The organism is Psychromonas sp. MME2, assembly GCF_040566515.1.
Taxonomy (GTDB): Bacteria; Pseudomonadota; Gammaproteobacteria; order Enterobacterales; family Psychromonadaceae; genus Psychromonas.
Genome location: NZ_JBEWXI010000015.1, coordinates 230687 through 346029, shown reverse-complemented (window position 1 = coordinate 346029; position 115343 = coordinate 230687). Strand labels below are relative to the sequence as shown.

The 115343-nt window shown below is 38.3% G+C and carries 104 protein-coding genes, 6 tRNA genes, 7 pseudogenes and 1 riboswitch (2 of these 118 running past the window's edge); of the genes and pseudogenes, 57 read left to right on the top strand and 60 right to left on the bottom strand.

Translation table 11 applies throughout. From position 1 onward, the window contains the following. The 3 genes in view from AB1A03_RS16990 to efpL are tightly spaced (at most 45 nt apart) and all read left to right on the top strand, a layout consistent with a single transcriptional unit that may run on beyond the window. Positions 1-73 carry the final stretch of a hypothetical protein gene (locus AB1A03_RS16990; RefSeq protein WP_354625835.1) on the top strand. 557 nt of this gene lie to the left of the window's left edge, so 73 of the gene's 630 nt are visible here — the last part of the coding sequence; its start codon lies off the left edge, out of view; the stop codon is at positions 71-73. Between the two features lie 9 nt (positions 74-82). Further along, positions 83-424, top strand: coding sequence for a TusE/DsrC/DsvC family sulfur relay protein (locus AB1A03_RS16985; protein ID WP_354625774.1), 342 nt, complete (start codon positions 83-85; stop codon positions 422-424). Positions 425-469: 45 nt separating this feature from the next. After that, positions 470-1042 (top strand): elongation factor P-like protein EfpL, encoded by a 573-nt coding sequence (gene efpL, locus AB1A03_RS16980; protein WP_354625773.1) that lies wholly within the window; start codon positions 470-472, stop codon positions 1040-1042. A 107-nt stretch (positions 1043-1149) separates the two neighbouring features. Here efpL and AB1A03_RS16975 read toward each other — a convergent pair whose 3' ends face one another. Both AB1A03_RS16975 and AB1A03_RS16970 read right to left on the bottom strand, forming a co-directional pair. Next, positions 1150-2448: a mechanosensitive ion channel family protein gene (locus AB1A03_RS16975; RefSeq protein WP_354625772.1), complete on the bottom strand. Its 1299-nt coding sequence runs from the start codon at positions 2446-2448 to the stop codon at positions 1150-1152. After that, positions 2433-3578 (bottom strand): hypothetical protein, encoded by a 1146-nt coding sequence (locus AB1A03_RS16970; protein ID WP_354625771.1) that lies wholly within the window; start codon positions 3576-3578, stop codon positions 2433-2435. Before AB1A03_RS16970 ends, AB1A03_RS16975 begins: the two co-directional genes overlap by 16 nt. Positions 3579-3985: 407 nt before the next feature. Between AB1A03_RS16970 and AB1A03_RS16965 the strand changes: the two are divergent. The 3 genes and pseudogenes from AB1A03_RS16965 to AB1A03_RS16955 all read left to right on the top strand — a co-directional run bounded on the left by AB1A03_RS16965 (position 3986) and on the right by AB1A03_RS16955 (position 5767). Continuing rightward, a pseudogene (locus AB1A03_RS16965) lies at positions 3986-4925 on the top strand (SPFH domain-containing protein). Next, positions 4925-5386 carry an NfeD family protein gene (locus AB1A03_RS16960; RefSeq protein ID WP_354625770.1) on the top strand — a complete coding sequence of 154 codons (462 nt, stop codon included), beginning with the start codon at positions 4925-4927 and terminating at the stop codon, positions 5384-5386. Before AB1A03_RS16965 ends, AB1A03_RS16960 begins: the two are co-directional and overlap by 1 nt. Positions 5387-5419: 33 nt before the next feature. After that, the gene (locus AB1A03_RS16955) at positions 5420-5767 is read left to right on the top strand and encodes a putative quinol monooxygenase (protein WP_354625769.1); all 348 of its coding nucleotides are present in this window, start codon (positions 5420-5422) and stop codon (positions 5765-5767) included. Between the two features lie 123 nt (positions 5768-5890). Here AB1A03_RS16955 and AB1A03_RS16950 read toward each other — a convergent pair whose 3' ends face one another. Beyond that, complete coding sequence (locus AB1A03_RS16950) at positions 5891-6184, bottom strand: beta/alpha barrel domain-containing protein (protein WP_354625768.1); 294 nt, start codon at positions 6182-6184, stop codon at positions 5891-5893. Next, positions 6181-6513 (bottom strand): beta/alpha barrel domain-containing protein, encoded by a 333-nt coding sequence (locus AB1A03_RS16945; RefSeq protein ID WP_354625767.1) that lies wholly within the window; start codon positions 6511-6513, stop codon positions 6181-6183. Before AB1A03_RS16945 ends, AB1A03_RS16950 begins: the two co-directional genes overlap by 4 nt. Before the next feature lie 492 nt (positions 6514-7005). Here AB1A03_RS16945 and AB1A03_RS16940 point away from each other — a divergent pair, with 492 nt between their 5' ends. After that, positions 7006-7728 (top strand): FadR/GntR family transcriptional regulator, encoded by a 723-nt coding sequence (locus tag AB1A03_RS16940; protein WP_354625766.1) that lies wholly within the window; start codon positions 7006-7008, stop codon positions 7726-7728. Between the two features lie 18 nt (positions 7729-7746). Here the strand turns inward: AB1A03_RS16940 and AB1A03_RS16935 are convergent. Further along, positions 7747-9801: pseudogene (locus AB1A03_RS16935) on the bottom strand (DNA topoisomerase III). Between the two features lie 334 nt (positions 9802-10135). Here AB1A03_RS16935 and AB1A03_RS16930 point away from each other — a divergent pair. After that, positions 10136-10921 (top strand): EAL domain-containing protein, encoded by a 786-nt coding sequence (locus tag AB1A03_RS16930; protein WP_354625765.1) that lies wholly within the window; start codon positions 10136-10138, stop codon positions 10919-10921. A gap of 484 nt (positions 10922-11405) precedes the next feature. On the opposite strand, the gene AB1A03_RS16925 is transcribed toward AB1A03_RS16930, so the two are convergent. Beyond that, positions 11406-12596 carry a methyl-accepting chemotaxis protein gene (locus tag AB1A03_RS16925; RefSeq protein WP_354625764.1) on the bottom strand — a complete coding sequence of 397 codons (1191 nt, stop codon included), beginning with the start codon at positions 12594-12596 and terminating at the stop codon, positions 11406-11408. A 233-nt stretch (positions 12597-12829) separates the two neighbouring features. Next, the gene (locus tag AB1A03_RS16920; protein ID WP_354625763.1) at positions 12830-13528 is read right to left on the bottom strand and encodes a hypothetical protein; all 699 of its coding nucleotides are present in this window, start codon (positions 13526-13528) and stop codon (positions 12830-12832) included. A 351-nt stretch (positions 13529-13879) separates the two neighbouring features. On the opposite strand from AB1A03_RS16920, the gene AB1A03_RS16915 reads away from it, so the two are divergent. From AB1A03_RS16915 to AB1A03_RS16905, 3 genes are all read left to right on the top strand, one after another. Then, positions 13880-14314, top strand: coding sequence for a hypothetical protein (locus AB1A03_RS16915; protein ID WP_354625762.1), 435 nt, complete (start codon positions 13880-13882; stop codon positions 14312-14314). Positions 14315-14443: 129 nt separating this feature from the next. Beyond that, a tRNA-Val gene (locus AB1A03_RS16910) sits at positions 14444-14519 on the top strand. A 410-nt stretch (positions 14520-14929) separates the two neighbouring features. Next, positions 14930-15913 (top strand): nuclease-related domain-containing protein, encoded by a 984-nt coding sequence (locus AB1A03_RS16905; RefSeq protein WP_354625761.1) that lies wholly within the window; start codon positions 14930-14932, stop codon positions 15911-15913. A gap of 257 nt (positions 15914-16170) precedes the next feature. Here the strand turns inward: AB1A03_RS16905 and AB1A03_RS16900 are convergent, their stop codons facing one another. After that, complete coding sequence (locus AB1A03_RS16900) at positions 16171-18663, bottom strand: CHAT domain-containing protein (protein WP_354625760.1); 2493 nt, start codon at positions 18661-18663, stop codon at positions 16171-16173. Between the two features lie 291 nt (positions 18664-18954). On the opposite strand from AB1A03_RS16900, the gene AB1A03_RS16895 reads away from it, so the two are divergent. The 3 genes from AB1A03_RS16895 to AB1A03_RS16885 all read left to right on the top strand — a co-directional run bounded on the left by AB1A03_RS16895 (position 18955) and on the right by AB1A03_RS16885 (position 21475). Continuing rightward, positions 18955-19389 carry a MarR family winged helix-turn-helix transcriptional regulator gene (locus AB1A03_RS16895; protein ID WP_354625759.1) on the top strand — a complete coding sequence of 145 codons (435 nt, stop codon included), beginning with the start codon at positions 18955-18957 and terminating at the stop codon, positions 19387-19389. Positions 19390-19409: 20 nt separating this feature from the next. Further along, the gene (locus AB1A03_RS16890) at positions 19410-20486 is read left to right on the top strand and encodes a DUF4405 domain-containing protein (RefSeq protein WP_354625758.1); all 1077 of its coding nucleotides are present in this window, start codon (positions 19410-19412) and stop codon (positions 20484-20486) included. A gap of 65 nt (positions 20487-20551) precedes the next feature. After that, positions 20552-21475 carry a LysR family transcriptional regulator gene (locus AB1A03_RS16885; RefSeq protein WP_354625757.1) on the top strand — a complete coding sequence of 308 codons (924 nt, stop codon included), beginning with the start codon at positions 20552-20554 and terminating at the stop codon, positions 21473-21475. Between the two features lie 12 nt (positions 21476-21487). Here AB1A03_RS16885 and AB1A03_RS16880 read toward each other — a convergent pair whose 3' ends face one another. From AB1A03_RS16880 to AB1A03_RS16865, 4 genes are all read right to left on the bottom strand, one after another. Continuing rightward, a complete protein-coding gene (locus AB1A03_RS16880) occupies positions 21488-22147 on the bottom strand; it encodes an NAD(P)H-dependent oxidoreductase (protein ID WP_354625756.1) in 660 nt (219 codons plus the stop codon). Positions 22148-22335: 188 nt separating this feature from the next. Then, complete coding sequence (locus AB1A03_RS16875; protein WP_354625755.1) at positions 22336-23439, bottom strand: alkene reductase; 1104 nt, start codon at positions 23437-23439, stop codon at positions 22336-22338. A gap of 1 nt (position 23440) precedes the next feature. After that, the gene (locus AB1A03_RS16870; protein WP_354625754.1) at positions 23441-24532 is read right to left on the bottom strand and encodes an alkene reductase; all 1092 of its coding nucleotides are present in this window, start codon (positions 24530-24532) and stop codon (positions 23441-23443) included. 119 nt (positions 24533-24651) lie between these two features. Then, complete coding sequence (locus AB1A03_RS16865) at positions 24652-25533, bottom strand: LysR substrate-binding domain-containing protein (RefSeq protein ID WP_354625753.1); 882 nt, start codon at positions 25531-25533, stop codon at positions 24652-24654. Between the two features lie 194 nt (positions 25534-25727). On the opposite strand from AB1A03_RS16865, the gene AB1A03_RS16860 reads away from it, so the two are divergent. From AB1A03_RS16860 to AB1A03_RS16850, 3 genes are all read left to right on the top strand, one after another. Continuing rightward, entirely contained in the window at positions 25728-27314 is a 1587-nt protein-coding gene (locus tag AB1A03_RS16860) for a B12-binding domain-containing radical SAM protein (RefSeq protein ID WP_354625752.1), read from the top strand. Positions 27315-27500: 186 nt separating this feature from the next. Next, complete coding sequence (locus AB1A03_RS16855) at positions 27501-27977, top strand: Z-ring associated ZapG family protein (RefSeq protein WP_354625751.1); 477 nt, start codon at positions 27501-27503, stop codon at positions 27975-27977. Between the two features lie 245 nt (positions 27978-28222). After that, a complete protein-coding gene (locus tag AB1A03_RS16850) occupies positions 28223-29032 on the top strand; it encodes a substrate-binding periplasmic protein (protein ID WP_354625750.1) in 810 nt (269 codons plus the stop codon). Positions 29033-29337: 305 nt separating this feature from the next. Here AB1A03_RS16850 and AB1A03_RS16845 read toward each other — a convergent pair whose 3' ends face one another. Both AB1A03_RS16845 and AB1A03_RS16840 read right to left on the bottom strand, forming a co-directional pair. Next, on the bottom strand, positions 29338-31218 hold the full coding sequence (locus AB1A03_RS16845; RefSeq protein ID WP_354625749.1) for a methyl-accepting chemotaxis protein: 1881 nt from the start codon (positions 31216-31218) through the stop codon (positions 29338-29340). A gap of 127 nt (positions 31219-31345) precedes the next feature. Next, positions 31346-32128: a substrate-binding periplasmic protein gene (locus tag AB1A03_RS16840; RefSeq protein ID WP_354625748.1), complete on the bottom strand. Its 783-nt coding sequence runs from the start codon at positions 32126-32128 to the stop codon at positions 31346-31348. Between the two features lie 360 nt (positions 32129-32488). Between AB1A03_RS16840 and AB1A03_RS16835 the strand changes: the two genes are divergently transcribed. After that, positions 32489-33025: a PEP-CTERM sorting domain-containing protein gene (locus AB1A03_RS16835; RefSeq protein ID WP_354625747.1), complete on the top strand. Its 537-nt coding sequence runs from the start codon at positions 32489-32491 to the stop codon at positions 33023-33025. 293 nt (positions 33026-33318) lie between these two features. On the opposite strand, the gene AB1A03_RS16830 is transcribed toward AB1A03_RS16835, so the two are convergent. From AB1A03_RS16830 to amrS, 3 genes are all read right to left on the bottom strand, one after another. Then, the gene (locus AB1A03_RS16830; RefSeq protein WP_354625746.1) at positions 33319-35208 is read right to left on the bottom strand and encodes a YfaP family protein; all 1890 of its coding nucleotides are present in this window, start codon (positions 35206-35208) and stop codon (positions 33319-33321) included. Between the two features lie 416 nt (positions 35209-35624). Next, the gene (locus tag AB1A03_RS16825; RefSeq protein WP_354625833.1) at positions 35625-36443 is read right to left on the bottom strand and encodes a TIGR01459 family HAD-type hydrolase; all 819 of its coding nucleotides are present in this window, start codon (positions 36441-36443) and stop codon (positions 35625-35627) included. A 96-nt stretch (positions 36444-36539) separates the two neighbouring features. After that, a complete protein-coding gene (gene amrS, locus AB1A03_RS16820; RefSeq protein ID WP_354625745.1) occupies positions 36540-37577 on the bottom strand; it encodes an AmmeMemoRadiSam system radical SAM enzyme in 1038 nt (345 codons plus the stop codon). A 121-nt stretch (positions 37578-37698) separates the two neighbouring features. On the opposite strand from amrS, the gene amrB reads away from it, so the two are divergent. Both amrB and amrA read left to right on the top strand, forming a co-directional pair. Then, a complete protein-coding gene (gene amrB / locus AB1A03_RS16815) occupies positions 37699-38478 on the top strand; it encodes an AmmeMemoRadiSam system protein B (RefSeq protein WP_354625744.1) in 780 nt (259 codons plus the stop codon). Further along, on the top strand, positions 38456-39046 hold the full coding sequence (gene amrA, locus AB1A03_RS16810; protein WP_354625743.1) for an AmmeMemoRadiSam system protein A: 591 nt from the start codon (positions 38456-38458) through the stop codon (positions 39044-39046). The genes amrB and amrA overlap by 23 nt, the downstream gene beginning before the upstream one ends. A 41-nt stretch (positions 39047-39087) precedes the next feature. Here the strand turns inward: amrA and AB1A03_RS16805 are convergent, their stop codons facing one another. The 4 genes from AB1A03_RS16805 to AB1A03_RS16790 all read right to left on the bottom strand — a co-directional run bounded on the left by AB1A03_RS16805 (position 39088) and on the right by AB1A03_RS16790 (position 44466). Further along, positions 39088-40485 (bottom strand): MBL fold metallo-hydrolase RNA specificity domain-containing protein, encoded by a 1398-nt coding sequence (locus AB1A03_RS16805; protein ID WP_354625742.1) that lies wholly within the window; start codon positions 40483-40485, stop codon positions 39088-39090. 358 nt (positions 40486-40843) lie between these two features. Further along, positions 40844-42568: a transglutaminase TgpA family protein gene (locus AB1A03_RS16800; RefSeq protein WP_354625741.1), complete on the bottom strand. Its 1725-nt coding sequence runs from the start codon at positions 42566-42568 to the stop codon at positions 40844-40846. Next, a complete protein-coding gene (locus tag AB1A03_RS16795) occupies positions 42565-43467 on the bottom strand; it encodes a DUF58 domain-containing protein (protein WP_354625740.1) in 903 nt (300 codons plus the stop codon). Before AB1A03_RS16795 ends, AB1A03_RS16800 begins: the two co-directional genes overlap by 4 nt. A gap of 81 nt (positions 43468-43548) precedes the next feature. Then, a complete protein-coding gene (locus tag AB1A03_RS16790; protein ID WP_354625739.1) occupies positions 43549-44466 on the bottom strand; it encodes an AAA family ATPase in 918 nt (305 codons plus the stop codon). 351 nt (positions 44467-44817) lie between these two features. Between AB1A03_RS16790 and AB1A03_RS16785 the strand changes: the two genes are divergently transcribed. Continuing rightward, on the top strand, positions 44818-45210 hold the full coding sequence (locus tag AB1A03_RS16785) for an Imm51 family immunity protein (protein ID WP_354625738.1): 393 nt from the start codon (positions 44818-44820) through the stop codon (positions 45208-45210). Positions 45211-45280: 70 nt separating this feature from the next. On the opposite strand, the gene AB1A03_RS16780 is transcribed toward AB1A03_RS16785, so the two are convergent. Then, positions 45281-46039 (bottom strand): AAC(3) family N-acetyltransferase, encoded by a 759-nt coding sequence (locus tag AB1A03_RS16780; protein ID WP_354625737.1) that lies wholly within the window; start codon positions 46037-46039, stop codon positions 45281-45283. A 113-nt stretch (positions 46040-46152) separates the two neighbouring features. Here AB1A03_RS16780 and AB1A03_RS16775 point away from each other — a divergent pair, with 113 nt between their 5' ends. Both AB1A03_RS16775 and AB1A03_RS16770 read left to right on the top strand, forming a co-directional pair. Further along, positions 46153-46482 (top strand): VF530 family protein, encoded by a 330-nt coding sequence (locus AB1A03_RS16775; protein WP_354625736.1) that lies wholly within the window; start codon positions 46153-46155, stop codon positions 46480-46482. Between the two features lie 125 nt (positions 46483-46607). Continuing rightward, entirely contained in the window at positions 46608-46943 is a 336-nt protein-coding gene (locus AB1A03_RS16770) for a DUF3622 domain-containing protein (RefSeq protein WP_354625735.1), read from the top strand. A 76-nt stretch (positions 46944-47019) separates the two neighbouring features. On the opposite strand, the gene sucD is transcribed toward AB1A03_RS16770, so the two are convergent. The 8 genes and pseudogenes from sucD to sdhC all read right to left on the bottom strand — a co-directional run bounded on the left by sucD (position 47020) and on the right by sdhC (position 56449). Next, on the bottom strand, positions 47020-47892 hold the full coding sequence (gene sucD, locus AB1A03_RS16765; RefSeq protein ID WP_354625734.1) for a succinate--CoA ligase subunit alpha: 873 nt from the start codon (positions 47890-47892) through the stop codon (positions 47020-47022). Beyond that, the gene (gene sucC, locus AB1A03_RS16760; RefSeq protein WP_354625733.1) at positions 47892-49058 is read right to left on the bottom strand and encodes an ADP-forming succinate--CoA ligase subunit beta; all 1167 of its coding nucleotides are present in this window, start codon (positions 49056-49058) and stop codon (positions 47892-47894) included. The genes sucD and sucC overlap by 1 nt, the downstream gene beginning before the upstream one ends. A 118-nt stretch (positions 49059-49176) precedes the next feature. Further along, positions 49177-50330, bottom strand: a pseudogene (gene odhB, locus AB1A03_RS16755) (2-oxoglutarate dehydrogenase complex dihydrolipoyllysine-residue succinyltransferase). Between the two features lie 46 nt (positions 50331-50376). Continuing rightward, positions 50377-53191: pseudogene (gene sucA, locus AB1A03_RS16750) on the bottom strand (2-oxoglutarate dehydrogenase E1 component). Positions 53192-53239: 48 nt separating this feature from the next. Next, positions 53240-53953, bottom strand: a complete 714-nt coding sequence (locus AB1A03_RS16745) for a succinate dehydrogenase iron-sulfur subunit (RefSeq protein WP_354625732.1) — start codon at positions 53951-53953, stop codon at positions 53240-53242. 15 nt (positions 53954-53968) lie between these two features. After that, positions 53969-55735 carry a succinate dehydrogenase flavoprotein subunit gene (gene sdhA / locus AB1A03_RS16740; RefSeq protein WP_354625731.1) on the bottom strand — a complete coding sequence of 589 codons (1767 nt, stop codon included), beginning with the start codon at positions 55733-55735 and terminating at the stop codon, positions 53969-53971. A gap of 1 nt (position 55736) precedes the next feature. Next, entirely contained in the window at positions 55737-56081 is a 345-nt protein-coding gene (gene sdhD / locus AB1A03_RS16735) for a succinate dehydrogenase, hydrophobic membrane anchor protein (protein ID WP_354625730.1), read from the bottom strand. Beyond that, positions 56075-56449: a succinate dehydrogenase, cytochrome b556 subunit gene (gene sdhC, locus AB1A03_RS16730; protein ID WP_354625729.1), complete on the bottom strand. Its 375-nt coding sequence runs from the start codon at positions 56447-56449 to the stop codon at positions 56075-56077. The genes sdhD and sdhC overlap by 7 nt, the downstream gene beginning before the upstream one ends. A gap of 341 nt (positions 56450-56790) precedes the next feature. On the opposite strand from sdhC, the gene AB1A03_RS16725 reads away from it, so the two are divergent. Together AB1A03_RS16725 and aat are read left to right on the top strand one after the other, a co-directional pair. After that, complete coding sequence (locus AB1A03_RS16725; protein ID WP_354625728.1) at positions 56791-58083, top strand: citrate synthase; 1293 nt, start codon at positions 56791-56793, stop codon at positions 58081-58083. Between the two features lie 395 nt (positions 58084-58478). Beyond that, on the top strand, positions 58479-59186 hold the full coding sequence (aat, locus tag AB1A03_RS16720; RefSeq protein ID WP_354625727.1) for a leucyl/phenylalanyl-tRNA--protein transferase: 708 nt from the start codon (positions 58479-58481) through the stop codon (positions 59184-59186). 20 nt (positions 59187-59206) lie between these two features. Here aat and AB1A03_RS16715 read toward each other — a convergent pair whose 3' ends face one another. Further along, positions 59207-59611 (bottom strand): CBS domain-containing protein, encoded by a 405-nt coding sequence (locus tag AB1A03_RS16715; protein WP_354625726.1) that lies wholly within the window; start codon positions 59609-59611, stop codon positions 59207-59209. A gap of 157 nt (positions 59612-59768) precedes the next feature. On the opposite strand from AB1A03_RS16715, the gene AB1A03_RS16710 reads away from it, so the two are divergent. The 3 genes from AB1A03_RS16710 (at position 59769) to AB1A03_RS16700 (ending at position 61938) form a co-directional block, all read left to right on the top strand. After that, positions 59769-60311 carry a DUF2058 domain-containing protein gene (locus AB1A03_RS16710; RefSeq protein WP_354625725.1) on the top strand — a complete coding sequence of 181 codons (543 nt, stop codon included), beginning with the start codon at positions 59769-59771 and terminating at the stop codon, positions 60309-60311. A gap of 272 nt (positions 60312-60583) precedes the next feature. Beyond that, positions 60584-61687 (top strand): phosphoribosylaminoimidazolesuccinocarboxamide synthase, encoded by a 1104-nt coding sequence (locus AB1A03_RS16705; protein WP_354625724.1) that lies wholly within the window; start codon positions 60584-60586, stop codon positions 61685-61687. Between the two features lie 71 nt (positions 61688-61758). Continuing rightward, positions 61759-61938 (top strand): DUF2897 family protein, encoded by a 180-nt coding sequence (locus tag AB1A03_RS16700; RefSeq protein ID WP_354625723.1) that lies wholly within the window; start codon positions 61759-61761, stop codon positions 61936-61938. 39 nt (positions 61939-61977) lie between these two features. Here AB1A03_RS16700 and bamC read toward each other — a convergent pair whose 3' ends face one another. Both bamC and dapA read right to left on the bottom strand, forming a co-directional pair. Then, complete coding sequence (bamC, locus tag AB1A03_RS16695) at positions 61978-63105, bottom strand: NlpB/DapX family lipoprotein (RefSeq protein WP_354625722.1); 1128 nt, start codon at positions 63103-63105, stop codon at positions 61978-61980. Then, the gene (gene dapA / locus AB1A03_RS16690; RefSeq protein WP_354625721.1) at positions 63102-63986 is read right to left on the bottom strand and encodes a 4-hydroxy-tetrahydrodipicolinate synthase; all 885 of its coding nucleotides are present in this window, start codon (positions 63984-63986) and stop codon (positions 63102-63104) included. The genes bamC and dapA overlap by 4 nt, the downstream gene beginning before the upstream one ends. Before the next feature lie 174 nt (positions 63987-64160). Between dapA and AB1A03_RS16685 the strand changes: the two genes are divergently transcribed. Beyond that, entirely contained in the window at positions 64161-65012 is an 852-nt protein-coding gene (locus AB1A03_RS16685) for a tetratricopeptide repeat protein (RefSeq protein WP_354625720.1), read from the top strand. Here AB1A03_RS16685 and AB1A03_RS16680 read toward each other — a convergent pair. The 17 genes and pseudogenes from AB1A03_RS16680 to moaA all read right to left on the bottom strand — a co-directional run bounded on the left by AB1A03_RS16680 (position 65009) and on the right by moaA (position 76965). Continuing rightward, positions 65009-65479 (bottom strand): TOBE domain-containing protein, encoded by a 471-nt coding sequence (locus AB1A03_RS16680; RefSeq protein ID WP_354625832.1) that lies wholly within the window; start codon positions 65477-65479, stop codon positions 65009-65011. The two genes, AB1A03_RS16685 and AB1A03_RS16680, sit on opposite strands and share 4 nt — an antisense overlap. A 183-nt stretch (positions 65480-65662) precedes the next feature. Further along, a pseudogene (locus AB1A03_RS16675) lies at positions 65663-66078 on the bottom strand (ATP-binding cassette domain-containing protein); the annotation flags it as partial. Then, positions 66071-66757, bottom strand: a complete 687-nt coding sequence (gene modB / locus AB1A03_RS16670; RefSeq protein ID WP_354625719.1) for a molybdate ABC transporter permease subunit — start codon at positions 66755-66757, stop codon at positions 66071-66073. The gene modB and the pseudogene AB1A03_RS16675, both read right to left, overlap by 8 nt. Position 66758: 1 nt before the next feature. Further along, a complete protein-coding gene (gene modA, locus AB1A03_RS16665) occupies positions 66759-67421 on the bottom strand; it encodes a molybdate ABC transporter substrate-binding protein (protein WP_354625718.1) in 663 nt (220 codons plus the stop codon). 44 nt (positions 67422-67465) lie between these two features. Then, positions 67466-67918: a molybdopterin synthase catalytic subunit MoaE gene (gene moaE, locus AB1A03_RS16660; RefSeq protein ID WP_354625717.1), complete on the bottom strand. Its 453-nt coding sequence runs from the start codon at positions 67916-67918 to the stop codon at positions 67466-67468. Between the two features lies 1 nt (position 67919). Beyond that, positions 67920-68168 (bottom strand): MoaD/ThiS family protein, encoded by a 249-nt coding sequence (locus tag AB1A03_RS16655; protein ID WP_354625716.1) that lies wholly within the window; start codon positions 68166-68168, stop codon positions 67920-67922. After that, a complete protein-coding gene (gene moaC, locus AB1A03_RS16650) occupies positions 68165-68653 on the bottom strand; it encodes a cyclic pyranopterin monophosphate synthase MoaC (protein WP_354625715.1) in 489 nt (162 codons plus the stop codon). The genes AB1A03_RS16655 and moaC overlap by 4 nt, the downstream gene beginning before the upstream one ends. Then, the gene (gene moaB / locus AB1A03_RS16645) at positions 68653-69177 is read right to left on the bottom strand and encodes a molybdenum cofactor biosynthesis protein B (protein ID WP_354625714.1); all 525 of its coding nucleotides are present in this window, start codon (positions 69175-69177) and stop codon (positions 68653-68655) included. The genes moaC and moaB overlap by 1 nt, the downstream gene beginning before the upstream one ends. Before the next feature lie 9 nt (positions 69178-69186). Then, positions 69187-69771 carry a molybdenum cofactor guanylyltransferase gene (locus AB1A03_RS16640; protein WP_354625713.1) on the bottom strand — a complete coding sequence of 195 codons (585 nt, stop codon included), beginning with the start codon at positions 69769-69771 and terminating at the stop codon, positions 69187-69189. A 73-nt stretch (positions 69772-69844) separates the two neighbouring features. Further along, positions 69845-70420, bottom strand: a complete 576-nt coding sequence (locus AB1A03_RS16635; RefSeq protein ID WP_354625712.1) for a NapC/NirT family cytochrome c — start codon at positions 70418-70420, stop codon at positions 69845-69847. 18 nt (positions 70421-70438) lie between these two features. Then, positions 70439-70906, bottom strand: a complete 468-nt coding sequence (locus tag AB1A03_RS16630) for a nitrate reductase cytochrome c-type subunit (RefSeq protein WP_354625711.1) — start codon at positions 70904-70906, stop codon at positions 70439-70441. A gap of 22 nt (positions 70907-70928) precedes the next feature. Then, positions 70929-71777 carry a quinol dehydrogenase ferredoxin subunit NapH gene (gene napH, locus AB1A03_RS16625; RefSeq protein WP_354625710.1) on the bottom strand — a complete coding sequence of 283 codons (849 nt, stop codon included), beginning with the start codon at positions 71775-71777 and terminating at the stop codon, positions 70929-70931. Continuing rightward, positions 71774-72526, bottom strand: coding sequence for a ferredoxin-type protein NapG (napG, locus tag AB1A03_RS16620; protein WP_354625709.1), 753 nt, complete (start codon positions 72524-72526; stop codon positions 71774-71776). Before napG ends, napH begins: the two co-directional genes overlap by 4 nt. A 4-nt stretch (positions 72527-72530) precedes the next feature. Then, a complete protein-coding gene (napA, locus tag AB1A03_RS16615; RefSeq protein ID WP_354625708.1) occupies positions 72531-75026 on the bottom strand; it encodes a nitrate reductase catalytic subunit NapA in 2496 nt (831 codons plus the stop codon). A gap of 20 nt (positions 75027-75046) precedes the next feature. Then, a complete protein-coding gene (locus tag AB1A03_RS16610; RefSeq protein ID WP_354625707.1) occupies positions 75047-75301 on the bottom strand; it encodes a chaperone NapD in 255 nt (84 codons plus the stop codon). Beyond that, positions 75298-75777, bottom strand: a complete 480-nt coding sequence (gene napF, locus AB1A03_RS16605) for a ferredoxin-type protein NapF (RefSeq protein WP_354625706.1) — start codon at positions 75775-75777, stop codon at positions 75298-75300. The genes AB1A03_RS16610 and napF overlap by 4 nt, the downstream gene beginning before the upstream one ends. A gap of 208 nt (positions 75778-75985) precedes the next feature. Continuing rightward, positions 75986-76965 (bottom strand): annotated as a pseudogene (gene moaA / locus AB1A03_RS16600) (GTP 3',8-cyclase MoaA). Next, positions 76956-77112: riboswitch (molybdenum cofactor riboswitch) on the bottom strand. (Overlaps the previous pseudogene by 10 nt.) 71 nt (positions 77113-77183) lie before the next feature. Here moaA and AB1A03_RS16595 point away from each other — a divergent pair. From AB1A03_RS16595 to AB1A03_RS16565, 7 genes are all read left to right on the top strand, one after another. Further along, positions 77184-77870: a hypothetical protein gene (locus tag AB1A03_RS16595; protein ID WP_354625705.1), complete on the top strand. Its 687-nt coding sequence runs from the start codon at positions 77184-77186 to the stop codon at positions 77868-77870. Continuing rightward, on the top strand, positions 77863-78894 hold the full coding sequence (locus tag AB1A03_RS16590; protein WP_354625704.1) for a histidine kinase: 1032 nt from the start codon (positions 77863-77865) through the stop codon (positions 78892-78894). The genes AB1A03_RS16595 and AB1A03_RS16590 overlap by 8 nt, the downstream gene beginning before the upstream one ends. Continuing rightward, complete coding sequence (narL, locus tag AB1A03_RS16585; protein ID WP_354625703.1) at positions 78895-79530, top strand: two-component system response regulator NarL; 636 nt, start codon at positions 78895-78897, stop codon at positions 79528-79530. It abuts the gene before it with no gap. Between the two features lie 211 nt (positions 79531-79741). After that, a complete protein-coding gene (gene dinG / locus AB1A03_RS16580) occupies positions 79742-81808 on the top strand; it encodes an ATP-dependent DNA helicase DinG (protein WP_354625702.1) in 2067 nt (688 codons plus the stop codon). Then, positions 81801-82580, top strand: a complete 780-nt coding sequence (locus tag AB1A03_RS16575; protein WP_354625831.1) for a TSUP family transporter — start codon at positions 81801-81803, stop codon at positions 82578-82580. The genes dinG and AB1A03_RS16575 overlap by 8 nt, the downstream gene beginning before the upstream one ends. Beyond that, complete coding sequence (locus AB1A03_RS16570) at positions 82568-83149, top strand: primosomal replication protein (RefSeq protein ID WP_354625701.1); 582 nt, start codon at positions 82568-82570, stop codon at positions 83147-83149. The genes AB1A03_RS16575 and AB1A03_RS16570 overlap by 13 nt, the downstream gene beginning before the upstream one ends. After that, positions 83142-83348 carry a YbaM family protein gene (locus AB1A03_RS16565; RefSeq protein ID WP_354625700.1) on the top strand — a complete coding sequence of 69 codons (207 nt, stop codon included), beginning with the start codon at positions 83142-83144 and terminating at the stop codon, positions 83346-83348. The genes AB1A03_RS16570 and AB1A03_RS16565 overlap by 8 nt, the downstream gene beginning before the upstream one ends. Here the strand turns inward: AB1A03_RS16565 and AB1A03_RS16560 are convergent. The 3 genes from AB1A03_RS16560 to cysS form a co-directional block, all read right to left on the bottom strand. Continuing rightward, positions 83338-84957, bottom strand: a complete 1620-nt coding sequence (locus AB1A03_RS16560; RefSeq protein ID WP_354625699.1) for a methyl-accepting chemotaxis protein — start codon at positions 84955-84957, stop codon at positions 83338-83340. The two genes, AB1A03_RS16565 and AB1A03_RS16560, sit on opposite strands and share 11 nt — an antisense overlap. Positions 84958-85189: 232 nt before the next feature. Beyond that, positions 85190-85462: an acylphosphatase gene (yccX, locus tag AB1A03_RS16555; protein WP_354625698.1), complete on the bottom strand. Its 273-nt coding sequence runs from the start codon at positions 85460-85462 to the stop codon at positions 85190-85192. Positions 85463-85623: 161 nt separating this feature from the next. Then, positions 85624-87006, bottom strand: coding sequence for a cysteine--tRNA ligase (cysS, locus tag AB1A03_RS16550; RefSeq protein WP_354625697.1), 1383 nt, complete (start codon positions 87004-87006; stop codon positions 85624-85626). Between the two features lie 127 nt (positions 87007-87133). Here cysS and AB1A03_RS16545 point away from each other — a divergent pair, with 127 nt between their 5' ends. Continuing rightward, positions 87134-87631 (top strand): peptidylprolyl isomerase, encoded by a 498-nt coding sequence (locus AB1A03_RS16545; RefSeq protein WP_354625696.1) that lies wholly within the window; start codon positions 87134-87136, stop codon positions 87629-87631. A 3-nt stretch (positions 87632-87634) separates the two neighbouring features. Further along, entirely contained in the window at positions 87635-88375 is a 741-nt protein-coding gene (locus AB1A03_RS16540) for a UDP-2,3-diacylglucosamine diphosphatase (protein WP_354625695.1), read from the top strand. A 2-nt stretch (positions 88376-88377) separates the two neighbouring features. Here AB1A03_RS16540 and AB1A03_RS16535 read toward each other — a convergent pair whose 3' ends face one another. The 3 genes and pseudogenes from AB1A03_RS16535 to proQ all read right to left on the bottom strand — a co-directional run bounded on the left by AB1A03_RS16535 (position 88378) and on the right by proQ (position 92777). Further along, positions 88378-90039: an AMP-binding protein gene (locus AB1A03_RS16535; RefSeq protein WP_354625694.1), complete on the bottom strand. Its 1662-nt coding sequence runs from the start codon at positions 90037-90039 to the stop codon at positions 88378-88380. An 88-nt stretch (positions 90040-90127) separates the two neighbouring features. Then, a pseudogene (prc, locus tag AB1A03_RS17405) lies at positions 90128-92123 on the bottom strand (carboxy terminal-processing peptidase). Positions 92124-92135: 12 nt separating this feature from the next. Then, positions 92136-92777 (bottom strand): RNA chaperone ProQ, encoded by a 642-nt coding sequence (gene proQ, locus AB1A03_RS16520; protein ID WP_354625691.1) that lies wholly within the window; start codon positions 92775-92777, stop codon positions 92136-92138. Between the two features lie 377 nt (positions 92778-93154). Between proQ and trhP the strand changes: the two genes are divergently transcribed. From trhP to tpiA, 12 genes are all read left to right on the top strand, one after another. After that, complete coding sequence (trhP, locus tag AB1A03_RS16515) at positions 93155-94498, top strand: prephenate-dependent tRNA uridine(34) hydroxylase TrhP (protein WP_354625690.1); 1344 nt, start codon at positions 93155-93157, stop codon at positions 94496-94498. Position 94499: 1 nt separating this feature from the next. Beyond that, entirely contained in the window at positions 94500-94748 is a 249-nt protein-coding gene (locus AB1A03_RS16510; protein ID WP_354625689.1) for a YfhL family 4Fe-4S dicluster ferredoxin, read from the top strand. 113 nt (positions 94749-94861) lie between these two features. Then, the gene (locus AB1A03_RS16505) at positions 94862-96199 is read left to right on the top strand and encodes an MATE family efflux transporter (RefSeq protein WP_354625688.1); all 1338 of its coding nucleotides are present in this window, start codon (positions 94862-94864) and stop codon (positions 96197-96199) included. A gap of 432 nt (positions 96200-96631) precedes the next feature. After that, a complete protein-coding gene (locus AB1A03_RS16500) occupies positions 96632-98236 on the top strand; it encodes an ABC transporter substrate-binding protein (protein WP_354625687.1) in 1605 nt (534 codons plus the stop codon). Positions 98237-98392: 156 nt separating this feature from the next. Beyond that, positions 98393-98800, top strand: coding sequence for an ABC transporter permease subunit (locus AB1A03_RS16495; RefSeq protein ID WP_354625686.1), 408 nt, complete (start codon positions 98393-98395; stop codon positions 98798-98800). After that, positions 98800-99198 carry an ABC transporter permease subunit gene (locus AB1A03_RS16490; protein ID WP_354625685.1) on the top strand — a complete coding sequence of 133 codons (399 nt, stop codon included), beginning with the start codon at positions 98800-98802 and terminating at the stop codon, positions 99196-99198. Before AB1A03_RS16495 ends, AB1A03_RS16490 begins: the two co-directional genes overlap by 1 nt. Beyond that, complete coding sequence (locus AB1A03_RS16485; RefSeq protein WP_354625684.1) at positions 99188-100081, top strand: ABC transporter permease subunit; 894 nt, start codon at positions 99188-99190, stop codon at positions 100079-100081. The genes AB1A03_RS16490 and AB1A03_RS16485 overlap by 11 nt, the downstream gene beginning before the upstream one ends. Next, the gene (locus tag AB1A03_RS16480; RefSeq protein WP_354625683.1) at positions 100082-101083 is read left to right on the top strand and encodes an oligopeptide/dipeptide ABC transporter ATP-binding protein; all 1002 of its coding nucleotides are present in this window, start codon (positions 100082-100084) and stop codon (positions 101081-101083) included. 3 nt (positions 101084-101086) lie between these two features. Beyond that, positions 101087-101866 (top strand): ATP-binding cassette domain-containing protein, encoded by a 780-nt coding sequence (locus tag AB1A03_RS16475; protein WP_354625682.1) that lies wholly within the window; start codon positions 101087-101089, stop codon positions 101864-101866. Positions 101867-101990: 124 nt separating this feature from the next. Next, the gene (locus AB1A03_RS16470; protein ID WP_354625681.1) at positions 101991-103832 is read left to right on the top strand and encodes an EAL domain-containing protein; all 1842 of its coding nucleotides are present in this window, start codon (positions 101991-101993) and stop codon (positions 103830-103832) included. A 144-nt stretch (positions 103833-103976) separates the two neighbouring features. Next, on the top strand, positions 103977-104906 hold the full coding sequence (gene ttcA, locus AB1A03_RS16465) for a tRNA 2-thiocytidine(32) synthetase TtcA (protein WP_354625680.1): 930 nt from the start codon (positions 103977-103979) through the stop codon (positions 104904-104906). Positions 104907-105161: 255 nt separating this feature from the next. Continuing rightward, entirely contained in the window at positions 105162-105914 is a 753-nt protein-coding gene (gene tpiA, locus AB1A03_RS16460; RefSeq protein WP_354625679.1) for a triose-phosphate isomerase, read from the top strand. A gap of 88 nt (positions 105915-106002) precedes the next feature. Here tpiA and AB1A03_RS16455 read toward each other — a convergent pair whose 3' ends face one another. After that, entirely contained in the window at positions 106003-106596 is a 594-nt protein-coding gene (locus AB1A03_RS16455; protein WP_354625678.1) for a PhnA domain-containing protein, read from the bottom strand. Positions 106597-106785: 189 nt separating this feature from the next. After that, positions 106786-109428, bottom strand: coding sequence for an aminopeptidase N (gene pepN, locus AB1A03_RS16450; RefSeq protein ID WP_354625677.1), 2643 nt, complete (start codon positions 109426-109428; stop codon positions 106786-106788). 343 nt (positions 109429-109771) lie between these two features. On the opposite strand from pepN, the gene AB1A03_RS16445 reads away from it, so the two are divergent. The 7 genes from AB1A03_RS16445 to AB1A03_RS16415 all read left to right on the top strand — a co-directional run bounded on the left by AB1A03_RS16445 (position 109772) and on the right by AB1A03_RS16415 (position 113445). Further along, positions 109772-111142 (top strand): MATE family efflux transporter, encoded by a 1371-nt coding sequence (locus tag AB1A03_RS16445; protein WP_354625676.1) that lies wholly within the window; start codon positions 109772-109774, stop codon positions 111140-111142. 209 nt (positions 111143-111351) lie between these two features. Next, positions 111352-111428: transfer RNA gene (locus AB1A03_RS16440), tRNA-Pro, on the top strand. Between the two features lie 47 nt (positions 111429-111475). Further along, positions 111476-111552, top strand: a tRNA-Arg gene (locus AB1A03_RS16435). Between the two features lie 18 nt (positions 111553-111570). Continuing rightward, positions 111571-111646, top strand: a tRNA-His gene (locus AB1A03_RS16430). Between the two features lie 29 nt (positions 111647-111675). Further along, a tRNA-Leu gene (locus AB1A03_RS16425) sits at positions 111676-111760 on the top strand. A 280-nt stretch (positions 111761-112040) separates the two neighbouring features. Next, a tRNA-Pro gene (locus AB1A03_RS16420) sits at positions 112041-112117 on the top strand. 884 nt (positions 112118-113001) lie between these two features. Then, positions 113002-113445 carry a hypothetical protein gene (locus AB1A03_RS16415; protein WP_354625675.1) on the top strand — a complete coding sequence of 148 codons (444 nt, stop codon included), beginning with the start codon at positions 113002-113004 and terminating at the stop codon, positions 113443-113445. An 89-nt stretch (positions 113446-113534) separates the two neighbouring features. Here the strand turns inward: AB1A03_RS16415 and AB1A03_RS16410 are convergent, their stop codons facing one another. Both AB1A03_RS16410 and AB1A03_RS16400 read right to left on the bottom strand, forming a co-directional pair. Further along, complete coding sequence (locus tag AB1A03_RS16410) at positions 113535-113873, bottom strand: hypothetical protein (RefSeq protein ID WP_354625674.1); 339 nt, start codon at positions 113871-113873, stop codon at positions 113535-113537. Positions 113874-114293: 420 nt separating this feature from the next. After that, on the bottom strand, positions 114294-115343 hold the 3' portion of the coding sequence (locus tag AB1A03_RS16400) for a hypothetical protein (protein WP_354625673.1). 156 nt of this gene lie beyond the right edge of the window; 1050 of the gene's 1206 nt are visible here — the last part of the coding sequence; its start codon lies beyond the right edge, outside the window; the stop codon is at positions 114294-114296.

Below are 115343 nucleotides of genomic sequence, written 5' to 3'. Positions count from 1 at the left end.
AATCGCTTTTACTGCATTAGATATACAACTTCTTTTACAGCAACTCAATTTCAATAGTAAATCGGCAAATTAGGAACATAACTTGTATTTTAACGGTCAAGAATATGCAACAGATTCTCAGGGATATTTATTGGACTACACGTTATGGTCTGAATCTCTGGCAAATTTTATTGCACAAGAAGAAAATATTTCTCTCACAGACGAACATTGGCAAGTCATCTATTTTGTACGTGAATTTTACTTAGAATTTAATACCTCTCCTGCGATTCGTGCATTGGTAAAGGCATTAGAAATTAAATATGGTAAAGAGAAAATAAGTAGTCGTTATTTATATCGATTATTTCCCAACGGCCCAGCAAAACAAGCGACCAAGATTGCAGGTTTGCCTAAGCCTGCGTTGTATCTAGCCCTATTTCAGCTTTAAATTAGATAGTTTTCAACCATCAAATATCCAAATAAGGAACACAACATGCCTAAGGCAAGTGAAGTTAAAAAAAATACGGCAATAGAATTTAATAACCGCGTATATATCATTAAAGATATTGAACGTTCTGTACCGCAAGGCCGTGCTGGCGGTAGTTTATATCGTATGCGTATGTACGATGTTATTTCTGGTTCTAAAACAGATGAAACATTCAAAGATAGTGAAATGTTAACATTAGCGGATCTTGTTCGTCGTAATGCTATGTTTTCATACTTAGATGGTGACGAATATGTATTTATGGATAACGAGGACTACACACCTTACAATCTAAATAAAGAGAGTATTGCCGATGAAGCACTATTTGTTGATGAAAACACCCAGGGTATACAAGTTGTCCTAATCAGTGGTTCACCTGTTGGTATTGAATTACCTTCGAGTGTTGAACTTGAAATCGTTGAGACAGCACCATCAATTAAAGGGGCTTCAGCAAGTGCACGCACAAAACCTGCAACAATGACAACGGGTCTTGTTGTACAAGTACCTGAGCACATTTCTTCGGGTGAAAGAATCAAAATAAATACAGTCGAGCATAAATTTATGGGGCGTGCAGATAAGTAGCGCCTTTGCTAAGCTAAGCGAATTGATGGTAAATTATCACCGCATCGATTCGCTTAACTACCCTCTCACTTTTACCGATCTTTTTTTTCTTCAAACTGTTTCCAATTTCACGATATTGGTTTTTGTAGGTTTTTAAATACATCCAAATCTACACTACGTAGGTGCAGATCGCGTTGTGGAAATGGTATCTCAATATTTTCTTCAGCAAATTTATTAACAATGTCATGGTATAAATCACTACGTACAGTAATACGCTCATCCGCGTCAGCAAGCCACACTCGTAATTGAAAATTCAACGAACTATCACCAAGATCCATAAATAAAATATAGGGTGGGGGTGATTTAAGTACGGCTTGATGATTTTTTGCACACTCCAACAAAATAGTATTCACCAATACCACATCACTACCATAGGCAACACCAACAGGGACTGACAATCTCGCCTGCCGGTTTTGTAATGTCCAGTTAGTTACCTGATTACTAATCAAGTCAGCATTTGGAATAATCATATCGGCGTTATCAAAGGTTTGAACTATCGTTGCTCGTAGTCCGATTTTTTTTATCACCCCCATTGATAACCCATCACTTATATCGATTGTATCCCCTTCTCGCAATGGTCTTTCAAATAATAAAACTAAACCACAAACAAAATTATTAACGATTCCCTGTAAACCAAAACCGATACCTACCCCTAATGCACCTAAAATGATAGTAACCTTGGTCAAATCAAATCCTATCATTGAAACGGCAATTAAAAAGCCAACAATGATGATGAAATATTGTAATAAATGGCTTATCGAGGTGCGCGCACCACGCTCAATCAATTTACCACTCACTGATTCATCAAGTAATATTTTCGGAATAACTTTAGAAATAAAAACGGTTGCAAATAAAGTTAAGGTAGAAACAACAATCAAGCCTAAACTAATTCTAAGTTCTCCAATATTAAAGCCTAACGCCATAATACCGGAAATGGCATCTGTTAATGTTGGGTATAATTGCCAACTACTCAGTATGGCGGGTATTAAAAAAAAGAAAATAATCAATACTTCGATAAATATTCCAGTTTGGCGAGCATATTCATTGGCATCATTACGTATTAATTTAATCTGCCATACCAATGGAGAGTTAAAAATCCACTTCATTGCACCACGTATAATAAAGAAAAAAAGCAGCATAGGCACAATGATGGCCATCGTGATAATAGTCGATTTAAACAAATAGGTAGCAATGCCATCTTGGCCAAAAAACTCGATAATGATAATGAGTAAAAACAACAATGACATGAAATGAAGTATTTTATTATATAAAGCAGCCGATATGACGTTATCATTACCATTGAGATGGTTATTGTAGTTTTTTTTATTCCAACGTATACAGAAAATCAATCCTAATATAGAAGCCATAAATACATATAACCTAAAAATTGGAGGAGGTGTCCGGCTGCAATCAATAACACCGTGAGTGGATAGACAATCATGACACTATATACAGCTTGCTTTAACCAACGCTCACTTAATATATAATCTAATAACCTAGCACAAGCTATTCCGCCAACAATCGAATTAATTAGTGCCACTGTTTTAGGCACTTCCCACAGTTCAAGTTGGATTCCACTGAGTAAACTGCCAATAAAAAAGATACTGGCGATAGGACGTTTGGCCAAAAATGTCCACTCTTTTGACTCAAGTAGATTTGCTCTATTATTTCTGATAATAACGGCACAAATGACAAATAGTATAGATAAAATTGAATAGGCAATACCATGCCTTGCTAAAAATGGCATATTAAACCAAGTTGATAAGCTCACCCCTTGCCATGTGCTATCTAGCATTTCTGTTTTGAATTGGTCTACATATACGGGGGAATAAAATGGCGGTGATTGATCAAATAACGACTCGACTCGAAGCTCTTTAATAAGATAAGTTATCTCTTGAGTTATTATGTTAATTTTTGTTTGAATAGCAGCCCCTTCGACTTGTAATGACAGTAGAGGATCGATATGTTGAATCACTTGTTGTTTTCCATCATGAATGGTGCCAAGTGCTAAATTAAAGAGAGTAGTTAGTTGTGATGATGGGTTTTGATGGCTGTAATATTCCTGCCAGCGTTGCCAACGTACGCCCTCTTTCAACCAATTTTCATTCCAACTATCGAGAAGTTGTATCGATTTTGCTAAGGGTTTACTTAATTCTTTTAGGGTCTCAATTTCATCAATTAATGACTGTTTTAATACAAAATATTTTAGATAATTATTCTCATCAATTTTTTTTAATGAATTAAATTGCTTATAAACCTTATCAACCTTACCTGCAATATCTTTATACTTCATTTTTATGAAAGTAAACTCGCTATCATCGTATTCTCTTTTATTAAAATATGAAGTTTGAACAGATAAGTTAGTCGTCAAATTAACGGAAGTTGGAATGATTTCTGAGATGTTTGGAAAAATATCGATATCATCATGCAAACTGTGCAAATTTTCTTCATCTGTCGAGGTTTCGCTAGCAGGATATACAAAGGAAGATGTAACCATTAGTATGGGCAAAAATAGGCAGAACAAAACGAATTTTTGCAGCCTATTGGGCAAACAAGTTACGACGCAATTGGAACTGTTTAGCATGATATAATTAACTCCATTTATATATTACTAACACTTAAACATAATCATAGCTGAAAAATACAAATGTAAGCTGTCAAGCACCCCATAACTTTTAATTATTATCAAATAATCAGAATGTTACGAGTCTAGAGTTAAACAGTCTCTGTACCAAAAGATATTTCTTTTAACTATAATCATATCCATTATTTGTTATATAAGCTATGAGACGTCAATATACACTTTAACAATGATTTTTGCGCTAACTCACGTTTTGTGTTTTCCTTTACCCATACAACCCGTTATTATCATAGAACCCTTTCTTGTTACTAGCGGAACTTAATATGGACATTTTATTTCAATATTTATTCAGAGTAGAAGTTGTAATCCTTGTGTTAGTTATTGTGATCCTCAAATCATCAATTATTTTTGTACCACAAAACAGAGCATTTTTAATTGAACGTTTTGGTAAATATCAATCAACCCGAGAAGCAGGATTAAATTTTATTATTCCATTTATTGACCATATTGGTTCTGAATCGTTCTTTGAAAGAGCAGGCCGTCGATGTACCTAGCCAAAGTGCCATCACCAGAGACAATATTTCATTAAGTGTTGATGGTGTTCTCTATTTCAGAGTGTTAAATCCCTATAAAGCGAGTTATGGTGTTGATGATTATGTCTTTGCGGTTACTCAATTAGCCCAGACAACGATGCGTTCTGAACTTGGAAAAATGGAACTTGATAAAACCTTTGAAGAACGGGATGTCCTCAATGTTAATATCGTTGCAGCGATTAATGATGCCTCTGGCCCTTGGGGAATTCAGGTACTACGTTATGAGATAAAAGATATTGTTCCACCGCAAACCGTTATGGAAGCGATGGAAACACAAATGAAAGCAGAACGTATTAAACGAGCACAAATCTTAGAATCAGAAGGTGATAGACAAGCAGCTATTAACGTTGCTGAAGGTCAGAAACGTTCAGTGGTGCTAAATGCTGAAGCCGAAAAAGAAGAGCAGGTGCTAAAAGCACAGGGTGAAGCACAAGCCATTATTGCTGTTGCAGAGGCTCAAGCCGAAGCATTGCGTAAAGTTGGTGAAGCTGCCAATACCACCGAAGGACAAAAAGCCATTCAACTGGATTTAGCGACCAAAGCAATTGAAGCGAAAGCCGCAATTGCTAAAGAATCCTCGGTTGTATTGCTACCAGATAGTGGCAATGATGCCGCTTCGGTGGTCGCACAAGCAATGACTATCATTAATAGCTTAAATAAAGGCGCATGATGGAATATATTTATTCACATTTACCACAGGTATTGGTCACTATTGGTATTATTTTATTGGCTATTGAAGTACTTGTCTTAGGTTTTTCAACCTTTGTTCTTTTTTTCATTGGCATCGGCACCATCGTCACCGGTGCTTTAATGGCAATGTCCATTATCCCTGATACGGTGCCTAATTCTTTATTATGGTCGGCAATCATATCGACCATCGTGGCATTGCTTAGCTGGAAACCAATGAAACAAATGCAAAATAAGGTTGGCTCAAAAACGGTTAATAATGACATCATTGGTCATCGCTTTGCTTTAACTCAGCCATTAATACCAGGTCAGACGATTACTTATCATTATTCGGGGATTAATTGGCAAGTAAAAGCTAAACAACCATTACCCACGGGTAGTGAAGTTAAGATAATCGCGATGGAAGTTGGTCTATTAACCGTAGCGCCCGTTGAAGAAGTATAACCATTAATAATTATTATAATAATGAAGGATATTATGTCGCAAAAAATCTATTGTATTGCCATGTTTCAACCTAAAGAGGGAAAACTTGATGAACTCTTTACTGTATTACAGGCACTCGAACCTAACGCCCATCGTGAAGATGGCTGTATTCAGTATACCGTCACTAGGCATATCCCCAATGACTTTGCACAGGGGCAGAGTTTTCCTATTGTATTTAATGAAATTTGGCGCGATAAAGTCAGCTTTGAGGCACACTGTCAACGCCAAGAAATCGTTGATTTTTTTGAAACGCACTGTGTATCAGATAGCGGCTTAGTTGCTGATTACAATGTCTCTGTTTATAGTGATCAGCCCAATAACTACGATGCTCCACAATTGTAAATTGTTTATTTTTATCACAGATAGTTAATATAATGCCTATCTGTGATAAATATCCATCAGATGCATCTAGATGCAGATTAGTATTAGTACAACCTAGCTGACCATACATTATACCAATTCGCATTAGCTTACACTTTCCACTGCCGCTTTCACTAATACAGCTAATTCATCCCACTGCTTCTTATCAATAAGATCTGTTGGCACCATCCAAGTACCGCCACAAGCAAGCACGGCAGAAATTGATAAATATTGGTTGATATTGGTTTGCGTAACACCACCTGTAGGCATAAATTTAACAGGATATACCGCAGCCAATGCTTTTAGCATTGCAACACCACCTGAGGGTTCTGCCGGGAAAAATTTCAATGTATGCAATCCCATCTCCATTGCCTGTTCGACTAGACTTGGAGAGTTCACCCCCAACTCATTGGTACATTACGTTGTTGACAGTATTTGACTGTTGTTGGATTAAAGCCTGGGCTGACTATAAAATCAACGCCTGCGGCTATCGACTGATCTACTTGTGCCGTTGTTAATATGGTACCAGAGCCAATCAACATATCTGGATAGGCTTCCCGTATATTACGGATTGCCTCTGCTGCTGCTGGTGTGCGGAATGTTATTTCAGCACATGGCATACCATTTTCGATGAGGACCTTAGCCAAAGTAACTGCATCATCGGCATCATTAATCGCAATCACAGGAATGATTTTTAGTGCTGCTAATTGTTGATTTAATTTACTCATTTTAACCTCTTCTTGTTATTATAGGCGTCTTAATTCAAGATATTTTGTTAGGCGTTTGTCTCTTATATCTATATTACTTCAAGACGTTTTACCTCATTTAGCTACTGAATCCCCGTGATATACTCAGCAAGGTATTAGCTAATTTATCCTGTAAAAAACCGTAACACTACAAACTGTGCCACACTATCATATTATTGTATTAATTAAGCAATTTTAATATAATACCAATCGGATTAAGTATGTGATCTAAATTTTGCGCAGGAAAAATGGCTTAATTTTAGGCGTAAGCTTTGTTAATCGTTGCTCCCTTTACGAAACTTACAACAATAAAGTAAGTTATTTTAACCAGCAAAATAGATCAGCTATTTACTCCGATTGGTATAATAGTCAACAATTGCTTTATAAACACGGTAAAAGTGTATAACAATTACCTCACGTTACCTCTTGCTCTGGTATCCGTTATACTTTTTCTAATTTACATTAAGGGAACAAATGTCTTCTTCTAACTTTACTACAATTTCAGGATCAACACGTAGTTTGCACGTGCAAGTAGCGCGTACAATTGCACGTAGCATATTGTCTGGTGAATTAGCACAAGGCTCAATAATTCCTAATGAGATGGCTTTATGTGAACAATTCGGTATTAGTCGTACTGCGTTACGTGAAGCGATTAAATTACTGACATCTAAAGGTTTGCTACGCTCTAAACCTAAAATTGGTACAACCGTTATTGAAAAAAATAACTGGAATTTCCTTGACCCTCAACTACTTGAATGGATGGATGGCATCGAAAACTCAACCGTTTTCTATCGTCAATTCCTAGGATTACGTAAAGCTATTGAGCCTGAAGCCTGTGCATTAGCAGCGAAAAACGCCACAGTAGAACAACGCATCGAGCTTTCTGCTACATTTCAAAAGATGGAAGAGGTTGCTAAAAACTTTGATCATAAAAAGTGGGCTGAGGTGGATATGCATTTCCATCGTTTAATTTTCCTTTCCACTGGTAACGATTTCTATCTGCCTTTCGGCAATGTATTAGCCACTATTTTCATGAGCTTTATCCTCTACTCATCAAAAGACGGCGGCGTATGCATCGAAGAGCATAGAGCAATTTATGAAGCGATTATGGCTGGCGATACAGACCAAGCTCGCACGGCTTCACAGGCTCTATTAGTGGGTGAAAAACATCGTATCATCGATGAAGATGTCGTATAATTTATCATTGCTTTGTCATCAAATCGTTATGTAGATAACTACCCTTAAATTTTTACCAAGCATGTCGATACGACTTTTATTACTGACGTTTACTCTCAAGTAGCTCGGGACAGTTTTTAATTTAGTTGGGTAATACTCAGCTAAATTTTTTAACTTTTTTGTTAGCCGTTCTCCTCCGCCCCTTTTTCTAGCATATCTTAGGTTATTATCAGCACCATTTGTTAAGTTAACTAAACCCTGTGGGCCAGCCATAATTGCATTGGCAACGAGACTATTTAATTGCGCCTGTAAAGGTTGCATAAAGCTATGATAAGTCCGTTGCTTCTCGCTAATTGCATTAAGTTGCATTTCCCATTCTGCGGTCATATCAGGCAAGGTTAATTGCTCTGGTAAACTTTCTATTAATTTAATTCCCACTTCCGTTGCTTGAATTATTTTACCACTACGTTTTAAAAATTGACGTTTGAATAGTAATTCAATAATACCTGCACGGGTTGCTTCTGTGCCTAAGCCATCGGTCTCTTTAAGAATTTTCTTTAAACTATCATTTTTAACAAAACGGGAAATATTACTCATTGCTGCTAGCAGGGTTGCATCATTGAAAGAACAAGGCGGTTTGGTATTTTTTTCAATGACTTCCCCCTTATTACAGAATAAATGCTGCCCTTTTAATAATTTAGGTAAAAACGTATCCTTATCTTGAATATTAAATAACACCTTCCACCCGTCACGCAGTTTTGCTTTGGCTTTGCTGACAAACAAACCATTACATATCTCAATTTCCGCGACGCACTCGGCATAACTATAATCGGGGTAAAATTGAGCTAAATATTGACGCGCGATTAAATCATAAATATTCTGTGACATGTCATCTAAGCTGCCTAACGGCTTATTAGTGTCAGTCGGAATAATTGCATGATGGGCATCAACTTTGGCATCATTCCAAGCTCGCCCTTTAATCGCCAAATCAGCGCCCTTTACTGCATCTATTAACGATTGTTCGTTTTTAGCAATTGCCTGAACGACAGCCTTTGCTTGACTGTGGTGATTTCTTGGCAGATAACGTGAATCAGAGCGAGGGTAAGTGATCAGTTTGTGTCGTTCATATAACGCCTGACAAACATCTAAAACTTGCTGAGCACTATAGTTATAACGCCTAGCTGCATCTATTTGCAATGATGAAAGATTATAAGGTAAAGGCGCTATCTGTTTTTTATTCTTCGCTATAAAGCTTTTAACAATGGCATCTTGTTTAGATATTCGTTGCGCGACATTATCTGCTAGCCCTTTAACAATCACGCGGCCGTCTACATCTTGATATTTGGCACAAGCCTCACTCGGTTTCCATTTCGCAGTGAAGGACTCTGATCCATTTTGCTGATCGGTTATCAAATGTGCTTCCACCTCATAGAAAGGTTTACTCACGAAGTTTTCAATTTCCTTATCGCGCCTCACAACAAGTCCTAACAAGGGCGTTTGTACTCGCCCAACTGAAATCACACCTTGATAGCCTGACTTTTGAGCCTGCAAGGTATATACGCGAGTTAAGTTTAATCCATATAGCCAATCAGCTCTTGTCCTTGCCAGGGCGGATGTAGATAAAGGAATAAATTCTTGATTTGATCTTAGGTTTTGTAGTGATCGTTTCACTGCATTAATAGTTAAATCATTAATTAAACAACGCTCAACTTGTTTTAATTTATTCCCTTTGGTTCCACTAAAATGGATCACTTCATCGACCAAAAGCTGCCCTTCTCAATCGGGATCGCCAACATGAACTAATTGGTCCGCTTGTTTGATGAGCTTTTTTAAAAGTGTTAATTGTTTGCTTGTTCGCGTTACGGATTTTAATTTCCAATTTTCTGGAATTATTGGCAAGTGCTCAAACTTCCATCGTTTAAAATCAGCGTTATATGCTTCAGGATCAACCTGTGTTAATAGATGGCCAATACACCAACTAACAATATCGCCATTACCAACATGAATACACCCCTCAGTTTTACGATGAGGTTTCGGCAACGCATCTACAATCGCTCTTGCAAGGCTCGGTTTCTCTGCAATATAAAGCTTCATTAATCACCACTAAACGGATACGCACTGTATTTACAAACAGTACACAATTACACGATTAGTTTCAACTCCTTATCTATCACTAATCACATTTGCTAACAGCACAATAATAATGCCTCATTGCTATCATTCAGCACCAACATTGAGCAAATAAATATTGGCTTCCTAAATGCATCATATTAAACGATATATATCAACAAGTTAGTGAAAAGCATTATTGGTTTAATTCTTGCTAGTATTGAATAAACATAACAATTTTGTCGCATAATATTACCAACCTAACCAATGAGTGAACAATCTCTGCGTATTACTGGTAAGCCTGCTTTGAGAACAATAAATGATAAAAAACAAGACCACAGGGCTAATTTTAGAGCCCTTTTTCCAACCTATCATCAATGTTGAAAATGGTTTAATCGCCTATAATGAGGTCCTTGCAAGGATAAAAAATAATAAGAATAATTACATTTCAGCTGGTAGTATTTTTTCATCTGAAAACCTCCCCATTGATAAACGAATATGCTTTGATAAACAAGTGAGAAACAAAGCATTGGAGAAATTTAAAACCTATGATGGCAATGCACGTTTATCGATAAATATATCACCTTCATGGTTTTCATTACATGCCCCCCATCTGCAACTTAAAAGCTATGAAGTCCCAACATTGAGTATGCTTAAAGAGTGCGGTATTGATCCGAGTCGGATTATCATAGAATTAACCGAATATGATGGCGATAAAGATCTCATTAACCATTTTGTTCGTTCCTATCGCGAAATGGGCATTCAAGTCGCGATCGATGATTTTGGTACTGGTTTTTCTCAAATAGAACGTTTGCTTGAAATTGAGCCTGATATCATCAAGCTAGACATGGCGTTATTTCAACGCTCATTAGTTAGCAACTATACCCAAGATTTAATTGAAGTTTTTGCGAATTTCGCTAAAAAAAGAGGCATCGTCCTAATTTTTGAGGGAATAGAAACGCCGCAACAGTATGATGTTGCAGTGAGTTCTGGAGCACAGTTTGTACAGGGGTACCTGTTTTCACCTGCACGAGCTAAATTTTATAACGATGGATATTTTGTAAACGATATTCATTCACTAAATTACTCTGGCATAGCCGTTTAAATACAAAGACAAATATAACGCCCCATCCAACGAACAATAACCCCATTTCACGCGAAATGTTTTGTTAAACGCCATTTCGAATAGTGGCGCGAGACAGCACAATAGGTAATGGGGTTTCACTTTTAGCGTTACAACACCGCACTGATTTTGAGCTAATACAATCGGATTAAGTATGTGATCTTAATTTGAGGCGTAAGTTGACGAAAATGGTTGTTCTCTTTGCGAAACTGACAACAAAAAAGTAAGTTATTTTAACCAGTAAAATAGATCAGCTATTTATTTCTATTGGTATAACACTCCGTAGGCAGAGCAAATCTTTTTTTTATCTACTCATTCATATTTGTTAAATAAATGCTAGCTTGCAGTGAACTGCTTTCCCTGGTGCTTAATGGTTCAATTTGTGCAACGGGTTACTGCAATCAGTGCAATGCTAACATCCATTTATTGCTCACCTAAATAGGTTAAAAGATGCAAGGGATTAATATTATGCGCCCTGTTTTGACACCTCAAATCGTCCAATTAACTGGTTCAAACGTAAAATGGCATTTTTTACTAATGTGGTACGACGCAGCAATTGCTGAGATGATATTTCCATTGTGGCAGTAGTGTTTTGCGCCTCCTTTGCGGTTGTACCATGTTGCTGGCTATTACTGGCAATTTGATTCATCGTCTCGAACATATTTTCAACTGCTTGTTTTAACTGTAAACTACGCTCACCTGAGTCTAAGGCAAAATCATCTTTATCTACATTTTTAACGCCTTGCTGCATATATTTCACCGCCATTTCCGATTCCTGGCTTAGTTTTTTAGTTATATTACCAATGTGGTTCGCTGCCTGTGATGTTTTAGTCGCGAGATTACGTACCTCATCAGCGACCACTGAAAAGCCCCGCCCATGTTCACCTGCTCGTGCAGCTTCAATCGCAGCATTTAATGCAAGTAAATTAGTTTGTTCGGTAATTTCTGTTATCAATCCGACGATGGCACCAATCTCTTTCATCTGCCCATTAACATCATTAACACTTTGCGCTGACGCTAATACAATTTCTTTTATCTTAGCGGTCGTACTCACGGCCTGTTCGTATTCTTGCTGTGATTTAGCCACCTCTTCACGCATCAGCTCCTGCATAATTTGTGCAGAAATAGTCGCATTGGCTATTTCATCCTGTTGTCCACTTGATAACTCCAACAACGATCCAATTGAATGGCCCATTGCCTTACTCGCACTATCGACACGGCTACAACGGCGTAACATAGATTCGCTCACTTCATTAACTTCACTCGAAGCGTGAATCATCTCACGAACCATATTATCGAGGTTATCTATAAAACTGTTTATCCAACGCCCCAAATCGCCTGATTCGTCCGCACTGAGCTCACCAGTCGCAAAACGTTGTTTTAAATTAGCCTCCCCTTCTGCGAGCATTTGAATGACTTCTATCATATGTTGTAGTCGCTTGGTGATGGGCTTGATTGCAGCGAAACTTAACCAAGCAATGCCAATTAATGACGTTAACAACAACAGCGAATTAGCTTGTATCGCAGAAAGCGTAAATAGACTATTCGCAATTACGCTACTTAATACAGGGAAGGCCATTGCTAGTGCAATCTTTTTACCAAGTTTGTAGGTTAAAGAACGATGCCGATAGACTTCTTCTAAATCAGCTTCACACATCATCCCCCATATATCAGGTGAACCCTGTAACTGAAACGTAACCCCTTTTCCTATTACTGGAATATGGCGATAATCAGAATATCCCGGATAGCTAACATAAAGGTTTTCACCGTTACGTATAGTCTCTCTTACACCTGGATGCAGCTGTTCTGTCGCAGGATCGGTAAATCTAATCTCAAATTCAGTATGGTTATTGACTCGTACGGTCCCCCACTGAGTAGTAACACCCGATTTTAGATTTTCCCCGTGGAAAAAGTGTTATCTTCAAATCGCGAGCGTGAAAGTGCAGTGCCAGATTGAATGGAGGGATCAAGTTTAGAGTCAACCATAAATATATAGTTATCGCCCGATTCACTATATACATGCCCAGCTTCACGCTGAATAAGATCTCCCATGACATCATTAGGTACCCGGCCACAGAGGCAACCAATCACTTCATCATCTACTTTAAGTGGTTGATAGAACATGAGTGTAACCGCATCATGGAAAGACGAACTGGATGCCCCAATAGATTTCGTTAGTTGATCAATGTAGGGACCATGTAAAAATGGCGCTTGCATGCCATTGTCTAATATTTTGCGATCAACTTGACGCCCTTGAAATGTAGTACAACTTGAACTTCCAACACTCCCATCCGCATAAACGATAAATAACTCAGATAAATCATTATTTCGTTTTACTAATGCCTGCAAAGCATTCGGCCATTCACTGTTATTTTTTGAAGTAATATATAGCGCGGCATCTGCTAAAAAATGCCACTGTGTATTAACCCAAGATTCTAAAATACGCACACGTGTATTAGCAATGCTGGTAAATGTTTTCGCTAAGGCCGCTTCTCGTCCTCGGTTCAGCCAACACGCTTTTTTCATTGCTAGCTTTCCAGTTGCTCCAAATAGGGGTAACCAATGACGCTCTTTGGTTGTTAAATCCATTTTTTTGTCCCATAAGATTATTTAATTTGAGAAGCAAATAGCAAATTAGATACCAAAAAAATCGCCTTCAAGCAGACACAACTTAACAACCTAAAAAGCAAACAACAACAGTTCAATAAATATACCAATTGATAGAATTAACAAACGATACAGTTCGATAGACGTCTCATTTTAAGCAATCTATAATCAACTCAATATCTTCTGAATTGTTATAAATGCAACAATAGTGTGCGCAGTCGCACATTAGCGCACCGTAACAGTGCAAAACACCTAAATATAAATATGCCGTTAAACCGTGTTAATCTATACAATATTTTCAGTTTATTAAAATCATCGATTAAGGATCCACCAATGCGTAAAATTTTTTCACTGTTAATCGCCGGCATTATTATAATGCCTATACATAACAGCGATGCTACTACAGATACAAAACAAACCGATACCGTATTGATTGAAGAAAATAGCAATTGGAAAGATGCCAAAGAATCAACCAATCAAGCCGTACAAAAAAGTACAGAGGCGGCTAAAGATGTGTGGCAAGCCACTAAAAAATCTTCCAGTGAAATATTAAAAGAGGGGCAAGAAAAATCAGCAAAAATTTGGCAATCAACTAAACAAGGCTCACAGGAACTTTGGTCAGATAGTAAAGAAACCACACAAGATATTTGGGATAAATTAAAACGAGAGAGTGAAAAAGCTTGGCAAAAAAGTAATAAGAAAATTGATGAACTAATGGATGAACCAGCCACTGAGCCAGTTACAAATGAGCAGGAGATACGTATATAATCTTTTTTGTACATTTTTCAGACGCGCGCGCGCAAAAAAACAACAAACAAACTAGAAAGTTAAAAGAAGTGTTGACACTTTATAAGGGATAAAGCAAAATCACCTCGCTTTCAAAGCAAAGGAAATAACGCTCGCTTAACTCAGTTGGTAGAGTGCCGCCATGACATGGCGTAGGTCACTGGTTCGAGTCCAGTAGCGAGCACCATTTTCTTGTCTCAGAACTTCTATCATCATCTTTTCTATCCTTTTGAAACATGTAAAAACAACATCTTAAGAGATATCTCAGTCTATTCGCATCTATTGACGTTTTGTAAAATCCACGCTCTAAGGTAACACTGAACAACCACAAGAGACGATGTTACCATGGCTAAGAAAACTACTCCTCTTACAGCAACACAAATAGTAGCTAAATTGACTACGCCACTACACACTTATATTAATGAAAGAAATGAACAACCGACTTTTAAGGGGGAATTTAAATGAATATGTATGATGACTAGGTAAATATCGTGTTTACATCCCGCTTTCTTATACCATTTTAAGCTCTTAATTGACATCTTTCTATAAGTAATAAAATATGAAGTAATTGTAATGACATCCTATTAGGTAGCTAATTTGATTATTAAAAATAAAGATCCTCTTACCAGTACAGATAGAAGAAAGATTGCTGGTGACAAACAAGAGCAAGATGTAGCATTCTTCCTGCGCCGTGCTTTTAAAAATACTGAAAATGTATTTGTATTTAACGATTTGCGCATTAAATATAATGATGAAGTTGCGCAAATAGACCATCTAGTTTTATACGTTTATGGTTTTATCCTCATAGAATCAAAAAGTATTACCGGTCAAGTATCCGTTAATAGCGATGAAGAATGGTCACGAAGCTATAATGGTAAATGGTCAGGAATGCCTTCACCTATTAAACAAGTTCAATTACAAGAGCGATTACTACGTGAATTACTCTATGAAAAACGAGAATCCATGTTAGATAAAATCCTGTTTGGCAAGCTTCAAACTGGTTTTGGAGGGCGTCTTTGGGACCATTTTTGTGCAATTTCGAGTAATGCAATTGTTCAGCGTGAAAACATGCCTAAACAAGTATCAAAAAAACTGGTTAAATCAGAGTTCATTTTAGATAAACTAAATAAAATCATACCAGGTACTATTAAAAACAGTCTTTATAAATTTTCTAGTCAACCATGGTTTACCCCTGAAGAAATGCAAAAAATATGTGACTTTCTATTAGCTCAACATCAATCTGCCCATCCAATAAAACGGGTTGTAGAACCACAACCAGAAAGTCAAACTACAAACACAGTACATACTCCAACAACGGTACCGAACATCGCAAAAGTTTCACCTGATTCAGCGATAGCGCCATTAAGTTGTAAGAAATGTCATGCAATAGATAACCTACAACCAGCTTGGGGGAAATTTGGCTATTACGTTAAATGTTGTGCATGTGAAACAAATACAGCAATGAAAACCCACTGCCCAGCTTGCTCAGGTAAAAACACAAAAGTAAGCAAGAAAAAAACGCTATACAGCCTAATTTGCCAAGATTGTAATGAAAGTAGGGTCATCCTTGTTCAAAGTTAAAATAAATACAAACCATTAAATATGCACCTACTGCCTTATTGAATGGATTTTCGAAAACTCAATTTGTAGTGATACTGTGGTCTTGGCCTCCTTAATAGAGGTGGTATTATTGAACTCGATTATTTTAAAAGAGATTAAAATAAGTAGAACAGGCAAGTCTAAAGGTATACTAGATACCTCACAATACGGTTATGTGGTTCAATAACGTTTACAATATTATTGCAAACGTTATATTTCTATACAGTTTAACCTGTTTGCTAACGCCCTGTCAGCTGAAATGCTGCCCAGTAATAGGGATGCTGATTATAGTTGGCTTTGACTTCAAGTTGTGCCTTTTTGAGTGCTAAGCGTTTATCGCCCCCATTACCCATATTCGCATAAAAGCTCTGCATTAATTGGCTGGTTGCCTGATCATCTACTTTCCATAAACTCGAAATGATACTGTTGCTTCCTGCATAGAGAAAACCACGTGTAAAACCGACCACATCATCCCCATTATCTACCCTGCCTAATCCGGTTTCACAAGCAGATAATGTGACTAGTTCCGCATTAAGGCTCAATTCATAGAGCTCCCGTACCGTTAATATGCCATCATTTTCTCTATCCTTCGCCAATAATAAACCGGAAGTAAGCGGTGCATCGGGTTCAAATATGCCATGTGAAGCAAAATGGATCACTTTATACTGGGCAGCGTTTTGTTTAACTTGAGTTTCAGTTGCCGCGTCGTTCAGTAACAGACTTGCCCCCGGCTGCTGCGCGGCAATAGCTTTCGCTTCTTGCTCCGCACCGGGCAACGCCAACTTAACATCATCTAGCTCAGGGTTACCAAGTACTAATAATGGTTGTGGTGCAGTAATGCGTTTATTCAAAAAGGCTAACACTGAAGCACTCGGTAAAATACTGATATCATATTTATCAATCATAAAATCACGGCCATTGTAGAGTGCATTGAATGGTAAATAATGGAGCGGCCCATGGGGAATAATGATCAATTTTGACGTATTAATATCACTTAATAAGGGTAAAAAAAGTCGTTGATAAAGTAAATTAGCATTATGTTGGTAAGCCGTGTTGCCGTTTTGCTGTAAGTCACTACGAAAATCGCTGACTATCTCAGTTAAACTAGTCCCGTTAAGCGTAGCCACCTTGATTGCATTACGAGTAAGTAAAAAAGCAAACAGCTGTGTGTTAGTTCCGTAAAATTCAAGCAATGTTTCGTCGCTTCGCAAACGCTTTTGTAAATCAGCAACCTCAGGTGTCGCAACCGTCACTAAAGAGGCTAACTCTGGCTCTGAACTTACAAGCTGTTGTTGTTTTTTACGTAATAATCCACGATCTGCACTGCGACTTCGGCCGCTTGTCTCACTATAATCAGCTGTTGTTAGCGCTGAATCAATCTTACTGATTTGCGCCAATAACTCAGTAGGCTGGTGATCGAGATTTTTGGGTGCAAAATCCTGTTTACTTGCCAATGTATCAATGAGTGCACGGGCTTTACTGCGTTCCACATAGGAAAACGCTTGGTCTAGTTTGCCCTGTTTAATCAGCAGCGTTACCATACTTTGATAAACGGTTTCTTTATTGCCAACATAACCAATTTTAGAAGCTTCGGTATTAATCGAGGCTCGCTGCTGTTCAATCACATCAATAGATTGTTGATAATAGATAAATGCCTGATCGGGGCGGTCAAATTGTTCTGCTATCACGCCAAGATCGTAAAGTAATTGATAATATACTCCTTGACGATTAAGTAACTGTGTCGAGTGATTAGCTTTATTTTCTGCATCAAACGTTAAATTATTATAAAGTTGTACTATCGGCGTGTCAGACTTTTCATGGCTGTATAAGAGGCTAAGATAAATATTTTCAGCCTCTTCAAGTTTACCCTTGCCTTGTGCTATTTTACCTAGCATATAGGTTTCGTCGAAATGGAATGGATTTGTGGTTTCCGCGCCCTCGCCCAGTAATTCATTTATGCCTAATGTTGTAATCGCATCGAGTGTACGCACTAGGCTATCTTTAAAGGTTGCAGAAAAAAATAACGCTTGTTGCGCTTTATTATAATCACCTAAAGCAAGATAGATACGCGCCTTACTAGCGTGTTTTATTTTGACATCCTTTGGCATTTCCTCAAGAAGCATAGAAGAAAAGGTGAGGCAATCAATTTCATCAGCAATTGCTAATGCTTCATCACGAAAACCTAGTTGCGCTGCTGCAACCGCACCATTGGCATGCATACGGGCTATATTTTCTATTTCAGATCCAGAGATTAAACTTTCGATACCAAACATTATTTCTACTGCACATTCATCATCATCGGCAAAGGCACTATACTCTCGGGCAAGTTTGTAGCTGTTATATGCTTCTTTATAGTTGCCTAATTCGAGAAAAATGGCTGTGTTAAAACGATTATATTTATGCAAAACCCTTCGTTTGTATATGATTGGATCTTCTCGGTTTGCAACCGTTTTTAACATTTCATTTTTCCATAGCTGCACACATTGTTGAGCTTTAGAAAAATCACTTACCGTCTGATAGGATTGACACAGTGGGAACAAAAAATCCCAATGAAACTCCCACTCCTTAGGTTCCACATCTGCCCAACGTTCAAATTCACCTATTTCATGTGAAAACTTTTCAATAGCAATACGATGATGACCTTCAACGGATTTTCTACCAATATCCATTGTCGCAGTCGAACAACCAGCTAATGTTAAGCCAGCTAAAAGTAATAAATGCTTTTTTTTCATTATCGAAGAGGTCCATTCTTTCTGTATTTTTAAAAACCATCCATGGTGTAACGGATAAAAATCCGTTATAAATAAACAGCATCACCATAGAATTTTATTTGTTATAGTAAACAAAGTCATTTAACCACACAAATACAACGGTTAAATTTTAGGTAATTACCACGTAAAAAACTCGAAATAGAATAAAAATCACAGGATGTTTCATTTGTGGTACATAATGTATTTTTTAGCTTGCATTAAATTTAATTTAGGAATATTGTTAAGCAACTTAATCATTAAGAAGCTTAACAAATGAATAAAAACCAACTTACCACTGCGGTATTACGTGAAATAGCGATTATCCATGAAAAAATGGATACGCACTTGAAACAAAAGTTACCGGTTAATTTGCCTCCATCTCAATTCAAATTACTTAATCACCTTATCTATAGCACTAATACCAATGAATCATCGAGTGAGCTAGCAGCACTCTTTCATGTGAGTTTGTCGGCTATGAGTCAAATAGTTAAACAACTTATCCATAAAGGTTATGTCTCTCTACAGGTTCGTGACCATGATGCTAGACAAAAAAAGATAATTATTACAGAGCAAGGTCGATTAGCGCATGAACATGCGACTGGCTTAATTTATTTCGATCTTAATAGGTTTGCATCTAAATTTAATCAAGCTGATATGCAGCAACTTTTTAGTTTAATTCATCACTTTCGTCTTGAGTTTGAAAAATAAACATAACCAGGGATATTATTATGGATAAGGACTTATTAAATACAAACCAACTTGATTCCAAAAAGGTTAGTAAAAATAGCCGACACTGGGTAAGTATTAATCTTATCGGTGCTTTGATGGGGCTTAGTGTTACAGGCATTATTTCCTATATCATGGGATACAACGCGACAATTGCTGGCATACATACTTGGTTAGGTATTGTTTTTATAGCCCTGATGATATTCCACTTACGCAATAATCTTAAAAGCATTTTTTCCTATGTAGCACAGTCTAAAGGAAAGCGTTGCTTCACTATAAGCATCGTGATCATGTTGAGTATTACATTGGGAGTGATCTTCTCCATTCCCCCTTTTAGCAGCGTAATAACATTTGGACAAGATCTACATAAAAGCATGACGATTAGTGAAGGAAGTTACCAAAAATTAACGACACATATTGGCGATACAGGCATTCCTATTACAATTGAAATACGCAAAGGTGCATATTACGAATCAGAGCCACAATTACTCTTTTTAGGGTTAACCTATACCACAGTACCTCAGGTGGCATTTTGGGTAGAAGATTTAGCAGGCAATTACATTGATACTTTATATGTAAGTCAAAAAATGAGTAATAGTCATTTTGTGCCAACTGACGAGCTATTTAGCTTAGTTAGTCGCCCTGAAGCACTCCCCTATTGGGCTCATCAGCGAGGTGTTAAATATAATAATACACAAATGGTACCGGATGTTGATAATAGTGATTTAGATGGAATGACTGGTGCAACACCGCTCGGAGATTATCAACTCAGTAGTAAAGTAAACAGTACGTTACGCCGATTTAAGGTGATGATGGAAATTAATCGATCATATGATTTCAATTCGCATTACAGTAAAGACAAATATCCAGAAGATCCCGTTTACAGTGGGTTAGGTGCTTCTGGTCAACCGTCGTTGATTTATGCTGCCTACATCGATTTAGATATCGCTCAAAAAACGTATATTATGGATGTCATTGGCCATGGTCATTTCTCTGGAGCAAATGGTATGCTTTATAGTGATATGACAGGCATCGATACAGCTTTGCAGTTAGTTAAACGCGTCATCATTGATATTTAATATCGTAATCTATACTCTTTATTATTGTATTTTACAGCCAACACTTATGTTGCTAAGGAGCTTTAATGTCTACCACTAACCAATTAATGCTCTTTTGGGATGTTGTGCAACAGGGCTCATTCACTAAAGCTGCCACGTTAAATAATTTAGACAATTCTGCGCTTTCCAAACAGATTAAGAAATTAGAAAGTGAGCTTGGAGTACAATTGCTTAACCGTTCAACGCGTTCTTTTTCTCTGACCTGTGCCGGCGAAGAAATTTTACAAGAAGCACAAACCATTAAAAATTCACTTCACAATATTCAATCTATTGCACGCGCTTACCAGTCAGAGCCAAAAGGTATTTTACGCATAACCTCACCGATTTACTTTGGTGACCAATACCTCCAGCCAGTCATCTCTCAATTCATGAAAAAATATCCTCAAGTCGAAATAGTGCATGCGCTTAATGACAGAAAATTTGACATCATATCGGGTAAATTTGATTTGGCATTTCGCTTAGGAAAACTCGCTGATTCTAGCCTGTACGCTAAAAAAATAGCCGATACACACTTTGTTTTATTAGCAGCAAATTCATTTGTTGCAGATTTAGGTTCACCGACAACAGTACCAGATCTTATTAGTCTGCCTGCTGTCATTTATAGCAATGGCGACGTAACGCTGGATCAACTGAAAATCTGTAATCCTGCAATAGATAGTCACTCTATCACTTATAAAATGACAGGGAGCTACAAAGTAAGTGATGTTAGAACATTAATCAAAGCGGTCCAAGATGGCCTTGGCTATGCCTTAGTCGATTTATCGAATTTAACCAAACCACTTTGTGAATTGGGTCTGACACAATTACTGCCTGATCATGATATTTCGACGATGGATACTGCTATTTATGCGATCTATCCACATGTAAAACGTACCATGATAACGCAGGAATTCATCAAAGCTGTGCAAGCATACATTGGTATGCCTGCGCGTTGGGAAGTCTATTTATAAATGACAATAAACTTAAAGTACCATTAACACATCTTGCATCGCTAACCGAGCTTTAGGAAGGCCATAATTGTAATCTTCCTCCTGTAAGCTATACCCCATCGCCAAAGCGACATCACACTGAAAGCCCGCAAGCTCTTCCTTGAAGATTTTGCCAATTAATTGAGAATCAACTCCTTCCATTGGCGTTGAAGCAATGCCCAAACGTGCAAGCACATGTAATGTGTTGCCCAGTGCTAAATATGTCTGTGCTTTTGTCCAATGGCCATTAAATCCTGTTGCATCGGTATTGGTTTGGACAAATGAAAATGCGCCATTGAGCATGGTGTCATACATAGACGCTGGTAGATGACCTGATGAGACTTCCGCATCGACGACTTTTTTATAATCATCTAAGCTATAATGCGGATTATGGGCGAATAATATAATATGCGATGCCGCTTTGGCATGAGGTTGATTAAATTGGTGCATATTTGCAAAAGTATCATGAAAACGTTGTTTAGCTTGTTCACTTTCAATAATAATAAATTTCCATGGTTGTGAATTAATTGAAGAAGCTGATAAGCAAAGCGCCTCTTTTATCACATCCATATTCTCATCTGAAATGCGTTTAGATGGATCATATTTTTTTGCAGTATAACGGCTATTTAAGTCAGTGATTATTTGATGCGGCATTTAACGTCTCCTGAAACATATAAGTAATAGCGGTATTGTAAGCGGCTAACCTGCAAGCTTAAAGAGCAAGGATAGCCAAATACTTTAGTCGTTTATGTCCATAATGCAGCAAATTGGTTTTGCGTTTGAATATTCTTAATGCGATTAACTCCTGTGTTTGCATCGTCATAATAATATCAAACAATTGATTACTTGTATGTTGGGTAATCGATATAGCCTTCTTCGCCACCACCATATAGGGTTAAGCGCGCATCTGCATCAAATTCATTTAAGGGCCAATTATGTACAAAACGGTCGACTAAGTCAGGATTAGTGACGTATGGGGTTCCAAAGGCAACGAGATCTGCCAAATTGTTATCCAAGATTACTTGTGCACGTTGTTTACTGAGTTTACCTGCAACCATGATTGGATTCGGATAAACATGACGTACATCATAACGGAACTGCGCTGGTACTTCCGTATAACGGGAAATGTTCTCTGAAAAATGCACATAGGCTAAATTTAGAGGTGCCATTTGTTTAAGGACTTTTAATACCACCTCAATAATTTCAGGATCTTCATTAGCGAAACCTTCAGTAACGTGTGGAGAAACACGTATAGCGACTTTATCTCCACCAATTTCATTCACGACCGCTTGTAGTGTATCGAGCATAAAGCGTATACGATTCTCTTGGCTACCACCATATTGATCTGTTCTGTGATTGCTTTCTAATCGCATAAATGTATCAAATAAATAACCGTGAGCCGCATGTATTTCAACACCATCAAAACCAGCTAACATCGCATTTTTACTCGCTTGTACAAAATCTGCAATGGTATTATTAATATCAGCTATGCTCATCGCTTTTGGACACTCTGTCTCTATCATCCCAAAACCACCATCCGGCAAAGGCCCAAATACTTGGTCTGGTACTTTAACTGCAGAAGGGGCCAATGGTTGAAGACCTGAAATAGTTGAATGGCTGCGTCGTCCAACATGCCAAAGCTGGATAAATACTTTACCACCCTGCTCATGCACAGCATCAGTAACTTTTTTCCACCCGTCAATTTGTGCTTGAGTGTAAATACCCGGTGTCATTGAGTAACCACGCCCAACGGCAGAGATGGGCGCACCTTCGGTTACTATTAAACCTGCATTAGCGCGCTGTTTGTAATAGGTTGCCATCATTTCATTTGGAATATCACCAGGCTGAGTCGTACGTGATCGCGTCATCGGTGCCATCACAATACGATTTTTGGTGCTGAAGGTTGCATTATTTGTAAATGGTTTAAATAACTGTTTATTCCTCAAATTAATATTCAGGATAATCGGTTAGACCGTGTTCATTGCCACCAAACAATGTCTCTGCGTCATGCTCTGCTAGTGGGTACCCCTGTTTAATTCGATTGGGGAGATCTGGGTTTGCCACAAATGGACGACCAAAGCCAATCATATCGGCAAGTCCAGAGGCAATAGCTTGCTCTGCTTTTTCTCCATTATATCGCCCCGCATAAATCAATACGCCTTGATAGGCTTTACGAAGTCCTTGTTTAAATGAGATTGGGGTATCTGGTGCATCGTCCCAATCCACTTCCGCAATATGTAAGTAGGCAATATTATGCGTGTTAAGTAACGCTGCTGCCGCTGTATAGGTGACAACGGGATTATCATCAAGTGTGCCATTTAATGTGGTAAGCGGGGCAAGCCGAACGCCAACGCGATCTGCACCAATGGCATCGACTAAGGCTGTAACAACTTGATCAAGAAAACGCAAACGATTCTCTAAGCAACCACCATATTGATCAACGCGATGATTTGCCTGTGAATCAATAAATTGATTGATTAAGTAACCATTGGCAGCATGTAACTCAATGCCATCAAAGCCAGCCTCGATTGCATTTAGGGCTGCTTGTCGATATTGCCCGGTAACTTCATCTATATCCGCTTGTGTCATAGCGCGTGGCGTTGTCACTGCAACAAATCCGGGTTGATCTGTGCCGTTATCAACAAATACCTTTACATTTTCAGCGGCAATAGCGGATGAGGAAATAGGTTGTGCTCCGCCAATATTATCAGGGTGTGTTACACGACCTACATGCCACAACTGTGCAAAGATAGTCCCACCTTTAGCATGCACTGCAGCGGTAACTTTTTTCCATCCTGCTATCTGATCTGGGGTGTAAATACCAGGCGTCCAAGCGTAACCTTTACCGATGGCAGATATTTGCGTTCCTTCAGAAACAATTAACCCAGCGCTAGCTCGTTGAGCATAATAGGTCGCCATCATCTCATTGGCGATATCTCCTGTTTGGCTGGCCCGTGAACGGGTCATTGGTGGCATAACAATACGATTATTAAGAGTAAGTTTACCCAATGAAATAGAGCTAAAAAGTGAAGTTGTCATAATATATCCCCCAAAAATGTTGAAAGACATATTACCCGATCAATAGCAGAACATTGATAGCGATAATCACAAATAGTTTTTGTGCAAACTGCAACAATAGAGGATCAATGACTCACTAATCACAATGTTAATTTTGGTTTAATAAAATCGATAAAAGCAGAAATTCGCTTTGCTACCGAAGAGGAGTGATAATAGACCGCATTTATCTGCTCTCTTCCTGTGTTTGTTATTTTTTCATTTTCAAGTATCGCGATTAAGCGCCCTGCTTCAATATCTTTTTTAACCATAAAACCAGACAAACATGCAATGCCATTACCTGCAATTGCTAATTGCCTCATCGTTTCACCATTACTCGATGAAAACGTCGGTTTTAGCGATTCGAAGCCTTTTAATGGCCAGTTATTTAAAGACTTTGGTGCTGTAAATGCAATTGTTGCATGGCAATTTAAGTCACTCACTTTTATAGGAACACCACGGCGTGATAAATAATCGGGCGAAGCAACTATATATAATGAACTCTTACCTAATAACCTTGCATGAAGTGTCGAATCACTTAACTGCCCAATTCGAATGGCCAAATCAATTTTTTTTTCTAATAGGTCAACATAACCCTCATTAGAGCTTAGTGCTAGTTCGATATTCGGATACGCCTCATTAAATGCACTAACAAGTGGAATGAGCTGATGAAAAATAAACGGGCTTGCGGCATCAACGCGTAATCGACCATGAGGTGAATCACCACCCGAAATGACCTCTTCTTCTGCCAGTTGAATTTGTAATAACGCAGCACGAATTCCTTGTATAAACTGACGCCCCTCTTCGGTAAGTTCAACACGCCGTGTTGTTCTATTAAGCAATGATACGGCAAGCTGCTTTTCAACCTTAGTGACCGCACGAGAAACACGAGCCACTTGCATGTCTAATGTTTGTGCGGCAGCAGAAAATCCCCCACAATCAACAACTGCAAGTAATATTTCTAAATCATCGGATCGTGTCAACATGTTCAATATTCCTCATTAGATTATAAATTTATTGCATATATGACAAACATAGCACGAGATTACGACTGTTTAGCACAATAAAAAAGCATCTGGTGAACATGCTATAGCAGGTGAAAACTAGATACTGAATATAATAGGCAAATACTGTACTATTAAACTCATTAATCACGACCACTTTAAGACCCTTAATTACGATGCAATCAATTAAAAACGAGTCAACCATTATGCAGAGCAATGTCAATGTCGATACAAAATTCATGACAGCGTCTCCCACCAAGATAGTCCTTGCAACGCTTAATGCTAAATTTATACATGCGAGTTTAGGCTTACGCTATCTATATGCCAATTTACAAGATTTACAACAATGCACAGAGATACAAGAATTTGTCATTCAAACGCGCCCCATTGATATTGTTGAGAAAATTTTACAGTCTAAGGCAACGATTGTTGGCTTTGGTGTTTATGTTTGGAATATCGTAGAAACAACCAATGTCGTGAATCTATTAAAAGTGATCGCCCCAGAAATAAAAGTGATACTAGGGGGGCCAGAGGTAAGTTATGAGACTGAGCAGCAGGCCATTGTTGCACATTGTGATTATGTTCTCACGGGCGCAGCAGATATCAGTTTTTATGAATTGTGTAAGGATATTCTTAATCACAACCCGCCTGATCGTAAAATCCTTAATTCGAAACCCGTTGCATTGAAAAATATTGCTTTACCTTATCAATATTACAGTGATGATGACCTAAAAAATCGCATACTTTATGTGGAAGCGTCCCGTGGTTGCCCATTTAAATGTGAATTTTGTTTATCTTCTCTGGACACAAAATCTAATCCCTATGAGCTATCAGCATTTCTTGAACAAATGGAAATACTCTATCAACGCGGTGCACGTAATTTTAAGTTTATTGATAGAACCTTCAATTTAGACATTGATACTTCTATAAAAATATTACAATTTTTCTTAGACAAAATGACCGATGACCTTTACCTTCATTTTGAAGTTGTACCCGATCACTTACCGCGAAAACTAAAAGAGTTGTTAACGAAATTTCCCGAAGGAAGTTTGCAATTTGAAGTAGGGATCCAAACCTTTAATCAACAAGTTCAGGCGAATATCAGTCGTAAACAAAACAATCCGAAATCAAAACAAAACTTACTTTGGCTAAAGGAGCAGACCACAGCACATATTCATGCAGATCTTATCTTTGGTTTACCGGGCGAAACATTTGCAACATTTAGAGATAGCTTCGATGAACTCTATCAGTGCCAACCTCACGAAATCCAAATGGGCATTTTAAAACGACTCAAGGGGAGCCCTATTATTCGTCACACTAACACCTTTGATCTTCGTTTTAGCCCCTTACCACCTTTTAACATATTAAGCACAGACCGTATTGATTTTACAACCATGCAACTGGTTAATCGTTTTGCAAGATATTGGGATATGATTGCCAACTCAGGGCGTTTTAAACACTCATTACCACATATTTTATCTGCTAATGCCTTTGATGATTTCATGGCACTGTCAAATTGGATATTTAATACTACCGCTCAGACTCATCAGATCAATCTAAAAAGATTGTATGAGCTAGTCTCACAAGCAGTTGAAGCATTATTTCCTGAAAAACATGAATTGGTCGTGGCAAAAATCACCTTAGATTACGCGGCATCGAAATTAAAAGGGCATATTAATACACTCGATCTCTATGCGGGTTCACAAAAAAAATCGACCAACTCAAATAAATTATTACAGCGCCAAAAACAACATATGCAATAAAATGCAGGCTTGATAGCTGGCATAATAATAAAATTCACTTACGCTTACTGGAGTTATCCAGTATTATTTTAAGGAAATCGATATGACTGACATTAATGCAACGCTAATTTATTTGGTTATTTTTCTGGTAGGCGTGATTATTGGAATTTTTATATATCACTTAGCTTTCGCTAGAAAAAAGCTGATGTGCAACAGCAAGCATTAGCGCAAAGTGAAGCTGAGTTACAACGTTATAAATCTCAAGTTAACGACCATTTTAACTCCAGCGCCGATTTAATGAAACAAGTTGCCAACAGTTATCAGGCTTTATACACCCACATGGCAGGACAGTCACAATCTCTGCTCAGTGAAAACGAAAAATGCCCCTTTCCACTATTAAAAACAGCGATGGATGTAGATCCACTTAACAGCGAAGACATTATTCCTACTGATAACAAAGAGAAAAATAACGGCCCTTCTGAAACCGCAACCAACAATGATGATGAAATAAATGTGGAGTATGAATCAGCTAACATTGATAATGAAACGCTAACCAATGATAGTGAAATTGCACCTGTAACAAACGAGGATCAAGATAAAAAAAATGTACCTGAGATTGATAATGGTGAGGTAATATCTGATGCTAATGAAACCATTTCACCTAAGAAAGTCCACAATGACTAATAGGTACGTGCTCAGGCTTGTTTTGACTTAAGTATCGACGACCTTTTATTTCACCAGTGATTGAAAACAACGCCCGATGCACTTAGCCCATTTATTCGCATCTTTTGATGATAACTAAACGCGTATAAAGTTGAACAACACGACAAATCGCTTTCATAACCATAGCAATTTAGCGACTTTAATTTACTATGAATTTTCTTCTTATAGAAAGTACAAACTGTAATTTATGAGTTTAAGGAGTGAGTGTGAAAATTTTTTCTATTATAACCTTGCTGTTATCTTTAATTTTGTTTAGCGCCACGATATTAGCCGCTGAGACTATTCGCTTTACTACCATCGATTACTGTCCCTTAACTTGTGATCCAACTAAAGATGACGGCAAAGAAGGCATCATGACTGATGTTGTACGTGCGGCTTTTGAAGAAGCCGGTTATAAAATTGAACTTGAAATAATGCCTTACGCACGAGCGGTAAAGGCTGTAACTGATGGAAAATATGACGGTGTGGTCGTTGTCGGAAAAAACTATGCACCAACTTTAATTTATCCTCAAAATAACACCATAACTCAACGCATGATGTTTATGGTGAAACCAACTAACCATTGGCGATACACAGGTTACCAATCTCTATTATCGGTCAATGCAACGATGACCATAACCAAAGGGTTTGACTATGGTGATAATGATATAAATCACTTTGTCGCTAGCAAGCCGACTAATTTAGTTTCCTTAAATGGTTCAAAAACGGCTCAAAGAGGCTTTGAATTATTACAGCTTGAACGTGTAGACACATACCTAGAAGGTGATTTGATTGCGTTGTATAACATTGCAAAATATGGTTATACTCACAACTTTATTGTCGCTGGTTTTTCGACACGAGTCTTTGAAGACTACACTGCATTTAACCCTCACTCTCCAAACGCAGTAAAATATGCAAAAATACTATCTAATAAAATATCTCAACTACAAAAATCAGGTGAGTTCAAGAATATACTTGCTAAATATGGTGTTACTAAAAAACTAAATTTAGGCAATTTAATAGGCAAAAATAAATAAGGAGTCATAGCTTCAGCCCAATAATAAGTAGATGGACATAGTGCCTTCTTCGCTTAGCTAATAGGACATTAAAAAAGGTAAGTGAAAGACGTTTACCATTACTCTTTCCCTTACCTCTATTTTATTGAAGCTTGTACTTATACCAATCGGAGTAAATAGCTGATCTATTTTGCTGGTTAAAATAACTTATTTTCTTGTTGTAAGTTTCGTAAAGGGAACAACCATTAACAAAACTTAGGCCTCAAATTAAACCATTTTTCCTGCGCAAAATTTACACCACATACTTAAATCCGATTGGTATTATTTTAAACCTTGAATTTATTTAATTGTTGATCCTGTTGGTCCATTTGTTGCCTCATTAACTCTGCATGTTTAACTTGGTTACCCGCTACAACGGCAACATCTTGACTGATATCCCTGATATTGGTGGTATTACGATTAATTTCCTCGGTAGTCGCAGACTGCTCCTCTGCTGCAGATGCAATCTGAATATTCATATCACTGATCTCCATAATCGCAATTCGGATTATTTCTAATGTGTCATTCGCTTTACTGGCTTCTTCTGCTGTTGTAATTGCAGCTTCTCGACTATCTTTTATTTTATCTTCCGCGAGGCGTACGCCAGACTGCAGTTGCTCTATCATAGAACGAATTTCACTGGTTGATTGTTGCGTTCGTGAAGCTAATGAACGAACTTCATCCGCAACGACGGCAAAACCTCGACCAGATTCGCCAGCCCTTGCCGCTTCGATTGCGGCATTTAGCGCTAGCAGGTTTGTTTGATCTGCAATACTGGTTATCACCGATAAAATGGATTCAATATTGTTACTTAACTTAGCCAGATCAACAACAGACTCTACCGCTATTTCCATATGCTGTGCTAATTGAGTGATTGCTCCGGTTGCATGTGATACAACGGCGACACCATTAGCCGTCTCTTTATCTGCAGTTCCAGCCGCATGTGCAGCAACCTGTGCATTTTTAGCTACTTCAACAGCACTGGATGCCATTTCATTCATTGCGGTGGCAAGTTGATCCAATTCACTTAATTGTACTTGTAGCTCCTGCGCAGCTTTGTCTGACTCATCACTAATGTTATGCGTGGTTTGCCCTGCATCTGATGCAAGCGTCTTGACGTTGATAATAATAGACTGCAGATTTTCAACGAATTTATTAAATTGTGCAGCTAACTGACCAAATTCATCCTTAGTAAGCACAGGCAACCTTTTAGTTAAATCACCATTACCACTATTAATTTCTAATAAAGAACTCGTTAATAGGCCAACGGGTTTTAGAATCGACTGCATTAAACTGCCGAGTACAATTACACCGATAATCACGCTGATTAAAGCCGCTACAATGGCACGCCATCCCATTGTTGTGGCATCAGTCATGACAATATCAGCATCAACCACAACACCGATATACCAATCCATGTTACCAAGGCCTTGAAGTGGTGTAAAACTGACCCACAATGATCGTCCATTGACTGTTATTTCTTGAATTTTTTTGTCTAAGGCAATGGCATTCCCGGCAAATAACTTGGAATAATTTGTGCCATTTTTTTCACCATTAGGATGGCTAATAATATTACCACTTTTAGACATTAAAAATGCGTACCCTGCATTGTTAAAACTAACGGTATTCAGCGCATCAGAAACATTTTTTAAACTCAGATCGCCACCAAAAGCACCTTTCAGTTCGCCTTTATCCGTAAGATTTGCGACTACTGAAATTAAGATCTCTTTTGTCGTGGCATCTTCATATGGCTCAGTGATCATTGCATGATTACTGCTTCTAGCCACTTTGTACCAAGGGCGCACTCTTGCATCCCAGTTTTCTGGCTGCCAAGAGGAGTCATTACTGATTGCTTTACCATCTGTATCCAAGCCGCCAAATATCAGTAGAAAATTATTTTTAAGTGTTGCGACGTTAAACGTATTTTGTATTTGTTGTGCGCTGAAATTACTATCTATAACCTCGGCCGCGAGGTCGATAGCTTCTAATTTACCATTTAACCAATTAGTTATTTGCTGGGCTAACGCATTACTCGACTCTTCAATGGCACTACTTGCATGGTCTTTTAACGTTTTTGTAACTTCTCGATACTGTAACCAAGATAATGAACTGATTGCAAGCAACAAGACTAGCGATGATCCTAAAACAACTTTCATTGAAACTTTCATCTTTTTCATTCCTTAAATATTAATTGTCATCCTTTACTTAGTTTAGAATCATACAAAGTAAATGCTAATTGTGAACCAAGAAATAATGACAACACAGATAAAATGAAGTAATACATTCATATACTTATTATTTAAATTTGTTTTGATAGCGATCAACTACCTGCTGATAGGTTCCTTCTGCTTTTAATTGATCTAAAACATTTTGTAATTTTTTTATCTGAACCTCAGGCACCTTTCTATTACAAGCGTAGTAAAGATCGCCTTTTTGCAAAACGTAAACGACTTCATAGTCATTGACGTTAAGACCATGTTTTTTTATCGTTCTAAATACAGGCTGATTGTCATAAGCAAAAACATCTAATCGATTTTTATCTAATTTTTTTATTGATTGAATGATGACATTCATACCACCTATATGGTCAAGGTGGCTGCTATCAACGCCCATCTCTAGTAGAAGTTGCTCACCTACATCAGCTCTGACAACGCCAATTTTATACTTTAGAAAGTCTTCCTTTGAATTGATTTTTATATGCTTATCTTTTCTTGCAATCATAGCAATAGATGTCGCCGATATTGGTCCAATCCAGTGAAATAAAGGATCTCTAGCTTTAGTTCTTACTACCGAAAAAAGACATGTATTGGCAGTCGTTATCAGCGTACTATACCCCCTAGCCCAAGGTTGAATATGAATGTCAACTAATGATTTTTTAGACTCAAGTTTATTTAACATTAATAGCAGCAAATCAATTGAAATTCCCTGCAATTGACCATTTTCTAGATAATTATAAGGAGGATAATTTTCAGTTATAAAATCAATATCATCAATATTTAACGCATGGGAATAGTTTGCAACGCAAGCCACCCAAAACAGGCACAAATAATAACTTAAGCAATTAAATTTATGCTTCATCGATACACCTATTTTAATGGTTATTAAATTAACACTACTACTCTTTAGTTTTTAAGCAAACAAGAGTCTAAATAGTGTGACTTATAATGTTTTAGTCAACTATTACGGTAATAATATTGTGATATGCAACCAAAATAATAAATGGGGTTATTGTAACTCGGATACTGCTTCCGCCGCCCTATTTTACACTTCATAAAAAATGACTTCAGCGACTTCAAAAAAAACATGTCGACTTACTTTACAACGCATCAAACCAGATAATAAAAAAGAGCCTAAAAACAAAGAGATATATTCACGGCATGAATATTGCTAAACGGCATGTTAAGTAAAAAACGGAATGTTATTTCAATGGAGAATAAAATGAAAAAAACGATTTGCTCTGTCCTAGGACTTACATGCTCATTACTATCAATGGGTGTAAATGCCTCTCTCATTACTAATGAGATAAATCTATTATTACCTACCTCTGGTACTTTACATGTTGATTTAGATGGCGACAGTATCAATGATCTTGGTTTAGCTGAAGATTGTTGTTCAGCCGATAACACTTGGACAAGCGCAAGTGATTATACAACTCAAGTATCACTAAATTGGTTATCATTAGGTGATGTTATTGATGATAGCTTAGCTTGGACTGGAGGTAATAGCTACATGGATTTAGGTGGGCAAGTTATCGGTTCAAATTATATTGCTGTTCAAGATTTCAGTTTAGGAGATTTTTTTGGATATATCACCTTAGATTATAATGGTACTGATTTATATTTATCTAGCTTTACTTATGAAAATAACGGTAGTCAGTTAACAGTTAGCAATCCAGTACCAAGCCCTGCTCCATTAATGTTATTAGGCATTGGTTTGCTAGGTTTCGCTTTTTCTAGAAACAAAAAGGCTCTATAACTCAATCAAAAAACATGTCGGTACAGTAAAAACTCAATCTAAACAAGAGGCTAACTACATTCGGAATTGGCCTCTCCTTTTACTTGCATCACTCGAAAATCCCCCTCACCTATACAAAATATAACTATAATTCTGCTCGGTAAACAACACATTTTACAAGCTAAACTATTAAATTTATTTAACAATGACTATTAACACTGATAACTAAACAATAATTTAATAACGTAAAATATGATATAACACAAACACTGAACAGTTATATGTTCAGTGTTTGTGATTGTAATCTGCAATTTTTATTTAATATAATATTTACTTTTTAATTGTGACTCGGCAATACTTGGTTTAACCAACAGACTACGAGGAGCTATTGCTTCAGAAATACTATCTCCTGGCTCTGTAGACCATGCATTAATCGTATTAACTGTAATAACACCACTTTCTTGAACTTCCACATCAAAAACATGCCACCATTCCTGCGCGACACCTTCAGGTGGAGTAAATAATGTTCGCTCTTCATTTATAATGAGTTCTACACGAGTTTCTAAAGGTTTAATATTAGGTAAACCAGAATAGTTGTGAACATAATATTGATAAGTTCCAGGTACGTTATATTCAGGAATAGTTATCACTTCTGGGCCATAACTATTTGTATCATCAACATCAAGATATATCGTTGATCCGCCCACGACTTCACTTTCATTATAGAATGAAATATGAAAACGTCCGCCATCTCCGTTAGGTCCATATAAATGTGAATCTAAATCATCAGGTGCTTCACCCCATTTAAGTTCAATTTTAGATGTTGCTTTATCTAAAATTAAACATTCACTCAATGTAAAATCAGATGATGACGTAATAACCTTTAGAGTTCGACTTTGATGTAAATTATTTGCAGAAACAAACATGGTGCTATTAGATTTAACAGGTACTATAAAATCCCCTATAACATTAGAATATGCGTTTGAACGGCCGTTATAATCATGTCCTTCAGTATCAATACGCGCATTAGCTATTCTCGTTCCATCTATATCTTCTACACAACCAAGGATATTCACAGTGTCATAAATACGATCAGCATTCCATGTGGTGAAATGCGAAACATTGCCAAGATAATAATTACCAGTCACATCGTTGACAAGCGTCGCTCCCTCTTCAACCCAAATACCGTTGACATCATCATAATAGTAAAGAGGAATGATGTTTGGTGGATTAAGCCCTGAAACGGGAATATGAATTTCAGCGGTTTTCCCTTCTTTAAGCTGTAAAATTTTTCCATCTTCGTTTGTAAACGTTGCAGAAATGGCCCCGAATGATTCGATTGGAATTAACTGTGTTGGATTATCTGCACTTGCTGTCACCATCTCGCCTGGCATCAAATCAATATCCAATGTTGGATCAATAATAAATAATTCAGAGGTAATTACTCCACTCGCCAAATTCCCATTTTCATCAACAAAACTATTTTCACTAACGGAAATAGAAGCCGCTTCAAATTGTACAACAGTACCTTCTGTCGCATTAAATGTTGCTACACTATGGATTGGAGGAAGGTATAAATTGTTGGGATGAACTATTTCAGAAGGAACAATGCGAATAGATGCTTCTGAATACGCAGGCGCGTCAGCTGAGATGACAACATTTCTTAAATCGGTTAATGTATCTAAATATCGCAATGAATACTCACCATTAGATTGAGAGACAGATTCATCGATAACAGTACCGTTAATTGACAACTTCACTTCTCCATCAGCAATATCTTGATTGTTATAATAGTTAATGAGTTTGCCAGAAATGTTCAGATAATATAGCTCATCCAATGAAAAAGTCACTCTACTTGGCTGTGCATTATTTTCACCACCATCTTTGACTTGTATAGTGATCGAATTATTTTTAGTTCCGCTTGCCGATGAAGTAAATGTTAACAGGCCATTTTCATTAATAGAGAGCCCATCAGGACCTTCAATTATTTCAAATGTAAAATCAGCTGGGAATGTATCATCTGGATCCGTGACAACAAGCTGATAAGAAAAGGTCTCACCCGATTCAATCTGTTTAGCCGAAATGGTTTCCAATAAAGGCCCTACATTTGTGCTTGAAGGTTCAGGCGTACTATTTGAACTTCCACCACACCCCCCCATTACTAAAAGAGGTATGAGCGACGCTAATATTGATCTATTTTTCATTTAAAATCCTTTTTGATGTTATGAGAATATATTAGGCGTCATAATAACAAATTAAAATCATTAATAAAGCAAATTACAACCACGCTTTTGATTTTGTCGTTGCATATTTTTGAGATCAAAAGAAAAGCAAATATAACAGATCGGGTAATAGCCTGCGATTGCATAAACGTAGCATCTATTATTGTAACCCATGAGATAGAGTAGATATTTATCTGGAAAACTATAACCATGTAGAGAACTATTATAGCGCTCAACCGCTACACTTTTAATGCAAATACACTACCTTCATTGGCAATAGTGAAATGGGTAAATTGAAGGAGTTTCCTTGCGTCTCTTGTTAGCAAGCAAACTTCCGCCATGCGGTTCATAAACCAGCGCGAATCATTACAATGATTTTCTATTGTATGGGCGTAAAATCAAACCTTAAACCAATCAAGGTAGTGACTAGGCTTAACATTAAATCTTGTATTTAATTTGGTAACACTGCTTTCATCAATAATTTCTTTGCTGTGAATACCGCTAGTAATAAACAGGCTAGATAAAGATGCCCCATTTGCACCAGCAATATCATGCTCAAGGCTGTCACCTACCGCAATAGCTTTGTGCCATCCGCCCACTAATTCATGACACATTTTATACAAGTCGATTTGTGGTTTACCATGCCAGTGTACCTTGCCTCCCATATCTTGATAGGCTTTGGCAATCGATCCCGGACAGGTTTTTAAGGAGCCATCCGGCGTCATCGCAACAAGGTCTGGATTACTTACCACTAATTCAAGATTGCGTTGATAAGCCAATGTTAAATCATCCATATAGGATGCCAGATCGCCACGTTCAACACCGCAACAAAGAATAAATGAGGCATTTTCAATAGTTGATGCGGTGACCCCACAATCATCAAGCACACTATTATCATTATCCCATGAGAAAAATAGTGCATTGTTGCCAAGTGATGTAAATTTTCCTGCGTTAAAATTATGGCGCATGTGATCGCCAGAGGTTAACACATCGAGGTATAAATCGCGGCTAATCCCAGAATCTTGTAAACGTTGATAGGAAAATCTGCCAGTGTTACCGCTATTAGAGAGGATCACGACTTTTTTATTATGTTCCTGTAAAAACTGTAGCGCACGGATCGCTTCAGGAAAGGCATCACCGCCATTATGTAATACTCCCCATTGATCCAATATGAAGGTATCAAAACTATCGATTATATCTTTAAGGCCATTAATCATTTTCACTTGCGGATTTCCTATGGTTTACGAGCAATCGTAAAACCATACATTATAAAAATAAAAGAACCCATTGAGCAAGCTAACTCTGTGCCTATATTAAGCATTAATCGCACAGGCCGTGCCGCAAAATGGGCAACGGTTATTGTCGCTTAAGCGGTTTGCGGTAATCATAAAACGATCGCGTATGATCAATGGCTGATGGCACTTAAAACAATAGGTACTATTGGTTTCGATGTCATTGACATTACCACAATAGACGTAATGCATACCGTAACTCATAGCTATATCTCGCGCTCTTAGCAATGTCGCCATGCCTGTCTTATCTTTATTTAGCATCTTAAAGTCAGGGTGAAAGGCAGTAAAATGGAGAGGAATATCGACACCTAAATTGGCAACGATCCATGCACACATATTGTGGATCTCTTGGTCGCTATCGTTTTCATCGGGGATAAGTAGGTTAGTTAATTCAAACCAGACTGGGGTTTCCTTTTTTAGATATTGCAATGTTTCTAATACGGGTTGCAGAGAGCCATGACAATGTTTTTTATAAAACGATTCCGTAAATCCTTTCAAATCAATATTTGCAGCATCAATGTATTTAAAAAACTCTACACGCGGCTGAGCGCAAATGTAACCCGCACTCACGACAACACTCTTAAGACCTTGAGATTGCGCATAGCGGCTGACATCGACAGCATACTCCATAAAAATAACGGGATCATTATAGGTAAAAGCGATACTTTGGCAGCCATAACGTTTAGCGTTCGCGACAATCTCTTCTGGTGATGCCCAGCAAGATAATGTTGCCATTTCACGTGATTTACTAATACGCCAATTTTGACAAAAATCACGGCTTAAATTACAGCCGGCTGTCCCAAATGAGAGTACCTGCGATCCGGGATAGAAATGGTACAACGGTTTTTTCTCGATAGGATCAATGGCAAAACCGGAACTACGCCCATAGCTCACTAAGCTAATTTCGCCTTGATGACACATTCGTACATAGCAATTGCCACGTTTCCCTTCACGTAAGGTGCAATGTTGTGGGCATAAATCGCAACAGACTCGACCATCATCAAGTCGATGCCAATAATAGGTTTTGTGAAAATTATCTTGAGAATCATCATGGGGCATAAATACAACCTTATAGCGATAGCGGCTATACTTTACTTATAGCAAATGGATCGATGTCATGGTGGCGCAAGCGCCTAAACAACAACGATGCCATCGGACATTAAATCAAATTGAGGCCTGTATGAAGTATAGACCAGCGGCCATGGCAGGTAGTTTTTATCCTGAGGATAAAGTACCGTTACAACAGATGGTCACGGCGTTTTTAGCCAGTGAGCAAAAACCGATGCAGCAAGCTCGCGCTTTGATTGTGCCCCATGCGGGATATATCTATTCGGGGGCGATTGCTGGTTTAGCCTTTGCGAACTTAACCCCCTATGTTAATAATATTAAACGGGTCATTATTTTAGGGCCGAATCATCGCGAACCACTACTCGGTTGCGCCTTATCGAGCGCCGACTATTTTCAAACACCCCTTGGAAAACTTACCCTCGACCAAGTGACGCAAAATAGACTAGCCACCTTAGATTTTGTGGAGTTTGCAGATTATGTCCACCAGCTAGAGCACTCAATTGAAGTGCAATTACCATTCATACAGATGTTATTTACGGATATTACCATTATTCCCATTGTCGTTGGTCAATGCTCTGCGGATAAAGTCAACAAACTGTTACAGGAACTTGCACTGACGCAACAGGATTTACTGGTTATTAGTTCGGATCTCAGCCATTTTCATGAATACCAGCAAGCACAGCGCATTGATCAAAATAGTTGCGCTAACATACTTCATTTTGCTAGCACAATTAATGGCCAACAAGCCTGTGGCGCTAATGCCATTAACGGGTTATTACGCTATGCAAAAACAGCAAACTGGCAGATAACATTAATTAAAAATATTAATTCCGGCGATACAGCGGGAGATAAACAACGGGTGGTGGGATATGGCAGTTTCAAACTCTATTAATTTAACAGAGCAGGAAAAACAACAGCTCATTACATTTTGTAAACAAGCAATCCAACAGCACCTCGATGACTTGCCTTTTGTTTTGCCAGCAGCACCCAATAATAAAAATCTGTTACAACCATTACCCTGCTTTGTCACTTTAACGATTAATGACCATTTACGAGGCTGTATTGGCACCTATCAAGTAGACAGACCATTATGGGAAAATGTTTATTACTACGCCTTTTGCAGTGCCTTTGAAGATAGCCGTTTTCCGCCACTACAAGCGGATGAACTCTCTAATTTAACAATAGAAATATCTATTTTATCGGCCTTACAAGAGATACCGAATAATGGTGAAGCTACGCTGATTGATGAGCTACAAATTGGTGTCGATGGTTTGTTATTACAGGAAGGTTGGCATAAAGCGATTTTTTTACCCACGGTTTGGGAGGTGCTTCCTGAGCCAAGAATGTTTGTGCAACATTTAAAACAAAAGGCAAACTGGCCAAAGGATTACTGGAGTGCCGAGATAACATTGCAGCGTTTTACCACGGAGGTTTTTTCAGCACCTTTTTATATTCCTTAACAACCGTCCCCCTTATTGTGATGACCAACGGGGGATATTTTCTAAACAAAAATCTTTTCGCCATATTTAACAATATGAACAGATTTATGAAGTTGCTCTTTAATCACGTCTTTAAAAACAGTCTGTTTATCAGGCTCTCCATGTATTAAATAAACTTTCTCTAATTGTTCAAACTCCCCCATCCAAGCTAATAGATTGCTTTGGTCTGCATGTGCAGAAAAGCCATTAAGCATATGTATTTTGGCGTTCACATTAATTGATTCATGAAAAAGCTGAATTGACGAAGCCCCATCTATCATTTGTCGCCCTAACGTGCCATGCACTTGGTAACCAACAAAGATAACACTGTTGCGCTCATCCCAAAGACGGTGTTTAAAATGATGCAGAATTCGCCCACCTGTACACATGCCACTACCAGCAATAATGATGCAACCACTCTCCTCCTTATTAATCAGCATCGACTCTTGATTTTTAAGTGAATATTGCAAATAAGGAAATTCGAAAACAGTACCATCACGTAGCAGTAATTTGTCTGCAACAGCATTTAGTTCAGCGTGATAATTGTTATATATTTGGGTTGCGCGTATCGCCATCGGGGAGTCTAAAAACACTTTGCAAACAGGCAATTCTTTATTGTAATACATCTCTTTTAGCATCAACAAAACTTCTTGAGTTCGCTCAACGGCAAAGGATGGGATCAATACATTGCCTTTATTTTTTAAGGTGTTGATGACGATCTCTTTAAACTCTGCAATCGTCTCTTGTAAGGGACGGTGATTACGATCACCATAGGTCGACTCGATATAAAGTGCATCGGCTTTTTTCACTAAAGCAGGATGCGGCATAATGATATCGCGACGACTGCCGAGATCCCCGCTGAACACTAGCGTTTTTACAACCCCATCTTCCGTTACTTCTATTTGAATGGTGGCTGAGCCAAGAATATGTCCCGCATTTCTAAAGGTAACCTTAACGTTAGGAGTAAGTTGAATCGTTTTGTCGTACTCGGCATATTGAATGGTTAAATCAAATACTGCTAGTGCATCGTCACTGCTGTAGATAGGCGGTGGAATCTTTTTTTCGTTACCCGTGCGACGCGCTTTTTTCAACGCGGTTTTATAATCCTCTTCGGCTATTTTAGCGCTATCCATTAAAATGACTTCCGCCAAATCCATGGTCGCACGTAAAGCAACAAGTTTCCCGTCAAACCCTTCCTTAACTAATTTAGGAACCCGCCCGACATGGTCAAGATGAGCATGAGTTAATAAAACGATATCGACATCTGTTGATTTAAAGTCAAATGGTTCCGACGTTTTCTGTTCATTTTCACCTTGAAAATAACCACAATCTATAAGAATATTAGGCCCACTTTTAATCTGTAAAAAATGACATGATCCAGTAACCGTCTCTGCGGCACCAAATGATTGAATGATAGTCATAAGCAACCCCCTTATAGTTATGATTTAACTATAGCACCACTTGGATCAACAAGTGCGTGGGTAGAGAAAATAGTTACTTATATAATGTATGCCTTACATCATTGCCGTTTTTGCAATTGCTTACAGATAAATGCTAACTGCTTAAGTTGTTTTTGACGCTGGTTGGCTGATAAATTGCTATCATATTTTAAGCTATTGTATTTATCCGCAAAGCTTGTAAAGTGTGTTGCGGATAGCTGAAATTTGTGACTGGCTTGTTGGCAAAAGGCTGTAACGGTTTGCCCTTTTTTTCTGATAACACCCCGGTTGGCGTAGTAACGCTGTAATTGCAAAAAAATCCGATCTTCAGCGCTTATCTTTACTCTATCCAAGGTTTAAATATGAATAATAGCGTCACAATAAAAGCGCATAACATAGCGATTAACACAGCAGAAAATAGATTTAACCATGGGAACTTAGCGAGCCAAGCTTGCATCAATGCGAGTTGTTTTTTGTTATCATAATTAACCACCCAAGTTGCCCATAGATAATCTATTTGCTCTATTTTTTGCCGTAATTGATTCAGTAGTTTTATATTTCGCCATTTCTGTAATGATAAATATTCCCCTTGTAAAAACTCATCACGGTTAGACAAGCTTTGTTCAAGCCCCGATTCAACCCGTTCAGGGGCGACATAGGCGGTGGGATCAACCCGTTGCCAACGTCCCCCTTGCCAAATTTCCACCCAAGCATGGGCATCATATTGGCGAACGGTCAGAAACTTATCCTGATCTTGCCATTCACCGCCCAAATATCCTGTCACCATACGTGCTGGAATACCGACTAGCCGTGCAACATAAAGATAACTACTGGCATAATGCACACAAAATCCCGCCAGTGTGGAGAATAAAAAATCATCTACAAAATCATTTCCCAAGGGAGGCGGTTTAAGCGTGTAACGATAGTTTTGAGTACGAAACTGAAACAAAAGTTGCTGCATTAACGCTTCTTTAGCAAGGCCCTGTTTTAGCTTAGTTGCCACCCACTCCTGCGTCTTTTCATTGCCCTGTGTCGGTAGTTGTGTAAATTGCTTTTGTTCTCTTGCCGTTAAAGATGGTACTTGGATTTGCTGATATAAAACGATATTGAAAGCTTCTCTTTTAAAAATGGGTTTTACACTGCGCAATGTGTAGTCACTTAAATTTACCTGTCCGACAGCCGCTTTACTATAATCAAGCGCAGGTATCCAATAATTAAAATGGGGTTCAACAATTAGCTCATAATTATCTGTGAAGAAGCTAACCGTTAAGTTTTTTCCTCTGCTATATTTTGCACTTTGTTGTTCCTCTTTGTGCCATTGGCTTTGCGACCACGAGCGCCCATCAAAATGGTCAAGAGTCATGACACGCCAATAACGATCTCGCTCAGCCACTGGGGTATTGGCGAATGAAGCACGAAAGGCTAACTCACTGGAGCGGCTTAGTTCGGCAATGTCCCCCGGCGTGACACTATCACTTAACCCCGTGGTTGCCTGTTTCTGTTGCGGCATTTTCCATAGAGAAGGTAATCGCGGAATAACAACGAATAACAGCAACGCCAGCGGTAAACTCAGTAAACAACTTTTAACTAATAATTTGCTAAACCCATTACCAAGGAAAAAACCACCATGTACGGATAATAAGATGGCTAACAACATCAATATGATCAAGCTTCCCAATAGAGCCATCACAATGGTGTAGTTAAAAATTAAAAACAGCGCTAGTAAGACAAAGCCAGTATTCACAAATATATGCACATCACGTATCGATTTTAGTTCCAAAAATTTCAAACTAAAACCCAAGACGATAAGATGCAGCATTACATTAAAAACACCCAGCTGATAAACCAAGGCAATCGTAATTATGCTAGACGTTATGGTCAGTAAACTTAACCAGCGTCCAGCCAACATTGGCACACGCTCATAAAAATGAGCCACCCGCCAACCGCTACAGAACAGACCTAAGATAATTAAGAACAGAGATAAGTGATCATATAATGCACCGAGTAGCACAACATAGCTCAGGATAATGAGCAGTAAACCTAAACGGCTAAGAAAGGCTTTCATGGGCTCGTACCGTATAAAGCTAATGCCTTTAAACACGCCTCTTTTTGTGCCATGCCATGACCGTTAGCAATAGTGTCATTGCCGAGTTTTAAGCCATAACTGCAATGCTTTTCATGTAGTTCGATGATTTGGTAACACAATAAACTGAGCTTTTCTTCTAGTTCTAAATAGGGATATAAATCGATATCTAAAAAGACATCACCCGCTTGTGATTGTTCGAACTGTTTACTAAACCACCCTCGTCCCTGCGCCAATTGTTTCCATGCCACCGATTTTAAAGATTCCCCTGGTTGATAGCTTTTTAGCATTGAGAACTGTTCAAAACCCACTGCATAATTGCTCATGCCACTATAGTTATTCAGCGAGGATGAACTGAGCAACGCTCGTTCATTGTTTATTGGTTCAGGATACAACAAAACAGAGTGCGCAAAATCAAGATGCGTCCAAACAGTAAATAGCCCAAAGGGAAAAGTTGAACGCACCGTCACACGACCAGGGCTAAAATAACCTCTCTGCTTACAGAAACTATACAACACGACTTGTTGTTCACTAATGACAGACCTAAGCGTGGAAACTGATTTTTGGAAATTGATATCGAGCTTTTTGCCATTATCCGTTGGTCGAAGTATCCGTAAACAAAACGCAACATCTTGTCCTGCAAACTGAGGGTTAACGGGAGTCGCAGTGAATGTTAACTGGGCGATATTTTGATAGGTGAGAAGCAAACAAGTCACCATAAAACTACAGAGAAAAAAGACCAAAAACAAAATTAAATTGTTTTCATAATTAGTGCCAAGTAGAAACAACACGAAACAGAGCAGTAAAAAATAGAGCCCAAACAGAGAGGGAAAAATAAAGCTGTTTTTATGGTTTAAGGTAAAACTAGTTTGTGCAGGCATACGCTTACTTAGCCACTTATCAAAGCGATGCCTTACTATCCGCGTCAATATACCTTTCAACTGCGCAAGATAATTCATAAGTTAAGCGAGCGGATCAACACTATCAAGCAAGGTTTGACTGAGCGCTTTACTGCCTTGCTTATCACTGTTAACACCCGCTAAACGATGGTCGGTCACCGCAACGAAAACAGCTTGAATATCATCGGGGATAACATAATCGCGCTGTTTGACAAAAGCCATTGCTTTTGCGGCCTGCAATAACACTTTACTACAACGCGGTGATAAAGGGTTAGCAGCCATACCGCTGTAGCGACTTTCATTAATCAGACGTAATAAATAATACAAAACCTCCTCGCTCGCTTTAATTTGACCAACTGAAACTTGCATCTGCTGTAGTTCGGCAACATTGATAATGGCTGGAATCGTATTTTTTTGATCCTTGGCAGAATGCCCCTTGAGCATTTGCAATTCAGCCTCGACACTAGGAAAACCAAGCTCAATACGCATCATGAAACGATCTAATTGCGATTCCGGTAATGGAAAGGTGCCCGCTTGATCTAATGGATTTTGTGTTGCGATGACAAAAAACGGTGCCGGTAAAGGATAGGTTTCACTATCAATGGAAATTTGTTTCTCTTCCATCGCCTCCAGTAATGCGCTTTGTGTTTTAGGGCTGGCACGGTTAATTTCATCGGCTAATAATACCTGTGTGAAAATTGGCCCTTGGTGAAAAGTAAATTGCTGTTTGTGCGTATCAAAAATAGAGACACCAAGAATGTCCGCAGGCAACATGTCACTGGTAAATTGTACCCTTTGATAGTCCAACCCAAGTGTTTGTGCCAACGCTGAAGCCAAGGTTGTTTTGCCCATACCCGGCAGATCTTCAATTAACAGATGACCTCCTGCAAGTAGGCAAATCAAAGCTAACTCGGTCTGATCTTCCTTGCCGAGCAAGATACTATTTAATTGTTTGCAGATATCGGTAATTTTATGATGCATCAACACGCCTTAGCTAAGTTCCTGAACTGCGATGTTTTAATTATAGAGCTGTTAAATTAATTTAGCATAAAGCAATAGCACACAATAGATCAGTCGGTGTCACTTACTGCAGTTTTAATCTATTTCCTCGGTCCCATGGACTTTTCTTTATTACACTCATTTAAGTAAAAAATTGATATATACACCATATTAAACATATTTAAAGCTCATAAACCTAACCTAGGTTTGATAAATTATTTAAAATGTTTGTTACAAATTTTTAACTATTATAGGCTTAATTTAGACCAAGATTATTGGCATAAATTACCTATTATAAACTCAAGCAAAGCGTAAATTTTTAGGAGTACCACTATGAAAAAAATTATTTTGCTCATTTTAACAATGCTTTCTGTTAACGTTTTGGCAAATGATCTAGATGAAAATTTATCAGTTCAACAAAACGGTGCAGAGTACACAATAAAATATTTTAATTATAAAACCAGCACTGATACGTATTTTTCTGATGCAGGATTACAAGGTAGCGGATATACATGGGCGGCATTAGTGAGGGCTGCTCTGAGTACGGAATCTCCTGATTTATCACCACAAGTTGATTTTTCTCCTGAAGGTGGCTCTTTCATTGCTTATACCAAAGATGAAGCAGCTGCAAATCAAGTGCAGAGCATTATTGAAAAACTATCTGCAGACATTAACTTTCGTAATAAGATGGTCGATATCGCAACAAAAGGCGGCTATATAGAGTAAAAATCCCTATGAGTAGTGAATCAAAATTCACTACTCATAACAACGCCCACCTTCACCTCTCATTAAAAGCTTATTCCATATTAGCATGTGCAAAAAAATCAGGATCATCTATAAGATATTCTCCACATATTGCAGCCATCTGATTAGCACTGCATAAATAACTTATCGATTCGCCTATGGTGACCTGTTTTGCTGCGCCTCTTTGTAAGAAAACTGGTAATAATTTTGCGTAATTGAGCGAAATATCTCCGCAGGGTGACTCATGTTTACGCATTGGACGTGAGATCCATTCAGCCCCATTTTTTATTTGATATTGGCTAAATGATTTACTAAGCCTAAGTGGAATATTAAATTTCTCTTCAATGCTATGAATAAAGGTATTTTTACTTAACGGACAGCCAAGAAAGAGTATTTGTGCATCGCACTGCTCTAATCTTCCCCACACACCATTGGGTGGACAGGGCGTGTCATATTGTTCTTCGCCAGCAATAAACGCTTCGGCATCATCACCTAATGCAGCGACTGAATGGGTAGGATGTAGAGAACGCACGACCCCGTTGCATTGTCTAAATAGTTCGCCAAGTATACCAGTACAAGCAGGCTCTGTATCGGGATCATAGCGATTATCGCTGTTACAGTGTGGTGCCCATGTATGGGTCGGTATGATTAATAATCCATTTTGCATATATTCGCTAAAGGCATTAATAACAGTTTCAGCTCCCCCTTCTATTTCGCCTAGTGCTTTCATAGAAGAGTGAATCAGTAAGACACCCGTGGGATCTATAGCCGCGACTTGTAACTCATTTAACAATGTTGCTTTGTTTTGCATGATTATTACCATGTTTGTAATCTCTTCAGCAAATTTAGCATAGTTAACACTTTATATCTTGTGCTAACCTTTAATGATACTGCTACAATAGGCTTTTTCTTTTGGGCTGCATAATGACTAATAGTAATGATCCGCTTCATGGCATTAAACTTGAGCAAATTCTTATCGAACTTGAGAAAGAATTAGGTTGGGAAAAGATGGGTCAACTACTCAATATCAATTGTTTTCTCAGTAATCCTCGTTTTAAATCAAGCTTAAAGTTTTTGCGCACAACACCATGGGCACGTAGCAAAGTTGAAATTTTATACTTAAAAACGTTCCATAAAAACAATCCCGCTTGTAAAAAATTAATTAACGCTATTCTTGAAACTAAAAGAGTCCCTTCAGAAAACACGCCGATAAAATCGAAGGGTTTTACATGGCCAACATTAAAAGATAAATAAGCTAAAATTAACACTCAGTATAAATATCTTTATATGTTAAAATTCTATATTACTGTTTATTCTCTGCAGTATTAAACCAATACCAATAAACAGATAAATAATTTAAGTACTAGGAAATAACCACAATGGCACAAGAAAACAAATTCGATTACCGTATTACCCAAGATGGTGATCAGTGGCACGCAGAGATCACGCGTCGTGTTACTGCGCGTAGAACAAGTGTTTCTAAACGAATGAAAGGCTTCGAAACAGAAGAGCTTGCAGAACAATGGGCAAAACAAGAGTTACAAGGCTTTTTAGAAAACCTACAGTTAGGTAATAAACGCAAAGCTGAAAAACGTACTGCTCGTAATGAACTTGCCGCGAAAATAGCCGCTGAAAAAGAAGCGTCAGCTGCAGCGTATGAGAAAAAGCGTTTAGCAGCATTAGAAGCCTATGACGAAGAAGAATTAGAAGATTAACAATTAATCAGCAGAAATTGAAAGACAAAAAAACCGCGAAATTACGCGGTTTTTTTATGGGATAAAATCCAGTAACTTACCAGCCAGTCACTTCGCGTAAAGCACTACCGATCTCAGCTAAAGACTTGGTGGTTTTAACACCCGCATCTTCTAGCGCTTTAAATTTATCTTCAGCAGTACCTTTACCACCCGCTATAATCGCACCGGCATGGCCCATACGTTTGCCTGCAGGCGCAGTAACACCAGCGATATAAGAAACAACAGGCTTAGTAACATGCGCTTTAATATATGCCGCGGCTTCTTCTTCCGCTGTGCCACCTATTTCACCAATCATTACGATCGCTTCAGTTTCAGGATCTTCTTGAAATAATTTAAGAATATCAATGAAATTTGAACCCGGAATTGGATCACCACCAATACCAACACAGGTTGATTGACCAAAACCTTCGTCAGTTGTCTGTTTTACAGCTTCATAGGTTAATGTACCAGAGCGAGAAACAATGCCCACTTTACCTTTTTTATGAATGTGACCAGGCATAATACCAATTTTGCATTCATCAGGGGTTATCACACCGGGACAGTTTGGCCCAATCATCACCACACCCGCTTGATCTAACTTAATTTTTACATCAACCAAGTCAAGCGTTGGGATCCCCTCTGTGATGGTAACGATTAACTTTATACCTGCATCAATCGCTTCTAAAATGGCATCTTTACAAAAAGGCGCAGGCACATAGATAACAGAAGCCGTCGCGCCCGTTTTTTCTACCGCTTCACGTACCGTATTGAAAACAGGCAAACCAAGATGGATTTGTCCGCCTTTACCAGGCGAAACACCACCCACCATCTGCGTACCATATTCAATAGCTTGTTGAGAATGGAAAGTTCCTTGGCCACCAGTAAAACCTTGGCAAATTACTTTGGTATCTTTATTTATTAAAATGCTCATTATTTGCCACCTACCGCTTTTACTGACTGTTCAGCAGCATCCGTTAGAGATGTCGCTGCAATGATATTAAGACCAGATTCAGCAAGAATTTTACGGCCTAAATCTGCATTATTGCCTTCAAGACGAACAATAACAGGAACGGATACACCGACCTCAGCAACCGCACCAATAACACCTTCTGCAATTAAATCACAACGTACAATGCCACCAAAAATATTAACTAGCACTGCTTTTACTTTGTCATCTGAAAGAATTATTTTAAAGGCTTCAGTAACACGCTCTTTAGTTGCACCACCGCCAACGTCCAAGAAGTTAGCAGGTTTGCCACCATGTAAATGGACGATATCCATCGTTCCCATCGCAAGACCAGCACCATTGACCATACAACCTATATTGCCATCAAGTGCGACATAATTAAGCTCCCACTGTGCAGCGTGAATTTCACGTTCATCATCCTGAGTTGTATCATGCATTTCATGTAATAAACTTTGACGATACATTGCATTAGCATCGATACTGATTTTTCCATCTAAACAGATTAGGTCATCGCTGCCCGTCACAACTAATGGATTAATCTCTAGCAAAGCTAAATCTTTATCAGTAAACATTTTTGCTAAACCAAGAAAAATCTTTGTAAACTGACCGATCTGTTTGCCAGAAAGGCCTAATTTGAATGCCAATTCACGACCTTGATAAGCTTGAGGACCAACTAATGGATCAATTAAAACGGTATGGATCAGCTCAGGTGTTTCTTCTGCCACTTTCTCAATTTCAACACCACCTTCGGTTGATGCCATAAAAGTGACTCGTTGCGAAGCACGATCAATGACCGCACCTAAATAAAGTTCATTGGCAATGTCGCTACACGCCTCTACCAATAACTTATTTACGGGTTGTCCCTTTGCATCTGTTTGGTAAGTAACTAGGTTTTTACCTAACCATTTATGGGCAAAGTCACGTAATGCATCTTTACTATTTACTAACTCAACGCCACCCGCTTTACCACGGCCACCAGCATGAACTTGGCATTTAATAACCCAACGATCACCACCTAATTGAGAAGCTGCATTAACGGCCTGCTCTGCACTTTCACATGCCATTCCTTTCGGTACAGGGAGACCATACTCTTTAAACAGTTGCTTTGCCTGATATTCATGCAAATTCATGATATATTTCCATTTGTTATTTATATTATGCGACTATTATATAGACCGCCTGTACTGACGCAATACTTTATTAAAATCTAATCTATTGTTAATAAAGAGATTTATTCACAATATTTAGTTATATATCTAATAGCAAGCGAGTAGGATCTTCTAATAACTCTTTGATTGTTACCAAAAAGCTAACTGACTCTTTACCATCGATTAAACGATGGTCATAGGATAATGCCAAATACATCATCGGTAAAATTTCTACCTTCCCATCGACGGCCATAGGACGGTCTTGAATTTTATGCATTCCCAAAATAGCAGCCTGTGGTGGATTAATAATAGGAGTTGATAATAAAGAGCCAAATACACCGCCATTGGTAACGGTAAAATTCCCCCCATCATCTCATCAACGGTTAATTTACCATCTCGGCCTTTAATTGCTAATGCCTTGATGCCTTTTTCAATATCAGCGACACTTAGCGTATCCGTATCACGCAACACGGGTGTTACAAGCCCACGCGGTGTAGAAACGGCAATACTGATATCGAAAAAGTTATGATAGACGATATCATCACCATCGATCGCTGCATTTACTTCAGGAAAACGTTTTAATGCTTCCGTGACGGCTTTAATATAAAAAGACATAAAGCCTAAACGAATACCATGTTTCTTTTCAAAGACATCTTGATACTGTTTACGAAGATCCATGATTGGCTTCATATTCACTTCATTAAAGGTGGTTAACATTGCCGTTGAATTTTTAGCCTCTAATAGGCGTTCTGCGACACGCTTACGTAAACGCGTCATGGGGACACGTTTATCACTACGGGCAGCAACCGCTGCAACAATATCAACCTGCGGAGGTGTTGCATTTTTATTTTTTAATTCACGATAGTTATCTACATCCTCGCGGGTTATCACCCCACCTTTGCCAGAGCCTTTAATTTGCCTAGCATCAATGCCGTGCTCATGCATCAAACGTCGCACCGAGGGGCTTGCATCTGCAACGAGAGCTTTTTCTTCAATAATATTCGATTTTTCTGGTGCTTCACCTGCGACTAATTTACCGAGTAATTGTTTCGATAATACGGTAGAGCCTTCTGCTTCAATGATCTCCTGTAATGTTCCCGATGCCGTTGCAGGTACCTCTAAAACTACTTTATCGGTTTCAATTTCAACGAGTACTTCATCTCTTTCAACGTAATCACCAGCCTGTTTATGCCAAACAGCAACTGTAGCATCAGCCACCGACTCGGGAAGTTCTGGAACTAAAATATCAATCATAATTAATGCTTCCTACATATAAATTTGGATTATAAAATTAGAGACTCTATGACTCTTGCTCTATCGCAAGAGCGCTATTGACCAATGCTTTTTGCTGCTTCATGTGTAGCGACATATAGCCGACTGCCGTTGATGCTGAGGCTTCTCTTCCTGCATAATGCAATTTTGCACCTTCAGGTAATACACTTCTAAAATGATGCTGACTGCAGTACCACGCGCCTTGATTTTGAGGTTCTTCTTGGCACCAGACAAAATCTTTAACATGTGCATAATCAGCCAGAATCTGATTAACTTGATCTACGGGGAACGGGTATAGCTGCTCAATACGTATAATGGCAATATTATTAAGACCAACATCGCGTCGTTTTTCTAATAATTCATAATAAACTTTACCACTACATAAAATAACGCGATCCACTAAAGTGCTATCTATATTATCAATTTCTGCAATCGCATTTTGAAATGTGCCCGATGCTAATTCATCTAAATTAGAAACCGCTAAAGGATGACGTAGCAATGATTTCGGTGACATAATGATTAGCGGTCGACGCATAGAGCGAACAACCTGACGTCGTAAAATGTGATAAATCTGTGCCGGCGTTGATGGGACACACACTTGCATATTATGCTCAGCACAGAGTTGTAAATAGCGCTCTAACCGTCCCGATGAATGCTCTGGTCCTTGACCTTCATAACCGTGAGGTAGCAGCACGGTCAGTCCGCACATACGTCCCCATTTTTGTTCACCTGATGACAAGAATTGGTCAAAAACAACCTGCGCACCATTCGCAAAATCACCAAATTGTGCTTCCCAAATACATAATCCTTTAGGCGCTGCAGTAGAGTAACCATATTCAAAAGCAAGCACTGCCGCTTCAGATAAAACAGAGTCATAAACATCAAAGTGTCCCTGTTGATCAGATATATTCTTCAACGGTGTATAGGAACTGCCCTCTTTTTTGTTCATGTAGCACAGCATGACGATGGAAAAAAGTACCACGTCCTGAGTCTTGGCCAACTAAACGAATGTTATATTTAGAGTCGAGTAGCGTTGCATAGGCAAGATTTTCTGCGAATCCCCAGTCACAAAGTTTTTCTTCATGCGCCATCAATTGACGGTCGGCATAAATTTTCTTAACACGTGAATGTTGTAAATGATCTTCAGGATAACTGCTAATAATTTTGGCTAACTCAAGTAAGCGTTCCTTAGAGAAATGCGCATCATAGTGTGAATCCCAATCGTGTTTAAGGTAAGGAGACCAATCAACGGAGGGGCGTTGCATTGCCTGCCATTCTTTAACAACACACTCGCCATTATCTAAAGCGGTACGGTATTGTTCAATAATTTGCTGTGCGTACCCCTGTTCAATGACCCCTTCACGTTCTAGTTGTGCGACATAAATTTCACGTGGTGTTGGATGTTTTTTAATTTTTTGGTACATCACAGGCTGAGTGGCATTTGGCTCATCGGCTTCGTTATGCCCATGACGGCGGTAACAAACTAAGTCGATAACCACATCGCGTTTGAATTTATTACGGAAATCAAGGGCTATTTGACTTGCTAAAATAACCGCTTCAGGATCATCACCATTAACATGAAAAATGGGTGCCTGTACCATTTTAGCAATATCCGTACAGTAGCGAGTAGAACGTGTATCTTGAGGATTAGAGGTAGTAAAACCAATTTGGTTATTAATCACGATACGGACGGTTCCACTGACCTTAAATGCTCGCGCTTGTGACATGTTAAATGTTTCTTGTACGATCCCCTGCCCAGCAATCGCCGAATCACCATGCACCGTGATGGGTAAGACACTTTCACCGACGCTATGCAAACGCTCCTGTCGAGCACGAACAGAACCTAATACAACCGGATTAACAATCTCTAGATGGGAAGGATTAAACGCCAGTGATAAATGTACATTACCTTTAGGGGTTTTAAAGTCACTACTAAAACCTTGATGATATTTTACATCACTAGAGCCATGCACTTCACTATGTTTACCAGCAAATTCATCAAATAATAGATTAGGTTTTTTGCCTAAAACATTAACTAAAACATTAAGACGACCACGATGTGCCATACCTAATACAACTTCCTGTGCCCCCTGCTCTCCAGCACGGCGTATCAATTCCTTAAGCATTGGCACAAACGCATCACCACCTTCTAATGAAAAACGTTTAGCACCCGGAAATTTAGCGCCTATATAACGCTCAAGACCTTCTGCTGCTGTCAGCTCTTCAAGAAAACGGTGTTTAGCTTCTTCGCTAAACGAAGGACGGCTTTCGCAAGATTCAATGCGATTTTGCAGCCAACGCTTCTCGTCTGAATTGGTGATATGCATATATTCAACACCTATCGAACCACAATAGGTGCTTTTTAATGACGTAAGTAGATCACGCAGTATCATCGTTTCATTGGCAGCCGCATAGGAGCCAACATTAAAACTTGCATCAAGATCAGAGCCTTCTAACTCATGATAAAAGGGATCTAAATCAGTCACGGTTTCTGTTTTACTTAAACCAAGTGGATCAAGTGTTGCGACCTCATGTCCACGGTTACGGTACGCGCCAATGAGTTGTAAAACCTGCACCTGCTTTGCGTCGTTGTGCACGGCACCTTTAGGTGGTGTAAAGCATTTAGGTTTTTTGGCCGATTCTCTAATTTGCTCACGAATAACGGAATGAGCTTCTTCGGGTAATTCACTTACTTTTGGCAATTCATCAAATACCGCGCGCCAATTAGCATCAACAGCCAAAGGGTCATCTAAATATGATTCATATAGCGCTTCAATATAAGTGGAATTTGCCCCGGAAAGATGAGATGAGGCTAACCATGTTTCCATCACATTATTTGGCATGAAAATTCCTTAAATATTTCTTATCAATTAAATGTATTACTATCGCCACTAAATGGCTCGTTGCAACAACATCGATTTAATTTTGCCAATAGCCTTAGTGGGATTTAATCCCTTAGGGCAAACACTAACGCAATTCATAATACTATGGCAACGAAAAACACTAAATGCATCATCAAGATCATCAAGACGTTGCTCAGTTGCACTATCACGACTATCAATTAAAAAGCGATAAGAGGCTAGTAATCCAGCTGGACCGATGAATTTATCAGGATTCCACCAAAATGATGGGCAAGAGGTTGAACAACAAGCACATAAAATACACTCATATAATCCATCTAATTTTTCACGCTGTTGGGGAGACTGTTTAAATTCACCAACGGGTGGATGCCTTTCATCAGTGATCAAGTATGGCTTAATTTTTTCATACTGTGTATAGAATTGGCTCATATCGATAACAAGGTCACGGACTACTGGTAATCCCGGTAATGGACGAAGCGTTATTTCACCTTTGTTTAATAAATCGGAAAGTGGTGTAATACAGGCTAATCCATTCTTACCATTAATATTTACACCATCACTGCCACAAACCCCTTCACGACAAGAGCGACGAAAAGACAATGTTGGATCGACTTCCTTTAAGGCGATTAATGCATCGAGTACCATCATGTCCAATCCCTCAGCAATCTCCAATGACATGCTTTGCATATATGGAGCAGAATCGATATCGGGATTGTAACGATAAACAGAAAAATTAACATTCATAACAATTAACCTTATTTAGTAAACACGTGCTTTAGGTGGAAAAGGGTCACGTAATAGCGGCGTCATATTCACATCTCTTTTGCACATACTCTTGGTTTCAGGATTATAAATACTGTGATGTAACCAGTTAGTATCATCGCGGTCTGGGAAATCAAAGCGACTATGAGCACCACGACTTTCTGTTCTATAATTTGCAGCCATGGCGGTTGCATAGGCCGTTTCCATCAAGTTATCAAGCTCTAAACATTCAATACGATTAGTATTAAATTCTGTACTTTTATCACTTAATTTTGCATTCTGTAGACGTTCACGTAATACAGCTAACTCAGCAAGACCTTCCGCCATCGCAGTACCTTCTCGAAAAACCGAAAAGTTTCTTTGCATACACTCCTGTAAATCTTTACGTAACTGCACAGGATCTTCCGTACCCGTTCCATTTTCCCAACGATTCAATCGCACTAAAGCAGATTCAATATTTTGCTCTGTAGGCTCTTTAGCTCTGTTTTCCTGGCTTAACACTTTACCTAAATGTTTGCCCGTCGCACGTCCAAACACAACTAAATCGAGCAGTGAATTTCCTCCTAAGCGGTTTGCCCCATGCACTGACACACAGGCTATTTCACCGACAGCAAAAAGACCTTTTACCTCGATATCTTTACCATGTTCATCCATTTTCAGTACTTGACCATTAACTGTTGTCGGTACTCCCCCCATCATATAATGGCAAGTTGGAATAATCGGAATGGGTTCTTTAACGGGATCAACATGGGCAAATGTTCGGGATAACTCACAAATACCGGGTAAACGGCTTTCTAAAACCTCTTTTCCCAAATGATCAAGCTTTAATTTAATATGAGTCCCCCAAGGGCCTTCACATCCCCGCCCTTCACGAATTTCGATCATAATCGAACGTGCTACTACGTCTCGTCCAGCTAAATCTTTTGCATTAGGTGCGTAACGTTCCATAAAACGCTCCCCGTCTTTATTCAATAGATAGCCACCTTCGCCACGGCACCCTTCTGTGACCAAAACACCAGCACCTGCGATACCCGTTGGATGGAACTGCCACATTTCCATATCTTGTACCGGCACCCCAGCACGCAGCGCCATACCGACACCGTCTCCAGTATTAATGTGCGCATTCGTAGTAGAGGCATAAATACGCCCAGCTCCCCCTGTTGCAAGGACAGTTGCCTGTGCCTTAAACATCACGACTTCACCATTTTCTATATTAATGGCTGTACAACCAACCACATCACCGTCATCATTTTTTACCAAGTCTAAGGCATACCACTCAGAATAAACCGTCGTTTTATTTTTAATGTTCTGTTGATATAGAGTGTGCAATAACGCATGCCCAGTTCTGTCTGCAGCGGCTGCTGTGCGTGATGCCTGCTCACCCCCAAATTCTTTAGATTGTCCGCCGAAGGGACGCTGATAAACAGAACCATCTTCGAAACGTGAAAAAGGTAAGCCCATATTCTCTAACTCGCGAACTACCTCTGGCCCGGTTTTGCACATGTATTCAATGGCATCTTGATCGCCAATATAATCAGACCCTTTAACAGTGTCATACATATGCCATTGCCAATCATCTTTATGAGAATTACCTAATGCGACGGTGATCCCCCCCTGCGCAGAAACGGTGTGTGAACGTGTCGGAAAAACTTTACTGATTAGCGCACAGCTTTTACCTTGCTCAGAAATAGATAATGCGGCACGCATTCCTGCACCACCGGCACCAATTACAATTGCATCAAACTCTCGAATAGGAAGCGTCACGTTAAATACCCCACAAAATTACAAAACCGAATAACACATATATAAATGCAATAGATGTTAATAAAAACTGTAATGAACCACGTAATAAGCTGTGTTTTACATAATCCGTCAGTACTTGCCAAATACCAATCCAAGCATGTATAAGCATGGCAATTAGCGCGAATAGCGTGAAAACCTTGGTAAAGGTTAGATCAAAAAAACCTTTCCACACACTGAATGTGGCATCTGCACAAGAGATAAATGCTAACAAATAAAGCAGGTAAGCGAGCATGATAATTGCACTTGCGCGTAACAATATATAATCATGAACACCACTTCTGCCAAATGTTCCTGCGACCTTTACCATACTAGAACTCCCGATAAAATAGATAATAATAGGGTGATTGCAAAACCGACTTTAGCACTAAGCGTTGCACAGGGAAGTTCTTCCCAATATCCCAAATCTTGAATCATGTGTCGAATACCAAACACAACGTGATAGGCAAGGCCAGTTAATGCCCCCCAAATAATAAATTCAACGACAAACATATCGAAGTATGCAAGTACGCGATCGTAATCGGCCTCTGATGCTAATGAACAGCTCAGCAGAGACAGAAAAATGGCTAAAGCAATAAATACTATGATGCCAGAAATTCGGTGTAAAATAGATGCAGTTGCAGTTACAGGTAATGCAACTGTTGTTAAATCCAAGTTTTTAGGTCTCTGTTTATGCACAATTTTATCTCTTTTGTCTGATGAATATTAATGGCTTATTTTGAACAACCTATTGTTAGCACAATGTTAATCTTTTGTAACTAAACAATCACTGTAATAGTGTCATGGGGTGTCATCAAAATTTCAAATTGTGACATTAATTACAAATTTATTTTCTTCCCACTCATTTAATCTATTTATCTACTTTCAATCTCTTATTAAGCTATATATTTATGTTTCTATATTCATAAATAGCCGCTTTTGGCAGATCCCAAAGTAGATATGTTAAAATTGACAATCTCTATTTTAGTCTGTAAAAATGCTATCAGTAATTAAATAGACTACATATGATGGAGCGATAAATGACAGATAAAAAGGCAATACTGCACTTACCAGGACAGGAACCCATCGAGCTACCAATCTTAGAAGGCACTGCTGGTAATGATGTCATTGATATTTCCAGCTTAGGGAAAGCTGGCTATTTCACCTATGACCCCGGTTTCATGGCAACAGCCTCTTGCAAATCTGCAATAACATACATTGACGGTGATAAAGGCATTCTTGAACATCGTGGTTACCCTATTGAGCAACTCGCTGAAAAATCAGATTATCTCGAAGTTTGCTACTTATTGCTTAACGGAATACTGCCAAATAAGGAAGAGTTCAATCGATTTCATAGCGTGGTATTACATCACACCATGATCCATGAGCAACTTGCCAAACTCTATTCAGGATTTCGCCGTGATTCACATCCAATGGCAATCATGGTGGGTGTTGTTGGCGCACTATCGGCTTTCTATCACGATTCACTCGATATCACTAATGAACAACATCGTGAAATTGCGGCATATCGACTTATATCAAAAATGCCTACATTGGCCGCAATGAGTTACAAATATTCTCATGGTCAACCATTTGTATATCCCGATAATACACTTTCCTATGCGGGTAATTTTTTAAAAATGATGTTTGCAGTTCCCTGTGAAGAGTACAAGGTAAATCCTGTACTGGAACTCGCGATGGATAAGATTTTTATCTTACATGCAGACCATGAACAAAATGCTTCAACCTCAACAGTACGTTTAGCGGGTTCATCGGGTGCTAATCCATTTGCTTGTATTGCAGCGGGTATCGCCTCGTTATGGGGACCTGCACATGGTGGTGCTAATGAAGCCTGTCTTAACATGCTCGAAGAAATTGGCACCGTTGACCGTATTCCAGAATTTATTGCTAAGGCAAAAGATAAGGATGATCCTTTCCGCTTAATGGGATTTGGACATCGCGTTTATAAAAACCACGATCCTCGTGCTAAAGTAATGCGTAAAACTTGCTATGAAGTATTAAACGACTTACAAATAAAAGATCCACTACTTGATGTTGCAATGGAACTTGAACGCATCGCACTTGAAGATGAATACTTTATTGCTAAAAAACTCTACCCTAACGTAGATTTTTACTCTGGTATTATCTTAAAAGCAATGGGTATTCCAAAGTCCATGTTTACCGTTATATTTGCTATCGCACGAACTGTAGGATGGGTATCTCATTGGAAAGAGATGTTGGATCAACCAGGACAACGTATTGGTCGCCCTCGCCAATTATATACAGGTGAAACCGGCCTACGTTTTGAAAATGTAAATGACCGAAATGAGTAAAAGCTAGTTCTATCAACTACATTTGGCCGGTATAATATCAATCTTGATAATATACTGGTCATCGCTTGTAGAGGAAAAGTAAGCGAGATTAAGACGTAAGATGCGATAATTGCAATGCAGATTTATCCAAGCTCAATTTTATCTCTAGTATAGCTACAGGTGTTGGCTTGCTGATTTTTCATCTTAAAGTAGCTTGATTATACCAATTCCGGTAAGTATGTGATCTAGATTTTGCGCAGGAAAAACAGCTTAATTCAAGGCGTAATTTGACGTAAATGGTTATTCCCTTTGCGAAAATTACAACGCAGCAGTAAGTTGTTTTAACCAGTAAAATAGATCAGCTATTTATCGGAATTGGTATTATCATTCTGCTAATTTTACAACGACCACATAGAATGCCAATTTATTTACCAGAACTGTCACTTGATACCTATGAATTTCCTAACGTTGAAACAGCCTTAACTAGCCCCGATGGGCTATTAGCGATGGGAGGCGACCTCTCTTTAACACGTATCATTAACGCCTATAGAAATGGTATTTTCCCTTGGTTTAGTGATGATGAGCCTATTCTTTGGTGGAGCCCATCAGTTAGGGCAATGATCAAACCTACTGCCTGCCACATTAGTAAGAGTATGAAACGTGTGGTTGCCAAAAAATGTTTCACGGTTACCGTAAATCATGCATTCAATGATGTCATTCATGCTTGTGCGCAACCGAGGAAAAATCAGAACGGCACCTGGATCACAGAGAATATGATGAAGGCCTATATTGATTTACATCATCAAGGCTATGCCCACTCCATTGAAGTTTGGCAAACGGGGAAATTAGTTGGAGGACTATATGGTATCAATATTGGTACTATATTTTGTGGTGAATCAATGTTTAGCCTGGTAGATAATAGCTCAAAACTCGCTTTTATCGCGTTAAATAAACATTTTAGTCGTTTCCAAGGGATATTAATAGACTGTCAAATGCCAACCCCACATCTACAAACACTAGGAGTTTATCCTATTTCACGGGAACAATATATGTGCTATTTAAGAGCATATAGAGACAAAAAAGTACTTACGGGGTGCTGGACCCCGCAGCAATTATTTATCTAAATATCGGTCATTTTCTAATGTTAGCAAGATTCTAGCTGCTCGCTCATTGCTGCTAAAACATTTTTTCGAGTGATCATGCCAAGGAGCTTGTTATCATTATCTACAACAGGATAGATTTTTGGCTTTTGCTGCAGCATCAACTGACCGAGTTCAAAGACACTCATGTTTGCTTTTACCGTCAATCCCTCTGGGACCATCGCATCTGCAACCAGAGCGACTTGTTGACAGTAATAGCTTGATGCTATCATTTTTTTTAGGCAATCTTGCTCTGAAAGCCAGCCAATAACACGCCCCGAATCATCTAAAACTGGGCCACCTATATATTTACTATTTAGTAATTTTTTGACCGCCCGCTCCACTGTCATCTCTTTAGTAAAATAGATGCTTTTTTCTGTCATAAAGTTTGAAACTTCTAGATTTTTCATACAGTTCGCCTCACTTAGTTATGTTAAAAGCATAGGCTTTATATGTTATTTGTCGATTATTTCTAGAAAATATTGTGCGCTACATTAAATATAATTTCCATCAGTTATATTTGCGGCTAGAATAGTGCTCATATTCTCTATTTGATAAGGTATTTACATGGCTTCTCTTCAAGATCAGTTACTCAAGGCTGGCCTCATAAATAAGCAAAAAGCGAAACAAACACAAACAGAAAAACGCCGTCAAGCGAAACAAAAAAAGAAAAAGGGTGCGGTAGAAGTCACAGCTATTCAACAAGCCATCAATGAACAAAAAGAGTTACAGCAGCAACAAGATTTAGAAAAAAATAGACAAACCCAAGCACAACTTGATGCACGATCTGCCCATGGTAAGCTGATTCAGATGATAACCCAACACTGTGAAAAGCATTATGAGGGCGACATTGACTACCACTTTACCTATGAAAATAAAGTAAAACGTATTGCTATTAATGAAGCAACCCAACAAAAATTAATTAATGGTAGTTTGGCAATTTGTTCGCTCAATGAAGAATTTTATTTAATTAATAAAGAAGCTGTTGTTAAATTAACCGCTATTGATCCCTCTGTATTGGTTGCATTACATGAAAAAGTCGATATATCACAAGTGGATGAAGATGATCCCTATGCAGAGTTTGCTATTCCAGACGATTTGATTTGGTAGAGGTTATTGAGCTATTGTGTGCGAATTTGCTTCAATCTAACTGTGTTTTAAGTAAAACACTGAGAATGAAGCATTGCCATCCTATCAAGATCAACAACCTCTAATTAACATAATATTATTAGATGCATTGAAAGACACAAATTGATTTTCATTATGCTGTAAAAACAATTTTTTGCCATGATAACTGGCAAAATTTCTGATATTATTTATGACCTTAACTTTGCATTTAGCGTTCGCCTGTTTAATTTGGCTTCATATATAGGATATTGTTCATGAATCTCGCCGATAAAGTATTAGCTGTTAATAACGACCTCCCAATCCGTACCGACCAACCCGTTCATAGTGGTAAGGTTCGTTCTGTATATTGGTTAACGGAAGCTGACAGCAAACGTTTAATTCTAGAAAAAGGCTATGATGTCGCGGCTGATGCACCATTAGCGATTATGGTAATTAGCGATCGAATCTCCGCTTTTGATTGTATTTGGCATGGTGAAGGCGGTATGAATGGCGTTCCCGGCAAAGGTGCTGCACTCAATGCTATCTCTAACCATTGGTTTAAACTGTTTAAAGAGCAAGGGTTGGCAGATAGCCATATTTTAGATATTCCTCATCCGTTTGTTTGGATTGTTCAAAAAGCTAAACCTATCATGATAGAAGCTATTTGCCGACAATACATTACAGGTTCGATGTGGCGCTCCTATGTAAAAGGCGAGCGTGAATTCTGTGGCATAAAAATAGCAGGGGGATTAGAAAAAGATCAAAAGCTTCCTGAGCTACTCATTACACCTTCTACTAAGGGTATTTTACATGATATCCCCGGAGTACCTGCGGTTGATGATGTTAATATTACTCGACAAAACATCGAAGATAACTTTACTGCTTTTAATTTCTCTAAACTCGAAGATATTAATTACTACGAGAAACTATTAAAAGAAGGCTTCGATGTTATTAGTGATGAACTTGCTAAAATAGAACAAATTTTTGTTGATACAAAATTTGAATTTGGTTACGTTCAAGATAAAGCAGGTAATGAAAAATTAATTTATATGGATGAAGTCGGCACACCAGACTCTTCTCGTATCTGGGATGCTACAGCCTATAAACAAGGTAAAATTGTGGAAAATTCAAAGGAAGATTTCCGTCAATTATTACTTAATCATTTTCCCGATCCGGATATTTTATTAAATAAAGATCGTATGCAAGAACGAACGGCACTTGCACGTGATAACGCCCTACCAGCAGAAGTTTTAATGAAAATTTCAGAAACCTATATTGGTATAGCAGAAAAAATAATCGGTGAGAAAATTACATTATCGGACAACCCAAAAGCCGAAATCATAGCGATTTTAAGCAATGACTATGGTTTGATTGATTAACAAAAAACATTGACAATATAAATATCAAAAGCAGGATTTTTCCTGCTTTTTTACAAGTATATAGGTTAAAAATGAGCACTTGGTCTTTGCTACTATTAATCATGCTAATATTAGGCGTCATTGTTGGTAATCTTATGCTTTTAAAGCATAGCGCCAATATGAAATTGCCTGATAATGTCATTAAATCAATAAAGGAAAGGGAAAAAAAGAAGCGAATGGATGAAAGTGATAAAAGTGATAAAAGTGACTAGTATGCAACTAGCCACTACTTTTATCTCTACTAACTATTTTTAAAGTGGTTTTGTTTGCTGATTTTTAAGCAACAGAACATCGCGAACTTTTTCTGTGATACTAAAATACAAATCCGTAACCGTTTGATCAGGTAATGGTTTCTTATCTTCATCTAACCACACTATTGAAGTATTACCGCCAATAGATTCCCCTAACTGAACGAAATATTCAGCCTCTTTGAGCTCAAATGGATTAAGGTTATTTGCTTGCCAATACTCATCATTGGGTCGATTGAATTTAAGTAAGAAATAACCAAGATTTTCATCAGACTCTACCAATTCGAAACTTAATAACTTGAATAAGGAAGGGAGTTTCAACCATGTAGTTGTGAAATTCGTATCAACAATCCATGCGATTTGATAATTATCATCAAAACCGAGTTTGATTGGTAAAGGTTGTGAATCAAGCGCCTCTAAGGCTGCATTTTTTTGTTGTTGGTAAGCATAATCCAACAAGCTATTGACAAAACCAAGCTCAATATTTCTTCTACTTTGATCGGAATAATTATATGGCAACTCTTTGCCATTATTCGTTTCCACAAATGTCAACAATTGCACATTTAATGCAACACTGTTGATCCCTTCTAACTTTTCAAGCGAAAAGAAATAACTCGATTTTCTGATCATTTCATTGGTAATTAAGTAATTACCGATATCTACTTTATCCTCTATGAAAGTGGTCGTTTCTAGTTGTTTCAAGTAATCATTTTTAGAAGTAATATTGATATCTCTAAGTTGTAAATAGTCTTCTAACAAGTGCCATATTACATCTTCAATGCTCTCCCCTTGCTCCATTCTATTGAACCAAATTTTGGTGTATTTAGTTGCAGTTGGATCAAGTAACACACCTTCCATCGGCGAAATAAGCTGTGTAGGTGGACGGATATCAACATCTTTAGTCATAAAACCATTCTGTATTTGCATCTCTGTCAATGCAGGGGTTTTATATAAAGCCGTCTCTTCATCATGAGAAAAATCGCCAATATTATATACGGCTGCAGGTTTTTCATCCGTGTATTGATAGGGGCCATTGGCCTGCATACGGCTATCAAAGCTGGAGCATCCCGATAATGCTATGGCAATAAGGATGCTTGTTGATAGTTTAGATTGTTTGAATAATTTAATCATTTAAATAAGTTTGCTTGTGTTAAGGCGTCACGAACGACAGTTTGATACTGTTCAGAAAGAATTGTTAAGGGTAAACGACAATCCGCAGCAGGAATCAGACCAAGTTCAGTACATGCCCATTTTACAGGAATTGGATTGGCTTCGACAAATAACTTGTTATGAACGGGCATCAGTTGTGCATTTATCTGTTTGGCTAACTCAATGTTTTGATTTTTTAATGCGGCGGCACACATTTGAGCCATTTCAACGGGCGCAACATTAGTAGTAACTGATATCACACCATGCCCACCAGCTAATATAAAATCACAGGCAGTTGCATCATCGCCACTTAACAAAGCAAAGTCATCGGCGACAACGGCTTGAATGTCCTTAAGGCGTTGTAAATCACCGGTTGCGTCTTTGATGCCTATAATGTTTTTATGTTTCGATAAACGCGCAACCGTTTCAGGTAACAAATCTACAGCAGTTCGCCCTGGCACGTTATACAGAATTTGTGGTAAATCACAGGAATTAGCGATGGCGGTGAAGTGTAAATACAGCCCCTCTTGCGTTGGTTTATTATAGTAGGGAGTGACATTCAAACCAGCCACGACACCCGTATTAGCAAACAATTTACTTAACGCAATTGCTTCTGAAGTGGAATTTGCGCCATTTCCTGCAATAACAGGAATTCGGCCATCAGCAAATTCAAGTGTTTTCATTACAAATTTAACATGATCATCAACATTTAATGTTGCAGACTCCCCTGTCGTACCGACAGCAACAATTGCTGAAGTCCCTGAATCCACATGAAATTCAACAAGTTTTTTCAATGCATGGAAATCTATTTCGCCAGTTTTATCCATCGGTGTCACGAGTGCGACGATACTACCTGTTAACATCTTCAAAGCTCCTCTTTATGATTTTTCAATGTTACTTTTGCAAACTATTAAACACAAGCGATAAAGTACATAGATTACGCTTAGATTTAGAAAATATGGGATAGATGCTTGCGTTCAGACATTTTAACGATAATCTAAGCATATATTTATAGGCGTTTTTCAATAGAGGTTAAAATGCAATCAACTAGCCATGATGTAACAATATCAACATTTCCACAAATAATCATTGAAGGCTCTAAACAGCAACCCGTTCTTGTCGTTTTTTGGTCCCCTCAATCACCTGTTTGCAACACCCTATTGCCTTTATTAGAAAAACTACATAACGAAGGCAATCAAACATTTACATTAGCTAAAATCAATTGCGATATTGAGCAACAAATAGTGAATCATTTTGGCGTGCAGAGTGTTCCGAGTGTTTTCATTTTTAAAGATGGGCAAGGCATTGATGGATTTGCAGGCGAGCAAAGTGAAGCGTTTATTCGCACTTTTATTAGCAAGCATACTCCAGACCCCGCATTAGCTTTGCTTAATCAAGGGCAAACTTTATTCGCTCAAGGTCATCTAGATGAAGCCAAAAAAGTGCTTTTAGAGGCGAGCAAAATTGCAGCAGAGCAAAGTGACATTAAACTTGCCCTAGCACAGGTGTATCTTGCATTAGGGGAGCATGAGAGTAGTAAGCACATTTTGCAAGACATTCCGCTGAACGAACAAAATATGATTTACAATAGCCTTGTCTCACAGTTACAGTTGGCCATGCAATCCACACAGACACCTGAAATAGTAGCGTTAGAAGCACAATTACAATCTTCACCGGATGACATGGCTCTGCTGTACCAATTAGCAGGTCATTATCAACAAGTAAAAAGAAATAGCGAGGCTCTCCCCTTATTGTATAAAATTTTATTGACCGATTTAGGATACGAAAATGGCGAGGCTAAACAAATGATCTTAACTATTTTAGCCAAGCTCGATGATGCGGCGCTCGTCGGTGAGTATCGCCGTAAGGTATACAGTTTATTGTATTAATTCAAATCATCCAAAATACTCAAAGTTTTGATATAGGCAAATATTGATTGATTTACCTGTAAATCTAATTCGTATAGGGATTTGCAGGTAACTTTTGCAAGTATTTTTTGTTTACCCGTAGAGAGTGTTAATAGAACACTTCCTTTTAGTAATGGTTTGATAGAAGAGATAGTGACTCGTAAACAATTCTGCAATGAACAATGATTTAAAAGCGCTGTAGCAATGACCACATCTTTACTTTCTACTTTAACCTGAACTTGCTGTTGACCTTCGATATTATGCGCCGTTAAAAACACCTCCTGCCCATCTAACCAGCCCCTTAACAAGGCATATTTTTCATCATAAACGAGGCTTGTTACCTTTAACAACAACCCCGAATGAGCGTGCTTAACCAAACTTAAATCAGGATTTAAAAACAGCTCTTCAGGGCTGCCTAACGCTTCTACTCTCCCTTGGTTAATTAACATCATTTTATCCCCCAAATAAAACGCCTCTGCCATTGCGTGCGTGATATAAATAATGGGAATGTGCTGACTGATACTTTTAATAAAAGGCAGTAAAATTTGTCGACTATGATTATCTAGTGAAGAGAGGGGTTCATCCATAATAAGTAATTGCGGCGCGGTTAATAAAGCACGAGCGATCGCTATTCGTTGCTTTTGTCCACCGGAGAGCTGATAACTTTTTTTATGCAATAACCCGGCAAAGTCAAGCTTATGCGCTAACTCTGTAATACTAAATAAAGGGTTCACTGATTTTTTACATGCAATTTGTAAGTTCGCCAATACGTCGAGGTGTGGAACAAGCGAGGCTCTTGAAAGACCATACCTATTTTTCGTTTATCGGTTGTCACAAAGGAATGCGAATCTTGCCAATGTTGATGCTTAAATTCTAGGATACCTTTAAAACCGTTATCTAAACCGGAAATGGCACGTATCAACGTCGTCTTTCCCGAACCTGAATCACCAAAAAAAATACAGATTTGAAAATCACCACTCTCCCCTTGAAAGTGGAAGTCACTTTGATCTGTTTGTGTGGTTGTTTTTTTTATATCAAATTTAAGCATAGGTCAGCCGCTTTTGACGCTTTTGTAAAATGCCATAAACGAGCATCAAAAGGGTCATTGAGAATGCAAGTAAAATAAAAGCTAACAACTCTGCTTGTGCGTATTGCAACGTTTCCACATGCTCAAAAAGTGTGATTGATAACACCTGGGTTTCGCCAGGTATATTGCCACCAATCATTAAGACCACACCAAATTCACCAATCGTGTGCGCAAACCCCAACGCCCCTGCAATGATAAAGCTCGGTAATAGCATTGGAAAAACAATGTGGTAAAAAGTTTCTATCGGATTGAAACCAAGCGTTGCTGCAACCTCTAAATAATCGTCATTTAGATTAACAAAAGCGCTTTGCAGCGGCTGAACAACAAAGGGTAGCGAGTAAATCACTGAAGCGATAAGTAAACCAGAAAAAGAGAATGCTAAGCTATTGCCTGTCAAATCGCGCCACAATCCCCCTAAAAAACTATCGGGTGAAAATGCAACAAGCAGATAAAAGCCCAATACCGTCGGGGGTAGTATCAAAGGTAAAGCAACGATAGACTCTAGTATTGGACGAAAAAAAGAGCGGCTTCGAGCCAGCCACCATGCTAATAAAGGAGAGATGAGCAATAATATAACGGTCGTTAGCGAGGCTAATTTTAAGGTCAACCAAATAGCACTGATATCCGTTTCTAAGAGCATATTAGCGATATCCCTGAGTCTGTATAAAAGCTTGTATTGGTTTAGATTGTAGATAGTTAATGAATTGTGCGGCTTGCACTTGATTTTTTGTATTCATTAATACCCCCTGCTGAACAATGGGGTCATACAAATGCGCAGGTATAAGGTAATAATTGCTTTGATTCTCTTGTACTAATAAAGAATAGGCAACCAAACCGCCCTGCACGCTTCCCGATTCAATAAATTGGTAAGCTTGCGCTATATTTGTTCCCTTTACATAGTTCAATTTATTCCATAAATTGAAATGTTCTAAGCTTTGTTTGGCCGCTAAGCCATAGGGGGCAAGTTTAGGGTTAGCAATCGCCAATCGTCCTTTAAAATCGCCTAATGACTGTAGATTAACAGATACATTACGTGGTTGCCAAAAAGCAAGCAGTCCCTGTGCATAGGTAAAACGTGACCCTTTTAGCGCAAATTTCGATTGTTCTATTTTTTCAGCATGGATGCTGTCGGCAGATAAAAAAATGTCAAAAGGTGCACCATGAACAATTTGGTTATATAAGGTTCCCGTTGATGCACTTGAAGCAACTACCTCATTACCGGTCTCTTGCTGATATTGATCAATAATTGCACTGAGTGTTGCTTTAAAATTACTCGCTACCGCAACCTTGATTTGCGCTTGCACTGTATAACTGCTTAATACCAATATCAAAAACAAAAGGCGCCGCATTATTTTTCACACCATTTATTGAGTGCGGCAAGGTCACTTTCACGGGCATCGACCCAGTGACTATCACATCCCATAAGCTGCTCTTTTTTCCAAAAAGGCGCCTGCGTTTTTAAATAATCGATAATAAATTCACAGGCCGCAAACGCATCGCCGCGATGTAAACTGGCGATTCCAACAAAGACAATTTGATCCTGTAATTGCAGCTCTCCTACGCGATGTATAACCGTACAATCAATCAGTTGCCAACGTTTATTAGCTTGCTCTGTAATATCTAGTAGCATTTTTTCTGTCATACCGGGGTAGTGTTCAAGCGTTAATGCTGAAACCTTTTCTCCTTGATTAAGATCGCGCACTAAACCACAAAAAGTAACCACAGCACCAACACTACTTTTAGCGCGCAAACGGTCATACTCAACCTGTAGGTTAAAATCTTCGTTTTGTACTATAACCATGCTAACCACCTGTTACGGGTGGGAAAAATGCAACTTCATCACCACTGTGTAATTGCTGCGAGCGATGACTCATGACCTGATTGACAGCAACTAATAAATTAGCTTGCCCTAAACTTTTCTGCCAATTATCCCCTCTCCCCTGTAGATTCGCTAACAGCTCGGTTACATCACGATTTTCAGCACTATTTAGCAGCAGTTCATTTACACCGACTTGCTCTCTTACCTGCGCAAAAAAAAACACCCGTATCATGTTCTCTCCTCCAACTTAAAGTGCCCTGATTTACCACCCGTTTTTTCAACGAGTTTAATATCACTTATGATGATATCTTTTTGTACTGCTTTACACATATCGTAAATGGTCAGGGCCGCGACTGATGCCGCAGTCAACGCTTCCATCTCAACGCCCGTCTTACCTTTTAATTTACAAAGCGCTTGAATTTTTACACGATTATGAGCGGATTCAGCCGTCAACTCCACTTCGACTTTAGTCAAAGCAAGCGGATGACATAGGGGGATTAAATCAGCAGTTCTTTTAGCCGCCATGATACCAGCAATACGGGCCGTAGCAAAAACATCACCTTTATGATGTGCTCCATTAATAATAAGCGCAAGGGTTTGCTCTGACATCTGCACATATGCCTGCGCAATAGCTTGCCGCGTCGTAACCTCTTTGTCACTGACATCGACCATATTAGCCTTACCATCTTGGTTGATATGTGTAAATTGATTTACCATTATTGGCAGCTCTCCCCAATGTGAGGGATAAAATTGCAGGGTTTATGCTGTGAATTTAACTGCTCTTGAATTATTTTTGTCCAGGCAGTACGACATGCCCCCGTTGAACCCGGCATGCAAAAAATCACCGTATTATTAGCAAACCCAGCTAATGCGCGACTCTGAATCGTTGATGAACCAATCTCTTCATAGGATACATGACGAAATAGCTCACCAAAGCCCTCTACTTGCTTATCAAATAAAACAGATACCGCTTCCGGCGTGGTGTCTCGAGCAGTGAACCCCGTTCCTCCAGTAATAAGAATTGCATCAACCATAGGGTCAGCAATCCAATGGGAAACAACGGCACGTATTTGATAAGGGTCGTCTATCACAATTTGTTTATCTTGCAGGTGATGTCCAGCTTGTTGTAAGGCATCGCGTAAATAGCCCCCCGAAGTATCTGTCTCCTCTGTACGGGTATCTGATACTGTCAGCACACAGATTTTAACCGTTTTAAACTCTTTACTGGCAAGGTGGCTCATTTTTATCCCCTAAATATTGTCTTTGATTTTTTGAAAGGTATTAACACATTCCATCCACTGTTGTGGTGTATTACTATTTTTAAAGTATATATATTGAGATGGATTGGTCGCTATTGCTTGTATTTGTAAGGTGTTAAGTAATCGCATTAATGAAAACTGTTTTTTTTCTGTAAATTGTAAGCTTGACTGTAAATAATCACAAAGTAGTTTATTCAAAGGTAAAATCATAGGCATAGTGGCACCTTCAAAGTAGACGCCTTGCGGATGTTCTTTGAATGCCTCTAATAGTTGTAAGCAATGCTCTTTCACTAACAGCGGCATATCGACGGGTATGATAAATAGCGCATCATAGTGAGGATAGAGAGCAGTAGCACAGGCGTGGATCCCTGAAAGTGGGCCGTTATTTACAGAGATATCTTTAATACAGTCATACTCAGGATAATTACCACTAACAAATGTTGCGGAAAAATCAAGGCCATCAAGTAATGTAACGGCACGGGAAAGTAACGTTCGTTCAGCTAATTTTAAATTGGCCTTATCCTTACCCATGCGAGTCGACAATCCACCCGCCAATACGATACCTACAATGTTCAAAATATTGTCTACCCAAAAAAGTTAACAAAAAGGAGCAATAATTGCTCCTTTGATATTCAGTATAACCTGATATTTACCAACCTTCTACACCAGTCATATCCGGTAACTTATGGGCAATACCTTTATGGCAATCGATACAGGTTTTTTCACCCGCGGCTAATGCTGTTGAATGCATTTTCACACTACGAGGCCCTTGCTCGGAAAAATCCATAAAGTCAAACTCATGACAATTACGACACTCCTGTGATTTATTTTCTTCCATACGTTGCCACTCCCTTCGCGCTAAATGGCCTCGGCGAGCTAAAAACTTCTCTTCTGTATCAATTGTTCCCATCGCAAAGGCAAATAACTCTTTAGAAGCTTGTACCTTACGAACAATTTTATCAGTCCAGTTATGAGGTACATGACAGTCAGAACAGATAGCTCGCACACCAGAACGATTCGAGTAATGTATCGTTTCACGGATCTCTTTAACGATTGGCGCATGGCAACCTGCACAAAATGCTTCTGTATTTGTCGCCTCCATCACTGTATTAAAGCCGCCCCAGAAAATGATCCCTCCTAAAAATCCGAGCATGAGAATAAATCCCATTGCAGCCGATGATGGAGACTTCATGATAACCCACAAGCGTTTTAAAAATTTTAGCATGATACCCTCGCCTAAAGATTATTGTAATGATTCAACTGGTTCAAAATTATTTTCGACCAAAGGTTTGGCATCTGCCTGCGGCACATGACATTGAAGGCAAAAATAACGACGTGGCGAAACATCTGATAAGGTGATGTTATCACGAGTGACAAAATGTGTTGGGCTTATTTTGGTGGCGCCAACTTTTCCGGCATTCTTCCAACTATGGCAAGACAAACACTTATTTGCATTCAATGTGACATCATAACCACGAATATCATGGGGGATTAAAGGGGGTTGATGTACATAACTTCGATCGATTGGCTCTCTATCTTTTTGAATATGTTTCAGTAGTTCGGCCTGATTAGTATCAGAAATCCGTTCATACCCACGTAAAGATTCAACACCCCCATCATCGGTAATAATAGCTGTATCGGCACTCCATGAAGGGCTAGCCGAAAAAGCGACGATCCCCACTGTTATGATAGCTGTTAGCAATTTTTTCATCTTATTTCTCCACCCTTACGAGCTATTTCTTACCGTGTAATACGGTCGTAATTATAAAAACATCTTCTGCACAAACATCGATACAACGACCACAATTCGTACAATTTATATCACTGACTAAGGTACTTTCACTACCATGAACGGGATCTTTTAATACATCGGGCTCAGGGCAAACATCAAAACAATCTAGACAATTAGTGCATTTTTCACGGTTTAGAGCTGCAACCTTGATTAAACTAAATCTATTAATCAGTGAATAGAATGCGCCCATCGGGCATAAATGCCCACACCATCCCTTTTCTACTGCGATGAAATCAAAGATAAATATCATCAAAAACAATATCCAACCAAAGCCCATCCCAAAAAACAGACCACGGTGAAATGCCGAGACAGGATTAATAAGTTCCCATGACATCACGCCAGTAAAAATAGGCAATATTATCACCATTGCCAGTATCCAATAACGCCAATCACGGCTTATTACTCTCTCTTTTCTAAGCTTTAACTTCCTACGCAACCAAGCTGCAGCATCCGTGATTAAATTAATGGGGCAGACCCAAGAGCAAAAAACACGTCCTCCCACAATTAAATAAAAGAACAAAACGATCAGCATGCCTAATAACGCTTGCCAAAGAGGCTGAAAACCAGCAGCCACACTTTGTAGTAAAATAAAAGGATCACTAAAAGGGATGGTTTGCATAAGTAAGCTTGAACTTAAGTTACCCTGAATAATCCAAACCCCAGCTAGAGGCCCCAATAAAAACAGTATTAATATAAAGCCCTGCGAAATGCGACGCAGTAATAAGAAACGGTTGGCCAGTAACCAGCCTTTCTTTGCAACGGCAGCTTTACCTAACTGATCGCTTTTCATTTAAGTCCCTCAGGTAGCCGATCAGGAAGGTCCAATACGGGATCAATTAAAGACTTACCTGCTTTTTGTTTCTCTTCCCACCCCCAACGGTAATGTTTACCTAACTCACCTTTAGCTAAGGCAATGGGTAACACTTTAATTGCCGCCGCTTCTAACACACAAGCCTGCTCACATTTACCACACCCCGTGCAAACATCGGAATGTACTGTAGGAATAAATACCGCATGATGACCCGTTCGCGTATTACGGTGCATCTCTAAGGTAATGGCATCATCAATCAAAGGGCAAACACGGTAACAAACATCACAGCGTAGCCCTTGAAAGTTTAAACAATTCTCTTGATCAATTAATACAGCTAACCCCATTCGAGCATCATCAATACGCTTCAGCTCAGGATCAAGCGCCCCCGTTGGACAAGCTACCTGACATGGAATATCTTCACACATTTCACAGGGATCCGTGCGAGCTATAAAATAAGGAGTCCCCGTCGCAATCGGTTCAAATAAGCGCCCTAGTTTTAATATATCGTAGGGGCAAGCTTCCACACATAAACCACAACGGACACAGGCTGATTGAAAAGTAGATTCAGCCAAAGCCCCTGGTGGACGCAGTATTTGTGGACTAATTGATTGACTGTGATTGGAGTAGCTCGCCAACCCCAGCCCCATAAATCCTGCACCACAGGCACCTTTACTTGCATCAACAAGAAATTGACGCCGTGTTTTTTTTCTTTGTGGTCGCTTACCCATTAAATTACACTTTTTTCGTTATTTTAACCGCACACTTTTTATAATCTGTTTCTTTAGAAAGTGGATCGGTGGCATCAAGAGTAATTTTATTCGTTAACTGCTTCGCATCAAACCAAGGCATAAACACTAAACCTTTAGGTGGACGATTACGACCACGAGTTTCAACACGGGAAGTCAACTCCCCTCGTCTAGAAGCTAAGACAATAGCATCTCCACGGCGCAACCCTCGCGACTGAGCATCATCTGGATGCATAAATACAACCGCATCAGGAAATGCACGATACAATTCAGGAACACGGCGAGTCATTGACCCCGAATGCCAGTGCTCAAGAACACGCCCAGTGCTTAACCATAAATCATATTCCTTATCAGGCGATTCTGCTGGTGGCTCATAGGGCAAGGCAAAAATGACCGCTTTTTTATCTGCTTTGCCATAAAATTGTACTTCACTGCCAGCTTCTACATAGGGGTCATAACCTTCACGGAAGCGCCACAACGTCTCTTGTCCATTGACAACAGGCCAGCGTAAACCTCGTGCTTTATGGTATTGATCAAAGGACGCTAAATCATGCCCATGGCCACGACCAAAGATGGCATACTCTTCAAACAACCCCTTTTGTACATAAAATCCAAAGTCGCGCGATTCATCATTAAGCTGATCAGGTTTCAATTCATCGAGTTTATACTTATCGACTTGTCCATTACGATAAAGTACGTCATACAATGTTTTACCTTTCACTTCTGGCATTTTTGCAATCAAATCAGCAGGCCATACCTCTTCAATTTTAAAACGTTTAGAAAACTCAATTAACTGCCATAAATCTGATTTTGCCCCTTCAGGCGCGTTAACTTGCTGGTGCCAAAACTGAGTGCGTCGCTCTGCATTGCCGTAAGCACCTTCTTTTTCAACCCACATAGCCGTCGGTAAGATAAGATCAGCCATTTGTGCCGTTACCGTTGGATAAGGATCAGAAACAACAATAAAGTTTTCTGGATTACGGTAACCAGGAATAATTTCCTCATTAATATTCGCGCCGGCTTGTACATTATTAGTACACATCACCCAATAGGCATTGAGCTTGCCATCTTTTAACATACGGTTTTGTAAAACTGCATGGAATCCCGGTTTCCCTTCAATGGTTCCTTCTGGTATTTTCCATATTTTTTCTGTTATTTCACGGTGTTTAGGATTGTTAACAACCATATCAGCAGGCAAACGATGAGAGAATGTCCCAACTTCACGTGCTGTTCCGCAGGCAGAGGGTTGCCCCGTTAAAGAGAAAGGCCCCGAACCAGGTTTAGATATTTTACCGACTAATAGATGTACGTTGTACATCAGATTGTTAGCCCATACACCCCGTGTATGTTGATTAAAACCCATGGTCCAATAGGAGGTGACTTTCTTATTCGGATCTGCATAAACTTTAGCCAATTCAATCAATTTTTCTGCAGGCACACCCGACATTTTAACTGTATAATCAAGGTCATATGTCGATACAAATTTTGCAAATTCTTCGAATGTTATTGCCGTTGAGTCACCCGAATCTGGATTTTTTGCGGCTTGTTGTAATGGATCTGTTGGGCGCAGACCATAACCAATATCCGTCACTCCTTTACGGAAGTTGGTATGCTTTTTAACAAATTCTTTATCTACCGCATCATTTTGAATAATGTAGTTAGCGATAAAATTAAGAATAACTAAATCGCTTTGTGGTGTAAAAATCATGCCATTATCGGCTAGTTCAAAAGAACGGTGCGTAAATGTTGATAATACATGTACACGAACATCGGGATTACTTAAACGACGATCAGTTAAGCGAGACCAAAGTATGGGATGCATTTCTGCCATATTTGAGCCCCAAAGCACAAATGCGTCAGCATTTTCGAGGTCATCATAACATCCCATCGGCTCATCGATGCCAAAGGTACGCATAAAGCCAGCAACTGCAGAAGCCATACAGTGACGCGCATTAGGATCTAAATTGTTGGTGCGAAATCCAGCTTTCATCAATTTAGCAGCTGCATAACCTTCCCATACAGTCCATTGACCTGATCCAAACATACCGACAGAGGTTGGCCCTTTTTTCTTTAGCGCTTCTTTAAATTTTTCGGCCATAATATCAAAGGCCGCATCCCAGGAAATCGGAGCGAACTGACCTTCTTTATCATAGACGCCATCAGTCATGCGTAATAAGGGAGTCGTTAAGCGATCTTTGCCATACATTATTTTTGATAAAAAATAGCCTTTAATGCAGTTTAGACCTTTATTCACGGGTGCATCGGGATCCCCCTGTGTCGCAACTACTCGGCCGTGCTGTGTGCCAACGAGAACACTACAGCCAGTCCCACAAAAGCGGCATGGTGCTTTATCCCATTTAATTTTACTGGCATCTTTACTGGCAATTAAATTGCTGGCAGAGGCTGGTAGTGTTATGCCAGCAACGGCCGCTGCAGAAGCGGCGGCCTGTGCTTTCATAAATTCACGTCTAGTAAATTTCATTTTACTTCCTCACTTATTTTTTAAGCTTGTAGTTTTTCAAATTCGTGATACACAAGTCCGGTATTAATGACGCCATCTATCTCATTTATTGCGTCAATCACTTCCATAATGACACGCTGATTGGGAGCCTCTAACACGACAACCGCTTTACCTTCAGGAGAGATTGTAATCACTTCAGCCCCTTCGAGTGAATTAATACTTTCTTCAATTTTATTCGCTTTCGTAATATTAATATGAACTATTAAGCTAGAAATATGTAATTCATTATCTGTCATTCTATTTCCTTTATGTCGATAGCTTGGGTTGGGCAGGGAGAAAAGCATGCACCACATCCAGTACATAAATCGGCATTAATCAGCGGGGCATTACTTACCCCCAACTGAAATGATAGGGCTTCAACTTCACAACTGTCAGCACAGCTGCGGCAATAAACATGTAAATTAGCAAGGCATGAATTATTTACCTGTGCTTTTTTTGACCACGGCTGCAACTCTGTACTTACAAATATAGGCGCTTTACAAATATCTGCACACTTTCCACAAAAAGTACATTCACCGCGGCTAAAATCAATGCTGGGGTAACCACCATCCCCTTTAATCACTATTTTTTCAGGGCAGGCATCAATACAATCACCACATTGCGTACAATGTGCAATTAAAGCTTCGGATTGATAAATCCAAGGTAATAAATTATCAATAACCGTATTGTTAGTATGTTTGAATAGCCTACGTTTACTAGCATTAAAAAGCATGGCAAACCTTCTTTGCACTTATTAAGTGTTAACTATAGCTGGCTGTAACTTACTAATATTGAACATCAATCACAGAGTTTGTATTTATATCTATATTGTTGGGTAATAAGCTAGAAACGGATATACCCCTTTAGGGTAAAGTAAAAAAACATTTGATATATATCAAATGTTTTATGGGGTGCTAGCCATGCAATTTGAATATTTAAGGTTAGCCGCCTATAGATGCCAAATGGGGAGTCCCCCCCATTTCGCCTGCATGTAAAAAATGGCTCTCTTTTTTAGTGGTTAAGGCATTAATTATCCGTGTTTTTAATCGTTCCTTATCCTTACTTGAAGCGAGTAAATCACGTAAATCATCCCCTCCTCACCAAACAAACATAAATGTAAACGACCAACTGAAGAGACTCGTAATCGATTACAGCTGTTACAAAAGTCTTTACTATAGGGCATTATTAATCCTATCTCTCCTATATGAGTAGGATGTGTAAATACCTGCGCGGGACCATCATGATTCAATGCTGTTTTTCTTATCCAGCCAGATGCCAATAATTTTTCTTTAATCCACTCCCCTGAGATATGGTGCTTATTAAAAAAATCCGCATTATCTTCTGTCTGCATTAATTCAATAAAACGCAATTGAATGGGCTGATTTTTAATCCAATCAAGATATAAATCAATATCGCAATCATTGAGTCCCCTCATTAACACGCTATTGATTTTGACTTGTTTAAAACCAGCATCGACACATGCCTGAACACCCTGCATCACCCTTTGAAATATATTTTTTCCCGTGATTAAATAGAAAGTCTTCGCATCAAGACTATCAACACTCACGTTAATAGCGTCTAAACCTGCATCAAACCATTGTTGTGCATTTTTACTTAAACTATACCCATTGGTCGTCATTGCTACTTTTTCAATCGTACGAATATTAGCAATGGTGCTGATTATTTCTGAAAAATCTTTACGCAGACTGGGCTCTCCGCCCGTAATACGTACTTTTTTCGTTCCCAATTCAGAGAAAGCATTTAATAAATTTCGGATTTCATTAACGGTTAAAAAATGTTTTTTATGGGGTGAGCTATAACCATCAGGTAAACAGTAATTACATTTAAAATTGCACTCATCGGTAATAGATAAGCGCAGGTACTCAAACTTTCTACCATAGTTATCAATCAATTGGTTCATAATTAGTTCCTTTCCAAATACGGGAGGCAAATAAATTTCTCTATTTACCCTTCTTAAGATAATAAAAATATTCTTAAGCGGCTAAATTCACATATTTATTAAAAATGAATAAACTTAGTGATATTAAGCTCGGAGCTTTATAATAAGTTGTTATCTATCTTGGTGATAATTTAACAGTATGTTACATTAAAAATTACTTTCCTTATTCTCTTAGAGCCATGAAAATTAAGCTACTATTTCAACACAATTCAGTCAGTAAAAAAATCATCGATGCCAGTATATTAGCACTACTACTATTTATAGTGCATTTTATCTTTCAATATAACCTTTTTAATAGTTATTTGCGTGATAATCAAATAATCGCTAAGTTAACTGATAGCCATATTCAAGTTAGTGAATTAGAAGCCTCTCATCATTCAATAAAAAATATCATCGCAAAAATTGATGACAATCTAAGCGTGGCAGCATTAGCCCACTCTTGGTTAAATACCGAGTCAATCAACAAACATAATGGTGAAATATATAAGCAATGGAATCAATTAAAATCAACACAGCAATCACCAACCGCAGATAAATTAGCCCTATCAGTACCCGATTTTGCAACGTCACTTGCCTCTTTAACTAATAAATATAGAGCGCTTGTTGAAAAGAAAATACAACTTATCTATTTATTCGAATCTATCTACTCCCTTTTCCTGTTAAGTAACATTATCTTTATTATTTATTACTGCAAACGCCATATAGCGAATCCAATTAACAAGCTAGTAAAAGATCTATCGTCAGAACAATCTCATCCTTCTGATTTGTCTTCAGATAATGAACTTTCGCAATTAGCCCAAACTATCGAAAATAAATTAGCCCCCCCCCGACTCTTCTCTTGCACGAATGGAACAACAGGTGGCTGAAAAAACGGCTGCTTTAGAAAGTGCTAATCAAACCATTGAATTTTTGTTCACCACATCACAGCAATTAAGTGTTGTTGATTTATCTTCTCCTATTTTAACAGAGGCATTAAATTCGCTGGGTAAATATGCGCAGTTACAAAAATTATGTTTAGAGTTAAATAATGGCCATTTTATTCCAAGTGATTTAGGCTGTGCAACGGGTGCGAAAAATCACTTTCGCATTCCCATTATTCTCAATAGTAAAACCTATGGTTATCTCAATTACGCGACTGCAAATAACACAAAAGTACAGCAAGCGCTGATTGATAGCTTTACCGGTTTGGTTGCAAGAGCACTTTATCAACAAGAACATCACGCCCAGGAGCAGAAATTATTTTTAATGGAAGAGAGAAGTATTATCGCACGCGAATTACACGACTCTATTGCACAATCCTTATCATTTTTAAAAATCCAATGCGATCTTTTACAACGGCAAATTTACAACGAACAAGAACAAGTGGCACAACAAACCATTGATGATATTAAAATAGCACTTGATGAAGCCTATAAACATCTACGCTCTTTACTTGCAACATTCCGTTTAAACGCTCCTCAATCTGACTTTAATGAGGCCTTACAAACGGTCATCAATACATTACAAACAAATACCAAAGCGACTATTTCTGTTCACCATTTTTCAGCACCATTTAGATTAGATGCTCGCCAGCATATACATTTACTACAAATTGTTCGAGAAGCTATCATTAATGCAATAAAACATGCTAACTGCACCGATATTGTTATATCGTGTATCATAACAAGCGATAACAATGTATGGATTAGTATCAATGATAATGGAGAAGGGATGGCCACTGCATATAAAACTGATGATTCAAGCCAGAACTATGATCATTTTGGATTATCGATTATGCAGCACCGCGCCGATGAACTAGGCGCAAAACTTACCTTTCCAAAGCATAGCAAAGGTACCGAAGTAAAAATAATCTTCCCGTTAACCGCCTGTTATACACATAAGGAAGTATAAATGGATCATGTAACACGTGTAATGATTGTCGATGATCACCCTTTAATGCGCAAAGGTATCCAACAATTATTAACTATTGATAATGAATTTGATGTTATTGCCGAAGCACAAAATGGCGACGAAGCGCTGCTATTAGCGGAGCAATTGCACCCTGAACTTATCTTATTAGATTATAATATGCAGGGAATATCTGGTTTAGAGACACTAAAACGGTTGCGCCAACAGGGTTCTGATGGCAAAGTGATTATCTTAACGGTAAGTGATAATAAACAAGATGTTATCGCGATGATTAACCACGGCGCAGATGGCTACCTACTCAAAGATTCCGAACCAGAGCAATTAATCAAGAGTATTAAAAAAATAGCATCAGGTGAGATGGTCGTTACAGATAAATTAAGCGCGTACCTTAACGAACTCGATGAAGAAGATAATATCCGCACAAAATTAGCAAAACTGACTAAACGTGAAGTGCAAATATTACAAGAAATATCAAAAGGTTTAAGTAATCGGGATATTTCTGAAAATATCCATATTTCAGAAGGTACAGTAAAAGTACACGTTAAAAGTTTATTAAAAAAATTGCAGATAAAATCTCGGGTTGAAGCTGCTGTTATTTATTTACAGCAATCGAAATAATCAATTATTAACCATACCTTTTTTTACTTATGTCAATAGGATTAAATATGTGACCTAACTATGAAACAGGGAAACGCTTAGTTAGCTGCGTAAGATATTGTAAATGGGCGTCCCATTGAGCAAACTTACCACCACAGAGCAACTGTGTTAACCTGTAAAATAGTTAGACTATTTTATCCTGTTTTCTATTAACTAGTTAGTTGTGGAGTTCATGCTTACAGATTCTTTAAAAAAACAGATCCGAACAAGTTACGAACTCATTACGCAAGCATTACCTAATTTTAGTAAACGTAAATCGCAAAACTATTTACTCGCTGAAATAGCAAAAGTCCTAAGCGGTGAGTACGACAAATCACGTCGCATTCTTGTTGCCGAAGCTGGCACAGGCATTGGTAAATCGATGGCTTATATATTAGCCGCCCTCCCCGTTGCCCAACGTAACAATAAAAAATTAGTCATATCGACCGCAACCATCACTTTACAAGAACAATTAATTAAAAAAGATTTACCTTTTTTTATACGCCATAGTGATTACAAATTTACTTTTACACTAGCTAAAGGGCGGCAACGATATTGCTGCGAGCATAAATTATTTAACGCACAGCAAGACTCTTCGCAAGCACCATTATTCACCGAAAAACCGCAAGCAGGTGATCGCTCTTTATTGAAATCACTCAATGATACCTATTTAGATGGAAAGTGGGCAGGCGATCGTGACACTTGGCCAACCCCTATACCTGAGCGAGTTTGGCAACATATCGTTTCCGATAAATTTAGCTGCAAGCGTTCCCTTGCAAATCATCGCCAATGCCCATTCCATCGTGCTCGTGATGCTATTAATAAAACAGATGTTATTGTCGTAAACCATGCACTTTTGCTTGCTGACCTTGAACTCGGCGGCGGCATTATTTTACCTGAACCTACTAATTGTTTTTATATTCTCGACGAAGCACATCATTTCCCAAAAATATCGCGAGATTTTTCCAGTGCACAGGCAAATATTAAAGGCACATTAGACTGGTTGAAAAAAATAAAATCTTTAATACAGCATGTTAACCGCGTTATTAAACGTCAAACTACCATTACGCCGGGTATGAATATGCTCGATAGTGCCGTTGAATTAAGCAAAGAGCTAAAAATTGTTGAACATTATTTTACTGCGAATCCCCATTATTTTGCACAATCAGAACAATACCGTTTTAGCATGGGAGAATTACCCGATGCGTTGATAGTCAATGCTGTTAATATCAAAACGGAAAGCAAAAAATGTTTATCGGCTCTTAATAAACTAAATAGTATTATTGACGAAGAAATTAAAGATGGGCATGTAAAAATAGCAGAGGTTGATCCGCTATTAATCGAGTCGGGACTATTTGCACAACGGCTAGAAAATTTACATGCACTCTGGAAAATGGTCAGCAAAGAACGTAATAACCAACATGCACCGATTGCTTCATGGGTTGAAAAGAAAGATAATGATCTATACCTAAATGCCTCTCCAATCGAAGTGGGTGGTATTTTAGAATATATGTTTTGGTCACAAGCCGCTGGCGTGGTTTTATGCTCAGCGACACTGACTTCCCTCAACAATTTTGATTATTTTAAACGAGAAAGCGGCCTAAAAAGTAATGATGGCACTCAGTACCTACGTTTAAAGTCACCGTTTAATTATCAACAAATACCGTTAATTGTTGCAGATATGAAAAATGAACCAACTGAAGCAGGATTTGATGATGAGTTGGTGGTTAAGATAGACCATTATCTACTCGAGAATAAAGCAAATTTAGTCTTATTTGCCTCCTATTGGCAAATGAATTTAGTGGTAGATAAATTAGCTAAAAAATACTCCCAAGCATTATTAGTACAAGGGGTTTTATCACGCAGTAAATTAGTCGAAACACATAAAAAACGCTGTGACCAAGGGCTAACGAGTATCTTGTTTGGTACAGGTAGCTTGTCCGAAGGTCTCGACTTACCCAGCCACTACTTGAATAATTTAATTATCACTAAACTGCCCTTTGCCGTGCCAAACTCCCCCGTAGAAGAAGCGCATTCTGAATGGATAAAAGCACAGGGTGGAAACCCTTTTTTACAACTATCGATTCCTGAAACGAGTAAAAAATTGATTCAATCCTGTGGACGCTTAATACGTACGGAAGAGGATACTGGTCAAATTATTATTTTAGATAAACGAGTGAAAACTAAGCGCTATGGTAAAAGCTTACTTGATGCACTTCCCCCTTTTGATATTCGCTATGAGATAAAACATGATGATTGAAGTTTTACTAGATCCAAGCAGTTGGTTTTTAATTGCTATAGTCGGTTTATTAGCGGGGTTTATTGATGCCATTGTCGGTGGAGGAGGCATGTTAACCGTCCCAGCCCTACTAAGTATTGGCTTACCCCCTCACTTAACCTTGGGGACAAATAAACTCTCAGCTAGCTTCGCTTCAGGAACGGCCGCCTATACGTTTTTTAGCAAGAAACTATTTGATCCTCATTTTTGGTTACAAAGTTTTTATAGCACCTTAATTGGTGCAATATTTGGCACTATTGTGGTTAATTTTATTACCACACAATGGCTGGAAAAACTACTGCCACTCATTATTTTAGGGGTGGCGATATATAGTCTATTCAATCGAATGCATGATATTAACAATAACTTGCTACCAGAAAAAACCGCAGCATTTCAATTAAAACAACGTCTACAGGGCTTTATATTAGGTTTTTATGATGGCGTATCAGGACCAGGAACAGGTGCTTTCTGGGTCATTAGCAATATGCGTTTGTATACAATCAATATATTACTAGCAAGCGGCGTTGCAAAAGCAATGAACTTCACCAGTAATTTGGCAGCCTTAGCTGTCTTTATCTATTTTGAACAGGTTGATTGGTTGATTGGATTAATAATGGGAAGCTGCTTGATGTTAGGCGCTTATATAGGCGCACATTCTGCAATTCGCTTTGGAGCCAAATTTATTCGCCCCATTTTTATCTCTATTGTTGTCATTATGGCGATCAAATTAGGTTATAACGCATGGCTAAACTAAATAAAACCGAGTTAGCCGGCTATCTAACACTTTTGCAATCGTTACAAAATCAATTACATGATTTGAGTAAACGTTGCAATCTCTTAGATAAAACAATTAAGCAGAGTGAGAATCATTTTTTTGTTTTCGAAGTGCACATTTTTGCACAGCGGTCTTTAAACCTGAAGGGTTATATAACACAGCTACAGGATACCTATAATGGTTTACATGATGTGATAACTAAAGGTTTACCAGAAGATCTGATTAAATTTGAATGTGAACATTTTGTGGCGCAGTTTCAAGTTTTATTACAGCTCGTACAAGGGTTAGAACAAGGTCAAGCAAAACTACTCTATCATTCTTACTCCAAACCAAAAGAACAGATATACCAACAACTACAAAAACAATACCACTATGAACATCGCCTATTAACCATGATTTCTGAACAGGAAGATCGCCTGCTTGCTACTGAAAATGACGATAAATATTATATAAAAGAAAAAATAGCCGCATTAAAAGTACGTTACCAGAAATGCAATACTTATACACAGCACCTTGAGTTTAAATTGGATGAAATTAAAGATGACTAAAAATAACAGACAACAAATTAAATTGAGTGATGCACCAAAATCCATTCAACTTGCTGTCGATTTAATTCAGTTATTAGAAGAAAATAAAATTGAAACCCAAACCGCAATCGAGGCGCTAGAGATTGTCTTAAATGATTTCAAAAAAAAGCGGCTATCAAAAATAACCGCAATATTTAAAACAGCGACATTTAGATGGTAAATTTAGCGACACTCTGGTCAACTTTCTGCGCCAAAGAGCGAACATTTTCGCTCTCTGTCCGAGTCTGATCACTTGCATGACCTGTTTCAACGGAAATGTCATTAATACTGACCATAGCACGCGCAATTTCTTCAGATACAGCGGCTTGTTCCGTTGTCGCTGAGGAAATCTGCCCTGTCATCTGATTAATATTATCGACATACTCGACCACTCGCTTCAAATTATGATCCGTTTCTGCAGCTGCTTCGATTGTTTTCTTCGTTGCATCTTTACCTTCCGCCATATTCGCGGCAGCACTTAGCGCTAAATTTTGTAACTTCTCGATAATTTTTTGGATCTCAACCGTCGAGTTTTGCGTGCTATGCGCTAAACTTCTCACCTCATCTGCAACCACCGCGAAACCACGTCCAGCTTCTCCAGCACGTGCTGCTTCAATAGCAGCATTAAGTGCCAACAAATTCGTCTGATCAGAAATACCGGTAATGACATTAAGGACCTGCGCAATTTCTGCTGAGCCGATCTTAAGCTCATCAACAACAGCACTAGCATCATCAATTTTACTAGCCGCGTTATCAATTAAATCGATAGTGTCAGCAACCATCTTACTAGCACTGTTAATCATTTCACTTGCTTCAGCGGTCGCATTAGCAGCATTAAATGTATTACCTTCAACTTCTTTAACGGTTAGAGACATCTGCTCAATGGCGCTGACAACCGTTTGAATTTCATCGGTCTGCTTTACAACACCACGGTTTGTTTGTGCTGCAATCACGGACAAACCGGAAGCTGCATCAATAAGAAACGTTGAAGAGGCTGCCAAATTTTTTAAAAGTTGGTGGAACTCTTCGAGCATAGCATTAATAGATTGGCTTAATATTCCCAATTCATCTGCCGAGTTTTCGATATCAATGCGCTCTGTTAAATCGCCATTTTCAGCTTTTAACATGACACTTTGTATATTTTTAATAGGATTAACGATAGCTTTCATTATGAAATAGGAAATAAATAACATCACAACCAGTGCGACAGAAGCAGCCAATAACATCGCAATTGTCGCATGCCGTGCTTTAGCTTCAACATCACTAATATAAATTCCAGTACCGACCACCAAATCCCATGGTTTAAACGCTATCGAATAGGACAGCTTAGACTCAGGTGTACCATTTACTTCGCGCGGAAACTGATATTCAACATAGCCACGTCCGCTACTATTTTTAGTCGCTTGTAAAAGGTCTCGATAAACATAGCGCCCATCACTATCTTTTACATTGCCAATATTATTTCCACTTTTTTTACCTTTAGCCGACACACGAAGTATCATGTCTGATGTAAAAGCGAAAAAATATCCATTGTCGTCATAACCGAGATTTTGTAATGTAATGTAAAACGCTTGTTTTGCCTGCTCAGATGTCAATTCGCCCATTTGTACGCGCTCTTGGTATAGTTTGAGCAAATTTTCGACTGATTCAAGTTGCACTTTAAGTTGTGTTTTGCGCGCTTCAAACATTTCCTCTTTAACTAAAGAGATCCCCCTATAACCGATAGTAATAATGGCAAACATAGAAAAGAACAACAGAAAATAGATTTTCTGCTTGATGGTCAGTGACATATATATATCCTTATAATTAATAATAGTATCAATCCATAGCGCTTAATGACTAGAAGAAAAGTGATTTATCCTGCCAAAATATCCCTAAGCATTGAATATACTCATGGTACGATGTTATTTTTACTCTATCCCTACAATAAAGAGTATTTATCCACACCAAGTTAGCTACAATACAATGAAAAAAAACATGAAAAATGTTTAATATCAATTAAGTATACTGTTAGCTCAAACCTTAACCACAATTAAAATCTAACTCCTCGCAATACGGGACTTCAGTAACTTGTACCTCATCTACACGTGCTGTTTTTGGTCCCATGCTTAACCACTTAACCATTTTGTCAATATCATCTCTATCACCATAAAGTAACACTTCAACATTGCCATTATTGAGATTTTTCGCGTGTCCAGTTAACCCATAGAGCTGTGCTTCTTTAAGGGTAAAATAACGAAATCCTACGCCTTGAACGTGCCCAGTAACAATTACCTTACAACCAATATCACTCATAGCTCCTCCTTATTTGATCAAAAATAAGCTTAGAACATTTATCATGAATTTATCAATGGGATGTAAAAATAAAAAACAGCATTTTACAATATAGGAGGGGATGAAGCAACATTGCCCAATATCTTTAGGGCATGTTGCTATGGTTAATTTTAGTAGTGTTGCTATTGTTTGCGCCAAGTTGTACCAGCAGCACTGTCTTCTAATACAATTTTGAGCGCCGCTAATTTATCCCTCGCTTGGTCAGCACTAGCCCAATCTTTATTCGCTCGAGCATCATTACGCTGCTTGATAAGCGCTTCAATAAGCATGACTTCGTCATCATTTTCATTGCCCTTTAAAAACAGCTCAGGAGATTGACTGAGTAAGCCAAGTACATTTGCCATTGTTATTAATAACGCGGCTAATTGTGCCACCTTATTGCTGCCAGCCGCTTTTACGCGGTTTATTTCTTTAACAAGATCAAATAAGACAGCGAGCGCCTCTGGGGTATTAAAATCATCGTCCATAGCAGCACAGAAGCGACTGTAATGGGGATCATTTTTATCAATTTTTAAATCTGCAACATCAACATCACGAATCGCAGTATATAAGCGTTCAAGACTCGCTCGTGCCTGTTTCAGGTTATCTTCTGAATAATTCAGTTGACTACGATATTGACCTGATATTAAAAAGTAACGGACAGATTCGCTATCATACTCAGCTAATACATCTTTAATAGTGAAAAAATTATTTAAAGATTTAGACATTTTTACTTTATCAACTTGCACCATGCCAGAATGCATCCACGTATTGACATATTTTCCGTGGTGAGCACAACAGGATTGCGCAATCTCATTTTCGTGATGTGGGAAAGCAAGATCAGAACCACCCCCATGGATATCAAATATTTCACCGAGATGTTTATGATTCATCGCAGAACACTCAATGTGCCAACCTGGACGACCATTTCCCCAAGGTGATGGCCAAAATGGTTCATTGTCTTTAGACATTTTCCATAACACAAAATCGAGGGGATTATGTTTACTTTCATCGACATCAACACGTGAGCCTGCTTGCAACATCTGTAAATCTTGCCCACTAAGTTGACCATACTCAGTGAAACTTGCAACCGAAAAGAGGACATCGCCATTGTCGGCGATATAAGCATGATTTTTGTGCAATAATTTTTCAATCATCACTATCACCTCATCCATATGTTCGGTCACTCGCGGCTCTAAATCAGGGCGTAGCATATTTAAAGCATCGAAATCATCGTGCATTGCCTTGGTAAATCGTTGCGTCAGTTGATCACAACTCTCTCCATTTTCATTGGCACGTTTAATTATTTTGTCATCAACATCGGTGATATTACGGATATAAGTTAAATTGTAACCACTGAAACGAAGGTAACGTGCAACCGTGTCAAATGCCACGAATGTTCTGGCATGGCCTATATGACAGTAATCATAGATAGTGACACCACACACGTACATGCCTACCTTTCCTGTAACAAGTGGCTTAAATAATTCTTTTTGTCTGGTCAGTGTGTTGTATATTTTTAACATCCGGCTTCCAATCTAGTAAATATAAAGTGCTATTCTAACTCGCAACTAGGACAAATTCATCCTTTGTATTTAATGAAAATAGTTGTTCATGTATGATAGCGGCTTTATTTAATAACAGGATCATAAAATGATTACTTTACATACAAATTTTGGCGATATTAAACTTCAACTAGATGCTGAAAAAGCGCCAAAAACAGCGGCAAATTTTACTAAATATGCACAAACAGGCCATTATGATAACACTATTTTTCACCGTGTAATTGATGGATTTATGATTCAAGGTGGCGGATTTAAGTCAGGCATGGAAGAAAAAGAGACTGATGCGCCCGTTAAAAATGAAGCAAATAACGGCTTATCAAATAAGAAGTATTCTGTTGCTATGGCGCGCACAAACGAGCCGCACTCAGCTTCAGCGCAGTTTTTTATCAACGTAAATGATAATAAATTTTTAGATTTCAAATCAGAAACGGCTAACGGGTGGGGCTACTGTGTTTTCGCTCAGGTCGTTGAAGGCTCTGAAGTTGTAGACAAAATTAAAGGTGTAGCAACAGGTAACTTTGGTTTTGTCCATCAAGATGTGCCACTTGAAGATGTTGTTATCACCAGTGTAACAGTAGAAAAATAAATTATGCGTACCCTCTTCATTGCCGACTTACACTTAAGCGAAGATAACCCAGAAATTACTGCTGCATTTTTTCACTTTTTAGATAAAGAATGTGAAGATGTTGATGCCTTGTATATTCTTGGTGATCTATTCGAGGTTTGGATCGGCGATGATGAGCACACGCCATTAATGGATGAAGTAGCAAAACGGCTTGCGCATTGTGCCACTCATAACAATACACATATTTACTATTTACATGGTAATCGCGATTTTATGATTGGAAAAAGCTATGCCAAACAAGCTTGTATGCAGCTATTACCCGAACATCACGAAATAGAACTATATGGGCAAAAAGCATTAATTATGCATGGTGACACACTCTGCTTAGCTGATTTAAATTATCAGAAAATGCGTAAAATCATCCATAATCGCTACATACAGTTTATCTTTAATTTATTACCGCTATCGATTCGTAAAAAGATTGGTTGGAAAATCCGAACAGCAAGTCAATCCAAAAAAACGACAAAGAACGCCCAAATGATGAGTGTAACGCAAGATGAAGTGATACGTCTTTTAAAAAAACATCAGCTAAAAATAGTAATACATGGTCATACGCACAAAGTTGCAGAGCATAAATTTGAAGTAGATGGTGCAGTAATGCAACGTTACGATGTCGGTGATTGGTATCAAACACTAAGTTTTTTAGAAGCTAAAAAAGAACAATTAACTTTGATAATACATCCTATCAATTACTATTCGCTCTGATTTTATCGATCTTTTAATAATCGTCGCATCACTTTCCCCACGTTATTTTTAGGCAGCTCATTGACAATTTCAATCATTTTTGGTCGTTTATAGGCAGTAAGATTATCACGACAGTGTGCTTGAATATCTTTAACCGTAATTGAATAATCACGCAAAACTACAAACACTTTTACTATCTCACTGCCATCGTTGCTATCAACACCAACTGCAGCGCTCTCTAATACACCATCAATGGTGCTAATAACGGATTCGATTTCATTTGGATAAACATTAAAACCTGACACTAAAATCATATCTTTTTTTCTATCGACTAAACGCAACAAACCTTGTTCATCAAATAAACCAATATCACCACTGCGAAACCAGCCATCAATAAACGCATTGTCGGTCTCTTGTTTATTATTCCAATAAGCTGGCATCACTTGTGGTCCTTTTATCTCAATTTCGCCTGCCACATTAATTGCATGAACCAGCTCATTATTGGTATCGCGCAGACGGATTAAGGTACTTGGCAGCGGGTAGCCAATTGAACCACTAAAAGAGGTAAAGTTATGGGGAACAACAGACACCATCGGTGCGCACTCCGTTAACCCATATCCATCTAGCACCACACTATTAGTCTTTTCGAACCATCTAGTGGCAATATTCGCTTGTGTTGCCATACCGCCGGAGAGGGTTATACGCAGTCGTGAAAAATCAATTTGCGAAAATTTGCGGTGATTAAGCAACGCATTGAATAGCGTATTAATGCCAATAAAGTAATCAAACGGGTATTTTTTTAACGTCGCAATAAAAGCGCCAATATCCCTTGGGTTAGTAATCAGAATATTCTTACCGCCCATGTGTAAAAAAAATAGACAATTAACCGTTAATGCAAAGGCGTGGTAAAGCGGTAATGCCGTTATAACCACATCTTCTCCTTTTTTCACCACGGCACCAAAAACGGCCGTCGCTTGCATTAAGCTCGCTACCATATTTTTATGTTGTAAAATCGCCCCTTTTGAAACCCCCGTTGTCCCACCTGTATACTGAATAAAAGCAATATCATCACTGTTAATTAGTGGACGATGAAAAAAGAGATTTTCACCGGTTTGTAGTGCATCTCGATAACTATGCGCATCGGGTAGATGATACTTTGGCACCATTTTTTTTATATGAGAGATAAAAAAATTAGCCATATTACGCTTCACGAATGTTAATTCATCAGCTATTCGACTTAGAACAACGTGCTCAATGGCTGTTTCGGTTACGATGTTTTCCAATGTTTTGGCAAAGTTAGAAACAATAAAAATAGCTTTAGCCCCAGAGTCGTTAAGCTGAAATTTTAATTCCCGACTTGTGTACAGTGGATTGATATTGACAACAACCATTCCAGCCCTAAGGATGCCAAGTAATATAATAGGATACTGTAATAAATTAGGCATCATGATCGCTACGCGATCTCCCTGAGCCAACTTTAAGGCGTTCTGCAAATAACTGGCAATCGCTTGTGATTTTTTTTCTAACTGATAGTAAGTAAGCGTTACATCCATATTGACAAATGCAGGGCAACTTGGGTAATGGGTGAAACTCTTTTCAACTATTTCAATTAAATTTGCATACGGTAAGGGCGGAAGATTGGGGGCTACATCATTAGGATAGTTATCTAACCACGGTGAAAACATATCATTCTCTTAAATAAACAGTAAATGCAGGAAATTAATGATAAAAAGGCCTGGAAAGCCCGCCTATAGAAGTACGATATAAACGAGATCAAAGTTGGGCATAATCTAACGTGATAGCAGCAGCTTCTATTAAAAATGCATCAACGGGTTCAAAATCATCGGGTAAATCATCAATTTTTTTAATCAGAGGTAGACCCGCTCGAGCTAAACGTTCATTAGCACGTTTTACAGCACTCTTTTCATTCTTTCCACGCAGGATAATCCGTTCTTGTTCATTTAATGAAATAACAGTGTTATCTTTTTCTCTACGGTACTCTTCGATATCATCATTTAAATAATTAAATTCGACTTCGTTTTTAATCCTTTTTTGATGTTTGACCTGCAACTCATCAATATACTTCTGAATATCATCGATTGGTTGATATTCTGCCGATTTTATATTATCCCAAGGTAGTGCATTTTTTTCTAAGCTCTCCCCTGTATCATTGTGATCAACTGCCGTTGGAAATAGAATATCGGGTATAACACCTTTATGCTGCGTACTGCCACCATTTATCCGATAGAATTTGGCTATTGTATATTGAACTGAACCAATACTTTCGGCATTGCTATCATAAAATCTAGATAATGGTCTATGCTGCTGCACCGTACCTTTACCAAAACTTTGCTCACCGAGAATAATCGCACGACCGTAATCCTGTAATGCCGCGGCAAATATCTCAGATGCAGAGGCACTATAACGATTTATCAGTACCGTTAATGGACCATCATAAGATATCTTTTTATTATCATCTTCGGTAACAACAATTTGGTTCCGGCTATCACGTACTTGTACAACGGGGCCTGATTTAATAAATAGGCCAGTAAGTAAAGTAGCTTCTGTTAATGCCCCTCCACCGTTATTACGCAAATCAATAACGATACCAGCAACGTCTTGTTTTTTGAGATCTTGCGAGCTTTTTCTCAACATCTTCACTCAATTTCAAGTAAAAACTTGGAATTGTAATAACCCCTATTTTTTTACCATCAATAACTTCAATTGAAGATTTAGCTTCACGATCTTCTAAGTGTATTTCCTCACGAGTAATTTCAACAAGGCGATCACTGTCAACATTCTTTCCTGACAACACTTGTAATTGAACTTTCGTTCCTTTTGGACCTTTAATTAGGTCAACGATATCATCTAATCGCCACCCAACAACATCGACCATAGGTTCGCCTTCTTGGCCAACGGCAATGATTTTATCATCTTTAAAAATCTGTTTGGAACGATCAGCTGGTCCGCCTGGAACTAAACTTCTCACTATCGTATAATCATCTTCGAGCTGTAATACGGCTCCGATCCCTTCCAGTGATAAATTCATTTCCATTTTAAAACGTTTAGCATTGCGAGGAGAAAGGTAGCTGGTATGCGGTTCGATAGTATGTGAATAGGCATTCATAAAGCTTTGAAATACATCCTCACTTTCCGTTTGAAATAAACGCTTAATGGCGCTTTCATAACGTTTGCTTAGTTGTTTTTTAATGGCGGGCCATTTTTTACCATTTAACTTTAGTACTAAAGCGTCTGATTTAACTTTTTTACGCCAGAGTTCATCAAGCTCGGCACTATTTGCAGGCCAAGGTGCATCTGTTCGATCCAGTTGGTACTCTTCTTGTTTAGAAAAATCCATCGGTTTCTCAAGTAAAGAGAGTGCAAAATTAAAACGCTCAAAACGGCGTAATAAGTTCAGCTGGTACATAGCATAAACATTACTTAACTGCCCCGTTTTAAGGCTGTCATCTAATAAAAATTGATATTCACGAAGATTATCAATATCAGATTGAGTAAATATTTGCTTGCTATAATCAAGCTGCTCAATATAACGGTCAAACACTTTCTCAGAAAGTTCGTCATTGAGCGCGATAAATTTATAATGCGAGCGACTAAAAAGGTCGCTCGCTCTTTTCGCCACCTTAGCGTGTTGCACTTGAGGTGCTAGTTTGGGGATTTTATTACTATCAAAATTACTAGCAAACGCAACGCTTAATCCAATACATAAGGTACTGGCAACAACTAAAATATAACGAAAAAATTGAATCATTAATTTACCTTTTTAAACAATGAGATTTTTAGCTTTGACTTTAACCGTCATGCCTGAATCAAGTTGTACTTGCACATCATCTTTAGCAATATCGACAACTACGCCTGATACTGGTGATTTACCTAATACCACTTTGACCGTTTGCTGAAGTTTAAGTTCCGCATGCACCGCTGGTTTGAAGTTGCTTAAATCTTCTACTTTATCAGCTTTAACAGCTACTTTTTTTACTCGAGATGGGATATTGACTTGTTTTGGCGTTTTTTTAGCATTGCCATTTTTTGCCGTAGCGGTTTCGTTTACTTTGCTTTTTTTATTGGCAAATGCTTTTTCTTTACTCTCTTTTAATGTTTTTAATGCATGTTCAGCGTGCTCTGCAGATACTGCATCACCTTCAACACCGTCAAGGTCAACGCGTTTTATTGATTCCTTCACGCAGTGCAGGTATCGCCAACTTAACGTATATTGACGTAATGCCCCACGCAATTGGGTCTTACTAACACGAGGTTCATTTTCTAAACGTTCAGCCAGATCCTGAAAAAGGCCTATTTTTAGTGGCTTAGCTGCATCATTTGCAGCTGTAAAACATAAAGGAAATTGTTCTATTAAGAATGCGATAATTTGTTTGTTGTTAGTAAATTTTTCAGAAAGTTCCATGTAAAACCTAATTATTAAAGCCATATAAGGCGCTAAATGATCTGCTAAATCATTACAAATTGAATATAACTTTACATTATAGAGATGCGTTAAACAAATGTGAAACTTAATTTCACCACCGCTCCCTATTTTGCTTGTTAATCATCATTATCTATTTATGTCATACATTTATAGTAATTTATATAAAGAATTAAATAAATCGTGAAATTATCCCATTAACTTGTTTGCCACTATACTATCCATTTTTTATAAAAACGCGTAAACTGCCGCGCACAGCAATAGTCGCGCATTTTTATATTCATTAATTCAACTTAATTATGCAGCATATAAACAGTGCGCTTCTGTATTGCCCTGACTTGATATCAGAAGAGAATAAAATGACTCCAGAATTACTTTCGCCCGCGGGCACACTTAAAAATATGCGTTACGCATTCGCCTATGGTGCCGATGCGGTTTATGCCGGACAACCCCGTTATTCATTACGTGTACGTAATAATGAATTTAATATTGAAAAGCTCAAAATTGCGATCGATGAAGCGCATCAGCAAAACAAAAAATTGTATGTTGTGTGTAATATCCAACCGCACAACTCTAAATTAAAAACATTTTTGCGTGATATGCAACCCGTTGTCGATTTAAAGCCTGATGCCATTATTATGTCCGACCCAGGTTTGATTATGATGGTTCGTGAAGCTTATCCAGACATGCCTATCCACTTAAGTGTACAAGCCAATGCTGTTAACTGGGCGACCGTCAAGTTTTGGGAAAAGCAAGGTATTGAGCGGGTTATTCTATCACGTGAGTTATCACTTGATGAGATTGAAGATATCCGTCTACATTGCCCAGATATTGAGATAGAAGTATTCGTACACGGGGCCCTATGCATGGCGTATTCTGGCCGTTGTTTATTATCAGGTTATATAAATAAGCGCGATCCTAATCAAGGCACCTGCACTAATTCATGTCGCTGGAAATATGATGCACATCCGGCACAAGAAAATGAAAGCGGTGATATTGTCGCCATTCAACCCGCACAACCCACACTCGGCAGTGGCGCACCGACAGACCAAATGTTTCTTTTACAGGAACAGGGACGTCCCAATGAATATATGCCTGCATTTGAAGATGAACATGGCAGTTATATCATGAATTCAAAAGATTTACGTGCCATTCAACATGTTGAGCGTCTACTAAAAATAGGTGTACACTCGTTAAAAATTGAAGGGCGCACCAAAAGTTTCTATTATTGTGCCCGTACCGCACAGGTTTATCGTCAAGCAATGGATGATGCAATAGCTGGTCGCCCATTTAATCCTGCATTAATGGGTACATTGGAGAACTTAGCGCACCGCGGTTACACTGAAGGTTTTTTAAGTCGCCATACCCACGATGAATATCAAAATTACGATTATGGCTATTCAATCAGTAATAGTCAGCAATTTGTTGGTGAAATAACAGGGCGTAATGAGCGTGGTTTAGCTGAAATTTTGGTGAAAAATAAATTTTTACTGGGTGATTCATTAGAGCTAATGACACCAAAGGGGAATATCAATTTCACCCTTGAGCAATTGAGTAACAAAAAAGGTGAACTAGTCGATGTCGCACCGGGATCAGGCCATGTTCTCTACATGCCAGTTCCTAAAGATATCGACCTTGATCATGCGTTAGTTATGCGCAACCTCAATCTGGGTGAAAATACACGCAATCCGCATAGTAAATAATATGGCACTTTTAATTAAAGATAACTGCATCAATTGTGATATGTGTGACCCGGAATGTCCGAATGAAGCTATCACATTTGGCGATCTCATTTATGAGATAGACAAAGATAAATGTACCGAGTGTGTTGGCTTTTACGAACAACCCACATGTATCGCCGTTTGCCCCATCAAATGTATTATCGTGGATCCAGACTGTATAGAGAGTGAACAAACGTTACTTGATAAGTTCGCTCAATTACATAGTGATTAAATAACCTTAATACCAATCTGCTTAACTCTGGCACTCTATTTTACCCGTAAAATAGAGTGCCATTAATCCTAATTGGTATATTGAGTAAATAATTATTAGATTTGGTAGACGAGATGGCCCAAGGAAAATTTACACAAGGCTCAATCATTAAGCATGTGATGACCATGTCAGCCACAAATGCACTCGGTATTAGCATGCTGTTTCTGGTCGACTTGGTTGATATTTACTTTATCAGTCTATTGGAAAATCCTTCTCTTACTGCGGCCATCGGCTACGCTAGTCCCGTTCTTTTTTTCACTATCTCCTTGAGCATTGCGCTGGTCATTGTCAACAGTGCAATAGTGGCTAGAAAGTTAGGTCAACAAAAACGAATAATTGCTCGTCAATTTATTAGTTTAATCACACTATATGCTTTCACTTTAACAAGTGTCATCGCATTTTTGCTCTACTATTTTGCCCCGCAAATATTGCAATTTATTGGTGCACAAGGAGAAGAACTTAAACAGGCCACCCTGTATTTACATATTATCCTGCCATCAATGCCTATCTTAGCTGTCGCACTGCAAATGGGCGCAACACTACGAAGTATGGGGCATGCAAAACAAGCTATGTTCGCAACACTCGGCGCGGGATTAATTAACGCAGCCTTAGATCCTATTTTAATTTTTTATTTTAAACTTGATCTACAAGGTGCAGCCATTGCCTCCGTTGCCGCTAGATGCACTCTCCTTGTGATCGGTTTGTATTACGTACAGTTTAAATATCGTATGATTGCCACCATTAACAGTGCTTTTATTAGATCACATTTTCTGCGCATATCACAAGTTGCTTTACCAGCGATCTTAAGCCAGATAACAACCCCTATAAGTAACTTCTATGTCACCTATGAAATTGCTAAATTTGGTAGTCAATATATGGCAGGCTGGGCGATTATAGGGAGGATAGTGCCCGTTGTATTTGTCATGATGTTTGCCTTATCTGGTGCGATAGGCCCAATCATTAGTCAAAACTACGGCGCACATAATTTCACTCGCGTGCGTGAAGTATTAAATCAATCTATGAAATTTATAACCAGTTACACATTAGTCGTCGCCCTATTTATGTCAATGGGGCAAGAGATAATTGTCATGGCATTTAAAGCAACCGACGAAACCGCATCATTAATTCGCATTTTCTGTCAAAACATCCCGATTACATTTATTTTTACAGGTATGATGTTGATTACCATGACGCTATTAAATAACTTGGGTCATGCGAAATATGCAACGCTGTTAACTCTTTTAAAGTTAACATTAGGTACAATTCCTTGTGTTATTATTGGTAGTTATTATTTCCATGCTCCGGGTGTGATATATGGACAAGCGGCTGCTAATATTATTTTTGGAGTCATTGCACTGACCCTCAGTAATAAACGAATCTCAAAATTGAGCGCCTCGCCCTCAATCACATAGCGCTAAGAATATTGCAAATAGTCATGTTATTGTAATACACAATATATAAATATCGGTACTGTAAACCATTACAATTGATATACTTAACGTAAAGCTATCATTGCAGTGCTACAATATTACAATTAAAATTAGAAGATTATACCCATGGTACTTCAAGCTACCAAGTCAGCAAGAAAAAATGTAGCGAGATGTGAAGCATAAAATAGAACTATTGTTATTCTATGTGGCGATTTTATAACAAAGCAAATTGGTGCTATTCCCCTTACCCTATAGGAGTAGCTTGAAAACCATCCCTGCGTTGTTGCACTCGAAAAAGGAATTACAATGAGCTAATCTCTTGCTCAGGCATTCGAGTTAGTGCCATACAAAACTTCATGGGGTAATATGGATATATGTTATAACGGATGACTACTTAAAGGAATGATACATTTAATGCGCCCCTTATTTATTATTTTACTCTCAACTTTATTAAATGGATGTTACCAACAAGCCAACTCACTCAGTGATACATTGATTTATTGTTCACAGGCGCTACCTCAATCCTTCAATCCACAACTAAGTAACAATCAAGCAACCCTCGATGCCACAACAAATCAGCTCTTTAATCGCTTAATCAAGGTTGACCCAAACAATGATGAAATTATTGCAGAGCTTGCAAGTGATTGGTCTATCAGCGAAGACAATAAATCTTATATATTTCATTTGCGAAAAGATGTCCCTTTTCAGCAAACTGAATATTTCACCCCTACCCGTAATTTTAATGCTGATGATGTACTATTTAGTTTTAACCGTTTGATTGACATTGCATCCCCCTTTCATGATATTAATTCAGATCAAGGCAACTATTTTTTTAATCATCCCTTTAAAAACTTAATTTCTAATTTAAGTAAAATAGATGAACACACCATAAAGATTGAACTCAAAAAGCCAGTAAGCGCATTTTTGACTTATCTCGCGGCCCATTATGCAGTTATTCACTCTCAAGAATACGCAAGTTCATTATTATCATCAAATCAACCTTCGCGCATGGATTATTACCCTGTAGGTACGGGCCCATATCAGTTTAAGAATAGCAATGGTTCAGGGGTCATCCGATTTGACAGTAACCCTTTATATTGGGGGAAGACGCCTGCGATTAAACATGTCATATTTGATACAACCAAGAATAACAGCAAACGCTTCGCCAAATTATTGTCTGGTGAATGCGATATAATGACCAATCCTGCACCGAGTCAGTTACGACACATAAGTTTAAATAAATCTATAACAGTGAGTAATCGCCCAACCAACAATCTGTCTCTTCTGGCATTTAACTCCACTAAAAAAACGCTTAGTAACAGCCATATAAGAAAAGCACTCGCTTATGCAATCGACCAAAACACGATCGTTGACTCGGTTTTTTTTGATAGTGCAACATCTGCCAAAGGGTTGTTACTTAAGCAATCTTGGGCGTTTGATAGGAACTCTGCGCATTTTTTCTATGATCCTGAACTAGCGCAACAATTATTAAAAGAAAATAGTTTCGATTTTAAGCAGACATTAACGATGTTGGTTCCCACTGTCGAGTCTGCATTAAATCCCAACTTCAATAAAACGGCTGAATTTATCGCGAGTAATTTACGTTCCATTGGAGTACAAGTTGATATTATTGCCTTAAATAATGACGCACTAACAACCCGCTTAATTACTGGCAATTATGACACCTATTTAGCTGCAGTGAATATCAATAGTTATGATCCTGATACTATTTTCAATTCACTACTGAGTTGTGATGTCTCTATATTAGAAGGGAATAGCAGCCAATGGTGCAACAATAAAACGCAGAAACTATTAGAATCCGCTTTGTTGGCAGAGAACAGCAATTTACGCAAACTTTATTACTACCAATTACAACAAATTATTAATCAAGAGCAGCCCTACTACCCCCTGGCACATGCCCATAGGGTCGATATTTTTAATAATAATGTAACAGGTCTTACGGTTAATCCCCTGACGGGAATAAATTTTCAGTATGTAACAAAATCAGAAGCTAAATAATATGCGCAATTATCTTATAAGACGATTCAACCTATTCATTATTACCGCCTTCATTCTCAGTATCCTAGCTTATTTATTAACGTCTTGGAAAAGTTACCAAACACCTCTATTGGAGAATTTATTTTATTATACTTTGATTACCTTATAGATATAATAATGGGGGAATGGGGATTTTCAATCATCGATCAACAGCCTATTTTAGTAAAAGGATTAACTGCATTTTACTTAACACTTGAACTTTGTTTGGTGGCATTTGTTACCGCCACTATCATTGCCGTCCCACTCGGTATCATCGCAAGCATGAACAAAGATACAATGCTTGATAAAATAATAATGACCATCGCCTTGATTAGTTTAGCTCTACCAGTTTTTTGGTTATCGGTAGTACTAACATTATTCCCTAGCTCAACTTCACTTCCCATACCGATCGATGGTGATATTAGTCCAATTTATGAGTTTAAAAATCATACAGGATTTCTGTTGATTGATACCTTAATAGCAACGAAATCTTATCAATTAGATGCATTTTTCAGCCGGTTAGCACACCTTTTTTACCTTCATTAGTGCTCTCATTATTTCTGATATCGGAGTTGATTCGCTTAACTCGAAACACGATTTCGACAGTTATGAAGAGTAATTTCATAAAAGCAGCTTATGCGAAGGGTTTTAGTAAACCCCAGATAATTTACCGACACGTATTTAAGAATGCAATGCCGACAATTATTCATAATATTCGCTTGCAGTTCAATACCATCATATCCTTTGCAATGGTTGTGGAGATTGTCTTTTCGATGCAAGGCATTGGCGGGTGGCTATTATCGAGTATAACATTGGGAGATTATCTTGCTTTACCGACATCCCTGCTCATCATCTCACTTTTTATTTTAATCTCGAGTATTTTTATTGATATTCTTTTAGTCGTTATTTCACCAGTGAAACGGAAATCTTTATATGTTGATTAACAATGAATTCGATGATGAAACCATACTGTCTCCTTGGCAATATGCATGGTCAATTTTCAAAAAGAAGAGTTTTTCTATGGCTGCCATGTGGGGGTGTATAATTTTAATATTAATCACACTTTTTGCAGATTATATTATCCCTCACAATCCCTTTGCACATTATTTCACTAATATTTTACTGCCTCCATCTTGGCTTGAAAACGGTAATGCCATGCATCTATTGGGTACTGATGATTTAGGACGAGACTCTCTATCTCGTCTGATTAAGGGCATTCAACTTACTCTGGGTGGTGCGCTAACAATAACCGTGATTATTGCACTTTTGGGCACCATTATCGGGGCTGCAGCAGCAGTAACTAAGGGGATTAAAGCCAGTGTTTTGCATCATTTACTCGATGCATTACTCACCATTCCCACTTTACTTATTGCTTTTATTCTTATCATTATATTTGGCCCTAGTTACGATAACTGCCTGATTGCGGTATTGCTATCTCTTCTTCCACAGTTTATTCGCGGTATCTACGTAAGTATCGAAAATGAAATGCATAAACAATATGTCGTCGCGCTTCGGCTTGATGGAGCAACCTATATGCGTTTAATGAGATTTGGTATTTTACCCAATATTGTCGAACCAATAATTACTCTATTCATGCGTATTTTTACGATGGCTATTTTAGAAATAGCAACACTTGGTTATTTAGGTTTTGGCGCTCAAGCTGCTGAGATCGAATTAGGTGCGCTCATATCAACCTATATAGATTTGACATATTCATCTCCTTGGTTAGTGATTATCCCGGGCATTACTCTTTCAGTTATTATTTTATTATTTAATCTTTTTGCTGAGGGGTTAAGGTTGGCTATTATTGAAGGAGAGGATGCATAAATGGCATTACTAGACGTTCGCAATTTAAGCATTGATATCGAAACTGCACAGGGTAAAATTCGTATCATTGAAAAAGTTTCTCTCACAATTATAGAAGGGAGTATCCATGGTTTAGTTGGTGAATCAGGATCAGGTAAAAGCTTTATTGCAAAAGCTATCCTTGGCCTACATAACCCTAATTGGACAGTGACAGCTGATAGAATGTTTTTAGGCTCAACAGATTTAACTAAGTTATCACCCAGTGAACGACGCAAAATAATGGGCAAGCAGATAGCGACTATATTCCAACAACCCCGTTCCTATCTAAATCCAAGTAAAAAAATATTTTCTCAAATAAAAGAAGTACTGCCTAAAAAGAGGCTAGTCGATAAATTATTCAATAAATTTAAAAAAATAAAGGATCAATCCACGGAGAAAATAGTCAAAGATTTATTACACAAAGTTGGCATTCAAAATGATAAAACGGTTGGCGCTAGTTACCCCCATGAACTATCTGAAGGTGATTGTCAGAAAGTAATGATTGCCATGGCGATAGCCAATAACCCAAGCCTTATTATTGCTGATGAACCAACAACCGCGATGGAGGCTGTCACACAAGCTCAAATATTTAGATTGCTGTATAAATTAAATCAATTACACAATACAACTATCCTATTATTAAGTAATAGCTTTGGGAGTATCAGCAATTTATCCGATTACATGACCCTTATTTATTGCGGGCAAACTGTAGAGTCAGGAAATTACCAACAGATCATGGAATCGCCAATGCATCCCTATACGGAAGCGATGATAAAAACCATTTTGGCTTTTGATGGCAATATCATCCATAAAAGCAAATTATACACATTACCCGGTAGCATCCCCTCTGCCAATCAGCTCCCCATTGGCTGTCGATTAGGCCCTCGTTGCCCTCGTGCTCAAAGGGTTTGTGTAACATATCCTGATGTTTTAATATTTAAAGGACATGTTGTTCGTTGCCACTTTCCTAAATTAAGCGATTAACCAATGCAACCTTTACTGAAAATTAACAATTTAAGCAAACACTACAACCGCAGTGCAAAATTCCTATCATCCGGTTATAGACCGAACCTAGGACCATTAAGTTTCACATTAAATCAAGGGCAAACCTTGGCTATTGTTGGTGAAAGTGGCTCAGGAAAAAGCACCTTGGTAAAAATGATAGCCGGGTTGATCACCCCAACATCAGGCGAAATATACATAAATGGCGAGCCACTGGAGACGATAAGTCAACAACGAAAATGTCAGTCTATTCGTATGATTTTTCATGAACCAAGTAATTCACTTAATCCTAAATCAACCATCGGGCGCATACTTGCGGCACCACTAAAATTAAATACCAATTTCAGTGAAGAAGAGATTCAAGCGCAGATCCTAGATACACTCGAGTTAGTCGAATTATTGCCCGATTATCTTGTTTTTTATCCCAACATGCTATCAAATGTACAACAACACAAAGTAGCGCTTGCTCGGGCAATGATATTAAATCCCGATATTGTTATTGCCGATGAAGTGTTAGCATCATTAGATATTTCTCTACGTTTTAAAATAGTTAATCTATTATTAGATATACAGAAGAAAAAAGGCACAAGCTATATTTTTGTTGCACATAATATGAACTTAGTCAGGCATATGAGTGACCAAATAATCGTAATGCAAAACGGGTTGATTGTAGAATATAATAGTACGGAGGCTATTTATAATTCGCCACAGGCGGAATGTACAAAGCAACTTTTACAGAGTCACCAACCTGATTATAGAAAATAAACGCTTTTTCATTTTTTTTAGATCGTTGATCTATCAATGTAATCGAAACATTGATAAAGTTCTCAGCATCATAATTATGTAAAATTTATATAAACAGTTAATTGAGATCATGGAGTGAACTTCAATGAGCGCATATAAAAAATATATCTGGGTAAATTCTTTGCCTATGATATTACTCGCAATAGTTATCACTTTTGCTGTAAAGCTAATCTTCAATCCAGTGCTTTTTCAGCAACAAGAATCAATTGCAAAGCAATTTCATCTTAGTAATATCGAACCAATAATGAACTCAAGGCAACTAGATCTATTAGTCGCATACAATCTGTTTGATTATATAAAGGTAAACAATAAAACAAGCTCTAACCCTCTTGTTTATGAGAAACCGAATAGAGATATTGCCAGTTATATATTACCTATCGAAATGAGTAAAATAACAGCTAACGATGGTAGCCAAAGCATCGAGTATCGTGCTGCAAACCAATTATTGTTAGATCTGTTTAAAAGTATTTTGGGCGTTTTGTATTTCACGTTAGCAATAGCAATAATTAACATGCATTTAAACTATAACCGTCTTCTAAAACGCATAGAAACCAGCTTGGTTGAAGAAATTAATGACATAAATTCCCCACAAAGCATACTAAGTAAGGTATCTCACTCCATTCGTCAGCAAAAAACAACTTTTCATCGAGCTCTCCAAAATAAAGAACAACAAATTTCTTCCCTCACACATCAGGTTAATACCGATACGTTGACTGGTTTTTTCAACCGTTACGCTTTCCGAGAAGCGCTCACAGCGATCCTCAGTGCTAATGGTGAAATAAAACATGCCATTTTATTTTTTATTCGTGCGAGTGAATTAAATACGATAAATGCAACGGGAGGTTTTCAAAAAGGCGATCAATACATCAAAGATATTGCTCAAATCATTGCTAAAGTTTGTAACGAAATTCAGCATGTTAATACATATCGTCTATGCGGTTCAGACATCGCCATTATCGCTGAAAATATGACCGTTGTAGAAGCACAACGCATTGCCACTAAATTAAAAGTACAGTTCGATCATTACCAAAAGTTAAATCAATTGGACAGCGTTGCCTACAATGGTATTTCTGCCATTGTATCAGGGCAATTATTTGAACAGGCTTTATCACGTACTGACATCGCATTGGCAAAGGCACAAGCTGAAGGTGTCAATTGTTGGGCTTTTCAACAAAATAACACCAGTGAGAAAGAAGAGGGACAACAGCAGTGGAAAATAATCATTGAAAACATCATTGCCAATCAGTCAATCATGTTGTTACATCAACCTATTCAACCAATCCAACGTAATATGAAAGGTTACCAACAAATTTTCACTCGTTTTATTGGTGAAAATAATAACATGATCCCTACTGATACTGTTTTTGCGATGGCTCAACGTGTTGATATGATTATAGAATTAGAAAATATGATCATTGAAACATTAATAAATCAGTGCCGTCATAAAGCCGATGGAAACACACGATGGGGAATTAATTTAACTAGTACCGCCATACAAGATAGCCACTTTATAGTCTGGCTAGAACGTTTATTACTACGAGAGTCTAAAATTGCGTCTTGCCTCATTTTTGAAATGCGTGAACAAATATTAGACGTCAACCTTGCAGCCAGTAAGCGTATTTTTGAAATGCTCAAACGCACAGGTACACGATCTGCTATTTGTAATTTTGGTAAAGGGATAGGTTCATTCCGTTTATTTAAAGAACTCAAACCTAACTATGTAAAAATTGATTCTGGCTTAATAAGCAATATTGAGCGTGATAACACAGACCAGCAATTTCTACGCATGATAATTGATGTCTCTCATCGCATGAACTGCTATGTTATCGCTGAAGGTGTTGAACACTTAGAACAAAAACAGACATTAGAAAGCATGTACATTGATGGCGTTCAAGGTTTTCTTATTGCACGTCCAAGTCCACTCTAAACGACCTAAATAGCAATTATTGCGCTTTATCAGGGGGAATCGATTATTGATTTCCCCTGATTTTATTAGCCTCTTTTTTGCATCTGAAAATTTCTTTTTGTACAATGCACGCCTAATATATCTTCCCATTTATCAAGGCCTACAATGTCACAATTACAGAGTCCAAAACAGCAATTTACCCTCAAAAAATTGAGTAAAGGGCTACGTCACTTAACAGGTCAAGCTATTGCTGATTACAATATGATTGAAAATGGCGACCGCGTTATGGTCTGCTTATCCGGCGGCAAGGATAGCTTTACGATGCTTGATATACTCCTGCAACTTCGTGCTGCAGCACCAATCGACTTCTCAATTATCGCGGTCAATTTAGATCAAAAACAGCCAGGATTCCCGGAACATATTTTACCGCAATACCTCACGACATTAGGGGTAGAATTTAAAATTGTTGAACAAGACACCTACAGTATTGTTCAAGACAAATTAGAAGCAGGCAAAACCACTTGCAGTTTATGCTCTAGACTGCGTCGTGGCATACTCTACAGTACGGCTAAACAACTTGGCGCCACAAAAATTGCATTAGGTCACCATAGAGACGATATGCTGGCGACGATGATGCTCAACCTGTTTTTTGGCGGTAAATTAAAATCCATGCCAGCAAAACTTGTCTCTGATAATGGCGAACACGTAGTGATCCGCCCGTTAGCCTATTGTAAAGAAAAAGAGATAGAACAATACGCACAACTAAAGGCGTTCCCGATTATTCCCTGTAACCTGTGCGGTTCTCAACCCAATTTACAACGCCAATTATCCAAAGAGATGCTTAATGAATGGGATGAAAAATTCCCCGGGCGTCTCGAATCTATGTTTACTGCAATGCAAAACGTGATTCCTTCACACCTTGCAGATACACAACTATTTAATTTCAAAGAAATTAATAAAGATTCTGGGGTTATTAATGGCGGAGATATTGCCTTTGATAAGGAAGATATCCAACAAGCCCCTGTTATTATGGATAACATTGAGGCACAATATTACGCACAACAACCAAGCGTACAAATTAAGCAACTGACCTAATTAACTAATATTTGCTTGTTTTAGATCAGACAATCACTTTATTCGCACTCAAAACAACCTCTTTTCATAAAAAAGAGGTAGGTTTCAGTGTAATGTGATTTATAATCGCTAAAGATTAATACCTATCCACATAAATTGTGGTCATCACTTGTTAAGGAAAATATCATTATTTTAACCAACAAGATAGAATCAGATACCTATGCGGATTGGTCTAACACTACTTATTAACTTTTTATTCTTATTTTGGAGAAAAACATGAGAACACCACTAGTAATGGGCAACTGGAAATTAAACGGCACTAAAGAATCTGTTACAGCACTAATCAAAGGATTAGAATCTGCTGCAGATGCTGCGACCAACGTTGAAGTTGCTGTTTGTCCTCCTGCTATTTTCATCGAGCAAGTTGCAGGATTAGTTGCTAATAACAGCATTAAATTTGGTGCTCAAGATGTAAGTACTCACGTAAATGGCGCATACACAGGTGAAACTTCACCAGTTATGGTTAAAGAGTTTGGTGCTAAATATAGCTTAGTGGGCCATAGCGAACGTCGTCAATATCACAACGAAACTGACGCTGTTGTTGCGGCTAAGTTTGTTGCAATCCAAGAAAATGGATTAGTACCTGTTGTATGTATTGGTGAAACACTTGAAGAGCGTGAAACTGATAAAACATTTGCTGTTGTTGAAACTCAACTTAAAGCAGTTATCGATGTTGCTGGTATTGATGCATTAGAAAACTCTGTAATTGCCTATGAGCCAGTATGGGCAATTGGTACAGGTAAAGTTGCAACTTCTGAGCAAGCTCAAGAAGTACATGCTCATATCCGTAACTGGTTAGCAGCACAAAGTAAAGTTGTAGCAGAAAAAGTACAAATTCTTTACGGTGGCAGTGTTAAAGCTTCTAGCGCAAAAGAATTATTTGCACAAGCAGATATCGATGGTGGTTTAGTTGGTGGTGCAGCGCTTATTGTTGAAGAATTTGTCGGTATTATCGAAGGCGCAAAATAAGCCCTAACAGATAACAACATAAAATATAAAGGCGCTTATTAAGCGCCTTTTTCATTTCTATTATTAATAATGCCATGACATGACTATTTTAATCTTCAAACAATGGCATCTTCTTCAGGAAACAGGTCAACAAAACAAGTCGTACACCATTAACACGCCCTTCTATCTGCTCAGGGTTATCTGTTAAAGAAATATTTCGCACTGGTGTGCCACGTTTCGCTGTAAAACCAGCTCCCTTCACATCAAGATCTTTAATTAATGTTACATTATCACCGGCAACTAAAATCGTACCATTAGAGTCGCGTGTAGGCGCTTTTTCTTCAATCGTATCAGCTGCAACACCATACTCTGCCCACGCTTTTTGTTCATCTTCCATATACATCATATCAAGCAGATCCTGCGCCCATCCTTCACTCACGGCTAATCGCGTCAACATACGGAATGCGGTCACCTGAACAGCAGGAACTTGGCTCCACATACTATCATTGAGGCAGCGCCAATGATTACTATCCATTTCGGATTTTTTCTCTATTTGTTGTAAACAAACATCACAAACTAATATTGATTTGTCTGAATTAGGCTCAGAAACAGGCGGTACTTCATAAACGCTCAAATGGTTAGTTGAGCCACATAACTCACATGATTCGTTACTACGCGCTGCTAGACTTGTTTTAATTGGCATGGATAAACACCCTTAATTTGTGGAAAAATCAATAGTTGACTTGAGAAATAGTGGCATTATAACGTTAATGCTAAAGTAAATGAAAAATTTTTCCTACATAATCATTACCCCATGTTACCTCTGCTGAAATGTCCAAGCTAACAGCTGACATCGCATCTTAAAATAACATGGGTATATAATTGTGCTGGCTTATTGAACTAATGCTTTACTTACTTTTTCAAAAAGATCCAACGAGAGGTTATCTAATGCCAATAAACGGTTTAATTGCTCTTTAATGAGCCCTTTACGTTTTTCATCTAAACGCTTAAATTGAATTAGCGGTGTGATTAATCGAGATGCAACTTGCGGGTTTTGCTCATTAAGTTTAATCAGTTGATCAGTTAAAAAACGGTAACCACTGCCATCAATCACATGGAAAAAATAAGGATTAGCCTGTGCAAATGTACCTAATAACGCACGTACACGATTAGGATTGCTAAAATCAAAACTACGATGATCGAATAACGCTTTGATATTTTCAAGCACCTTAGGGCTAGCCACAGTCGCTTGTAGTGCAAACCATTTATCCATAACTAAACCATTTTGATGCCATTGTTCATCAAAATCTGCCATGACTGAATCTCGACAGCTTAACTGAGCACTATTTGCTGCCGTTAATGCAGCGAGGTGATCGGTCATGTTATTACATTGCGCGATCTGCTCTAAAACCAATTTATCAGCTAAAACAGGATCACCTTTACTAATGTATAACAGCGCCAAGTTAGTTAATTTACGACGCGCTATATCGTCACACTCAGGTTGATAGTCACCAGTAACTTGATAATATTCATAAACCTTAACAAATTCATTTAATAGCTGTTTTGCCAACTCAGCTAACATAAATTCGCGTGCACTATGCAAAGCTTCAATATCGACCGTATCAAATAACTCCATAGCACCGGTTTCACTAATGAAGTCGAACATATCTGCTATTAATGCGGGATCTAAATGTTGTGCAGTCAAAATAGACTTAAAGGCATCAATAAACATGCTTGGCAAGTTCATTGCCTGCTCTGATTTATGCAAATTAACGTTAGCAATGAGGTATTTATTAAATAAATTCTGCCCCGCATCCCAACGAGAGAAATCATCCGTAGCATAAGTGATTAAATGCAACATTTGCTCATCACTGTAGGCATACTTATATTTCACGGGAGCAGAAAATCCACGGAAAATAGAAGGGACGGGCTTTTCATTAATGTTAGCAAAAACAAAAGTTTGCTCTTTATGTGTTAAGCTGAGTACTTTACTTTTTTCTCCGTTCCCCAAATCAAATACTTCACCCGATGGTGAAATCAATTCGATATCGATAGGGATATGTAATACCTGTTTACTTTTTTGATCCGCCGTTGGCAAATTTTTCTGCTTAAAAGTTATTTGATAACTTTTATTAGCTTGATCGTAATAATCACTCACCGTTACTTGCGGTGTCCCCGATTGCGAGTACCAACGTTTAAACAGCGTTAAATCCACCCCACTGGCATCTTGCATGGCGGCAACAAAATCATCACAGGTAACAGCCTGACCATCGAAGCGTTGCACATACAGCTGCATCCCCTGTTGGAATTTTTCTTCACCTAATAGTGTATGCATCATACGAATAACTTCGGAGCCTTTATTATAAACAGTAACGGTATAAAAGTTATTCATCTCCATCACCGATTCAGGTCGAATAGGATGAGACATTGGCCCAGCATCTTCCGCGAATTGATGGTTACGAATAATTTTAACATTGGCGATACGATTAACGCTACGGCTACCTAAATCCGAGCTGAACTCTTGATCACGAAAAACCGTGAGCCCCTCTTTCAAACTCAATTGGAACCAATCCCGACAGGTAATACGATTACCCGTCCAATTATGGAAATATTCGTGACCGATTACCGCTTCAATACCTAAATAGTCTTGATCCGTTGCGCTTTTAGCGTTGGCCAGTACAAATTTAGAGTTAAATATATTTAACCCTTTATTTTCCATTGCCCCCATATTGAAAAAATCGACGGCAACAATCATATAAATATCAAGGTCATACTCTAAATTAAAACGTTGTTCATCCCACTCCATGGATTTTTTGAGGGATACCATAGCATGAGCGGTTTTATCTAAATTTCCTTTATCAACAAATAACTCCAGCGCAACTTCACGACCACTTTTAGTGACAAAGGTATCCTGTAAACAGTCGAAATCCCCTGCAACTAAAGCAAATAGATAAGCAGGTTTTGGGAAGGGATCTTGCCAAGAAACCCAATGGCGTCCATTTTCTAAATCCCCCTGTGCTATGCGATTACCATTTGACAAAAGCGATGGGTAGAGTGTTTTATCTGCACTGATTTTGGTCGTGAATTTAGCCATCACATCGGGTCTATCTAAATAATAGGTGATACGGCGGAAGCCTTCAGCTTCACATTGCGTACAAAATGCATCTCCCGATTTGTATAAACCTTCAAATGCTTTATTTGCTTGCGGATCAATTTCAGTGGTTATTTGCAACTCAAATTCATTTGCTAAACCATTAATTTGCAAGCCCCCTTCAACCTCCTGATAATCATCGTAAGCAATGCCATCAATTAACAGAGAAACGAGTTTCAATTGCTCTCCGTATAAAAAGAGCGGCTTTTTCTCAGCATTGGTTCGATACATCTTGCTCGTCGCTGTTACCACGGTCTGCATATCATAAAGATCAAACTCAAGGTCGATGGTGGTAATAGCAAAATTTGCAACCTGATAATCGGCTAGGTATTTTTCCTGTGGTTTTTTTTCAACCACTTCTTCGATAGAAGCAACTTGGCTCATGTTAAACACTCTTTTTTTTAGATGGAATATTAGCAAGGGTTTGAAAATAGATTACAACTATTTTCGCCGCTTGAAACTCAATAGGGTTAATATACAAGAAGGTGTAATATTTGCTAACCTCTTATTATAAATCTTCTGTAATTAATTACGTGGCACTGATTAAAGCCTTAATTTAGCACATTAACTACTTATTAGCGCCCCTTTCTCATTAGCATGCCCGCTTTATTTGTTACAACCATATTCCCAATTCATCATGGTGCATTGAGTTTGATTGTCATTGCAATAATAAAAAGTAAGGCGTATAACATCGCCATCTTCATACTCTCAGTCATTGGAAAATTACGTGTTTCATCGCCAAGAAATAAACAAACTCATTAAATTAAGTGTCCCCCTTTTTATCGCACAATTTGCACAAACAGCAATGGGTTTTGTTGATACCGTCATGGCAGGTGGTGTCAGTGCTAATGATATGGCGGCAGTAGCGGTTGCATCAAGCATATGGCTACCCTGTATTCTATTTGGCGTCGGCATATTAATGGCGTTAATTCCCCGCATTGCGCAGGCCCATGGTGCAAATGAAACCGATAGCATCCCCTATATAGGCCAACAGGGACTATATCTCGCATTGTTTTTATCTGTGCCAACAATCGTTGTTTTATATAATGTTAACCACATGCTCAATGCCATGGATATCGACATCGCTTTAAAAGAGATAATCAGTCATTATATATTTGTGGTTTTACCTGCTGTCCCTGCTTTTTTATTATTTCAAGCGCTGCGTAATTATGTTGAAGGACTGTCACTGACAAAACCGGCTATGGTTATTGCATTCATCGGATTACTGCTGAATATTCCACTAAACTGGATTTTTGTATACGGCAAATTCGGCCTACCCGCATTGGGAGGGGTCGGGTGTGGCGTTGCCACAACCATCGTTTATTGGTTCATGCTTTTATCGTTAATTGTGTATGTTTTTATTTGTAAAAAACTCAAGTACTACCCGCTTTTTACACAATTTAAACGCCCTAATGGTACGGCGCTATGGTCTATTTTTAAACTTGGTTTACCCGTTGCCATTGCCCTGTTCTTTGAAATCACCATCTTCGCAATGGTTGCCATACTCGTAGCCCCACTAGGACCGAACATCGTTGCAGCCCACCAAATTGCCATTAACTTCTCCTCTATGGTATTTATGCTACCCTTGAGCATAGCCAATGCAGTCAGTATCCGCGTTGGTTTTAATTTAGGCAAAGGCAATCCTAATGATGCCAAACAGTCTAGCTATGCTGGTTTTACATTAGCCTTAGGGACTGCAATCTGTACTGCTTTATTGACTGTATATTTCAGGGAAGATATCGCCTATTTATACACCGATGATCTTAATGTTATACCATTGGCACTTACACTCATCCTATTCGCTGCGTTATATCAATGTACCGATGCGATACAAGTTGTCGCAGCAGGTGCTTTACGTGGTTATCAAGAGATGAAAGCTATTTTTATTCGTACATTTATAGCTTACTGGCTAGTTGGTTTACCTTTAGGTTACCTACTTGGTTTGACAAATTTTATGGTCGAGCCGATGGGAGCTAAGGGATTTTGGATTGGAATTACTGTCGGTTTGACCGTATCTGCTATACTATTAGGTCAGCATCTGTACGTGCTACAAAAACGTTACACAAGTAAATGCCGTGAAAACAATCAATGCGTTTAATAAATCAGCATACAGATAATTTTTAATAAATAATATTTGACGAGACTAACACAACTCAGTAATATCTCGCTCCGTTGTTAAGGCATAATAGTTTAGCAACCATCGGTGATTAGCGCAGCTTGGTAGCGCATCTCCTTGGATTTACAAAGAGTTGGACCAGAAGGGTCTTACCCGTAAAATGTAGACTCTAAATATGTAGTACAAAATTTCGGTGATTAGCGCAGCTTGGTAGCGCATCTGGTTTGGGACCAGAGGGTCAGAGGTTCGAATCCTCTATCACCGACCACATTTAAAAACACGTTATAAACGTGTTGTAGAGTACAGACCAACGATGCGCCCTTAGCTCAGTTGGATAGAGCAACGGCCTTCTAAGCCGTAGGCCACAGGTTCGAATCCTGTAGGGCGTACCATTTTTAAAAAGTTTAGTGGCGGATGTAGCTCAGTTGGTAGAGCCCCGGATTGTGATTCCGGTTGTCGCGGGTTCAATCCCCGTCATTCGCCCCATTTTTTGAAGATAAACAGTTTAAATTGTCGCGGAGTTGGCGGAATTGGTAGACGCGCTAGATTTAGGTTCTAGTATCGAAGGGTGTGAGAGTTCAAGTCTCTCACTCCGCACCATTTAGACTTACAAATCATCTTGTTATATTTTTCTAAATAATAAGTTCAATGATTTCAAAAAATACCATCCTCGGTGATTAGCGCTGCTTGGTAGCGCATCTCCATGGGTTTATGAAAAGTTGGACCAGAGGGTCTTACCCGTAAAATGTAAACTCTAAATATGTAGTACAAAATTTCGGTGATTAGCGCACCTTGGTAGCGCATCTCCATGGGTTTATGAAAAGTTGGACCAGAGGGTTAACACCCGTCAAGTTTACTAACTTAAATCCTAAATATAAATCGGTGATTAGCGCAGCTTGGTAGCGCATCTGGTTTGGGACCAGAGGGTCAGAGGTTCGAATCCTCTATCACCGACCACACATAAAAAAACCGCACTTGTTGCGGTTTTTTTATGCCTGTTGTTTAATACGTCTTCGTAAAAATCAATAAAACTCATACCAACTCCGGTAAGTATGTGATTTAAATTTTGCGTAGGAAAAACAGCTTAATTCAAGGCGTAATTTGACGTAAATGGTTATTCCCTTTGCGAAAATTACAACGCAGCAGTAAGTTGTTTTAACCAGTAAAATAGATCAGCTATTTATCGGAATTGGTATCACTACTAAAAATATCTTTTTTTATCGTTAAATAGAGATCACTAAAAATACACAAAAAACCATTTGTGGCCACGCTTGTGCCCAACAACTTCAGAAACGCCATAATATAGCCCACAACAAATGTCATTTTTTTATATTTTAAATACGAGAACAAGGTGAACGAAACAATTGAAATGGCAATCACTACTAACCTTGAACACCTCACAAATTTTCTAATACCGTTACTACTAAGAAAACTAAGTCGCCTTCGCCCCCATGGCGAGCTAGAAAGCGATAAAATAGTAGAAATTTTACTTGTGTGAACTCTGTTTATAATAAAAAAATTAAACTGGTTAATATAGCGGTTTGGCCTTAGAAAGGAAACCAAACAAGAATCATACATTTACGGTTAAAAAAACAGTCGGCCAATATTTTTTTTGATTTACGATTTTATGGCTAATACCGAACAATCAACTAATAAATTTAAGTGGTTAGTATTAATTCTATGGTGAAACAGCTATTTGTATAAGAAAAAACCACCATTTAACATAACAGTCATTTTGCGCATATAGCTGTTTGATTTTATTTAATCTATTGGTGCAATACTTATAAATTGCCTGTTATTATATCAATTATAAATCACAATCTAAAAGCAAAGGAACACTTATGTCACTAGGGAAAGTTATGCTCATGATATTTCTGTTAGGTATCGGAGCATCAGTAATAGTGCCACGGATGCCAAGCAATACTTCAGAGATAAATTGGACTAATGCTAAAAAAGGTGAAGTATGTAAAGCTTATATAGGTTCAATTATGAAAAAGCCTACATCGATAATGACTCACTATAAGAGTGATGATAATGGTTATGTATATGTCAAATATACTGGAAAATGGTTTAATGGTGACACTGTCACTTTTCAATATGTTTGTGACATTGACTCATCAAGTATTGAATATGCTCAATGGCTAATTGAAGATAAATCAATGGGAATGATTGGAAATAAATGGGGTGATTGGAAAGAAAAAGTTAAATATGATTACAATATAGAAAATAGGAAGCTGTCGTTTGTTTCCCCTAAAACATCTCAAAAAATATACGTAACCCTATAAATAAAAAAGTGTATCTGACAATGAGCTACCAATTGTTCATATAGGAAACGAGGGGAAATCGCCCCTCGGTTTTTCTATGGCATGATTGGTTATGACTTAATTGATTCTCTGGCTAAAGATAGCGTCTTGTATAGGATGCCATCGAATACAAAGTTGAACACAATAAACTGTACAAAGTATTTATTCACAACCTCTTCCAGCTCTGTTAATAATGACCTTATTGCGTCCTGTGAAATTAAGCTATCAATCGGATAAGGTAGTAGCATACATATCATCCCTATAAGCCCAATGGCTATTAATAGAAACTGTAATTTTTTAAATAGGATGAACTCTACTTTTTGAATGTAAAGTTTGGGGTTAGTGGTAAATAAATTACCAAAGATAATGGAAATGAAACTCAGTAATAATAATAAACTCTCTATAAACATAATTAGTTCCTCTTTTAGCTGGATACAAAGTTCTAAAATGCAAAAAGCCCACTAAAAAATGGGCTTTTTACTTTGCAGCTGTAATTAATAATTATTCTATTTGATTACCGCATGTACTATTTTACCACTAAAGTTATAAATCTAAGCACCAACAGGCTGTTTATTTACCATAACACCCGTTATACGCATAACTTTGAGGCTACCTGAAATGGTGGTCTTTTTTGTATTTAGCTATAAATTTTCTATCTCGCTTTGTGCCCCTAAGCGACTTACCCTGTACTGGAAATTATTTAGACCTAGTGCATTCACTTACGGAATACATTTTGTCCCACGCGCTCATTAACTGCTTCTGAGACTTGCTCATACTATATCTTGAATACGTTGTGGTGATCATTATTCAACCACAATAACCACTGATATTTAGTCACAGGCACCGCACTTTCTGCAATATTTTCCATGTATATAGGTTTTCATATTGCAATGACCACAGAGCTTAAATTGCATAAAGCCACATATCGGACAAGCATCATTACCGTTTGGTAAATGGACTCCGCAATGTTGACATTGTCCTTTAATAATACGCCGTTGAATGATTTTTTCCGGTGAAAATATTTTTTTCTGCATAAAGTAAATCAAAGCCATAGCAGCTAAAACAGCGACTCCCATCATGACGTAATGCCATATTGCAATAAGCTTTAATGACGCGAGTAATACAAATATATGCTTTAAAAGCTTTTGCGGCACAATATCGTAAATCAGCTCCATCAACTTAAATATTACAGGTATAAATACAACAACTAACAGATGAGATGAGACTAAACTTTGGTATGGCCTATTCGCAACGATGCTTTTGGAGTTCCATAGATAGAAGATGATGACAAGCGGTAGCAAAAATAGCATCTCCATCGCCAAACGCTTTGCTGGATACCAAAAATTTAAATCGCGTAATTCCGCTAAAAGAATGTCTCTATTTTTAGTCGATGAGGTATCAATTACATCAAAAAATTCAACCAGTTGCCGATTATGCATAAGTTCATCGACCAATCCCCCCTCTTCCTTTACTAAGGCATTTAGTTTATTGCTTAATAGCGAGACCTCTTTTTTGAACGAAACGGGATTTTCTTTTGTACTATTATCTGCAATATCCTCTAAAAGCGTTGTATCATATGCCCCCTTTATACGATCAAGTTGAGACTTAACATCAACCACTTGCCCTCTTAACTTAAGCAATAAACTCAGATTGCTAGAAAGTGTTTTATCCGTTTCAATTGCATGCAATAGCGTTGATATTGATAGGCAGATAGGATGCACTTCTTGGTCTCGGTGATTTTCATCTAGATAACCATAATGACTGCGCTGCCTTGAGACCATTTTTGCGGTGAGAGTAAGTCTATTATTCTCATTCCACTGTTCATCAATAACAATATCTCGGCAATTCTGCGGGACGTATTCATAGGGTGTTGTTAACTG

Coding starts and splice junctions, on each gene's coding strand:
- AB1A03_RS16415 (WP_354625675.1), top strand. CDS start 113,002: ATGTCACTAGGGAAAGTTATGCTCATGATATTTCTGTTAGGTATCGGA.
- AB1A03_RS16870 (WP_354625754.1), bottom strand. CDS start 24,532: ATGACAACTTCACTTTTTAGCTCTATTTCATTGGGTAAACTTACTCTT.
- modB (WP_354625719.1), bottom strand. CDS start 66,757: ATGCTCTTAGAAACGGATATCAGTGCTATTTGGTTGACCTTAAAATTA.
- AB1A03_RS16845 (WP_354625749.1), bottom strand. CDS start 31,218: ATGAAAGTTTCAATGAAAGTTGTTTTAGGATCATCGCTAGTCTTGTTG.
- AB1A03_RS16890 (WP_354625758.1), top strand. CDS start 19,410: ATGGATAAGGACTTATTAAATACAAACCAACTTGATTCCAAAAAGGTT.
- AB1A03_RS16925 (WP_354625764.1), bottom strand. CDS start 12,596: ATGTGTGAAGCTGATTTAGAAGAAGTCTATCGGCATCGTTCTTTAACC.
- AB1A03_RS16485 (WP_354625684.1), top strand. CDS start 99,188: ATGTTGATTAACAATGAATTCGATGATGAAACCATACTGTCTCCTTGG.
- amrS (WP_354625745.1), bottom strand. CDS start 37,577: ATGCCCCATGATGATTCTCAAGATAATTTTCACAAAACCTATTATTGG.
- AB1A03_RS16500 (WP_354625687.1), top strand. CDS start 96,632: ATGCGCCCCTTATTTATTATTTTACTCTCAACTTTATTAAATGGATGT.
- AB1A03_RS16745 (WP_354625732.1), bottom strand. CDS start 53,953: ATGAATGTTAATTTTTCTGTTTATCGTTACAATCCCGATATCGATTCT.
- tpiA (WP_354625679.1), top strand. CDS start 105,162: ATGAGAACACCACTAGTAATGGGCAACTGGAAATTAAACGGCACTAAA.
- efpL (WP_354625773.1), top strand. CDS start 470: ATGCCTAAGGCAAGTGAAGTTAAAAAAAATACGGCAATAGAATTTAAT.
- sdhD (WP_354625730.1), bottom strand. CDS start 56,081: ATGGTAAAGGTCGCAGGAACATTTGGCAGAAGTGGTGTTCATGATTAT.
- cysS (WP_354625697.1), bottom strand. CDS start 87,006: ATGTTAAAAATATACAACACACTGACCAGACAAAAAGAATTATTTAAG.
- moaE (WP_354625717.1), bottom strand. CDS start 67,918: ATGGTTATAGTACAAAACGAAGATTTTAACCTACAGGTTGAGTATGAC.
- AB1A03_RS16475 (WP_354625682.1), top strand. CDS start 101,087: ATGCAACCTTTACTGAAAATTAACAATTTAAGCAAACACTACAACCGC.
- AB1A03_RS16795 (WP_354625740.1), bottom strand. CDS start 43,467: ATGCCTGCACAAACTAGTTTTACCTTAAACCATAAAAACAGCTTTATT.
- AB1A03_RS16630 (WP_354625711.1), bottom strand. CDS start 70,906: ATGAAAAAATTGCTAACAGCTATCATAACAGTGGGGATCGTCGCTTTT.
- AB1A03_RS16510 (WP_354625689.1), top strand. CDS start 94,500: ATGGCACTTTTAATTAAAGATAACTGCATCAATTGTGATATGTGTGAC.
- AB1A03_RS16455 (WP_354625678.1), bottom strand. CDS start 106,596: ATGCCAATTAAAACAAGTCTAGCAGCGCGTAGTAACGAATCATGTGAG.
- AB1A03_RS16685 (WP_354625720.1), top strand. CDS start 64,161: ATGCAATCAACTAGCCATGATGTAACAATATCAACATTTCCACAAATA.
- AB1A03_RS16540 (WP_354625695.1), top strand. CDS start 87,635: ATGCGTACCCTCTTCATTGCCGACTTACACTTAAGCGAAGATAACCCA.
- AB1A03_RS16705 (WP_354625724.1), top strand. CDS start 60,584: ATGAATCTCGCCGATAAAGTATTAGCTGTTAATAACGACCTCCCAATC.
- proQ (WP_354625691.1), bottom strand. CDS start 92,777: ATGGAACTTTCTGAAAAATTTACTAACAACAAACAAATTATCGCATTC.
- AB1A03_RS16575 (WP_354625831.1), top strand. CDS start 81,801: ATGATTGAAGTTTTACTAGATCCAAGCAGTTGGTTTTTAATTGCTATA.
- AB1A03_RS16895 (WP_354625759.1), top strand. CDS start 18,955: ATGAATAAAAACCAACTTACCACTGCGGTATTACGTGAAATAGCGATT.
- AB1A03_RS16975 (WP_354625772.1), bottom strand. CDS start 2,448: ATGGCTTCTATATTAGGATTGATTTTCTGTATACGTTGGAATAAAAAA.
- AB1A03_RS16885 (WP_354625757.1), top strand. CDS start 20,552: ATGTCTACCACTAACCAATTAATGCTCTTTTGGGATGTTGTGCAACAG.
- AB1A03_RS16900 (WP_354625760.1), bottom strand. CDS start 18,663: ATGAAAAAAAAGCATTTATTACTTTTAGCTGGCTTAACATTAGCTGGT.
- AB1A03_RS16945 (WP_354625767.1), bottom strand. CDS start 6,513: ATGAGTAAATTAAATCAACAATTAGCAGCACTAAAAATCATTCCTGTG.
- AB1A03_RS16545 (WP_354625696.1), top strand. CDS start 87,134: ATGATTACTTTACATACAAATTTTGGCGATATTAAACTTCAACTAGAT.
- AB1A03_RS16940 (WP_354625766.1), top strand. CDS start 7,006: ATGTCTTCTTCTAACTTTACTACAATTTCAGGATCAACACGTAGTTTG.
- sucD (WP_354625734.1), bottom strand. CDS start 47,892: ATGAGCATTTTAATAAATAAAGATACCAAAGTAATTTGCCAAGGTTTT.
- bamC (WP_354625722.1), bottom strand. CDS start 63,105: ATGATTAAATTATTCAAACAATCTAAACTATCAACAAGCATCCTTATT.
- sucC (WP_354625733.1), bottom strand. CDS start 49,058: ATGAATTTGCATGAATATCAGGCAAAGCAACTGTTTAAAGAGTATGGT.
- aat (WP_354625727.1), top strand. CDS start 58,479: ATGCCAATTTATTTACCAGAACTGTCACTTGATACCTATGAATTTCCT.
- AB1A03_RS16790 (WP_354625739.1), bottom strand. CDS start 44,466: ATGCATCATAAAATTACCGATATCTGCAAACAATTAAATAGTATCTTG.
- AB1A03_RS16960 (WP_354625770.1), top strand. CDS start 4,925: ATGGAATATATTTATTCACATTTACCACAGGTATTGGTCACTATTGGT.
- AB1A03_RS16725 (WP_354625728.1), top strand. CDS start 56,791: ATGACAGATAAAAAGGCAATACTGCACTTACCAGGACAGGAACCCATC.
- ttcA (WP_354625680.1), top strand. CDS start 103,977: ATGTCACAATTACAGAGTCCAAAACAGCAATTTACCCTCAAAAAATTG.
- moaC (WP_354625715.1), bottom strand. CDS start 68,653: ATGGTAAATCAATTTACACATATCAACCAAGATGGTAAGGCTAATATG.
- AB1A03_RS16535 (WP_354625694.1), bottom strand. CDS start 90,039: ATGTTTTCACCGTGGTTAGATAACTATCCTAATGATGTAGCCCCCAAT.
- AB1A03_RS16805 (WP_354625742.1), bottom strand. CDS start 40,485: ATGACTATCATTCAATCATTTGGTGCCGCAGAGACGGTTACTGGATCA.
- AB1A03_RS16715 (WP_354625726.1), bottom strand. CDS start 59,611: ATGAAAAATCTAGAAGTTTCAAACTTTATGACAGAAAAAAGCATCTAT.
- napG (WP_354625709.1), bottom strand. CDS start 72,526: ATGGGTAAGCGACCACAAAGAAAAAAAACACGGCGTCAATTTCTTGTT.
- trhP (WP_354625690.1), top strand. CDS start 93,155: ATGACTCCAGAATTACTTTCGCCCGCGGGCACACTTAAAAATATGCGT.
- AB1A03_RS16930 (WP_354625765.1), top strand. CDS start 10,136: ATGATAAAAAACAAGACCACAGGGCTAATTTTAGAGCCCTTTTTCCAA.
- amrA (WP_354625743.1), top strand. CDS start 38,456: ATGGCAGTTTCAAACTCTATTAATTTAACAGAGCAGGAAAAACAACAG.
- narL (WP_354625703.1), top strand. CDS start 78,895: ATGGATCATGTAACACGTGTAATGATTGTCGATGATCACCCTTTAATG.
- AB1A03_RS16970 (WP_354625771.1), bottom strand. CDS start 3,578: ATGGTTACATCTTCCTTTGTATATCCTGCTAGCGAAACCTCGACAGAT.
- AB1A03_RS16920 (WP_354625763.1), bottom strand. CDS start 13,528: ATGGATTTAACAACCAAAGAGCGTCATTGGTTACCCCTATTTGGAGCA.
- AB1A03_RS16495 (WP_354625686.1), top strand. CDS start 98,393: ATGGGGGAATGGGGATTTTCAATCATCGATCAACAGCCTATTTTAGTA.
- AB1A03_RS16635 (WP_354625712.1), bottom strand. CDS start 70,420: ATGCTAAAATTTTTAAAACGCTTGTGGGTTATCATGAAGTCTCCATCA.
- AB1A03_RS16700 (WP_354625723.1), top strand. CDS start 61,759: ATGAGCACTTGGTCTTTGCTACTATTAATCATGCTAATATTAGGCGTC.
- AB1A03_RS16865 (WP_354625753.1), bottom strand. CDS start 25,533: ATGTTGACACGATCCGATGATTTAGAAATATTACTTGCAGTTGTTGAT.
- AB1A03_RS16480 (WP_354625683.1), top strand. CDS start 100,082: ATGGCATTACTAGACGTTCGCAATTTAAGCATTGATATCGAAACTGCA.
- AB1A03_RS16780 (WP_354625737.1), bottom strand. CDS start 46,039: ATGCAAAACAAAGCAACATTGTTAAATGAGTTACAAGTCGCGGCTATA.
- AB1A03_RS16410 (WP_354625674.1), bottom strand. CDS start 113,873: ATGTTTATAGAGAGTTTATTATTATTACTGAGTTTCATTTCCATTATC.
- AB1A03_RS16470 (WP_354625681.1), top strand. CDS start 101,991: ATGAGCGCATATAAAAAATATATCTGGGTAAATTCTTTGCCTATGATA.
- AB1A03_RS16610 (WP_354625707.1), bottom strand. CDS start 75,301: ATGACAGATAATGAATTACATATTTCTAGCTTAATAGTTCATATTAAT.
- moaB (WP_354625714.1), bottom strand. CDS start 69,177: ATGAGCCACCTTGCCAGTAAAGAGTTTAAAACGGTTAAAATCTGTGTG.
- AB1A03_RS16800 (WP_354625741.1), bottom strand. CDS start 42,568: ATGAAAGCCTTTCTTAGCCGTTTAGGTTTACTGCTCATTATCCTGAGC.
- dinG (WP_354625702.1), top strand. CDS start 79,742: ATGCTTACAGATTCTTTAAAAAAACAGATCCGAACAAGTTACGAACTC.
- AB1A03_RS16785 (WP_354625738.1), top strand. CDS start 44,818: ATGAAAAAAATTATTTTGCTCATTTTAACAATGCTTTCTGTTAACGTT.
- AB1A03_RS16770 (WP_354625735.1), top strand. CDS start 46,608: ATGGCACAAGAAAACAAATTCGATTACCGTATTACCCAAGATGGTGAT.
- AB1A03_RS16710 (WP_354625725.1), top strand. CDS start 59,769: ATGGCTTCTCTTCAAGATCAGTTACTCAAGGCTGGCCTCATAAATAAG.
- AB1A03_RS16560 (WP_354625699.1), bottom strand. CDS start 84,957: ATGTCACTGACCATCAAGCAGAAAATCTATTTTCTGTTGTTCTTTTCT.
- AB1A03_RS16680 (WP_354625832.1), bottom strand. CDS start 65,479: ATGTTAATTAACCAAGGGAGAGTAGAAGCGTTAGGCAGCCCTGAAGAG.
- AB1A03_RS16595 (WP_354625705.1), top strand. CDS start 77,184: ATGAAAATTAAGCTACTATTTCAACACAATTCAGTCAGTAAAAAAATC.
- AB1A03_RS16835 (WP_354625747.1), top strand. CDS start 32,489: ATGAAAAAAACGATTTGCTCTGTCCTAGGACTTACATGCTCATTACTA.
- AB1A03_RS16775 (WP_354625736.1), top strand. CDS start 46,153: ATGACTAATAGTAATGATCCGCTTCATGGCATTAAACTTGAGCAAATT.
- amrB (WP_354625744.1), top strand. CDS start 37,699: ATGAAGTATAGACCAGCGGCCATGGCAGGTAGTTTTTATCCTGAGGAT.
- yccX (WP_354625698.1), bottom strand. CDS start 85,462: ATGAGTGATATTGGTTGTAAGGTAATTGTTACTGGGCACGTTCAAGGC.
- dapA (WP_354625721.1), bottom strand. CDS start 63,986: ATGTTAACAGGTAGTATCGTCGCACTCGTGACACCGATGGATAAAACT.
- pepN (WP_354625677.1), bottom strand. CDS start 109,428: ATGAGCCAAGTTGCTTCTATCGAAGAAGTGGTTGAAAAAAAACCACAG.
- AB1A03_RS16825 (WP_354625833.1), bottom strand. CDS start 36,443: ATGATTAATGGCCTTAAAGATATAATCGATAGTTTTGATACCTTCATA.
- AB1A03_RS16655 (WP_354625716.1), bottom strand. CDS start 68,168: ATGATACGGGTGTTTTTTTTTGCGCAGGTAAGAGAGCAAGTCGGTGTA.
- AB1A03_RS16830 (WP_354625746.1), bottom strand. CDS start 35,208: ATGAAAAATAGATCAATATTAGCGTCGCTCATACCTCTTTTAGTAATG.
- napF (WP_354625706.1), bottom strand. CDS start 75,777: ATGCTTTTTAATGCTAGTAAACGTAGGCTATTCAAACATACTAACAAT.
- AB1A03_RS16570 (WP_354625701.1), top strand. CDS start 82,568: ATGGCTAAACTAAATAAAACCGAGTTAGCCGGCTATCTAACACTTTTG.
- AB1A03_RS16565 (WP_354625700.1), top strand. CDS start 83,142: ATGACTAAAAATAACAGACAACAAATTAAATTGAGTGATGCACCAAAA.
- AB1A03_RS16860 (WP_354625752.1), top strand. CDS start 25,728: ATGCAATCAATTAAAAACGAGTCAACCATTATGCAGAGCAATGTCAAT.
- AB1A03_RS16505 (WP_354625688.1), top strand. CDS start 94,862: ATGGCCCAAGGAAAATTTACACAAGGCTCAATCATTAAGCATGTGATG.
- napH (WP_354625710.1), bottom strand. CDS start 71,777: ATGAAAAGCGATCAGTTAGGTAAAGCTGCCGTTGCAAAGAAAGGCTGG.
- napA (WP_354625708.1), bottom strand. CDS start 75,026: ATGAAATTTACTAGACGTGAATTTATGAAAGCACAGGCCGCCGCTTCT.
- AB1A03_RS16840 (WP_354625748.1), bottom strand. CDS start 32,128: ATGAAGCATAAATTTAATTGCTTAAGTTATTATTTGTGCCTGTTTTGG.
- AB1A03_RS16880 (WP_354625756.1), bottom strand. CDS start 22,147: ATGCCGCATCAAATAATCACTGACTTAAATAGCCGTTATACTGCAAAA.
- AB1A03_RS16955 (WP_354625769.1), top strand. CDS start 5,420: ATGTCGCAAAAAATCTATTGTATTGCCATGTTTCAACCTAAAGAGGGA.
- AB1A03_RS16915 (WP_354625762.1), top strand. CDS start 13,880: ATGCGTAAAATTTTTTCACTGTTAATCGCCGGCATTATTATAATGCCT.